This is a genomic window from Marinactinospora endophytica (genome assembly GCF_054780875.1).
The window spans coordinates 1-112457 of sequence record NZ_BAAGVM010000014.1 but is presented as its reverse complement, the minus strand read 5'-3'; the positions used below and the strand labels follow the sequence as shown (position 1 = coordinate 112457).

At 72.5% G+C, this 112457-nt stretch carries 99 protein-coding genes, 1 pseudogene and 6 CRISPR repeat arrays; of the genes and pseudogenes, 47 read left to right on the top strand and 53 right to left on the bottom strand.

Going from position 1 to position 112457, the window contains the following annotated elements; translation table 11 throughout:
* Positions 1 to 622 precede the first annotated feature (622 nt).
* Positions 623 to 1414, bottom strand: coding sequence for an SDR family NAD(P)-dependent oxidoreductase (locus ACYVHU_RS22990; RefSeq protein WP_078760907.1), 792 nt, complete (start codon positions 1412 to 1414; stop codon positions 623 to 625).
* A 278-nt stretch (positions 1415 to 1692) separates the two neighbouring features.
* On the opposite strand from ACYVHU_RS22990, the gene ACYVHU_RS22985 reads away from it, so the two are divergent.
* A complete protein-coding gene (locus ACYVHU_RS22985) occupies positions 1693 to 3045 on the top strand; it encodes an MFS transporter (RefSeq protein WP_498949485.1) in 1353 nt (450 codons plus the stop codon).
* A 56-nt stretch (positions 3046 to 3101) separates the two neighbouring features.
* Here the strand turns inward: ACYVHU_RS22985 and ACYVHU_RS22980 are convergent, their stop codons facing one another.
* Positions 3102 to 3674, bottom strand: coding sequence for a hypothetical protein (locus tag ACYVHU_RS22980; protein ID WP_144390018.1), 573 nt, complete (start codon positions 3672 to 3674; stop codon positions 3102 to 3104).
* A gap of 375 nt (positions 3675 to 4049) precedes the next feature.
* On the opposite strand from ACYVHU_RS22980, the gene ACYVHU_RS22975 reads away from it, so the two are divergent.
* The 3 genes from ACYVHU_RS22975 to ACYVHU_RS22965 all read left to right on the top strand — a co-directional run bounded on the left by ACYVHU_RS22975 (position 4050) and on the right by ACYVHU_RS22965 (position 6870).
* Positions 4050 to 5378, top strand: a complete 1329-nt coding sequence (locus tag ACYVHU_RS22975) for an aminotransferase-like domain-containing protein (protein ID WP_394330036.1) — start codon at positions 4050 to 4052, stop codon at positions 5376 to 5378.
* Between the two features lie 50 nt (positions 5379 to 5428).
* A complete protein-coding gene (locus ACYVHU_RS22970; RefSeq protein WP_078760910.1) occupies positions 5429 to 6379 on the top strand; it encodes a D-alanine--D-alanine ligase family protein in 951 nt (316 codons plus the stop codon).
* A gap of 92 nt (positions 6380 to 6471) precedes the next feature.
* Positions 6472 to 6870, top strand: coding sequence for an Imm7 family immunity protein (locus tag ACYVHU_RS22965; RefSeq protein WP_078760911.1), 399 nt, complete (start codon positions 6472 to 6474; stop codon positions 6868 to 6870).
* A gap of 27 nt (positions 6871 to 6897) precedes the next feature.
* On the opposite strand, the gene ACYVHU_RS22960 is transcribed toward ACYVHU_RS22965, so the two are convergent.
* The 6 genes from ACYVHU_RS22960 to ACYVHU_RS22935 all read right to left on the bottom strand — a co-directional run bounded on the left by ACYVHU_RS22960 (position 6898) and on the right by ACYVHU_RS22935 (position 14449).
* Positions 6898 to 7542, bottom strand: coding sequence for a class I SAM-dependent methyltransferase (locus ACYVHU_RS22960; protein WP_432940179.1), 645 nt, complete (start codon positions 7540 to 7542; stop codon positions 6898 to 6900).
* 47 nt (positions 7543 to 7589) lie between these two features.
* A complete protein-coding gene (locus ACYVHU_RS22955; protein WP_498949483.1) occupies positions 7590 to 9029 on the bottom strand; it encodes an NCS2 family permease in 1440 nt (479 codons plus the stop codon).
* Between the two features lie 281 nt (positions 9030 to 9310).
* Positions 9311 to 11716, bottom strand: a complete 2406-nt coding sequence (gene pucD / locus ACYVHU_RS22950) for a xanthine dehydrogenase subunit D (protein ID WP_078760913.1) — start codon at positions 11714 to 11716, stop codon at positions 9311 to 9313.
* Entirely contained in the window at positions 11716 to 13071 is a 1356-nt protein-coding gene (locus ACYVHU_RS22945; RefSeq protein ID WP_078760914.1) for an 8-oxoguanine deaminase, read from the bottom strand. Before ACYVHU_RS22945 ends, pucD begins: the two co-directional genes overlap by 1 nt.
* On the bottom strand, positions 13068 to 13589 hold the full coding sequence (locus tag ACYVHU_RS22940) for a (2Fe-2S)-binding protein (RefSeq protein WP_078760915.1): 522 nt from the start codon (positions 13587 to 13589) through the stop codon (positions 13068 to 13070). Before ACYVHU_RS22940 ends, ACYVHU_RS22945 begins: the two co-directional genes overlap by 4 nt.
* The gene (locus ACYVHU_RS22935) at positions 13580 to 14449 is read right to left on the bottom strand and encodes an FAD binding domain-containing protein (protein ID WP_078760916.1); all 870 of its coding nucleotides are present in this window, start codon (positions 14447 to 14449) and stop codon (positions 13580 to 13582) included. The genes ACYVHU_RS22940 and ACYVHU_RS22935 overlap by 10 nt, the downstream gene beginning before the upstream one ends.
* A gap of 247 nt (positions 14450 to 14696) precedes the next feature.
* Between ACYVHU_RS22935 and ACYVHU_RS22930 the strand changes: the two genes are divergently transcribed.
* A complete protein-coding gene (locus ACYVHU_RS22930; protein ID WP_078760917.1) occupies positions 14697 to 16268 on the top strand; it encodes a PucR family transcriptional regulator in 1572 nt (523 codons plus the stop codon).
* A gap of 88 nt (positions 16269 to 16356) precedes the next feature.
* Here the strand turns inward: ACYVHU_RS22930 and ACYVHU_RS22925 are convergent, their stop codons facing one another.
* Complete coding sequence (locus ACYVHU_RS22925) at positions 16357 to 17304, bottom strand: aldo/keto reductase (protein ID WP_498949481.1); 948 nt, start codon at positions 17302 to 17304, stop codon at positions 16357 to 16359.
* Positions 17305 to 17783: 479 nt separating this feature from the next.
* Positions 17784 to 18251 (bottom strand): NUDIX domain-containing protein, encoded by a 468-nt coding sequence (locus ACYVHU_RS22920; protein ID WP_078760919.1) that lies wholly within the window; start codon positions 18249 to 18251, stop codon positions 17784 to 17786.
* 248 nt (positions 18252 to 18499) lie between these two features.
* On the opposite strand from ACYVHU_RS22920, the gene ACYVHU_RS22915 reads away from it, so the two are divergent.
* Positions 18500 to 20254 (top strand): serine/threonine-protein kinase, encoded by a 1755-nt coding sequence (locus tag ACYVHU_RS22915; RefSeq protein ID WP_078760920.1) that lies wholly within the window; start codon positions 18500 to 18502, stop codon positions 20252 to 20254.
* A 149-nt stretch (positions 20255 to 20403) separates the two neighbouring features.
* On the opposite strand, the gene ACYVHU_RS22910 is transcribed toward ACYVHU_RS22915, so the two are convergent.
* The gene (locus ACYVHU_RS22910) at positions 20404 to 21354 is read right to left on the bottom strand and encodes a MerR family transcriptional regulator (RefSeq protein ID WP_078760921.1); all 951 of its coding nucleotides are present in this window, start codon (positions 21352 to 21354) and stop codon (positions 20404 to 20406) included.
* A gap of 99 nt (positions 21355 to 21453) precedes the next feature.
* Between ACYVHU_RS22910 and ACYVHU_RS22905 the strand changes: the two genes are divergently transcribed.
* From ACYVHU_RS22905 to ACYVHU_RS22895, 3 genes are all read left to right on the top strand, one after another.
* Positions 21454 to 22290, top strand: coding sequence for a DUF817 domain-containing protein (locus ACYVHU_RS22905; RefSeq protein ID WP_235000838.1), 837 nt, complete (start codon positions 21454 to 21456; stop codon positions 22288 to 22290).
* Positions 22291 to 22710: 420 nt separating this feature from the next.
* Positions 22711 to 23139 (top strand): ArsR/SmtB family transcription factor, encoded by a 429-nt coding sequence (locus ACYVHU_RS22900; protein WP_432940186.1) that lies wholly within the window; start codon positions 22711 to 22713, stop codon positions 23137 to 23139.
* Positions 23136 to 25040 (top strand): heavy metal translocating P-type ATPase, encoded by a 1905-nt coding sequence (locus ACYVHU_RS22895; protein ID WP_078760923.1) that lies wholly within the window; start codon positions 23136 to 23138, stop codon positions 25038 to 25040. The genes ACYVHU_RS22900 and ACYVHU_RS22895 overlap by 4 nt, the downstream gene beginning before the upstream one ends.
* Before the next feature lie 259 nt (positions 25041 to 25299).
* Here the strand turns inward: ACYVHU_RS22895 and ACYVHU_RS22890 are convergent, their stop codons facing one another.
* Positions 25300 to 26304 carry a helix-turn-helix transcriptional regulator gene (locus tag ACYVHU_RS22890; protein WP_078760924.1) on the bottom strand — a complete coding sequence of 335 codons (1005 nt, stop codon included), beginning with the start codon at positions 26302 to 26304 and terminating at the stop codon, positions 25300 to 25302.
* Positions 26305 to 26314: 10 nt separating this feature from the next.
* Positions 26315 to 26944: a flavin reductase family protein gene (locus tag ACYVHU_RS22885; protein WP_078760925.1), complete on the bottom strand. Its 630-nt coding sequence runs from the start codon at positions 26942 to 26944 to the stop codon at positions 26315 to 26317.
* A gap of 82 nt (positions 26945 to 27026) precedes the next feature.
* On the opposite strand from ACYVHU_RS22885, the gene ACYVHU_RS22880 reads away from it, so the two are divergent.
* Positions 27027 to 28016 carry a threonine ammonia-lyase gene (locus ACYVHU_RS22880; RefSeq protein ID WP_078760926.1) on the top strand — a complete coding sequence of 330 codons (990 nt, stop codon included), beginning with the start codon at positions 27027 to 27029 and terminating at the stop codon, positions 28014 to 28016.
* A 28-nt stretch (positions 28017 to 28044) separates the two neighbouring features.
* On the opposite strand, the gene ACYVHU_RS22875 is transcribed toward ACYVHU_RS22880, so the two are convergent.
* Genes ACYVHU_RS22875 through ACYVHU_RS22860 form a run of 4 tightly spaced genes read right to left on the bottom strand, consistent with a single transcriptional unit; the run spans position 28045 to position 31811 of the window.
* Positions 28045 to 29019, bottom strand: coding sequence for an ABC transporter substrate-binding protein (locus ACYVHU_RS22875; protein WP_078760927.1), 975 nt, complete (start codon positions 29017 to 29019; stop codon positions 28045 to 28047).
* The gene (locus ACYVHU_RS22870; RefSeq protein WP_498949479.1) at positions 29016 to 29783 is read right to left on the bottom strand and encodes an ABC transporter ATP-binding protein; all 768 of its coding nucleotides are present in this window, start codon (positions 29781 to 29783) and stop codon (positions 29016 to 29018) included. The genes ACYVHU_RS22875 and ACYVHU_RS22870 overlap by 4 nt, the downstream gene beginning before the upstream one ends.
* Positions 29756 to 30607 carry an ABC transporter permease gene (locus ACYVHU_RS22865; RefSeq protein ID WP_078760929.1) on the bottom strand — a complete coding sequence of 284 codons (852 nt, stop codon included), beginning with the start codon at positions 30605 to 30607 and terminating at the stop codon, positions 29756 to 29758. Before ACYVHU_RS22865 ends, ACYVHU_RS22870 begins: the two co-directional genes overlap by 28 nt.
* Before the next feature lie 31 nt (positions 30608 to 30638).
* Complete coding sequence (locus ACYVHU_RS22860; protein ID WP_078760930.1) at positions 30639 to 31811, bottom strand: LLM class flavin-dependent oxidoreductase; 1173 nt, start codon at positions 31809 to 31811, stop codon at positions 30639 to 30641.
* Between the two features lie 277 nt (positions 31812 to 32088).
* Between ACYVHU_RS22860 and ACYVHU_RS22855 the strand changes: the two genes are divergently transcribed.
* Both ACYVHU_RS22855 and ACYVHU_RS22850 read left to right on the top strand, forming a co-directional pair.
* Positions 32089 to 33075, top strand: coding sequence for a nitronate monooxygenase (locus ACYVHU_RS22855; protein ID WP_078760985.1), 987 nt, complete (start codon positions 32089 to 32091; stop codon positions 33073 to 33075).
* The gene (locus ACYVHU_RS22850) at positions 33072 to 33587 is read left to right on the top strand and encodes an HXXEE domain-containing protein (protein ID WP_498949478.1); all 516 of its coding nucleotides are present in this window, start codon (positions 33072 to 33074) and stop codon (positions 33585 to 33587) included. The genes ACYVHU_RS22855 and ACYVHU_RS22850 overlap by 4 nt, the downstream gene beginning before the upstream one ends.
* A gap of 42 nt (positions 33588 to 33629) precedes the next feature.
* Here the strand turns inward: ACYVHU_RS22850 and ACYVHU_RS22845 are convergent, their stop codons facing one another.
* The gene (locus tag ACYVHU_RS22845) at positions 33630 to 34490 is read right to left on the bottom strand and encodes an alpha/beta fold hydrolase (RefSeq protein ID WP_078760932.1); all 861 of its coding nucleotides are present in this window, start codon (positions 34488 to 34490) and stop codon (positions 33630 to 33632) included.
* Between the two features lie 228 nt (positions 34491 to 34718).
* Here ACYVHU_RS22845 and ACYVHU_RS22840 point away from each other — a divergent pair, with 228 nt between their 5' ends.
* A complete protein-coding gene (locus tag ACYVHU_RS22840) occupies positions 34719 to 34937 on the top strand; it encodes a DUF3099 domain-containing protein (protein WP_078760933.1) in 219 nt (72 codons plus the stop codon).
* A 34-nt stretch (positions 34938 to 34971) separates the two neighbouring features.
* Here ACYVHU_RS22840 and ACYVHU_RS22835 read toward each other — a convergent pair whose 3' ends face one another.
* Positions 34972 to 36078 carry a pyridoxal-phosphate-dependent aminotransferase family protein gene (locus tag ACYVHU_RS22835; protein ID WP_078760986.1) on the bottom strand — a complete coding sequence of 369 codons (1107 nt, stop codon included), beginning with the start codon at positions 36076 to 36078 and terminating at the stop codon, positions 34972 to 34974.
* A 125-nt stretch (positions 36079 to 36203) separates the two neighbouring features.
* Between ACYVHU_RS22835 and ACYVHU_RS22830 the strand changes: the two genes are divergently transcribed.
* On the top strand, positions 36204 to 36725 hold the full coding sequence (locus ACYVHU_RS22830) for a GNAT family N-acetyltransferase (protein WP_078760934.1): 522 nt from the start codon (positions 36204 to 36206) through the stop codon (positions 36723 to 36725).
* A 46-nt stretch (positions 36726 to 36771) separates the two neighbouring features.
* Here ACYVHU_RS22830 and ACYVHU_RS22825 read toward each other — a convergent pair whose 3' ends face one another.
* Positions 36772 to 38058: a purple acid phosphatase family protein gene (locus tag ACYVHU_RS22825; protein WP_432940197.1), complete on the bottom strand. Its 1287-nt coding sequence runs from the start codon at positions 38056 to 38058 to the stop codon at positions 36772 to 36774.
* A gap of 341 nt (positions 38059 to 38399) precedes the next feature.
* On the opposite strand from ACYVHU_RS22825, the gene ACYVHU_RS22820 reads away from it, so the two are divergent.
* From ACYVHU_RS22820 to ACYVHU_RS22790, 7 genes are all read left to right on the top strand, one after another.
* Positions 38400 to 39905, top strand: coding sequence for an aminopeptidase P family protein (locus tag ACYVHU_RS22820; protein WP_498949477.1), 1506 nt, complete (start codon positions 38400 to 38402; stop codon positions 39903 to 39905).
* 402 nt (positions 39906 to 40307) lie between these two features.
* Positions 40308 to 40641: direct repeats of the CRISPR family, unit length 29 nt; unit sequence GTAAGCCCCGCGCACGCGGGGATGGACCG.
* Positions 40642 to 41134: 493 nt separating this feature from the next.
* Positions 41135 to 42313, top strand: coding sequence for a methyltransferase domain-containing protein (locus tag ACYVHU_RS22815; RefSeq protein WP_498949476.1), 1179 nt, complete (start codon positions 41135 to 41137; stop codon positions 42311 to 42313).
* 388 nt (positions 42314 to 42701) lie between these two features.
* A complete protein-coding gene (locus tag ACYVHU_RS22810; protein WP_432940206.1) occupies positions 42702 to 43946 on the top strand; it encodes a helix-turn-helix domain-containing protein in 1245 nt (414 codons plus the stop codon).
* A gap of 318 nt (positions 43947 to 44264) precedes the next feature.
* The gene (locus tag ACYVHU_RS22805) at positions 44265 to 44504 is read left to right on the top strand and encodes a hypothetical protein (protein WP_498949474.1); all 240 of its coding nucleotides are present in this window, start codon (positions 44265 to 44267) and stop codon (positions 44502 to 44504) included.
* Complete coding sequence (locus tag ACYVHU_RS22800; protein ID WP_498949473.1) at positions 44501 to 44740, top strand: helix-turn-helix domain-containing protein; 240 nt, start codon at positions 44501 to 44503, stop codon at positions 44738 to 44740. The genes ACYVHU_RS22805 and ACYVHU_RS22800 overlap by 4 nt, the downstream gene beginning before the upstream one ends.
* Entirely contained in the window at positions 44737 to 45063 is a 327-nt protein-coding gene (locus ACYVHU_RS22795) for a hypothetical protein (protein ID WP_078764224.1), read from the top strand. Before ACYVHU_RS22800 ends, ACYVHU_RS22795 begins: the two co-directional genes overlap by 4 nt.
* A 513-nt stretch (positions 45064 to 45576) precedes the next feature.
* A complete protein-coding gene (locus ACYVHU_RS22790) occupies positions 45577 to 46035 on the top strand; it encodes an NUDIX hydrolase (RefSeq protein WP_078764223.1) in 459 nt (152 codons plus the stop codon).
* A 601-nt stretch (positions 46036 to 46636) separates the two neighbouring features.
* Positions 46637 to 46994: a CRISPR direct-repeat array (repeat unit 30 nt; unit sequence GTCGCTGATCATCCCTAGAGGGATCGCAAC).
* Between the two features lie 266 nt (positions 46995 to 47260).
* On the opposite strand, the gene ACYVHU_RS22785 is transcribed toward ACYVHU_RS22790, so the two are convergent.
* Positions 47261 to 47728 (bottom strand): NUDIX hydrolase, encoded by a 468-nt coding sequence (locus ACYVHU_RS22785; RefSeq protein ID WP_498949471.1) that lies wholly within the window; start codon positions 47726 to 47728, stop codon positions 47261 to 47263.
* A 131-nt stretch (positions 47729 to 47859) separates the two neighbouring features.
* Positions 47860 to 49224: a flavin monoamine oxidase family protein gene (locus tag ACYVHU_RS22780; RefSeq protein WP_498949470.1), complete on the bottom strand. Its 1365-nt coding sequence runs from the start codon at positions 49222 to 49224 to the stop codon at positions 47860 to 47862.
* Between the two features lie 440 nt (positions 49225 to 49664).
* Here ACYVHU_RS22780 and ACYVHU_RS22775 point away from each other — a divergent pair, with 440 nt between their 5' ends.
* Positions 49665 to 50027 carry a GatB/YqeY domain-containing protein gene (locus ACYVHU_RS22775; RefSeq protein ID WP_498949469.1) on the top strand — a complete coding sequence of 121 codons (363 nt, stop codon included), beginning with the start codon at positions 49665 to 49667 and terminating at the stop codon, positions 50025 to 50027.
* Positions 50028 to 51102: 1075 nt separating this feature from the next.
* Here ACYVHU_RS22775 and ACYVHU_RS22770 read toward each other — a convergent pair.
* Entirely contained in the window at positions 51103 to 51567 is a 465-nt protein-coding gene (locus ACYVHU_RS22770; RefSeq protein ID WP_498949468.1) for an ester cyclase, read from the bottom strand.
* A 141-nt stretch (positions 51568 to 51708) separates the two neighbouring features.
* Here ACYVHU_RS22770 and ACYVHU_RS22765 point away from each other — a divergent pair, with 141 nt between their 5' ends.
* Positions 51709 to 52617 carry a LysR family transcriptional regulator gene (locus ACYVHU_RS22765; protein ID WP_498949467.1) on the top strand — a complete coding sequence of 303 codons (909 nt, stop codon included), beginning with the start codon at positions 51709 to 51711 and terminating at the stop codon, positions 52615 to 52617.
* Positions 52618 to 53086: 469 nt separating this feature from the next.
* On the opposite strand, the gene ACYVHU_RS22760 is transcribed toward ACYVHU_RS22765, so the two are convergent.
* The 3 genes from ACYVHU_RS22760 to ACYVHU_RS22750 form a co-directional block, all read right to left on the bottom strand.
* Entirely contained in the window at positions 53087 to 53281 is a 195-nt protein-coding gene (locus ACYVHU_RS22760; protein WP_078764220.1) for a DUF397 domain-containing protein, read from the bottom strand.
* A gap of 357 nt (positions 53282 to 53638) precedes the next feature.
* Positions 53639 to 53827, bottom strand: coding sequence for a DUF397 domain-containing protein (locus ACYVHU_RS22755; protein ID WP_078764219.1), 189 nt, complete (start codon positions 53825 to 53827; stop codon positions 53639 to 53641).
* Complete coding sequence (locus ACYVHU_RS22750; protein WP_498949466.1) at positions 53808 to 54647, bottom strand: helix-turn-helix domain-containing protein; 840 nt, start codon at positions 54645 to 54647, stop codon at positions 53808 to 53810. Before ACYVHU_RS22750 ends, ACYVHU_RS22755 begins: the two co-directional genes overlap by 20 nt.
* A gap of 318 nt (positions 54648 to 54965) precedes the next feature.
* Here ACYVHU_RS22750 and ACYVHU_RS22745 point away from each other — a divergent pair, with 318 nt between their 5' ends.
* From ACYVHU_RS22745 to ACYVHU_RS22730, 4 genes are all read left to right on the top strand, one after another.
* Entirely contained in the window at positions 54966 to 55412 is a 447-nt protein-coding gene (locus tag ACYVHU_RS22745) for an ATP-binding protein (RefSeq protein WP_498949465.1), read from the top strand.
* 686 nt (positions 55413 to 56098) lie between these two features.
* Entirely contained in the window at positions 56099 to 56413 is a 315-nt protein-coding gene (locus tag ACYVHU_RS22740) for a hypothetical protein (protein WP_498949464.1), read from the top strand.
* 253 nt (positions 56414 to 56666) lie between these two features.
* Positions 56667 to 57061: direct repeats of the CRISPR family, unit length 29 nt.
* Positions 57062 to 57291: 230 nt separating this feature from the next.
* Positions 57292 to 57932: a CRISPR direct-repeat array (repeat unit 29 nt; unit sequence GTGAGCCCCGCGCACGCGGGGATGGACCG).
* A gap of 334 nt (positions 57933 to 58266) precedes the next feature.
* Complete coding sequence (locus ACYVHU_RS22735) at positions 58267 to 58650, top strand: MmcQ/YjbR family DNA-binding protein (RefSeq protein WP_498949463.1); 384 nt, start codon at positions 58267 to 58269, stop codon at positions 58648 to 58650.
* Positions 58651 to 59062: 412 nt separating this feature from the next.
* On the top strand, positions 59063 to 59488 hold the full coding sequence (locus ACYVHU_RS22730; protein ID WP_078764214.1) for a PPOX class F420-dependent oxidoreductase: 426 nt from the start codon (positions 59063 to 59065) through the stop codon (positions 59486 to 59488).
* A gap of 844 nt (positions 59489 to 60332) precedes the next feature.
* Here the strand turns inward: ACYVHU_RS22730 and ACYVHU_RS22725 are convergent.
* The 3 genes from ACYVHU_RS22725 to ACYVHU_RS22715 all read right to left on the bottom strand — a co-directional run bounded on the left by ACYVHU_RS22725 (position 60333) and on the right by ACYVHU_RS22715 (position 63366).
* Positions 60333 to 61388 carry a serine hydrolase domain-containing protein gene (locus ACYVHU_RS22725; protein ID WP_078764212.1) on the bottom strand — a complete coding sequence of 352 codons (1056 nt, stop codon included), beginning with the start codon at positions 61386 to 61388 and terminating at the stop codon, positions 60333 to 60335.
* Positions 61385 to 61918 (bottom strand): PadR family transcriptional regulator, encoded by a 534-nt coding sequence (locus ACYVHU_RS22720; protein WP_498949462.1) that lies wholly within the window; start codon positions 61916 to 61918, stop codon positions 61385 to 61387. Before ACYVHU_RS22720 ends, ACYVHU_RS22725 begins: the two co-directional genes overlap by 4 nt.
* Positions 61919 to 62395: 477 nt before the next feature.
* Positions 62396 to 62912: a CRISPR direct-repeat array (repeat unit 29 nt; unit sequence GTAAGCCCCGCGCACGCGGGGATGGACCG).
* A gap of 1 nt (position 62913) precedes the next feature.
* The gene (locus tag ACYVHU_RS22715) at positions 62914 to 63366 is read right to left on the bottom strand and encodes a hypothetical protein (RefSeq protein ID WP_078764252.1); all 453 of its coding nucleotides are present in this window, start codon (positions 63364 to 63366) and stop codon (positions 62914 to 62916) included.
* Between the two features lie 135 nt (positions 63367 to 63501).
* On the opposite strand from ACYVHU_RS22715, the gene ACYVHU_RS22710 reads away from it, so the two are divergent.
* Positions 63502 to 63792 (top strand): hypothetical protein, encoded by a 291-nt coding sequence (locus ACYVHU_RS22710; protein WP_144390361.1) that lies wholly within the window; start codon positions 63502 to 63504, stop codon positions 63790 to 63792.
* Positions 63793 to 64678: 886 nt separating this feature from the next.
* A CRISPR array of direct repeats spans positions 64679 to 65439; the repeat unit is 29 nt; unit sequence GTGAGCCCCGCGCACGCGGGGATGGACCG.
* A 318-nt stretch (positions 65440 to 65757) separates the two neighbouring features.
* Here ACYVHU_RS22710 and ACYVHU_RS22705 read toward each other — a convergent pair.
* On the bottom strand, positions 65758 to 66198 hold the full coding sequence (locus ACYVHU_RS22705; protein WP_498949460.1) for a winged helix-turn-helix transcriptional regulator: 441 nt from the start codon (positions 66196 to 66198) through the stop codon (positions 65758 to 65760).
* 130 nt (positions 66199 to 66328) lie between these two features.
* On the opposite strand from ACYVHU_RS22705, the gene ACYVHU_RS22700 reads away from it, so the two are divergent.
* Entirely contained in the window at positions 66329 to 67201 is an 873-nt protein-coding gene (locus ACYVHU_RS22700; protein ID WP_498949459.1) for an aldo/keto reductase family oxidoreductase, read from the top strand.
* Between the two features lie 329 nt (positions 67202 to 67530).
* Positions 67531 to 68040, top strand: a complete 510-nt coding sequence (locus ACYVHU_RS22695) for an HFCD family protein (protein WP_498949458.1) — start codon at positions 67531 to 67533, stop codon at positions 68038 to 68040.
* 723 nt (positions 68041 to 68763) lie between these two features.
* Here ACYVHU_RS22695 and nhaA read toward each other — a convergent pair.
* Both nhaA and ACYVHU_RS22685 read right to left on the bottom strand, forming a co-directional pair.
* Positions 68764 to 69999: a Na+/H+ antiporter NhaA gene (gene nhaA / locus ACYVHU_RS22690; RefSeq protein WP_498949456.1), complete on the bottom strand. Its 1236-nt coding sequence runs from the start codon at positions 69997 to 69999 to the stop codon at positions 68764 to 68766.
* A gap of 232 nt (positions 70000 to 70231) precedes the next feature.
* Positions 70232 to 70444, bottom strand: coding sequence for a hypothetical protein (locus ACYVHU_RS22685; RefSeq protein WP_078764239.1), 213 nt, complete (start codon positions 70442 to 70444; stop codon positions 70232 to 70234).
* Positions 70445 to 71962: 1518 nt separating this feature from the next.
* On the opposite strand from ACYVHU_RS22685, the gene ACYVHU_RS22680 reads away from it, so the two are divergent.
* Positions 71963 to 72490, top strand: coding sequence for a PH domain-containing protein (locus tag ACYVHU_RS22680; RefSeq protein WP_498949455.1), 528 nt, complete (start codon positions 71963 to 71965; stop codon positions 72488 to 72490).
* A gap of 151 nt (positions 72491 to 72641) precedes the next feature.
* Here the strand turns inward: ACYVHU_RS22680 and ACYVHU_RS22675 are convergent, their stop codons facing one another.
* Together ACYVHU_RS22675 and ACYVHU_RS22670 are read right to left on the bottom strand one after the other, a co-directional pair.
* Entirely contained in the window at positions 72642 to 73289 is a 648-nt protein-coding gene (locus ACYVHU_RS22675) for a response regulator (RefSeq protein WP_078764057.1), read from the bottom strand.
* Positions 73274 to 74494, bottom strand: a complete 1221-nt coding sequence (locus ACYVHU_RS22670; RefSeq protein ID WP_498949454.1) for a sensor histidine kinase — start codon at positions 74492 to 74494, stop codon at positions 73274 to 73276. Before ACYVHU_RS22670 ends, ACYVHU_RS22675 begins: the two co-directional genes overlap by 16 nt.
* Before the next feature lie 110 nt (positions 74495 to 74604).
* Here ACYVHU_RS22670 and ACYVHU_RS22665 point away from each other — a divergent pair, with 110 nt between their 5' ends.
* Positions 74605 to 75372, top strand: coding sequence for an ABC transporter ATP-binding protein (locus ACYVHU_RS22665; RefSeq protein WP_498949453.1), 768 nt, complete (start codon positions 74605 to 74607; stop codon positions 75370 to 75372).
* Positions 75372 to 77753 carry an ABC transporter permease gene (locus ACYVHU_RS22660; RefSeq protein WP_498949452.1) on the top strand — a complete coding sequence of 794 codons (2382 nt, stop codon included), beginning with the start codon at positions 75372 to 75374 and terminating at the stop codon, positions 77751 to 77753. The genes ACYVHU_RS22665 and ACYVHU_RS22660 overlap by 1 nt, the downstream gene beginning before the upstream one ends.
* A gap of 366 nt (positions 77754 to 78119) precedes the next feature.
* On the opposite strand, the gene ACYVHU_RS22655 is transcribed toward ACYVHU_RS22660, so the two are convergent.
* Together ACYVHU_RS22655 and ACYVHU_RS22650 are read right to left on the bottom strand one after the other, a co-directional pair.
* Entirely contained in the window at positions 78120 to 78311 is a 192-nt protein-coding gene (locus tag ACYVHU_RS22655; protein WP_078764062.1) for a DUF397 domain-containing protein, read from the bottom strand.
* A complete protein-coding gene (locus ACYVHU_RS22650; RefSeq protein WP_327309353.1) occupies positions 78262 to 79113 on the bottom strand; it encodes a helix-turn-helix domain-containing protein in 852 nt (283 codons plus the stop codon). Before ACYVHU_RS22650 ends, ACYVHU_RS22655 begins: the two co-directional genes overlap by 50 nt.
* Before the next feature lie 310 nt (positions 79114 to 79423).
* Here ACYVHU_RS22650 and ACYVHU_RS22645 point away from each other — a divergent pair, with 310 nt between their 5' ends.
* Entirely contained in the window at positions 79424 to 80023 is a 600-nt protein-coding gene (locus ACYVHU_RS22645; RefSeq protein ID WP_078764064.1) for an ATP-binding protein, read from the top strand.
* Between the two features lie 226 nt (positions 80024 to 80249).
* Here ACYVHU_RS22645 and ACYVHU_RS22640 read toward each other — a convergent pair whose 3' ends face one another.
* On the bottom strand, positions 80250 to 80942 hold the full coding sequence (locus tag ACYVHU_RS22640) for a lysophospholipid acyltransferase family protein (RefSeq protein ID WP_394330086.1): 693 nt from the start codon (positions 80940 to 80942) through the stop codon (positions 80250 to 80252).
* Between the two features lie 167 nt (positions 80943 to 81109).
* On the opposite strand from ACYVHU_RS22640, the gene ACYVHU_RS22635 reads away from it, so the two are divergent.
* Positions 81110 to 81415 carry a 4a-hydroxytetrahydrobiopterin dehydratase gene (locus tag ACYVHU_RS22635; protein WP_432940240.1) on the top strand — a complete coding sequence of 102 codons (306 nt, stop codon included), beginning with the start codon at positions 81110 to 81112 and terminating at the stop codon, positions 81413 to 81415.
* A gap of 490 nt (positions 81416 to 81905) precedes the next feature.
* Here ACYVHU_RS22635 and ACYVHU_RS22630 read toward each other — a convergent pair whose 3' ends face one another.
* Complete coding sequence (locus ACYVHU_RS22630) at positions 81906 to 82835, bottom strand: threonine/serine dehydratase (protein ID WP_078764068.1); 930 nt, start codon at positions 82833 to 82835, stop codon at positions 81906 to 81908.
* 213 nt (positions 82836 to 83048) lie between these two features.
* On the opposite strand from ACYVHU_RS22630, the gene ACYVHU_RS22625 reads away from it, so the two are divergent.
* The gene (locus ACYVHU_RS22625; protein ID WP_144390306.1) at positions 83049 to 83957 is read left to right on the top strand and encodes a LysR family transcriptional regulator; all 909 of its coding nucleotides are present in this window, start codon (positions 83049 to 83051) and stop codon (positions 83955 to 83957) included.
* A gap of 91 nt (positions 83958 to 84048) precedes the next feature.
* On the opposite strand, the gene ACYVHU_RS22620 is transcribed toward ACYVHU_RS22625, so the two are convergent.
* Together ACYVHU_RS22620 and ACYVHU_RS22615 are read right to left on the bottom strand one after the other, a co-directional pair.
* Positions 84049 to 84729 carry a trimeric intracellular cation channel family protein gene (locus ACYVHU_RS22620; protein WP_078764069.1) on the bottom strand — a complete coding sequence of 227 codons (681 nt, stop codon included), beginning with the start codon at positions 84727 to 84729 and terminating at the stop codon, positions 84049 to 84051.
* Positions 84730 to 85191: 462 nt separating this feature from the next.
* Complete coding sequence (locus ACYVHU_RS22615; RefSeq protein ID WP_432940244.1) at positions 85192 to 87507, bottom strand: FdhF/YdeP family oxidoreductase; 2316 nt, start codon at positions 87505 to 87507, stop codon at positions 85192 to 85194.
* Positions 87508 to 87806: 299 nt separating this feature from the next.
* Here ACYVHU_RS22615 and ACYVHU_RS22610 point away from each other — a divergent pair, with 299 nt between their 5' ends.
* Positions 87807 to 88010, top strand: a complete 204-nt coding sequence (locus ACYVHU_RS22610; protein WP_078764071.1) for a cold-shock protein — start codon at positions 87807 to 87809, stop codon at positions 88008 to 88010.
* Between the two features lie 292 nt (positions 88011 to 88302).
* Positions 88303 to 89397: an NADH:flavin oxidoreductase/NADH oxidase gene (locus tag ACYVHU_RS22605; RefSeq protein ID WP_432940248.1), complete on the top strand. Its 1095-nt coding sequence runs from the start codon at positions 88303 to 88305 to the stop codon at positions 89395 to 89397.
* 51 nt (positions 89398 to 89448) lie between these two features.
* On the opposite strand, the gene ACYVHU_RS22600 is transcribed toward ACYVHU_RS22605, so the two are convergent.
* Together ACYVHU_RS22600 and ACYVHU_RS22595 are read right to left on the bottom strand one after the other, a co-directional pair.
* Positions 89449 to 90408, bottom strand: coding sequence for a nucleoside hydrolase (locus ACYVHU_RS22600; RefSeq protein WP_432940251.1), 960 nt, complete (start codon positions 90406 to 90408; stop codon positions 89449 to 89451).
* Between the two features lie 72 nt (positions 90409 to 90480).
* Complete coding sequence (locus ACYVHU_RS22595; RefSeq protein WP_078764074.1) at positions 90481 to 91560, bottom strand: FAD-dependent oxidoreductase; 1080 nt, start codon at positions 91558 to 91560, stop codon at positions 90481 to 90483.
* 128 nt (positions 91561 to 91688) lie between these two features.
* Here ACYVHU_RS22595 and ACYVHU_RS22590 point away from each other — a divergent pair, with 128 nt between their 5' ends.
* The 4 genes from ACYVHU_RS22590 (at position 91689) to ACYVHU_RS22575 (ending at position 95028) form a co-directional block, all read left to right on the top strand.
* Positions 91689 to 92156 carry a MarR family winged helix-turn-helix transcriptional regulator gene (locus tag ACYVHU_RS22590; protein ID WP_498949451.1) on the top strand — a complete coding sequence of 156 codons (468 nt, stop codon included), beginning with the start codon at positions 91689 to 91691 and terminating at the stop codon, positions 92154 to 92156.
* A gap of 79 nt (positions 92157 to 92235) precedes the next feature.
* On the top strand, positions 92236 to 92730 hold the full coding sequence (locus ACYVHU_RS22585) for a MarR family winged helix-turn-helix transcriptional regulator (protein WP_498949450.1): 495 nt from the start codon (positions 92236 to 92238) through the stop codon (positions 92728 to 92730).
* Between the two features lie 7 nt (positions 92731 to 92737).
* Positions 92738 to 93166: an organic hydroperoxide resistance protein gene (locus ACYVHU_RS22580; RefSeq protein WP_498949448.1), complete on the top strand. Its 429-nt coding sequence runs from the start codon at positions 92738 to 92740 to the stop codon at positions 93164 to 93166.
* Between the two features lie 365 nt (positions 93167 to 93531).
* A complete protein-coding gene (locus tag ACYVHU_RS22575; protein WP_432940257.1) occupies positions 93532 to 95028 on the top strand; it encodes a carboxylesterase/lipase family protein in 1497 nt (498 codons plus the stop codon).
* A 68-nt stretch (positions 95029 to 95096) separates the two neighbouring features.
* On the opposite strand, the gene ACYVHU_RS22570 is transcribed toward ACYVHU_RS22575, so the two are convergent.
* From ACYVHU_RS22570 to ACYVHU_RS22555, 4 genes and pseudogenes are all read right to left on the bottom strand, one after another.
* The gene (locus ACYVHU_RS22570; RefSeq protein WP_498949447.1) at positions 95097 to 96035 is read right to left on the bottom strand and encodes a DMT family transporter; all 939 of its coding nucleotides are present in this window, start codon (positions 96033 to 96035) and stop codon (positions 95097 to 95099) included.
* 175 nt (positions 96036 to 96210) lie between these two features.
* Positions 96211 to 96651, bottom strand: coding sequence for a His/Gly/Thr/Pro-type tRNA ligase C-terminal domain-containing protein (locus tag ACYVHU_RS22565; protein WP_498949513.1), 441 nt, complete (start codon positions 96649 to 96651; stop codon positions 96211 to 96213).
* A pseudogene (locus tag ACYVHU_RS22560) lies at positions 96649 to 97223 on the bottom strand (aminoacyl--tRNA ligase-related protein); the annotation flags it as partial. The pseudogene ACYVHU_RS22560 and the gene ACYVHU_RS22565, both read right to left, overlap by 3 nt.
* 477 nt (positions 97224 to 97700) lie before the next feature.
* On the bottom strand, positions 97701 to 99125 hold the full coding sequence (locus ACYVHU_RS22555) for an alpha/beta hydrolase family protein (RefSeq protein WP_498949446.1): 1425 nt from the start codon (positions 99123 to 99125) through the stop codon (positions 97701 to 97703).
* Between the two features lie 415 nt (positions 99126 to 99540).
* Between ACYVHU_RS22555 and ACYVHU_RS22550 the strand changes: the two genes are divergently transcribed.
* Positions 99541 to 101031, top strand: coding sequence for a carboxylesterase/lipase family protein (locus ACYVHU_RS22550; protein WP_432940265.1), 1491 nt, complete (start codon positions 99541 to 99543; stop codon positions 101029 to 101031).
* 81 nt (positions 101032 to 101112) lie between these two features.
* Here ACYVHU_RS22550 and ACYVHU_RS22545 read toward each other — a convergent pair whose 3' ends face one another.
* From ACYVHU_RS22545 to ACYVHU_RS22520, 6 genes are all read right to left on the bottom strand, one after another.
* The gene (locus tag ACYVHU_RS22545; protein ID WP_432940268.1) at positions 101113 to 103494 is read right to left on the bottom strand and encodes an ATP-binding cassette domain-containing protein; all 2382 of its coding nucleotides are present in this window, start codon (positions 103492 to 103494) and stop codon (positions 101113 to 101115) included.
* Between the two features lie 842 nt (positions 103495 to 104336).
* Positions 104337 to 104609 (bottom strand): hypothetical protein, encoded by a 273-nt coding sequence (locus ACYVHU_RS22540; RefSeq protein WP_078764083.1) that lies wholly within the window; start codon positions 104607 to 104609, stop codon positions 104337 to 104339.
* A gap of 514 nt (positions 104610 to 105123) precedes the next feature.
* Positions 105124 to 106143, bottom strand: coding sequence for a hemolysin family protein (locus ACYVHU_RS22535; protein WP_078764084.1), 1020 nt, complete (start codon positions 106141 to 106143; stop codon positions 105124 to 105126).
* Entirely contained in the window at positions 106140 to 107519 is a 1380-nt protein-coding gene (locus tag ACYVHU_RS22530) for a hemolysin family protein (RefSeq protein WP_078764085.1), read from the bottom strand. Before ACYVHU_RS22530 ends, ACYVHU_RS22535 begins: the two co-directional genes overlap by 4 nt.
* 306 nt (positions 107520 to 107825) lie before the next feature.
* A complete protein-coding gene (locus tag ACYVHU_RS22525) occupies positions 107826 to 108386 on the bottom strand; it encodes a TrmH family RNA methyltransferase (protein ID WP_078764086.1) in 561 nt (186 codons plus the stop codon).
* A gap of 78 nt (positions 108387 to 108464) precedes the next feature.
* A complete protein-coding gene (locus tag ACYVHU_RS22520; protein WP_498949445.1) occupies positions 108465 to 109091 on the bottom strand; it encodes a class I SAM-dependent methyltransferase in 627 nt (208 codons plus the stop codon).
* A gap of 118 nt (positions 109092 to 109209) precedes the next feature.
* On the opposite strand from ACYVHU_RS22520, the gene ACYVHU_RS22515 reads away from it, so the two are divergent.
* The 4 genes from ACYVHU_RS22515 (at position 109210) to ACYVHU_RS22500 (ending at position 111952) form a co-directional block, all read left to right on the top strand.
* The gene (locus ACYVHU_RS22515; RefSeq protein ID WP_078764088.1) at positions 109210 to 109965 is read left to right on the top strand and encodes an SDR family oxidoreductase; all 756 of its coding nucleotides are present in this window, start codon (positions 109210 to 109212) and stop codon (positions 109963 to 109965) included.
* Between the two features lie 88 nt (positions 109966 to 110053).
* Entirely contained in the window at positions 110054 to 110257 is a 204-nt protein-coding gene (locus ACYVHU_RS22510) for a DUF1918 domain-containing protein (protein WP_078764089.1), read from the top strand.
* A gap of 21 nt (positions 110258 to 110278) precedes the next feature.
* Complete coding sequence (locus ACYVHU_RS22505) at positions 110279 to 110554, top strand: DUF1876 domain-containing protein (protein ID WP_078764090.1); 276 nt, start codon at positions 110279 to 110281, stop codon at positions 110552 to 110554.
* 123 nt (positions 110555 to 110677) lie between these two features.
* The gene (locus ACYVHU_RS22500) at positions 110678 to 111952 is read left to right on the top strand and encodes an APC family permease (RefSeq protein ID WP_078764091.1); all 1275 of its coding nucleotides are present in this window, start codon (positions 110678 to 110680) and stop codon (positions 111950 to 111952) included.
* A 54-nt stretch (positions 111953 to 112006) separates the two neighbouring features.
* Here the strand turns inward: ACYVHU_RS22500 and ACYVHU_RS22495 are convergent.
* Positions 112007 to 112457, bottom strand: a 451-nt coding sequence (locus ACYVHU_RS22495) for an NUDIX hydrolase (RefSeq protein ID WP_498949444.1), incomplete at its 5' end; no start/stop codon positions are given.

The following is a 112457-nucleotide window of genomic DNA, read 5'->3' as shown; positions in this document are numbered from 1 at the left end:
GCCGGAAGCGGCCCTGCGGCCCGTCGGTGTCAGCCCGTCGCGCAGTAGGAGCGCGCCGCGTCGAACAGCCGGCCGTCGGGTGTGTCGGGCGGGTGTGGAAGTGCCGCGCTCCACGTCGGCGGTTGCCGGTCTCTGGTGGACCGCGGTCTTCAGGGTTTCCCGGCCGTCCTCTGTGGGGGATGGTGCGTGCGGCGCGTGGCCTGTGGTGTCGCCGATCTTTTCCGTCCTGCTCGGTGCCGTGTGCCATGGGACGTGCGAGGACCGATCGTCGAGGCGGGGACGGCCAGTGGGCGCCGGCGCGGCGGTTCGATCCCGGGGGCCGGGCGCTCGCCGCCGGGGACCTCCACGGGTGCGGGGGCCTCGTCTTCGGTGCGGCCGGTGACCGACGCCGGCCACGCGGCTGTGGGAGGACCGGCGCGTGCCGCCTGTCTCCGCCCGGGGCACGGCGCGCGTGCCCCAAACAGGACGGTCGCGCCATGCCGTCCCCGCCTCGCGGCGGAGGGGACGTCCGGGGCAGGCCGGCCGGCTCCGGGGTCCGCCCCGTGGAACGACGGGGCGGACCCCGGGGGCGCCGCGAGTGCTCCGGGTCTTGACCGCCGGTTCCCCAGCTGGCGGTGCCGGGTCAGGGGATGATGGTGGGGGCGATGCCGCCGTCGACCTTCAGGGCGGCGCCGGTGGTGGCCGAGGCGGCGTCGGAGCCGACGTAGTGGACCATGGCGGCGACCTCCTCGGGGCGGATGAGACGGCCCAGGAGCGAGGTGGGCCGTTCCTCGGCGACGAAGCGGCGTTCGGCCTCGTCGAAGGGGACGTCGGGGCCGATGCGGTCGGCGATGAAGTCACGGACGCCGGGGGTGAGGGTGGAACCGGGCAGGACGGTGTTGACGGTGACGCCGGTGCCGGCGACCTCCTGGGCCATGCCGCGCGCCACCGAGATCTGCGCCGTCTTGGTCATCCCGTAGTGCACCATCTCGGTGGGGATGAACACCGACGACTCGCTGCTGATGAAGATGACCCGTCCCCAGCCGCGTTCGACCATGCGGGGGGTGTAGTGGCGGGCCAGGCGGATGCCGCTGAGCACGTTGACCTCGAAGTAACGCCGCCACTCGTCGTCGTCGATCTCGAACACCGGTGTCGCCTCGAAGATCCCGGTGTTGTTGACCAGGACGTCGACGTCGGGGACGGCCGCGAAGATGCGCTGCGCGCCCTCGGCCGTGGCCACGTCGGCGGCGACGGGGATGGGCCGGGTGCCGCCCGCGGCCGCGTGGACGCGTTCGGCCGCCGCCGCGGTGCGTTCCTCGTCGCGGCCGTTGACCACGACGGTGGCGCCGTCACGGGCGAAGGCGACGGCGATGGCCTCGCCGATCCCCGATGTCGAACCGGTGACCAGGACGGTGCGCTGCCCCGTGGTGTTCATGCCTCTCCTCTGTCTCCTCTTGGGCGCCGGAAGGCTTCCCCGGTTATTTGTTTGCATACGCTTGTATTTGCAGGCGCTAACTATATTCACATGGTGTGCTGCCGCCGGGACTCGCGGGGATCGACGGGGGAGTTCATCCCTTGAGAGGATGTAAGCGACGTTTACTTCCGCTGTGTGACGAAAGCGACGTGCGCGTGCCGCCCTCTCCGAGCAAGGTCTCCCCGCCTCCCCTGTCCCCGGAGCCACCCCGGTCTTCCCCTACCCGCGTCATCGCCCCATTGGTCTTCGCCGGCCTCACCTACGCCGTCGCCCAGACCACGATCGTCCCCGTCATCCCGCAGATCCAGGCGGCCACGGGGGCGGGCCCCGGAGCGGCGGCCTGGGTGGTCACCGGGTTCTTCGTCTCCTCCGCGGCCCTGACCGTGGTCGCCGGCAAGCTCGGCGACATCTTCGGCAAGAAACGGGTGCTGCTCGGGGTGCTGGGCCTCTTCGCCGTCGGCGCGGTCGTGGCGGCCGTCGGCTCCTCGCTCGGCGCGGTCGTGGCCGGACGGGTGATCATGGGCGCCGCGGGGGGTGTCTTCCCGCTCTCCTTCGCCATCCTCGGCCAGAGCCTGCCGCGCCCACGCGCCGCCTTCGGCATGGGGCTGATCAGCTCGATGTTCGGCCTGGGCGGCGCGCTGGGCCTGCCGCTCGGCGGGCTGGTCGCCGAACGCCTGGGCCACCAGGGCCTGTTCTGGGGCACCGCGGCGATGACGCTGGTGGCGATCGCCGCGATCGCCCTGTTCGTGCCCGAGCCCGGGGCCCGGGGCGGCGGCCGGGTCGACTGGACCGGGGCGCTGCTGCTCGCGGTCGCGCTGGGCGCCCCGCTCACCGCCATCAGCAGGGCCGAGGCGTGGGGGTGGACGTCGCCTCCCACGCTGGCGCTGCTGGGGTGCGGCGTCATGGCGCTGGCGGCCCTCGTGGTCGTGGAGCGTCGCGTCCGCGAGCCGCTCATCGACCTGGCCCTGATGGGCCGTCGCAACGTCTGGGTCGCCAACGTGGTGGCGGTCCTGGTCACCGTCGGTCAGTCCAGCGCCTTCCTGCTCGTCCCGCAGATCGTGCAGCTTCCCGCCGACAGTGGTGTGGGCCTGGGGGTGGGGGCCAGCGCCGCGGGGCTGTACCTGCTGCCGGCCGCGTTGACCAGCATGGTCGCCGGGCCGCTGACCGGCCGCGCGGTCGCCCGCTTCGGGGTGCGTCCCCTGCTGCTCGTCGGCGCGCTGGCGTCGGGGGCGGGGCTGCTCGTGCTGGCGGTGGGGGGCGCCCACCCGATGGTGGTCGTCAGCGGCGGCGCGCTGCTGGGCCTCGGCGGCGGGGTGGCCTTCGCGGTGCTGCCGGTGCTGATCTCCGACGCGGTCCCCGCCGCCGACCTCGGCGCGGCCAACGGCGTCAACACCATCGTGCGCCACGTCTCCATGGCCGTCGCCACGCAGGTCTCGGCCATGGTGCTGGCCCTGGCGACACCGCAGGGCGCCACCTCGCCCGCGGCGTGGGGGTTCGCGCTGGTCTTCGCGGCCGGCGCGCTCCTGGGGCTGACCGCGATGGCCCTCGTCCCCCTGGTGCGCCGCCGCTCCCAAGACGACACGCCGGCCTGAGACGCGGTCGCGGGCGCCCCGGCCGTCGTGGCCGGGCGCGCCCGCGGTGAGCGCTGTCAGTCGGTCATCCCGAGGCGGGAACCGGCCTTCTGCACGAACCCCAGCTTCTGCTGGGAGGGCCGCTGCTGTTCACCGTGCAGGGCGTTGAGAACCAGCAGCGCTCCGGTCAGGGCGGGCACCGCCCACTGGGCCAGGCGCAGCTGACGCTGGGCGTCCTCGGTGCTTCCCGGCGTCTTCTCCGCCAGCTCCTTCACCTTCGGCTCGTCGGTCTGGGTCGCCCCGACCTTCTTCCCCAGGAGGCAGGCGTAGGCGGTGGCGGCCAGCGCCGCGCCGGTCAGCACCGTCTTGGCGCCGGTCGAGGCGCCCACGCCCTCCTGGTGGCGCACCCGTTCGGCGTTGGCCTTGAAGAGCCCGGCCCCGCCCACCACGTGGACCGCGATCGCGGCGACGCTGACCGGCAGCCACTTGTTCCACCCGATGGTCGAGATCCGGATGCCGCGACCGGTGTCGTCGGCCTCCTTCGCGGCCCCGTTGAGACCGATCACCCCCATGAGCGAACCGCCGAACCAGGCGGCCAACCCCAGATCGTGCAGACTGCGGACCAGGGTGTTGCGCTGCGACGACACCATGTTCACCTCCACCAGACGAAATGAGCGGTCGCGGGACGGCCCCTGCGACCGGCCCACCCACTACCGCGTGACCGCGGGTGTATGCGCGATCACGCGGAGAAGTGACCGGCGGTCTGAGTGTGACGTCCGCGACGCGCCGTCGCACCCGGCCGGGAAGGTCGCACCGGGACGGGGGCGCGGTCCGTCCGCCGGTGCTCCCGGGGCGGACGGGGAAGCCCGACCGGGACCGGCGGGGGTGAAAAGGCCGGTCGGAACATGTCCATCGGTCACACCTGCGTACACTTGCAGGCAATCGCCGGGCCGCAGCGGTCCCGGACCGCCCGCTCGCGGCCCACCGCACGGTCCCACAACGCACCCGAAACGCGGAGGTGGATCGTGTCCTCTGATCCCCGGGAAACCCACCGCGGGCCCTCGTCGCAGGGTTCGCGCATCGACCCCTACGTCGACGCCTACGCCGCGCGCGCCCAGGGGATGGTGGCCTCGGAGGTCCGGGCACTGTTCGCCGTCGCCTCCCGCCCCGAGGTGGTCTCCCTCGCGGGCGGCATGCCCAACGTCTCGGCGCTGCCGACTGACGACATCGGCGAGATCGTGCGCAGGGTCGTCACCGAGCAGGGGCCCACCGCCTTGCAGTACGGCTCGGCCCAGGGCGATCCACTGCTGCGCGAACGCATCTGCGAGGTCATGGAGCTTGAGGGCATCGACGCCGTCGCCGACGACGTCATCGTCACCGTCGGCTCCCAGCAGGCGCTGGACCTGGTGACCCGGGTGTTCGTCGACCCCGGTGACGTCGTGCTGGCCGAGGCGCCCACCTACGTCACCGCCATCAACACCTTCGCCGCCTACCAGGCCCGGGTCGAGCACGTCGCGATGGACGACGAGGGGGTCATCCCCGAGGCGCTGGAGGAGCGGCTGGGCCGGTTGAGGTCGGCCGGGCAGCGGGTCAAGTTCTTCTACACCGTCCCCACCTTCCACAACCCCGCCGGCGTCACGCTGTCCCCGCAGCGCCGTGTCCGCGTCATGGAGATCTGCCGCCGTTTCGGGCTGCTGGTCCTGGAGGACAACCCCTACGGGCTGTTGCGTTATGAGGGCGAGCCGGTCCGCGCGCTGCGGGCCGACTCCCCCGACAACGTCATCTACCTCGGCTCCTTCTCCAAGACGCTGTCGCCGGGGTTTCGCATCGGCTGGGCGCTGGCCCCCGCCGCGGTCCGCGACAAGCTCGTCCTCGCCGCCGAGTCGGCGATGCTCAGCCACTCCAGCTTCAACCAGCTCGTCGTCGGCCGCTACCTCGCCGAGTACCCCTGGCAGGAGCAGATCAAGGACTTCAACGAGATGTACCGGCGGCGCCGCGACGCGATGCTGGGCGCGCTGGAGGCGCTCATGCCCGAGGGCGTCACCTGGACCCGGCCCCAGGGCGGGTTCTTCGTCTGGGTGACCCTGCCCGAGGGCATCGACTCCAAGTCGATGCTGCCGCGCGCCGTGGGCGAGCGCGTCGCCTACGTCCCCGGGACCGGGTTCTTCGCGGGTGACGACGGCCACCGCAACATGCGCCTGTCGTTCTGCTACCCCGACCCCGATCAGATCCGCGAGGGGGTGCGCCGCCTGGTCGGCGTCATCAAGGGCGAGATCACGCTGCGTGATACCTTCGGCAGCGCATCGGCGCGGCCGGGACACGGCACTGACGCGCCGGCCCCGGACCTTCCCTGAGGAGGGTGGACGCCGTGACGAACGGAGCTGAACACAGAGAGGGCGGGACGGTGGCCGATCTGGACCGGGTGCTCGTACTGGCGGGTGGGATGTCGCCGGAGCACGAGGTGTCGGTGCTTTCGGGACGACGTGTCGCCGAGGCGCTGCGCCGCCTCGGCGTGGAGGTGCAGCTGGCCGACGCCGGCGCGGGGCTGCTCGACGCGATCGCGGCGGACCCGCCGCAGGTGGTGTTCCCCGTGCTGCACGGCGCGGCCGGCGAGGACGGTTCCATCCGCGAGATCCTGGACCTGGCCGGCCTGCCCTACGTCGGCGCGCCCCCGCAGGCCTGCCGGATCGCGTTCGCCAAGCCGATCGCCAAGACGATCGTCGCCGGACGGGGGCTGGACGTGCCGCGCGGCGTCGCCCTGCCCAAGTCGGCCTTCCACGACCTCGGCGCCCCGGCCGTCATGGCGCGCATCCTGGACACGCTCGGGCTGCCGCTGTTCGTCAAGCCCGACCAGGGCGGGTCGGCGTTCGGCGCCGCTCCCGTCGAGACCGCCGAGGACCTGTCGGCGGCGCTGGTGGGCTGTTTCGCCTACAGCGACACCGCGCTCATCGAGGAGCGGGTCGAGGGGACGGAGATCTCGGTGGGGGTGCTCGACCTGGGCGAGGGACCCTTTGCGCTGCCCGCGGTCGAGATCGTCCCCGACGGCGGGGTCTACGACTACTCGGCGCGCTACACCGCCGGCCGCACCGAGTTCTTCTGCCCGGCCCGGCTCGACGACGAGGTCGCCTCGGCGGCGGCCGACGCCGCCATCACCGCCCACCTGGCCCTGGGGCTGCGCGATCTGTCGCGTACGGACCTGATCGTCGACCGGGACGGCCGGGTGCGCTTCCTGGAGGTCAACGTGGCCCCGGGCATGACGAGGACCTCGACGCTGCCCCTCGCGGTCGAGGCGGCGGGGTTGGACTTCGGGGTCGTGTGCCGCGACCTCGCCCAGCGGGCGCTGCTGCGCGGCTGACCCGCACCCGTCCGCGCGGTCCCTTCCCGGCCGCGCGGCGGGACCATCACGCTCCCCGGACCCCGGTCGGGCCGGCCCGCTGGGATCCGGCCGTGTTCGAGTACCACGGCTGGATCACCGTGCGGGAGAGCGCGACCGGCGATGACGACGAGGCGCGTCTGGCCGGCATCGCCGAGGAGCTGCGCCGCCGCGTTGCGCGGGCGGCCGACCCCTACCTGCTCGACCTGAGGTGGATGAACGGGGAGCTCTTCCTCCACCTGGGCGGCAACAGCAACCGCGCCGCGGCGGCGAGCGGGGTTCTCGACCTGTTCGCCCATGCCGGCGTGGTCGCGCCGGGCTCCTACGGGCTCTTGCACGTCCGCGACGACGAGGATCCCCGGCACGGTGACGAGGTGCGGGTCTTCCGGCTGGCGCGCGGGAGGGTCTCCGCGCACACCGAGCCGCTCCTCTCACCCTGCGTCCCCGCCCTGGAGGATCCCTACGCCGGGTGACGTGCCGGTTGCGCGCGGCGCCGCCCGTCAAGGAGCGGGCGCGGGCCCCCGTTCGTCGGGTTCGCGATACACCAGGAGGTAGCGCCACAACAGGAGGCGCCGCAGGGTGCTGCCCGGCAGCAGGACGCGGGCCGCCTCCGCGACCTGATCCAGCGTCATGGCCGGCCGGGCGGTGACGGAGGGCGGGCTGACCTGCCCGCCGCGGCCGGCGGCCTCGCGCAGGGCCGTCCCCAGCCGGTACAGCGCGTTCACCGGGACCGCGGCGAGGCTGACCAGCCGGTCGGCCAGGGTGTGCTCCCGGTAGCAGCCCAGGATCACCAGGACCCCGCCGGGGCGCAGCGCGCGCCGTAGGTCCGCGACGGTGGCGAAGGGCACGTGGTGGATGCTGGCCAGGCACGAGATGTAGTCGTAGGCGCCGGCCGGCAGGGGGGTCTGGGTGATGTCGGCCCGCCGGAAGCGGACGCGACCGCCGCCGGCCGTAGCGGGGGTCAGCGAGCGTGCCGTGGCGATCGCCTGTTCCGCGGGGTCGACGGCGTCCACGTCGACCCCCAGCCGGGCCAGCCGGCGCGCGAAGCCTCCCGTGCCGCACCCCACGTCCAGGGCCCTTCGGCAGGGGTCGGGAAGGTGGCGGAGCAGGAGGCCGTGGTAGTGGGCGTTGTGGTCGAAGGGCACGGCGCCATCATGGCAGGCGCGGTCGGCCCCGTGGGGGCCGCGCGGCCCTACCCCAGCAGCGGCCCCGCGGCGCCGATGGCGAAGTGGAAGACGAACACGGCGCTGAGCACCCACATCAGCCAGTGCACCTCGCGGTGCCTGCCGGTGAGCGACGTCAGCAGCGTGTAGGTGATGATGCCGGCGCCGATGCCGTTGGCGATGTTGTAGGTGAAGGGCATCAACACGATCGTCAGGAAGGCCGGGATGGCGACGGTCACGTCGTTCCAGGCGATCTTGCCGATCTGCATCATCATCATGGCGCCGACGAGGACCAGCGCGCACGCCGCGGCCTGCTGCGGCACGATCCCGGTCAGGGGGGTGAGGAAGAGGGCGAGCAGGAACAGCCCGCCGGTGACCAGGCTGGCGATGCCGGTACGGGCGCCCTCGGTGACGCCCGCGGTGGACTCGACGAAGATGAGCGTGGCGGAGGAGCTGGTGGCCCCGCCCGCGATGGCGCCGACCCCGTCGATCGCGAGGATCTTGTTGATGTGCGGCATCCGGCCGCGCTCGTCGGTGAGCCCGGCCTTCTCGCCGATGGCCAGGCAGGTGCCCAGGGCGTCGAAGAAGCCCGCGAGCACGAGGGTGAACAGGATGATCCCGGCGCTGACCGCGCCCGCCGAGGTCCAGGCGCCGAACAGGTCGACCTGGAAGAGCAGCCCGAAGTCGGGGGCGCCGACGACGGATTCGGGGATCTGCGGTACCTGGAGCCCCCACGCGGCCGGATCGATGTCGAAGACGTGGTGCACGGTGACGGCCATGACGGTGCCGGTGAGGATGCCGATGAGGATCGCCCCGGGCACCTCGCGGCTGACGAGGACGGCGGCGACGAGGAAGGAGACGATGAAGACGGTCACCGGCCAGCCCACCAGGTGGCCCACCGTGCCCAGCTGGAGCAGGGTGCCGCCCTCGGCGCCGGCGCTGAGGAATCCGGCGTCCTTGAGGGCGATCAGCGTCACGAACAGGCCGATGCCCACGCCGATGGCGAGGTTGAGGTTGCGCGGGATGGCGTCCATGATCATCGACCGCAGGCCGGTGACCACGAGCAGGATCACCACCACGCCCTGCCAGACGACCAGCCCCATCGCCTCGGGCCAGGTCATGAGGGGGGCCGCCTGGTAGGCGACGACGGGTGTGGTCCCCAGCGCCGCGGCCAGGGCGATGGGGGCACGGCCCACCAGGCCCATGACCACGGTGACCACGCCCGCCGACAGGCAGGTCATCGTGGTCAGCTGGGCGGGCGACAGCACGTCGCCGTTCACGTCCTGGGCGCCGCCCAGGATGATCGGGTTCAAGACGATGATGTAGGCCATCGCCATGAAGGTGGTGAGCCCACCACGGAGTTCGCGCGGGAGGGTGGAACCGCGTCCGCTGATGGAGAAGTACCGGTCGAGCCAGGATCGATCGGAATGGGCCGGGCTCGCCGGACCCGCCGTGTCGGGTGTCTTCACATTCCCCTCCTGGAGGGAGATGAGGGGCGGACGAGGAGCGTTCGCCACCCTGGGTTGTCGTGTCGTAACGTTCTGTAGTTAATGTCGTGCGTTTCGTGCCCTCGGCCGTGGACGGTGACGGGAGACCCGGCGCCGAGAAATGCCGTTCAGGGGATGAAAACGACATTACCTACCTGGGTGGAGTGCGCTGAACAGGGGAGACCACCCGCCCCGACACCGAGGGCGCCGGCGGTGGGGACGGGCGGCCTCCTCCCGGGCCGCGCGTGGGCGGCCCGAGTCCGTCACCCCTGCGGCGGGTCGATCCCCACGATGTCCTCCGGACGCACCGGCGCGTGGGTGAGCGGACGCCCGGTGGCGTTGCGGACCGCCGCGACGATCGCCGGCGTCGACGACAGCGTGGGCGGCTCCCCGGCGCCGCGCAGACCATAGGGGGCGTGCGGGTCGGGGTGCTCCAGCACGTCGATGCGCATCGGCGGGGTGTCCAAGATGGTGGGGATCAGGTAGTCGGTGAACGACGGGTTGCGGATCACGCCGTCGTGCACCTGGATCTCCTCCATCAACGCCAGCCCCAGCCCCTGCGCCGAGGCGCCCTGGATCTGTCCGGCCAGCTGCTGGGGGTGCATGACCTTGCCGACGTCTTGGACCGCGTCCAGCGCGACGACCTTGACCAGGCCCAGTTCGACGTCGACGTCGACCACCGCGCGGTGCACGCACATGCCGAACTGCGTGTGGGAGGACCCCTGGCCGCGGGAGGGGTCGAGCATCTGGGTGGGCCGGTGGTGGTACTCGCGGGTCTCCTCGATCGCCTCGCCGCCCAGCAGGTCGGCCAGGGAGATCAGCACCCCCTCGGCCGCCGAGACCACCTTGCCCCCGCTCAGCGACAGCAGCGCATCGGGGTGGCCGTCCTCGACCAGGCCCCGTTCGCGCACCAGCGCGAAGACCCGCTCCCGCACCGCCTCGCACGCCGTCTTGACCGCGCCCCCGGTCATGTAGGACTGACGGGAGGCCGAGGACGAGCCGGCCGACCCCACCCGGGTGTCGGAGGGCAGGATCGTCACCCGCTCCACACCCAGCTCGGTCCGCGCGATCTGCCCCTTGACCGTGACCAGCCCCTGGCCCACCTCCGCGGCGGCGGTGTGCACCGTCACCGCGGGTTCCCCGCCGACCACCTCCAGGCGCACCCGCGCCGTGGAGTAGTCGTCGAACCCCTCGGAGAAGCAGAGGTTCTTCAGGCCCACGCCGTAGCCGATGCCGCGCACGATCCCCTCGCCGTGGCTGGTGTTGGCCACGCCGCCGGGCAGGGTGCGCGGGTCCGAGGGGGCGGGCAGCGACGAGCGGTCGGGGGGCAGCGGCATCTCCCTGGCCCGCCGCAGCATCTCGGCCATGGGCATCGGCATGTCGATCTCCTGGCCGGTGATGATGCGCGAGCCCTGCGACACCGCGTTTTTGATCCGCAGGTCCACCGGGTCCATCCCCAGTTCCGCGGCCAGCCGGTCCATCTGCGACTCATAGCCGAAGCACGCCTGGACCGCCCCGAAGCCGCGCATCGCGCCGCACGGCGGGTTGGTGGTGTAGACGCCGTAGGCGTCCACCGACACGTGGGGGACCTCGTAGGGGCCGATCCCCAGCGAGGAGGCCACGCCCACCACCGCCGGCGTCGCCGAGGCGTAGGCGCCGCCGTCCAGGACGATCTCCATCGTCGCGTAGACGAGCGTGCCGTCCCGCTTGGCGCCGTGCTCGTAGCGCATCGTCGCCGGGTGGCGGTGCACGTGGCCGAAGAACGACTCCTCGCGGTTGTAGACGAACTTGACCGGCTTGCCGGTGTGCAGGGCCAGCATGCAGGCGTGGATCTGCATGGACAGGTCCTCGCGGGCGCCGAACGCCCCGCCGACGCCCGCCAGCGTCAGGCGGACCTTGTCGGCCGGCAGCCCCAGGCACGGCGCGATCTGGCGCTGGTCCACGTGCAGCCACTGGGTGGCGATGTAGAGGTCGACGCCGCCGTCCTCGGCCGGCACGGCCAGGCCCGACTCGGGGCCGAGGAACGCCTGATCCTGCATGCCGACCTCGTACTCGCCGGTGACGACGACGTCGGCGAGGGCGCGCACCTCCTCCACCGACGCCCCGTCCGCGAACGCCCCGGTGCGGATCGGCTGGTAGCGCACCCGGTTGCCCCGCTGGTTGTGCTCCTCGTGCAGGGGCAGCGACCCCTCCTCGTGCACCAGGGGACAGTCGGGGTCCAACGCGGCGCGGCGCGCGTCCGACACCGGCTCCAGCACCCGGTAGTCGACCTTGATGCGCTCCAGCGCGCGTCGGGCGGTCTCGGGGTGGTCGGCGGCCACGATCGCCACCGGCTCGCCCTTGTAGCGGACCTTGCCGAACGCCAGGACCGGCTGGTCCCGGTACTCCAGGCCGTAGCGCTTCTCCCCGGGGACGTCCTCGTGGGTGAGCACGGCGTACACGCCGGGCAGCCGCAGCGCCCCGGAGACGTCGATGCCGAGGATCTCGGCGTGCGGGTGGGGGCTGCGCAGCGTCGCCCCCCACAGCATGTCCTCCATCCACATGTCGGAGGAGTAGGCGAACTCGCCGGTGACCTTCAGGGTTCCGTCAGGGCGGCGCGGGCTGGCGCCGATCCCGTCGCGGGTGACGCTGGACAGGCCGACGGGGGCGCGGGTGGACGTGCTGGCCATCAGCGGGACACCTCCTGCAGCAGTTTGCGGTGGGCGGCGCGGCCGGAGGCCGCGGCCGAGTCGGCGGAGACGGTGCGCAGCTCGCCGCGTTCGACGAGCGGGCGCCCGCCGACGAGGAGGAGTTCCAGCGGCGGGGGCGGACCGAACGTCAGGGCGACCACGGGATCGTCGATGACGTCGTAGCCGAAGCCGTCGATGCGCCACACCGCGATGTCGGCGAGCTTGCCGACCTCCAGCGAGCCCAGTTCCGCGTCGCGCCCCAGGAGGCGGGCGCCGCCCAGCGTCGCCATCTCCAGGGCCCGCCGGGCGTCGAGCGCCTGCGGTCCCTTGCGCGCGCGGGCCATGAGGATCGCCTGGTGCATCTCGCCCGACAGCGGGGTCAGCTCGCTGGAGGCCGGGCCGTCCACGCCCAGGCCGACGGCGGCCCCCGCCGCGAGCAGTTCGGTCACCCGGCAGATCCCCGCGCCCAGGCGGGCGTTGGAGGTGGGGCAGTGCGCCACGCCGGTCCCGGTCGCCGCGATCCGCGCGATGGCGGCGTCGGACAGGTGCACGGCGTGGGCGAACCACACGTCGGGGCCCAGCCAGCCGAGCTTCTCGGCGTACTCCACCGGGGTGCACCCGAACTCCGCCAGGCACCGCTCCTCCTCGTCGAGCGTCTCGGCGAGGTGGGTGTGCAGTCGCACCCCCATGGCGCGGGCCAGTTGGGCCGCCTCGACCATGAGCTCCCGGCTCACCGAGAACGGGGAGCAGGGGGCGACCGCGACCCGGGTCAGCGCGTCGGCGGCGGGGTCGTGGTGGGTCTCGATCGCGGCCTGGGTCGCCCGCAGGGCCTCCTCCAGGGTCTCCACGACGCTGTCGGGCGGCAGCCCGCCGCTGGATCGGCCCCGGTCCATGGAACCGCGGGCCAGGTCCAGGCGGACGCCGACCGCACGGGCCGCCTCCACCTCGGCCGCCACGATGTCCCCGCGTCCCCGCGGGAAGATGTAGTGGTGGTCGGAGACGGTGGTGCAGCCCGACAACGCCAGCCAGGCCGTGCCCGCGGTGGTGGTGCCCGCGACGACGTCGGCGTCCAGGCGGTGCCAGATCTCGTAGGAGCCGGTCAGCCACTCGAACAGGGTGCCCTCGGCGAACAGGCCCTGGGTCGCCCACTGGTAGAGGTGGTGGTGGGTGTTGATCAGGCCCGGCGTCACCACGCAGCCCGCGGCGTCGATCCGGCGGGCGCCGGGGGGCAGGGGGCCGGGCCCCGGCCCCACCGAGGTGATACGGCCGTCGCGGAGCGTGACGTGCCCGCCGGGGTACTCCTCGCCGCCGACCGTGACGACGTGCGCGCCGTCGATGACCAGGGTCTCGCTCACGCCGGGCCACCCCCGTCGCGCTGGGCCGCGGTGCGCTCGGCCGCCAGGCGGACCGCGTCGATGATCTTCTCGTAGCCGGTGCACCGGCACAGGTTCCCGGCGAGGTGTTCGCGGATCTCCGCCTCGTCGGGGACGCCCCCGCCCTGGCCGACGGTGCGTTCGATCAGGTCGTCGGTCTGCACCAGCAGGCCGGGCGTGCAGAAGCCGCACTGCACCGCCCCGGCCTCGACGAAGGCCTCCTGGACCGGGCTGAGCCGCCGCTCGGCGAGGTCGCCGGACTCGGCCAGACCCTCGACGGTGCGCACCGCGCGCCCCTGGGCCTGTCCCGCGGCCACCAGGCACGAGCAGACCGTCACCCCGTCCAGGTAGACCGTGCAGGATCCGCACTCGCCCTGCTCGCAGGCGTTCTTGCTGCCGGGAAGCCCCAGGCGCTCGCGCAGCACGTACAGCAGGCTCTCGCCCGGCCACACGTTGTCGGCCGTCACCTCGTGGCCGTTGACCTCGAAACTCACGCGCATCGCGCGATCTCCTTCCGGTAGTCGGTCACGGCCCAGCTCACGGCGCGGCGGGCCATCACCGACAGGGCGTGTCTGCGGTAGTGGGCGCTTCCCCGCACGTCGTCGATGGGGCGGGCGGCGGAGGCGACCAGTTCGCCGAAGCGCGTGACGGTCGCGGGGGAGGGAGAGGCGGCGCCGTCCCAGTCGAACTCCGAGGCGAGGAACTTCTCGGCCTCGATCGCGCGCAACGGCGTGGGCCCGGCCGATCCGATGCCGGTGCCGACCGTGCGGGCCTGGGCGTCGAGCGCCAGTGAGAAGGAGGCGACCGCGATGACCATCGCGTTGCGGGTGCCGATCTTGGAGAAGGACTGCGGGCCGGCGGGCTCGGGCAGCAGGACCGCCGAGATCAGCTCGTCGTCGCGGCGGGCGGTACGCCGTGGGCCGTGGTAGAACTCGCGCGCGGCGACCCGGCGCACGCCGCGCACCGACGCCAGTTCGACGAGCGCGTCGACGGCCAGCAGGGGCGGATGGGCGTCGCCCGCGGGCGAGGCGCCGCCGAGGTTGCCGCCGACCGAGCCGCGGTTGCGGATCTGGGGGGAGGCGACCGCCCGCGCCGCCTGGGCCAGGGCCGGGGAGCGATCGCGCAGCCGTTCGATGATCGTGGTGTAGGGGACCCCGGCGCCCAGGCGGAGGTATCCGTCGTCGGGACCGTGGTCGCGCAGCTGCGGGATGCGGGTCAGGTCCAGCAGGGCGGGCGGGCGGCGCCTGCCGAAGTTGAGCTCGACCATGACGTCGGTCCCGCCCATGATCGGCACCGCGTCGGGATGCGCGCTCTTGGCGGCAAGCGCTTCCTCCCAGGTGGAGGGGCTGAGAAAATCCATAGTCGTCCTCGTCGTCGCCGGTCATGGGAATCCGCCGGGGCGCCTCACCGCGGCGGTGGCCTCCATGTGAAGTAGAACACTCTGCCGGGGACGCTCACCAGGACGCGATGCCATGAAGTGCGCTGCGGGGGCGCCTCCTCCTTTCGTGCTTTTCTACAACTGAGGTTTCGGCTAACGTTTCCGCCACACCGAAGACGGCGGGATTTCTGCCGGTATGTGTGTTTTGACGGAGACGTGAGGGTCGACCATGCAGATCAGCGAGCTCGTTGCGATCCCCCGCCTGCGCCTGCGCTTCCTGAGCGGCGCCGAGCAGGCGCGGCGCGACGTCCGCTGGGTCTACACCACCGACCTGCTGGAGCCCGCCCGCTACCTCAGCGGCGGCGAGCTCGTCCTCACCGGCATGATGTGGCACAACCGGCCCGAGGACTCCGAGACGTTCGTGCGTTCGCTGGTCCGGGCCGACGTCGCCTGCCTGGCGGCCGGGACCGCGCTGGGGGAGGTCCCCGACGACCTCGTCCGCGCCTGCGAGCGCCACGGCATGCCGCTGCTGGAGGTGCCGCCCGAAACCGGTTTCGGCGCGGTGACCGAGGAGGCGATACGGCTGCTGGAACGCCGCCGCTTCGTCACCATCGCCGAGCGCCGCGACCGCCACCGCCGCCTGATGACCGAGGTCGCCACCGGCGGCGGGCTGTCCGAGGCCCTGACCGAGGCCGCGTGGGAGGCCGACGTCACCGCGTGGGTCCTCTCCGCCACCGGCCGCACCGTCGTGCAGACCGGCCCCACCCTGACGGCGGCCGAACGTACGGCGCTGGCCGGACGCTTCCTGACCGCGACGACCTTCCCGCTGCGGGTCGACCTGCCGCCCCGGGGCGAGGGCGCTCCCCGCGTCCTCACCCTCATGGCGGTGCGGGGCCGCGACCCCCACCCGCTCGCCGGCTGGTTCCTGGCCGTCACCGGCGACCACAACCGATGGCCGGAGGAGCGGCAGGAGGCCGTGGCCGAGCTGCTGTCCATCGTGGTCCTCGCCCGCAGCCGCGACGAGGAGAGGGCGGCCGACGACGCCCGGCGCGCGGAGGGGATCGCGGGACTGCTCACCGAGCAGCGCTTCGACGAGGTGGCCGCGCTGCTGAGAACCGCCGACCGCGACGGCGCCGGACCGACCGCGGGGCACGTCGTGCTCAGCGCGATGCTGCTGCCCCGGCCCCGCGTCCCCGACCTGGCCCGCCGGGTCGTCACCGAGCTCGTCGCGGCCCACCCCGGCGCGATCGTCACCGGCGAGGACGACGTGCTCGCGATCGTCCCGGTCGCCGAGGCGGAGGGCGCCGCGGAACTGCTGCGCGAGGAGATCGCCCACGGTGCCCGGGTCCTGGAACGCGGCCTGGGCGAGCACCGGCTGGTCGTGGGGGTCGCCTCGATGGCGCGCGACGTCGCGGGGTTGCGCGGCGCGGCCGTGGAGGCCCGCCACGCCCGCCGCCTGGCCGAGCTCCGGGGCGGTCCCTCGCGGGTGATCGCCGGCGCCGAGATCGACTCCCACGAACTGCTGCTGGCCTCGGTTCCCCAGGAGGTCCAGTCCTCTTACCGCGACCGGCTGCTGGGACCGCTGCTCGACTACGACCGCGACCACCGCTCCGACCTGGTCGAGACGCTGGAGACGTTCCTGCGCCACTCCGGGTCCTGGCAGCGCTGCGCCGCGGCGATGCACGTCCACGTCAACACGCTGCGCTACCGCATCGGCCGGATCGAGGAGCTGACCGGCCGCGACCTGAGCAGCCTGGAGCACCGCGTCGACCTGTTCCTCGCCCTGAAGCTGCGCGGCTGAGCCGCGGGGTGACGGCCCCAGGGCGGGCGGCGGGCTCCCGACGCCACCCGGCACGGCCGGCCGCGCCGGGTCGGTGCGCGGACCCCGGTCAGCGCCTTGAGACCGCCTCGGAGGCGCGGGTGAGGGCGTCCATCTCCTCCTCGGTGAGCCGCACCCGCGCGGCCTCCAGGAGGGCGGGAAGCTGGCCGGGGCGGCTCGCGCCGGCCGGCACGGCACTGACGTGCGGACGGGCCAGGACCCAGGCCAGGGCGATCGTGGCGATCTGGGTGGAGTGCGCCTCGGCGACGTCGGCGAGCACGTCCACCACCCGCAGCCCCGCGGAGGTGAGGTATCTCTTGGCCATGGGGCCGCGCGGCGCCGTGGCCAGGTCCTCCTCGGTGCGGTACTTGCCGGTCAGGAACCCCGAGGCGAGGGCGAAGTAGGGCATCACCCTCAGGCCGTGCCGGCCGGCCGCCGCCAGCAGGTCGGGTTCGTAGACGTCACGACGCACCAGGCTGTACTCGGGCTGCAACGCCACCGGCGGGGCGGCGCCGAGCCGCGCCGCGGTCTCCACCCAGGCGTCCACCCGCTCGGCCCGGAAGTCGGACAGGCCCATGTGGCGGACCTTGCCCTCGCGCACCAGGCGGTCGAACGCCCCGACGGTCTCCTCCAGCGGGGTGTCCTCGTCGTCGATGTGGGCGTAGTAGAGGTCGACGGCCTCCATGCCCAGACGGGTGAGGGAGGCCTCCGCCGCGGCGACGACGTTGTCGGCACCGAGCCCCCGGAACTGAGGGTGCTGGCCGACCTTGGTGGCGATGGCGACGTCGCGCGAACCCCTGCGCGCCAGCCACGCGCCGATGACCTCCTCGGACTCGCCGCCGCTGTGGCCGGGGGCCCAGACGGAGTAGGAGTCGGCGGTGTCGACGAGCGTGCCGCCGCCCTCCACGAAGGCGTCCAGGATCCGGTGTGAGGTGGCGACGTCGCTGGTCCAGCCGAAGACGTTGCCGCCCAGGACCAGGGGGTGGACGCGCAGGTCGGAGCCTGCCGGCTGCTTCACGTCCTCTTCTTTCCACGGATGACGACGGGGCCGTGGCCGGCGCGTGGCGCGCTGTGTGACCGGTTCCGACCCTAGCCCGCGCCTCCCCGCCGCCACGTCTTCACAGCGGGCGCGTCGTCTGGGATTCCGCGGCCGTTTCCGCTGCGACGCCCCGGGGAGTCCGGTGGTGGAACACGTCGGGGCCTGGGGTGGGAGCGGGGCTCCTCCCGGTCCCCGCCGCGTGCCGGTCGCGGCCTTGCGTGCGCGCGGTCGCCGCGGTGTCCCGCGTCGGCCTTCCCGAGGCCGTTCCGGCTCAGGGGCGGCGCCGAGACGGCGCGGGCCGCGGCTCGGCCGCCGTCCACCGGCAGGGGCGCCGATGACGAAGCGGGCCAGGTTCATGCGTCCAAGAAGGCCGAGGTGGCGGAGGAAGCGGCTCCGACGCCTGCGCGGTCGGATGAGGCGCTCGGCCACGGAGAGACAGGCGATCCGCGTGGGCCGGGTCAGCCGGCGTAGACCGCGGTGCCGCTCTCGCGTCCGCGCAGGGCCGCCGCGAGCCGGGGGGCGATGAGCGGGTGGACCATGTCGACCGCCCGCCGCGGGGGGACGAAGGCGTAGCCGTCCAGCTCCTCCTCCTGCAACGTGATGGCGGTGCCGGGGGCCAGCGCGCCGCAGTCGAAGACCAGGGACAGGAAGGGGCGGGGCCGGTCGCCGTGGGGCGGGCTCCAGTGGCAGGCCAGCAGCGCTCCCGCGGTCACCCGCAGGCCGGTCTCCTCGACCACCTCGCGTTCGCACGCCAGGTGGGGCGGTTCGCCGTGCTCGACGACCCCGCCGGGCAGCGTCCAGTGCTCGCGGTAGTTCGGGTCGACGATCAGCACGTCGCCGGAGACGTCGGTGATCAGGGCGGAGGCGGAGAGGTAGGCCGTGGGCAGGGAGGCGAACCATTGCTCCGGGGGGAGCTGTAGCGGCATGGGGGCAGGGTAGCCGATCTCCTCCGCTGGTGGGGCGCGGACGGAACTTCGGGATCTACGACGTAAAGGATGAGAAATATGGCATTCCGGCCTCCTCGAAGGGCACCACACGCGACCAGGAACAACCCGCGCCAAGGACCGTAACCCCGCCCACACCCCCGAATCCACCGATGTTTTCGGTCAGCCGACCCCGCGTCTTCGTTACGATCTCAAGGGTTCACGACACGGCGGAAGGCGGAGGTTGAGGCGTGGGCCCACTGGAGAGCGGCGACCCCGAACGGATCGGCCGGTACCGGCTGATCGGACGGCTGGGCGCCGGAGGTATGGGTCAGGTGTTCTTCGGCCGGTCCGTGGGAGGACGGGCGGTCGCGGTCAAGCGGATCCACCCCCACCTGGCCACCGACACGTCGTTCCGGCAGCGGTTCGCCCGCGAGGTTTCGGCGGCCCGACAGGTCAGCGGTGCCTTCACGGCGCCGGTCATCGACGCCGACCCCGAGGGGGAGGTGCCCTGGCTGGTCACCTCCTACGTCCCCTCCCTGCCCTTGGACGAGGCGGTCCGCTCCCTGGGACCGCTGCCCGAGGCCACGCTGCGGGTGCTCGCGGCCGGCCTGGCCGAGGCCCTCAGCGAGATCCACCGGGTGGGGCTGATCCACCGCGACCTCAAGCCCGGCAACGTCCTGCTCGCCGAGGACGGTCCGCGCGTCATCGACTTCGGCATCGCCCGCGCCACCGAGGGGACCGCCGCCACCCAGTCGGTCATCGGCACCCCCGGATTCATGTCCCCCGAACAGATCCAGGGCATGCCGTTGACCCCCAGGAGCGACATGTTCGCCTACGGGGCCGTCCTGGTCTACGCCGCCGGCGGCGTCGGGCCGTTCGGCGAGGGGTCGATGCCGACCATGGTCATGCGCATCCTCCAGCACGACCCCGACCTGTCGGCGGTGCCGCCGTCGCTGCGGCGTCTGGTCGGCGCCTGCCTGGCCAAGGACGAGCGGTACCGGCCCGGCCCCGGCGACGTGCTCGACGCGCTCGGCGATGTTCCGGCCGGCACCTCCTGGCTTCCGCCGGTCTTCCAGCGCGGCGTCCAGGAACAGGTCGCCAAGGTCAACGCCGCCCTCAGCGGGGCCTCCGCCGCCGACCCGGCCGACGGGGCGACCGCGGTGCTCGGCGGCGCGGCGCCCACCGGGCCCGGCACCACCCCGCCGACCGCGTTCCTCGACGACCGGAACGGGCGCACGGCCGGGCAGGACGCCACCTCGGTCATGGGCGTCGAGTCCGGCCGTACCGCCGGATACCCCTCGACCTCGGTCTACGCCGACAGCGGCCCCCTGGCTCCCCCCACCCCGCCCACCGCGGCGATGCCCCCGACCGGCCGCCACGGCAGCCCCGGCACCGCGGGGGACGAGTCCGCCTACGCCGACCTGTACCGCGGCTCGCGCGCCGACGAGGAACGCAGGCGGCGCGAGCGCGAGGAGGCCTACCGGCGCGAACAGCACCGTCTCCGCCAGGAGGAGGAGCGCGAGCGCCAACGCGAGGAGGAGGAACGGCGGCGCGAGCTCGCCCGCCAGGAGGAGCGCCGCCGTCGCGCCGAGGCCGAGCAGGCCCACCGCGAACGGCTCCGCGCCGAACGCGAGGCCGCGCGCCGGGCCGAGATGAACGCCCGGACCGCCGAGCAGCCCGGCCTGTGGAGCTTCGCCCGGCTCATCCCCCTGCTGATCATCCCGCTGATCCAGATCCCGCTGGGCTGGGGCGTCTCGCACGCCTGGCAGTGGTTCACCGCGTCGGACGCCTACTGGGGCGCGCCGTGGTACTACTCGGGCATCCTCACCTGGGACGGCTTCCTCCAGGCCCTCTACCTGGGCTATTTCCTGCTCAACAACGTGGTGTCGCTGGAGTACCTGGCCCGGTCGTTGCGGACCGGGTTCGTCACCGGCGTCATGCTGGCGGTGGCGGCCATCGCCGGCACCAACGGCGCGTTGTGGTACTTCGGTTTCTTCGGCTGAGCCCGCCGGTACGACTCGGACGGCCCCGTTCCTCGGAACGGGGCCGTCCGGCGTCTCCGCCGCTACGCGGGGCCGGGGACGCCCTGGGGAGCACCACCGCCGCTCGGTGCGGGCGGGCTTTCGCCCGGCGCGTGGTGGCGCTCCCGTGGTCAGTCCCGCGCCCCCGCGCGCAGCGCCGCGATGAACCACTCCCAGGCGGGCACGGTCGGCTCCATCGGGGGGTGGCCGTTGACGATGCCCAGGAGGATCCAGTACCGCTCGACGCGGGTGTCGGCGCCCATGGCGAAACGGTCGGCGAGTTCGGCGCGCCACCGAGGGGTGTCGGCCTGGTCGTACAGGCGGGCGATCGCCGGCGCCACCTCGGCGACGATCTGCTGGCCGGCCGGGCTCGCCGGGTCGATCCCGGCCTCCACCGCCGGCCGTGACCTCGCCACGACGAGCTCGGCCGCCTCCTGCTCGGCCCGCCCGGGGGCGAGCGGCTCACCCGCGGCCAGGGCGCGTTCCTGCGCCCGGGCCATTTCCCGGACCCGCGCGAGGTAGTCGGGGTCGCGGACCAGTTCGGCCAGTTCCACCCAGGCGTCGATCTGCTCGGGGGTGGGGTCGTCGGGAAGGTCGACCTGCACCGAGCGCATGCGGGCCACGAACTCCTCGTCCAGTTCCAGCCCGCCGAACACGGCGTCGTGGTAGTCGTCGATGATCCTGCGCCGTTCCTCCGCGGAGAGTCTGGCCAGTCGGTTCATGAGGGTGATGTCCTTTTCCGATGGGGTGCGGTGAGCCACGGTGCGCAGAACCGCCCGGCGCAGCCGCAGCAGGCGGATCTGGGCGTCCAGCGCGTCGGCGTGCGCCGCGGCTACTCCGCCGAGGTCGGCCTCGTGGGCCAGGACGCGGCGGATCGTCGCCAGGTCGATGCCGAGGTCACGCAGCGTCCGTACCAGCTCCAGCCGGGCGGCGGCCTCGGTGTTGTAGAGCCGGTAGCCGGAGGTGGTGCGTGTGGTGGGTGGGACGATGCCGGTGTCGGCGTAGTACCGGATCGTCTTGACCGGTAGGCCGGTGCTGCGCGACAGCTGGCCGATGGTGGACAGGCCGTGGCGTTCTTCCATGTCTGGAGTCTGGAGTCTCCAGTGGCTGGAGGGTCAACCCGGTTCCTCCGTCCGCGGTCCCGGTTAGGGTGCGTGGACCCACCGAGAGGGGAGGGCCGGATGGAGAGCATGCCGGCGGCGCTGGAGAGGCCGGTGCGCTGGATGGAGGCGCGGAGAGGCCCGTTGTGGCGGGTCGCGGCCTGGCTGCTGCGGTTCGGCTGGGCGCAGGCGTGGGCGTGCGCGTTCGCGGTGTGCCTGTTCGTGGGGCTGGCGTTGTCGTCCCTGCTGCCGCTGCCCCTGGCCCGCTACGACGCGATGCTGCTGTACGCGGTGGCGGTGACGGCGGTGTTCTGGTGGCTGCGGCTGGAGAGCGGCCGCGAGATCGCGGCCATCCTCGGCTTCCACGTCGTGGGGTTGGTGTTCGAGCTGTTCAAGGTCCACATGGGCTCGTGGTCCTACCCCGAGCCGGCCCTCACCAAGATCGCCGGGGTACCCCTGTACAGCGGCTTCCTCTACGCCGCGGTGGGCAGCTATGTGGTGCGCGCCTGGAAGCTGCTGGATCTGAGGCTGGAGGGGTACCGGCCGTGGGCCACCGCGCTGGTGGCCGCCGCGATCTACGTCAACTTCCTCACCCACCATTGGCTGCCGGACGCGCGCGTGGTGCTGGCGGTCGCGGTGGTCGTCGTGACGTGGGGGTCGTGGGTGGGGTTCCGCGTCGCGGAGCGCCGCCATCGCATGCCGTTGGCGGTCTCCTTCGCGCTGATCGGGTTCTTCCTGTGGGTGGCGGAGAACGTCGCGACGCTGCTCGGCGCCTGGAGCTACCCCGACCAGCTCCAGTCCTGGACGATGGTGCACCCGGCCAAGGCCGGGGCGTGGGCGCTGCTGGTCACGGTGTCGTTCGTCCTGGTCGTCTGCTGGAAGCGGCCCGACGGTACCGCGAGGCAGGCCCCGGCGTGACAGGCGGGGCCGGGCGCTCCCCCGTTCCTGAGGACGGGGCGCGGGAGGCCGGGGGCGTGCGTCCCACGGCGTCTTGAGTCCCACCCGGCCGCCAGGTGGCGGCCGATGCCCGCCGAGAGCACTGCCCGTCGGGGCCGCCTCCCCGCCGTGGGCGGGTTCGTTCACACGCGCCCCTAGGGGGCGGTCTGCTCGGCGGGGGCGGCGGGGGCGTGTGTGGTTGCCTCGGCCGGGCGGAGGAGGGCGCCGGTCGGGGAAGACGGGCGCGGCGGGGAAGGGCGGAGGCCCGCCGACAGTGGGTGAGGGGCGGGGGCGGCGCTGCGTCGGCGGGGCCGGCCCGCAGTCCCGCCTCCGCGCGCACGAGGTCCGGGGCAGGCAGGGCCGGCGGGACGGCGCACTCCCATAGAGCCTTATTATCTTCGTATGCGTGAAGGTAATAAGGTTTGCAGCTTCGGTCCGGAGAGCCCCTACGTGGACCTGGCCGCCGAGGTGTTCCGCCTGCTGGCCGACGCCACCAGGATCAGGATCATCCTCGCCCTGCGCGAGGGGGAGCGCTCGGTCAACGAGCTGGCCGAGGCCGTGGGCAAGTCGCCGACCACCGTCTCCCAGCACCTGGCGAAACTGCGTTGGGGACGGGTGGTGGCCACCCGCCAGGACGGCACCCGCGTCTTCTACAGCCTCCGGGACGAGCACGTCCGCGAACTGGTGGCCCAGGCGGTCTTCCAGGCCGAACACGCCCTGGAGGAGACCCCGGCCCACCACCGGGCCGGCGTGTCCATGCGACCGGGCCAGGACGCTCCGGCCTCCTGCCCCGCCAGCACCGGCGATGACACCCCCGAGGAGAAGGCGTGACCCAGACGCGGGTGCCGCCCGCCCCGCGGGACCGGGCCCTGGCCCGCCCTCCGTCGATCCTCGCCACCGGCGTGCGGCTGCCGGAGGTGCGCTGGGCTGCCGCCGCCCTGCTCCTGTTCCTGCTGGGATGGGGGATGCAGCTGGCCGCGGCCCCGGCGCCGCTGTGGTGGGCCGCCTACCTCGCCTGCTACGCCACGGGAGGCTGGGAACCGGCCCTGGCCGGCCTGCGCGCGCTGCGGGACAGGACTTTGGACGTCGACCTGCTGATGATCGTCGCCGCGATCGCCGCGGCCTCGATCGGGCAGGTCTTCGACGGGGCCCTGCTCATCGTCATCTTCGCGACCTCCGGCGCACTGGAGGCCGTCGTCACCCAGCGCACCGCCGACTCGGTGGACTCCCTGCTGAACCTGGCCCCCGAACAGGCCACCCTCCTGCGTGAGGACGGCACCACCGCCACCGTTGCCAGCCGCGACCTGACGCCCGGGCAGCGCATCCTCGTCCGCCCCGGCGAGCGCATCGGCGGCGACGGCACCGTCGTCGAGGGCATCAGCGAGGTCGACCAGCAGGCCATCACCGGCGAATCGGTGCCCGTGGTGCGCGGGGTGGGCGACGAGGTGCTCTCCGGCACCGTCAACGGCACCGGCACCCTGACCGTGCGGATCACCCGGGAGGCCGGCGCGTCGGTGATCGCGCGCATCGTCGCCCTGGTCGAGGAGGCGTCGGGGACCAAGGCCAGGACGCAGCTGTTCATCGAGAGGATCGAACAGGCCTACTCCTTCGGCGTGGTCGTCGCCACCCTGCTGGTGCTGGCCGTGCCGATGCTGTTCCTCGGCCACGCCTTCGAGCAGGCCCTGACGCGCGCGATCGTGTTCATGATCGTCGCCTCCCCGTGCGCGGTCGTGCTGTCGACCATGCCGCCGCTGCTGGCCTCCATCGCCAACGCCGGCCGCCACGGCGTCCTGGTCAAGTCGGCGACGGTCATGGAGACCGTCGGGCGTACCACGGTCGTCGCCTTCGACAAGACCGGGACCCTCACCGAGGGCGCGCCCGAGGTCACCGAGGTCGGGGCCGCGGCAGGGCACACCGAGGACGAGGTGCTCGCCCTGGCCGCGGCGGTGGAACGCTACAGCGAGCACCCCTTGGGCCGGGCGATCGCGCGCGCCGCCGCCGAACGCGACCTGGCCGTGCCCGAGGCCGTCGACTTCCGGGCCCTGCCCGGCCGCGGGGTCACCGGCCGGGTCGGGGGCCGCGCCGTCACCGTCGAGCGCGCCGACGCCGCCTCGGCCACCACCGGTACCGTCGTCGAGGTCCGGCGCGAGGGGGAACCGGTCGGCACGGTCACCCTCGTGGACCGCCTGCGCCCCGACGCCCGCGCGGCGGTCCAGGCCGTGGCCGGCCTCACCACGGCCCCGGCGATGCTGTTGACCGGCGACCACGCCTCCGCCGCGGCGGCGGTCGCCGAGCGCACCGGCGTCACATCGGTGCGCTCCCGCCTGATGCCCCAGGACAAGGTCGCCGTCGTCGAGGACCTGCAATCGCGAGGGGAACGGGTCCTGCTCGTCGGTGACGGTGTCAACGACGCCCCCGCCCTGGCCGCGGCCTCCACGGGCGTGGCGATGGGGCGCCGGGGGTCGGACCTGGCGCTGGACACCGCCGACGTCGTCATCGTGCGCGACGAACTGGGCGCGGTGGCCAACCTGGTGCGGCTGTCGCGCAGGGCCCGCCGGTACGTGATCGCCAACCTGGTCATCGCGGCGAGCGTCATCGCGGTGCTCGTCACCTGGGACCTGGTCGCCACCCTGCCGTTGGCGCTGGCCGTGGCAGGGCACGAGGGCTCCACCGTCCTGGTCGCGCTCAACGGCGCGCGCCTGCTGCGCCGCTCCGCGTGGCAGTCGGGGTGAGGCCGGGGGCCGTCGGGGCCGCCGGTCGCCGGATCGGTCGGCGGGGGCGCAGCGCCTTCTCCGGGGTTCGGCCGGGCCGGGGGAGGCCGGGTGAGACGGTGCGCGACCGCGCCGTAGACCCCGCCGGGGGCGTTGCCCCGAGCCGATCATCCTCTGGCCGCCGTCTCGGGACGGTGCGGGGACGAGCGCCGGAACGGCCGGGGAGCCGCCCGTCGAGGGGGACCTCACCGCCCCCGGGAGGGGGGCCGGTGCGAGACGTTCAGCGCCGGGTCCCCTCCGGCGCCGGGGTGTAGTGGTCCAGCGCGGCGCGCAGGTGCGCGGCCAGCGCCTCGCGTAGCTCGGGCGGGTCCAGCACCTCGATGTCGGGGCCGTAGCCGGCGAGCTCGGTCACGGCCTCCTCCACCCCCTCCAACGGCAAAACGCCCTCGCGGCGTCCGTCGGGGCCGGGCGGACCGAAGTCCTCGACGGCGGCGGCGGTGATGGCGGAGGACAGCAGACGCACCAGCTCACAGCCCCGTTCGGTGAGCCGGACCCGGGCGCGCAGCGAGTACCGGCCGACCTCGAACTCCCGGCACCACGTCGCCCAGTAGCGGGACAGGTCGAAGCCGGCCGGCCACGGCGCGGGCTCCTCGGTGACGGTGAGCTCGTCGACGCGGCTGACCCGGAAGGTGAGGGGGGAGCCGTCAGGGCGGATCGGATGCCGGCGGGCGACCAGATACCACACGCCGCCCTTGAGGACCAGGCCGAGCGGGTCGAGCAGGTGCTCGGCGGGCTCGCCGCGCCAGCGGCGGTAGCGCAGCCGGACACGGCGCCCCCGCCACACCGCGTCGGCCAGCGAGGACAGGTGCGGGGCCGCCTCGGGGGCGCGGAACCAGCCCGGCGCGTCCAGGTGGAACCTGCTGCGCACCCGTTCGGCCCGTTCGCGCAGTCCCTCCGGGAGGGCCGCCGCCAGCTTCAGGCTCGCCGCGGCCATCTCGGCGCCCAGCCCCAGCTGGGCGGCTGCCTCGGGCAGGCCGGTGAGGAACAGCGAGTCGGCCTCGGCCGCGGTCAGCCCCGTCAGCCGGGTGCGGTAGCCGTCGAGGAGGCGGTAACCACCGCCGGAGCCCCGGTCGGCGTAGACGGGGATCCCCGCGGCGTTCAGCGATTCGACGTCGCGGTAGATCGTCCGCTCCGACACCTCCAGTTCGGCGGCGAGCTGGGCGGCGGTCATGCGACCGCGGTTCTGCAACAGCAGGATCAGGGAGAGCAGCCGGTCCGCGCGCATCGCGCCGCCCTCACCGGGAGGTCCGGCCGGCGCCGAAGGCGCCGTCCCAGTCGGCGTAGCGGATCCGGTGGAGCTCGTCGACCTCGCCGACGGTGCCCCACTCGTCCCCGCCCAGCCGGGACAGCGGGCGTAGCCGGGTGATCTCGGGGTGCCCGTCGACGAACATGTCGGAGTCGATCGAGGCGTGCACGACCCGCCCGAACACCACCGTGGAGTCGCCCAACCGCAACGTCGAGTGCAGCCGGCACTCCAGCGCCACGGGGGAGCCCGCGACCCGGGGCGGCGCGACCACGGCGCTGGCGGCGCGTTCCAGGCCGACCGCGTCGAACTCCCCTATCTCGGGAGGAAAGTCCGTGGCCGTCGCGTTGACCTCGCGCCGCAGCGGTTCGGGGGCGAGGTTGACGACGAACTCCCCGCTCGCCTCGACGTTGCGCAGGGTGTCCTTGCGCCCCACCGAGGAGAACTGCACGATCGGCGGCCGGGCGCACGCGACGTTGAAGAACGAGTGCGGCGCGAGGTTGTCGACGCCGTCGGGCGAGGTCGTGGAGACCCAGGCGATGGGCCGGGGCACCACCACCGCGGTGAGGAACCGGTAGAAGCGGCGGTCGCCGAGATCATCGGGGTCGAGGTTGGTACGCATCGCCCTCCCACCCTAGGGGTTCCCCGCGCCGCGACGGTCCCGGCCCTTGGGCGGCCCGGGACGGCGGGGGATACTGGCGGGCGTGGAGCTGATCGGGATCGATGACGTCACCGCCGCGGCCGAGCGCGTCGCCGGCCATATCGTGCGCACCCCGCTGCTGCCCTGCCCCTGGGACCGCGCCGGGCTGTGGCTGAAGCCGGAGAACCTCCAGCCGGTGGGCGCGTTCAAGATCCGGGGCGCGGTCAACGCCCTGTCCCGGCTGAGCCCGCGCGCCCGCGCGGCCGGGGTGGTCACCCACTCCTCGGGCAACCACGGCCGGGCGCTGGCCCACGCGGCCCGGGAGATGGGCGCGCGCTGCACGGTGGTCGTGCCCCACGGGGCGCCGCGGGTGAAGGTCGAGGCGATGCGCGCGGCGGGGGCGCGGATCGTCCCGGTCCCCGCGGCCGAGCGGGCCGCCGTGGCCCGGGCGCTCGCCGACGAGGAGGGGCTGACCCTGGTCCCGCCGTTCGACCATCCCGACGTGATCGCCGGTCAGGGCACGGTCGGCCTGGAGATCGTGGCCGACCTGCCCGAGGTGGAGGTGGTCCTGGTGCCGGTGGGCGGCGGCGGACTGGCGGCCGGGGTGGCCACGGCGGTCCGGGCCCGGTGCCCGCGGGCGCGGGTCGTCGGGGTGGAGCCGGAGCTGGCCGCCGACGTGGCCGAGGGGCTGGCCCTGGGGCGCCTGGTCACCTGGTCGCCCCAGCGCACCGCGCGCACCATCGCCGACGGGGTTCGGGTGGGGCCGTCGGAGTTGACGTTCGCCCACCTCAGGGAGCGGCTGGAGGGCGTCGTCACGGTCTCGGAGGAGGAGATCCGCGCGGCCATGGGGGTGCTGGCGCGCCAGGCCCGCCTGGTGGCCGAGCCCAGCGGGGCGCTCGCCCTGGCCGCCCACCTGTCGGGACGCGCCCCCGCCGGCCGGACGGTCGCGGTGGTCAGCGGCGGCAACGTCGACCCGGGCCTGCTGGCCGAGGTGGTCGCCGAGGACGGGGGCGGCGGGCCGGACGCCGAGGGAGGGGCGTCCGGCCGCGCGTGACCGTGGAGCCGGCCGCGGTCGCCTCCGGTCAGCCGGAGGGGACCAGGTGGTTGAACCTGTCGTCGGCGACGTCGGCGATGTCGGGGGCCGAGGGGATCTCCCCGGCCTCGGCGAAGGCGTCGGCGAGCGCCTGCTCGCTGTCGACGAGGGCGTCGTCGACGGGGCGGGGGGTCGCGGCGCGCCGTTGCGCCGCGACCCGGGTGATCTCCACGGGCAGCCCGCTGTGCTGTGACCACACCTCGGCGTAGCGCTCGGGGTGCTCCCGGCTCCACAGCACGGCCCGGTGGATGCGTTCGACGTAGTCCTCCAGCGCGGCCTCCTTGGCCGGGTCCTCCAGCACGGCGGCGTTGGCCACCTGGAAGGAGTAGGTGTTGCTGTAGCCCTCGGCGTCGACCAGGATCCGCGCCCCGGCCAGGGACTCGGCCTGGGCGACGTAGGGGTCCCACACCGCCCAGGCGTCCACCCGCCCCTCGGAGAAGGCGGCGAGCGCGTCGGCGGGCTGGAGGTATTCGACCTCCAGTTCGTCGAAGCCGATCCCCTCGCCGTCGAGGACGCCCAGCAGGTGGGCGTGGGCCGAGCTGCCCCGCGCCACGGCGACTGTGGCCCCCCGAAGGTCGGCGGGGTCGGTGATGGCGCTGTCGGGGGGCACCAGGACCGAGGAGCCCTTGGGGGAGCTGTCGAAGGCGGCCACGATCCTGATGTCGGATCCGGCCGCGGCGGCGAAGACGGGCGGGGCGTTGCCGACCTGGCCGATGTCCACGGCCCCCGCGTGCACGGCTTCGAGGAGGGGCGGGCCGGAGGTGAAGGTCGACCACTCGATGGCATAGGGCAGGTCGTCCAGTTCGCCGGCCGCCTCCAGCAGGGGGCGCGCTCCGGCGATCTGGTCGCCGACCAGCAGGGTGACCGTGTCGGGGTCGGTGGTGGTGGCCGCCCCGGTGGAGCATGCGGTGCCCGATACCAGCAGGGCGGTCGTCACGGCGAGGGCGAGGAGGGGGCGGGTCATGGTTGTCCTGTCCGGGTGGCGCCGAGTTCGGTGAGGAGTCGGGAGCGGAGCGCGGCGAGGCGGCCGTCCTCGCGCGGCCGTGGCCGGTCCAGGTCGACGGCCACGTCGTGGGCGATGCGCCCGTCGGCGAGGACGAGGACGCGGTCGGCGAGCAGCAGGGCCTCGTCGACGTCGTGGGTGACCAGCAGCACCCCTGGACGGTGCCGCCGCCACAGCCGCAGCACCAGGTCGTGCATGGTGATCCTGGTCAGCGCGTCCAGCGCGCCGAACGGTTCGTCGAGGAGCAGCAGTCCGGGTTCGCGCACCAGCGCGCGGGCCAGGGAGACCCGCTGGGCCTCCCCGCCGGACAGGGTGAGCGGCCAGGCGTCGGCCCGTTCGGCCAGCCTCACCTCGGCCAGCGCGGCGAGCGCGTCCTCGCGCGGCCGGGCCGAACCCAGCCCCAGCGCGACGTTGGCCCACACCCGTTTCCACGGCAGCAGTCGCGGGTCCTGGAAGGCGACCATGGTCGGCCCGGGCACGGTGACCTCGCCGTCGAAGTCCTGGTCCAGGCCGGCGAGCACCCGCAGCAGGGTGGACTTGCCCGAGCCGCTGCGCCCGAGCAGGGCGACGAACTCCCCGGCGCCGATGTCCAGGTCGACCCCGTCGAGGACGGCGCGCCCGGCGAAGGAGCGGCCCACCGCCCGCAGCCGGGCGGCGTCGGGCGGGGGCGTCCCGACGGGCGGGACGGGGGGTCGGGTCAGGCCGGGGCCAGTCCGTGGCGCCATGCCAGCGCCCTCCTTTCGAGCAGGCGGACGAACGCGTCGGTGAGCAGGCCGAGCAGGCTGTAGACGAGGAGTCCGAGCACGACGATGTCGGTGCGCAGGAACTCGCGGGCGCTGTTGATCATGAAGCCCAGTCCGGCGTCGGCGTTGATCTGCTCGGCGACGATCAGCGCCAGCCACGCCGACCCCAGGCCCAGGCGCAGGCCGACCAGGAGGCCGGGCAGCGCGCCGGGGACCACCACGTGGCCGATCACCCCGGCGCGCGGCAGCCGCAGCACGGCGGCGAGTTCGCCGAACCTCGCGTCCACCCCCTGGACGCCGGCCAGGGTGTTGACGTAGAGGGGGATGGCCACGGCCAGGGCGATCAGCGTGACCTTGGGGGTCTCGCCGATGCCGAACCACAGGATGAACAGGGGGATGAGGCCGAAGATCGGCAGGGTCCGCAGCATCTGCAACGGGGGGTCGACCAGGTTCTCGCCCCAGCGGCTCAACCCGGCGAGCAGGGCCAGTCCGACGCCGGCGCCCGCGCCGATGGCGAAGCCGGCGACGACGCGGCGCAGGGAGACGCCGATGGCGGCGCCCAGCGTGCCGTCGCCCAGCAGGTCTGTCGCGGTGGCCGCGATGGTGGTGGGGGAGGGCAGCAGCCGTTCGGGGATGACGCCCAGCATCGCCCCCGTCTGCCACAGCGCGAGCAGGGCGAGGGGGCTGACCCAGCGGTGCCAGGAGCGTGACCGGCGGGGCCGGCGGGAGGGGGCGGGCGCGGGGGAGCCGGCGGGCGGCGCGGCGATGGGGGTGCGGGGCGGCGCGTCGGTGTCCGGCGTGCTCACGGGGACCTCCGGGGAGACGGGACGGTGGGGGTCAACCACGCGCTGTGGCGGGGAGGGGCGGCGGGCTCAGGGGTGCCGGGCGCGCGGCGGGGCGGGCCGGCGCGCCGGCCGGGTGGGTCCACAGGCCGCGTTCGCCCAGGAGGGGGAGCACGCCCTCGCCGAACCAGTACGCCTCTTCCAGGTGGGGGTAACCGGACAGGATGAACTCGTCCAGGCCGAGCCGGTGGTACTCCTCGATCCGGTCGGCCACCTCGCGGTGGCTGCCCACCAGCGCGGTGCCGGCGCCGCCGCGCACCAGGCCCACCCCGGCCCACAGGTTGGGGGCGATCTCCAGGTTCTCGGTGCGCCCGCCGTGGAGTTCGCGCATCCGGCGCTGCCCCTCCGACTCGCTGCCGGCCAGCCCCTTTTGGGCGTGGGCGATGGTGGCGGGGTCCAGGCGCGCCAGGAGCCGGTGGGCCTGCTCCCACGCCTCCTCGGCGGTGTCGCGGGTGATGACGTGCAGCCGGATGCCGTAGCGCAGGGCGCGGCCCCGCCGCGCGGCCAGGTCGCGGACCCGGCCGATCTTCTCGGCGACGGCGCCGGGGGGTTCGCCCCAGGTGAGGTAGGTGTCGACGTGCCCGGCGGCGACGTCGAGCGCGGCGGGGGAGGAGCCGCCGAAGTACAGGGGCGGGGGCGGGGTGGGCGTGGTGAGCAGGCGGGCGCCCTGGACCCGTAGGTGGCGGCCGGCGAGGTCGACCGTCTCGCCCCGCCACAGCCGGGTGAGGATCTGGAGGAACTCCGCCGTGCGCGCGTAGCGCTCGTCCTTGTCGAGGAAGTCGCCGTGGGCCCGTTGTTCGGCCGACTCCCCGCCGGTGACCACGTTGAGCAGGAGCCGGCCGCCGCTGATCCGCTGGAAGGTGGTGGCCATCTGCGCGGCGAGGGTGGGGGAGAGCAGTCCGGGGCGGAAGGCCACGAGGAACTTCAGCCGTTCGGTGGCGGTGGTCAGCGCCGCCGTGCTCAGCCAGGCGTCCTCGCACTGCGTCCCGGTGGGGGTGAGGACCCCCTCGAAGCCGAGCTGTTCGGCGGCGCGGGCGATCTGGAGCAGGTAGGCGGGGGTGGGTTCGCGGGTGCGGTCCGCGGTGTTCTGTTCGGCGCCGTGCCCGCCGCCGACGATGCCGCGGCCATCACCGCTGGTGGGCAGGAACCAGTGGAACGTCACAGCCATAGGGGGTCCTTCCGGTCGGCCCGGGGAGGGTCCCGGGCGCATGGCGGTGTGGCCGCGCCGCGGGGCGGGCGGCCGCGCCGGTGGCCACGGGACCAGCGTGATCCAGTTAGCCAACTTTGTCAACCAATAAAGTAGGGAATAGGTGGCGTGGGCGTCCCGGCCACCCGCACCGGCCCGTCACGCCCCGGGTGTGCGACCCTGAACCTCGGGGCCGTTACCCGCGGCCCCCCAAGGGAGGAGGACGACGGTGGAGGTTTTCGGCGGGCTGGACGTACCGATGGTGGCCGCGCCCATGGCCGGCGGCGCGAGCACCCCCGCCCTCGTCGCGGCGGTGACGCGGGCCGGCGGACTGGGATTCCTGGCCGCGGGCTACCGGACCGCCGAGGAGACCGCGGCCCAGATCCGCGAACTCCGCTCGCTCACCGACGCGCCCTTCGGGGTCAACCTCTTCGTCCCCGGCCCCGACACCGCCGACCCGGACACGGTCGCCGCGTACCGGGCCCGGCTCGAACCCGAGGCGCGCCGCCTCGGCGTCGAGCTGGGCCCGGCCCGCTGGCACGACGACGCCTTCGCCGAGAAGGTCGACCTGCTCGCGGCCGATCCCGTCCCCGTCGTCTCCTTCACCTTCGGCCTGCCCCCGCGTCCGGCGGTCACCGCCCTGCACGCCGCGGGCAGCGCCGTCGTCGTCACCGTCACCACCCCCGAGGAGGCCCGCGCCGCGGTCGAGGCCGGAGCCGACGCCCTGTGCGTCCAGGGCGCCCAGGCCGGCGGGCACCAGGGCTCCTTCGACGACGCCCGGGAGCGCACCGAACCGCTGGAGCGCCTGCTGCCCGCCGTCCGCGCGGCGGTGGACGTCCCGCTGATCGCCGCGGGCGGCGTCACCGGCGCCGAGGAGGTGCGCGCCGTCCTGGCCGAGGGGGCCATCGCCGCCCAGCTCGGCACCGCGCTGCTGCGCACCCCCGAAAGCGGCGCCTCGGCCACCCACAAGGACGCGCTCGCCGACCCCCGCTTCACCGCCACGGCGGTGACCCGCGCCTTCAGCGGGCGCCGCGCCAGGGGGCTGGTCAACCGGTTCCTCGCCGAACACGACGCCCAGGCCCCGGCCGCCTACCCCCAGGTCCACTACCTGACCGGCCCGGTGCGCGCCGCCGCGGCCCGCGCGGGGGACGCCACGACCCTGCACCTGTGGGCCGGGACGGGGTTCCGCGCCGCCCGCCCCCTCCCCGCGGCCGAGGTCGTCGCCGAGATCGCCGCGGACCTGTGACCTTGCGCACCGACGACGGCGCGGAGAGGCCCTCGGCGCGCCCCCTCCTCCTGTGGCCGTTGCTGACCGTGGCGTTCGCCCTGCACAACCTGGAGGAGTACCTGGCCGATCTGCCGGCGTGGGCCTCGGTCCCGGGACGCTTCCCCGGGGGATTCCCCGTCTCCACGCCCGCGTTCGGCAGCGCCCTCCTGCTGCTCACCCTGGCCTTCGCCGCGCTGGCGGCCTTCGCCGTCCTCCGCCGCCCCGCCTGGAGCGGCGCGGCGCTGGCCTGCGCGGCGCTGGCCCTGCTCCTCAACGCGGTCTCCCACGTGCTCGTGAGCCTGCTGGTCTGGAGCGTCATGCCCGGCCTGGTCTCCGCGCTCCTCGTGCTGGCGCCCGTGTGCCTGTCGTCGCTGCGCTCGCCGCCTCGGGGCACGGTCTCGACGTGGACCGTGGTCGGGGCGGTCCTGCTCGCCCTACTGGTGCCCGCCGCCTCACTGTTCCTCGGGGCCCGCTTCCCGCTCCCCTGGTGACGGCGGTGTTCGGGGGCGCCTGGTGGAGACGGCGCCGGGGTTTCAGGAATGGGTCGCCAGGTGTTCCAGCAACGGGCCGGTGACGCGGGCGGGGTCCTCCTCGGGCAGCCAGTGGCTGGCCCCGGTGAGGGGCAGGTAGGAGTAGGGCGCCGACACCCAGGCCGCGGTCGCCTCGGCGGCCTGCGCGGTGAACGCCAGGTCGTGCTCACCCCAGACGTACAGCGTCGGGACGGTGATCGCCGGAACCTCGGCGTCGCCGCTGTCAAGGGCCCGGTACCAGCTCAGCGCGGCGGTGAGCGCGCCCGGCCGCGACAGCCGGCGCACGTTGTCCTCGACCAGCTCCGCGGGGACCCGGCCCTCGTATATGGCGCGCAGCCGCGCGGCGTCGTCGGCCAGCAGCACCTCCTCGGCCTTGCCCTCGGTCCGAAACAGCCGGATGTAGGCCAGCCGGCCACGCTGCTCCTCCGAGGCCGCGGAGACCTCGGTCAGCGCCTGGGGGTGCGGGGTGGCCAGCACCGTCAGCGAGATCAGCCGTTCGGGGCGGCGCGCGGCGGCCGGCCAGCACAGCACCCCGCCCCAGTCGTGTCCGACCAGGTGGAACCGTTCGGCGCCCAGCTCGTCGGCGAAACCGAACAGGTCGTCGAGCAGTTCGGACACCACGTAGTCGCGGACGTCGCCGGGGCGCGCGCCGGGGGAGTAGCCGCGCTGGTCCACGGCCACCGCGCGGTAACCGGCGTCGGCCACCGACAGCAGCTGGGCCCGCCACGAGGTGGCGAACTCGGGGAAGCCGTGCAGGAACAGCACCAGGGGTCCGTCCTCGGGACCCGCCGCCAGGGCGTCGAACGTCAGGAGGCCACGCCGCAGCGTCAGCCTCTCGGCTCCGGGAACGAGGTCGTGGGACATGCTCCGCCTCTCGCTGGGAAGGCCTCCGCCACGCCGTAGCCTACGCCGCCGCGCCGCGCGGGTCCGCGCTGCGCGGCCGGGTGTCGCCGGGCAGGGACGCGCAGGCGCCGCGTGCGGGGGACCACCGCCCGCCGGAGGGGAGGGACCCGACCGGCGGACGCCGCCCGCCTCCGGCCGCACCGCCACAGGCCCGGTGACCTCGGGGGAGCGGCGCACTAGAGTGGAGGGATGAGACGCCGTTATCGGCGCTACGCCTGGCTGATGGGCATCTGCCTGACCCTGTTCGCGGGTTCGCTGCCCGTGTACTACCTCGCCGGTACGGGGTGGGCGGTGGCGATGTGCGCGGTCGCGGCGGTCCTGCCACCGGTCGCCGTCATCATCGGCAACTCCGCGGACCCCACCGACCCGGCCGACCACGACGCCCGCTACGGCCCCAACTCCGAATGATCCCGGCCGCCCCGCGGCGGCCGGGACCACGCCGCTAGCCCGCCGGACGGTCCAGGACCCGGCGCAGCGCGGCCAGGACCAGCTCGGCCCGATCGGGGCGCGCGTTGTGGCCCATCAGCCCGATGCGCCACACGGTCGAGGCGTACTCGCCCACACCGGCGCCGATCTCGATGCCGTACTCGGTGAGTAGCCGTTCGCGGACCTTCACCGAGTCGACGTCCTCGGGCACCCACACCGTGGTCAGCTGGGGCAGCCGGTGCCCCTCGGCGGCGAACGGCTCCAGCCCCATCTCCGCCAGCCCCTCCTGGAGGCGGCGCCCCGCCTCGCGGTGGCGCTCGGCCACGGCGTCGACACCCTCCCGCGTGATCCGCTCCAGCGCCGACTCCAGGGACGCCACCATCGCCACCGGCGCGGTGTGGTGGTAGGCGCGCCCGCCCGGGCCGCCGCGCACGTAGGCGCCGAGCAGCCCCAGGTCCAGGTACCACACCGGCGGGGAGGCGACCCGGCGCCGCCAGGCCCGCTCGGAGAAGGTGAAGGGGGCCAGCCCCGGCGCCACGCCCAGGCACTTCTGGGTACCGGAGTAGGCGACGTCCACCCCCCACGCGTCCAAGGCCATCTCCATGCCGCCCAGCGAGGTCACGCAGTCGGCGACGAGCAGCGTCTCGGGGGAGCGGGCGCGCAGCGCCGCGCCCAGCGCCGCGATGTCGCTCTCGACCCCGGTGGAGGTCTCGGCGTGCACGGCGGCCACGACCGCCGGGGCCGGATGGGCGTCCAGGACCCGTTCGACGTCGACGGGTTCGCCCCAGGTGTGGTCGACCCGCACGACCTCGGCGCCGTAGCGCGTCGCCACGTCGCACATGCGGGCGCCGAACAGCCCGTTGACCGCGACCACCACCACGTCGCCGGGCCGCACGGTGTTGGCGAACGCCGCCTCCATGCCGATCGACCCGGTCCCCGACAGGGGGAGCGTCAGCGGGTTCGCGGTGCCCCAGACCGTGCGTAGTCCGTCACACGCGCGCTCCAGGATCCGGATGAACTCGGGGTCCAGATGGCCGAGCAGCGGGGCGCTGAGCCCGGCCGTCGCCTCGGGATAGGGGTTGCTGGGTCCGGGACCCAGGAGGATGCGTTCGGTCAAGGACATGGCGATCACTCTAGAGTGTCACGGTCCCCCGTTTCCCCCGCCGCCCCCGAGGGCGGGCCCGCCGGCGCGCGCTCGGACCGCCGCCCGGACGGGGGCGAGGGGACACCCTGGGAGAGGAGGAGCAGATGCCGGTGAACGGGACCGTGCCCGACGTCCACGGCCCGACGGCGCGGGTCGTGGCGATGGACGACCCCGCGACCGCGCCGATGATCGAGGGGCTGCGCGCCGAGTACACCCGCCGCTACGGGGCCGAGGCCGCCCAACGGGAGATGTCCTCCTACCCCCTGGCGGACTTCGCCGCCCCGCACGGGGCGGTGCTGCTACTGGAGGAAGAGGGCCGGGCGGTCGCCGGGGGCGCGCTGCGCCGCCTCGACGCCGGCACCGCGGAGTTCAAGCGGATCTGGACCGCCGAGGGGTGGCGCCGTCGCGGCCTGGGCCGCCGGGTCATGGCGGGGCTGGAGGAGCGCGCCGCCGCCCTGGGCTACCGGCGCGCCTACCTCACCACCGGCCCGGCCCAGCCCGAGGCCGTCGCGCTGTACACCCGCCTCGGCTACGAGCTGCTCGACGACGAGGGGTGGGGCGAGGACGGGGAGCGCCGCTACTACGCCTTCGCCAAACCCCTCGACGGACCCGTGGCGCCGCGGTGAGCGGCGCGGCCTCCCCCGCCGGGAGCCGGCGGGGGAGGCGCCGGCCTCACGACAGGTCGGTGACCCGCTTGCCGTCGCCGCCCTTGTCGATGACGAAGGCGTCCACGACCGTGCCGTCGGCGGTCTTGGCCTGGTAGGTCAGCTCGTCCCCGTCCACCTCGACGATCTGGTAGGTCTGGGTGTCGCCGAGCTGGGTGCGGACCTCGGCGCCGCCACGCTGCCAGTCGCTCGCGGTGGGCGTGTACATCTTCGGCCCGGTCACGGAGACGACGTAGACGGGGCCGGTGTGCACGTCAGGGTCGTCGGTGCGGTTGGCGACGAGGTTGCCGCGCCCGTAGGAGTGGTCGTGGCCCTGCAACACCAGGTCCACGTCGTACTCCTCCAGGACGTCCAGCCAGTAGTCGCGCACGACCGCGCCGCTGCGCCCCTCGCTGTTGGCGAAGACGGGCTGGTGGAAGGTCACCACCGTCCACGGGTTGGGGTTGTCGGCCAGCACCCCCTCCAACCACACCTGCTGGTCCTCCATCCAGTCGACGATGTCCAGCCACGGCGCGTTGGTGTAGTTGCTGTTCAGCGAGATGAAGCGGACGCCCTGGTAGTCGGTGTAGTAGGCGGTGCCGTCCAGGTCGTCGTCATCGGGGCCGTTGCCGGTCCCGGGGAAGTGGAGCGGCCAGTGCCCCGACAGCGACCAGCCGCTGTACTCGTGGTTGCCGGGGGTGGCGATGTGGTTCATCGAGGCGCCGTTGTCCGTCCCGACCGCGGCGAACCACTCGGCCCACTGCCCGTCGTTGTCGGCGTTGTTGACCAGGTCGCCGGCGTGCACGGTCAGCGCGGCGTCGGAGGCGTCGGCGTAGGCCGCGCGCACCACCGGCGCGGCGCCGGCGGTGATGTCGTTTTGGATGTCGCCCAGGTACAGGAACGAGAAGGGGGCGGGGCCGTCGGCGGCGGTGCGGAAGGTGAACCACGCGCTCCACGTCGTCCCGTCGCCCACCCGGTAGCGGTAGTCGGTGGCGGGGGACAGGCCGGTGAGCGTGGCCCGGTAGTAGGTGCCGCCCCCGGCCGTGCCGGTGCGTGCGCCGTCCACCGTGACGGACGCGCCGCCCGACGCGGCGGTGAACTGCACCTTCGGCGCGGTCGCGGTGGTGGTGCGCCAGGTGACGGTCTGGGACGTGGCGGGCGACTCGGTGGGGACCAGCAGCACCCGTTCGGGCGTGGTCGCCGCGTGCGCGTCACCGGGGACGGCGAAGGGCAGGACGAGGCCGGCCAGCGCGCCGGCCAGCAGCAGGCGCGCGCCGCGGGACGCGACGCGAGGGGAGGGGGGAACCGTGGGCACGGGATCTCCTCGGAAGGCGGGGGAGGGGGACGCCGGTCACGGTAATCGCGCCAGGGGACGCACACGTGAATCCGGTTCTAACTTCGGTGTCCGTCCCGTCGCGCACGGTCACCTGGCCGGCGCGCCGCCCCGCGGACCGGTGGCACCCCCGTCACGTGCGGTGACACGCCTCCCGCCCCGCCCAGGGCGCGGCACCCGGCGTTCACGGCCCGTTCACACGGCCGCGGGGGGCGCCCGCCCGAAGCCGTCCATCGCCTCCCGGCACACGGGCTCATACGATGGGAGGAGGACCGCCCTGAGCGGCCCCCACCCAGCGCAGACCCGACGAGGAGAGCCAGACCGTGACCGAACACCAGCGTCCACAGACCGAGACCGGACAACAAGGCGCCGCCGGTGACGCGCCGGTGTTCACGCCCCGCAAGAACGGCCCCTACCAGGGGGTCTCCGAGGAGCTGGCCGAATGGATGCGCACCGGCTGGGCCGACACCGAGCGCACCGACCTGCCGCCCCTGGAGCAGGCCCCCTACACCGCCAAGCGGCGCGCCGCGCTGAGCGCCCGCTTCCCGGGCGAGCGCATCGTCGTGCCCGCGGGCAACCTCAAGGTCCGCTCCAACGACACCGAGTACCCGTTCCGCGCCGCCTCCGACTACGTCTACCTGACCGGTGACCAGTCCGAGGACGGCTGCCTGGTCATGGAGCCGCGCGACGGCGGCGGCCACGAGGCCACCGTCTACCTGCTGCCGCGCTCGGACCGCGGCAACGGCGAGTTCTGGCTCGACGGCCACGGCGAACTGTGGGTGGGGCGCCGCAACAGCCTCACCGAGGCGGCCCGGCTCCTCGGCACCGCCACCGGCGACGTCCGGCGGCTGCCCGAGGTCCTGCGCGAGGCCCCCGCCGCCCCCACCCGGATCGTGCGCGGCCACGACGCCGCCCTGGAGGAGGTCCTGGCCGGGCTGCGCGAAGGCGACGGGGACGAGGCGGCCCGGCGCGACGAGGAGCTCGCCGTCCACCTCCACGACGCCCGCCTGGTGAAGGACGAGTGGGAGATCGGCCAGCTCCAGCGCGCCGTCGACTCCACCGTGCGCGGCTTCACCGACGTGGTGCGCGCCCTGCCGCAGGCCGAGGCCACCTCCGAGCGTTACATCGAGGGCACCTTCTTCCTGCGCGCCCGCGTCGAGGGCAACGACGTCGGCTACGGCACGATCGCCGCGGCCGGCCCCAACGCCACCACCCTGCACTGGGTGCGCAACGACGGCGCGGTGCGCCCCGGCGAGCTGCTGCTGCTGGACGCGGGGGTCGAGACCACCACCCTCTACACCGCCGACGTGACCCGCACGCTGCCCATCTCGGGCCGCTTCGACGACGTCCAGCGCCGCGTCTACGACCTCGTCTACGCCGCCCAGGAGGCCGGCATCGCCGCGGTCGCGCCGGGCCGGCCCTTCCGGGCCTTCCACGAGGCTGCCCAGCGGGTGCTCGCCGAGGGCCTGATCGAGTGGGGGCTGCTGGAGGGGCCGCTGGAGCGGGTCCTCGAACTCGGCCTCCAGCGCCGCTACACGCTGCACGGCACCGGCCACATGCTCGGCCTGGACGTCCACGACTGCGCGGTCGCCCGCACCGAGTGCTACGTCGACGCCGACCTCGAACCGGGCATGGTGCTCACCGTCGAGCCGGGCCTGTACTTCCAGCCCGACGACCTCACCGTCCCCGAGGAGCTGCGCGGCATCGGCGTGCGCATCGAGGACGACGTTCTCGTCACCGCCGACGGCAACCGCGTCCTGTCGGCGGCGCTGCCGCGCCGCTCCGACGAGGTGGAGGCCTGGCTGGCGGAGCTGCTGCCCCGCTCCTGAGATCGGCTTCTGCGGGGCCGCTCTTGGGGGTCCGCTCCGCGGTCCCGCGCCGTCGCGGCCCTGCCGGAAAGGCCTCGCGGCCCCGCGCCGCGACGGGGCGGGGCTGCGAGGCCCGCCGTACCGCGAGGGCCGGCCCTGGGGACGGCCGGCGCGATCCCGGGGAGGCCGTGAGGCGCGGTCCTGCGGCGTGACCGTGGCGCTCCCGGCCACGGCAGCCTTACACCCGGCTCCGGGAACGGACGCGACCACCGCGGCGGCTCCGGGCGTTCCCCGTCTCACGGTTTGCGGCGAGAAGGAATTCCGGCAGAATGACGGTCGCCGGAAGCGGATTCTGACCGCTGTCGCGCGCTCCCAGGTTTATAAAGCGGAGATAACGGCCCGCAAAGCCGCAGGTCATCTTCTGTAAGCCCCGCGCACGCGGGGATGGACCGACGGCGGTCCCGGAGCATTCGGTTCGCCAGGAGTAAGCCCCGCGCACGCGGGGATGGACCGGCCGCGGGGCTCCCGTCGTCCGTGTAGGACCGGTAAGCCCCGCGCACGCGGGGATGGACCGTCCCGGATGTCGCCCGGGCCGATGCTCGTCGGGTAAGCCCCGCGCACGCGGGGATGGACCGGGGGAGGACGCCGCGCTGTGGGACGGGAGGGGGTAAGCCCCGCGCACGCGGGGATGGACCGGGCGAGCAGGGCACCGGCAAGTCCACCGCGCTGTAAGCCCCGCGCACGCGGGGATGGGCCGCACGCGCGGGCCGGTCCACCGCTGACCGGATCCGCGAGGTTCTACGGATCGGGCAGTCGCGGGCCTGGCAGGTTCGGGGTCTCTACGTCGCGGCCGTCTCCCACCCGGACGGGCCAGGGTTGCGTTCCCCCGCCTGATGCCGGGACCCGGAGTGGCCACGGATCGGTGGTGTGCGGGTGAAGCGGATGAAGGGGACGGCTCGCGATATCCCTCCGGGGCCGTCCGGGCCGTCTGGCCCCACGTCGAGCCCGGCGTGGGGCTGTCGGTATTCCAGGTGTCCTCGTCCGGCCGGATCCGGTGACAGTACGTGACCGTGGGTCTACCTTCACCGATGGGCATTTCCTCGCAGGTAGGGAGCGCGGATGGGCGGTCACGAGAAGCCGGACTCACAGGACAGCGGTAAAGGCCCGAAATGGGAACAGGACGGACAGCAAGGGAGCGGTCACGGCTCTCAGACCATGCCCGGCTCCTCCGGTGACGGCAAGGAACAGAAGTGACCGATCCGGAGTACGGCCCGGATCGGCTCGCTGATCTCCTCGTCGAGGACGGGGCGCTCACCGATCCGGCGTGGGAGGCCGCCGTGCGGGCGGTGCGACGACACGAGTTCCTGCCCGAGGTGGTGTGGGTTCGCGATGACGACGGGTGGCGTACCCCGTACGGCCGGGACACCCCGCAGTGGCGCAACGCGGTCTATGCGGACTACGCGCTGGTCACGCAGGTGGACGATGGCCGCCCGGCCGGGCCGGACGGGCGGGGGCGTTATCCGACCTCCTCGGCGTCGCAACCGTCGCTGGTGGTGGCGATGCTCCAGGCCCTCGACGTCGCCGAGGGGCATCGGGTGCTGGAGATCGGTACCGGCACCGGGTACAACACCGCGCTGTTGTGTCACCGGCTCGGTGATGAGAACGTCACCTCGATCGAGGTGGATGAGACGGTGGCCAGGCAGGCCGCGGCGAACCTGAAGGCCGCCGGGTACGCGCCGCGCCTGGTCGTCGGCGACGGCGCGGAGCCCGTGGACGGCGGGCCGTTCGACCGGGTGATCGCGACCGTCGGGGCCAAACGCATCCCCCGGGCGTGGGTCTCCCGGCTCCGGCCCGGTGGGCGGCTCGTCGTCCCCTGGGGCAGCGACTTCGGTGGCCACTGGCTGGTCACTCTCACCGCCGACGGGAACGGGGCGGTGCACGGCCGGCTCGACGGGATCGAGGCCGCGTTCATGTGGCTGCGCGACCAGCGCTCCCATAAGGGGGAATGGTCCGATCACATCGACTTCGACGCGAAGATGCGCGACGCGGTGACGGCCCTGGATCCGAGGATGGTCCACGTGGAGGAGGGCGGCGGGGCGGGGGTCGTCCTGGGGGCGCTGGTGCCGGACCTGTACCAGATCACCGCGTGGCCCAAGGACGCCGAGGGGCGCCCGATCCGTTCGGGGCGGTGCACGGTGTGGGTGTATGACGCGCGGGGATCGTGGGGGGCCGCCACCTACCTGCCCGACGCCGATTCCTACGGGGTGAGCACCTACGGCCCCCGGGACCTGTGGGCCGAGATCGGGGCCGCGTGGCGGGCATGGCAGCGGGCGGGTCGTCCCGGCCGGGAGCGGCTCGGTCTCACGGTCACCCCCAGCGGCGAGCACCGGCTGTGGGCGGACGAGCCCGGCAGCGTTCTCACGCCGTGATCTGGATGCCCTGACACGCGAAAATCCCCGCCCTACCTGGGGCTTCCCATGTGACTCCCACGGAGCGTGTGGCCCTGTTCGAACTGGGCTCAATAGAGAGCGGCCCGCACATGGCTACAGGATGCGGGCCGCGTTCGTAGGCTAGCGGGCCGCCCGTGCTTCGGCGAGGGTTTGGCGGTACTCGTGGGTCCAATCCGCGTCGCGCTGGTCCGGGAGAGCCCGTCGAGGTCCATGCGGATGTGGTCGGCGGCGGCCTCCGCCAGGTCGAGGAGGCTTCGGATGTCGTCGCGTCGTCCCGGCCGGGAGTGGATGATCCCGGAAGGTCCCTGACACATGAGGGAGGCCCTGCCTATCCTGGGGCTGCGACGCTCCAGGAAGGCAGGGCCTTATGACATCTCCTGGTACCTCGGACCTTTCGGGCGAAGAGCTGACTTTCGGGCAGCGTCTCAAGATCCTTCGCACTCGGCGTGGCATGTCGCGGGACGTGCTCGGGGGCCTCGTTGGTAAGTCCGGCTCATGGGTGAAATCGGTCGAGGTCGGACGGCTCGACATGCCGAAGCTTCACATTCTGGTGCGGCTGGCTGAGGCACTGCGGGTCCGTGACCTCTCGCACCTCACCGGGGAGCGATCCATGCAGGTCGACATGTTCACGGGGCCTGGCCACGCCCGTCTGCCCGCCGTGCGGGCGGCGCTCAACTCCTCGCCGGCTCTCACCCGCCGGGCGGCGCCGCCGGTATCGCACCTGCGCGCTCGCCTCGATCAGGCGTGGGTCGCACGGCACTCCTCACGCGATCACCGGGACGTCCTCGGCCGGTTGCTGCCCGGCCTGATCACCGACGCCCAACTTGCCGCCTACCAGGCCGAAGACCGGACGCAGCGGCGCGCGGCCCAAGCCGTGCTCGCCGAGGTGTATGCGATCGCGCAGTTCTTCATCGCGTACCAGCCGGCGGCTGACCTGCTGTGGCGGGTAGCCGAACGGGGAATGGTCGCCGCGCAGGACTCCGGGGACGTCCATGCGATCGGGGTGGCGTCGTGGCTGATGGCCCAGGCCCATCGGGATGCCGGGGACTGGGACGCCGCGGACGTGGTGACCCGCGAGACGCTGGACGCTCTGCGGCCCCATGTGGACGCGGGCCAGGTCCCCGCCTTCGCGATCTGGGGAGCGCTGCACTTCGAGGCCGGGTACACGGCGGCCCGCCGTGGCGAGGCGGGTTCGGCCTGGCGCTGGTGGGACTTGGCCGAGAGCATCGCCAGCCGATTGCCGGGCAGCTACTACCACCCCGTCACCTCGTTCTCCCGCGCCATCATGGGGGCGCACGCCACCACGGTCGCGGTCGAACTGCGAGCCGGTGGCGAGAGCGTCCGCCAGGCCGAACGCGCGGCGGACAGCGTGATTCCGTCCCGGCCGCGGCGAGCCCGCCACCGGATCGAGCAGGCCCGCGCTTACTACTTGGACGGCCAGTACCGTGAAGCGCTAGGCGTGCTCGACAACGCGTATGACGCGGCGCCGGAGACGATCGCTTACAACGGCTACGCGCGGCGAATCCTCCTAGAGGAACTGGACTCCCGCGACGCGTCCCGACGCACCAGCGCGAGCATCGTGGCGACGAAGGTCGGACTTCTCACGGCGTGACAACGAGGGGACACATTCTGTGCCCTCCCCCTGACGGGCCGCGATCTACCGTCAGGGCATGGCGACGACATGCACGTGGCCGGTCCCCCGCGTCCCTGAACAGTCTGCGGCCAGCCGGCATCGGAGGTTTCTGTTCCTGCTCGACCAGCGTCCGATCGCGGACCCGTCCCGTATCCCGGCATGTGTCGAGTGTGCCGAGGTGGCGCTGCGGCATGACGCCCGGTGGGAGGTCACGTATCGGACCGGTGACCCGGCGTCATACCGCGCGCGGCGCCGAGTGCGGCCGGATCTGGTGTTCATGGCCCCGGGAGGGGCGTGGTGAGCGCCGTTATGCCTTCCGGTGGTCTGTTGGGGCCGTCGGTGAACCGGGAGCATTACGCGGCGCAGTGCCGGGTGTCAGAGCGGGCACGGTTGCTGGGCCTGCTCTTGTCGTGGGAGGAGCACCGGCACGGGTGGGAGTACTGCCTGTTGTGGCCGGATGGCCGGTGCGAGGTGTATGGCCTGCTCTCCCGGGTGCAGGAGCGCCTGAACCGCCTGGAGCGGGAGGTCCGGTGGTGAGCGTGCGGGTCACGGTCAGGGTGAACGGGCGTCACCTTCCCATCGCGCAGACACCCGCCGCGAAGTGGCCGGAGTTGCTGACCACGATCGAGGTCGCCGATCTGTGCCGGGTGGCCCCCAGCACCGTCGGCCGATGGCTCCACGAGGGCCGGCTGCACGGACAGCGGACGTTGGGGGGTCATTGGCGGATTCCCGCCGACCAGATCCGCGCACTCCTGGAAGGAGACCAGGGATGAGGCGGCCCTGTCTTCCCGGTCACGCCGTCGCGCGTGATCTGTCCCGCCGAAGCGGAGTACTGGTGTGGCACGGGGAAACCTCACGCGGCTATCTCGCCCTGGCCGGGCGCGAACTGCTCATCGCGGCCACCGCTGAGGAGATGTGGATGAGGCTCGCCGCGCGCGGCCTCATCCCGACACGGGAGGAATCTTCCCCGCGTTCCATGGTTCTGCCCGGGCGCGATCACCTGGCCGGCGCCGACACGACCGACACCACCTGGACCCAGGCCAGACCGGTCAGACCAGCCGGCCCGGTCTCGTGGGGGCGTCCCGCCTCCGCGTAGACGGCCGCGTCGGGGTGAGCGTCCTGCTCACCGGAAACCCCGGCGTTGATCAGCCGCCCGTCTCGGGCGCGGGGCGGGCGGCCCACAAGGTTCCCGCGCGTCGTTCTCAGAGCCCGGCGCGTGGGACCCCGGGGAACCATTGAGGGGTGTTCCCCGGTCCGGTCCGGGACGGTAGAGGGACCGTCCCGGACCACCCCCCTTGTCCGTCACGGCCCCCAGTCACGGGATCACGCCCGCACCGCCGTCAGCTGAGAGATGGTGTTCTCAGGCCAGCCCGCCGAAAGGAACCCCGTGTACGTGACCAGGCCACCGCAATGCCGAAACCTCGTCGCGCCCGACGATTTCGCTGGGAAGCGACCCGGGGAGCTGAGAGGTCGTCCCGAACCGGATCTCCCAGTCGCTGACCCTTCACAGGGATCAGAGTCCGTCCGATCTCTGTTTTCCGGGCTCACCGGCGTCATCGAGAGGCTACGGTCGCAATGACACTGCGAAACCGCCGTATTGAGGTGAGCCATGCCGGAGCGCTATCGCAGCATCGTCGATGTTCACGTGATCCTGCACCGTGATGGAGAGATCCTGCTGTTGGAGCGACAGGGCACCGGCTACTGCGACAGAATGCTGCACCTGCCCTCCGGACATCTGGAGGAAGGCGAACCCGTTCCGCACGGTGCCGCGCGCGAAGCCCGCGAGGAGACCGGTGTCCTCATCGATCCCGGCACGCTCACGCTCGCCGCTGTCGTGCACCACCGGCAGAGCCCCGGCCACGCGCGCGTCGGCATGTTCCTCCTCGCCGAAACCTGGACGGGGGAACCCGTGAACACCGAGCCCCACAAGTGCGGGAAACTCCAATGGGCCGACCCGCACCTGTTGCCCTCCAACACCATCGACTATCCCGCCGTGGGCATCCGCGCCTGGCTGGAACAGCGCCCTCTCGCCCTGCACGGGTGGGGCAGCACGGAAACGGTGAGGTGAGAGACAGACCGGGCCGGGCCGGCCTTCCGACAGTCACGGCCCGACCGGTGTCTGTACCCGGTCACTGGGGCGGGCGGTCTTGACTCGTTGACGAGATCCCGTGGAACATGAACTCGCCCTTCTCGAAGGGCGCTTCTCGGGCTTCCAAGATTTATAAAGCGGAGATAACGGCCCGCAAAGCCGCAGGTCATTTTCTGTAAGCCCCGCGCACGCGGGGATGGACCGGCGTCGGCGCGCGCGAAGAGGCGCAGCGCAGAGTAAGCCCCGCGCACGCGGGGATGGACCGGCCAGCGCGATGTTCTCGGCGATCTGGGGCAGGTAAGCCCCGCGCAGGCGGGGATGGACCTCTCTACCTCCAGCTCACCTCCCGTGACACCGCGTAAGTTCCGCGCACGTGGGGATGGTTCTTCAACTCTCTTCGAGAGGATGTTGGTGGAGACTTGTTTGCCCGCCCATGACCGGAAAGACTTTCGAGAAGTCTCTCCTGGAGGGAGCTCATCGCGGCCTTTCTACCTGCGCTGATGCACTACCGGCGGATCGCTGCAAAAATGAGCCTTCGAGAGACCAGCAAGACGGCTCTGGCCTGCGACTTTACTCTCGGGTCGCTGATCATCCCTAGAGGGATCGCAACCTGGCTGGTCCGGATCAGTCCTTCCACCTGAAGCTGTCGCTGATCATCCCTAGAGGGATCGCAACATGCTGGCCGCGCAGATCTCCCTGCTCCAGGCGGTTCGTCGCTGATCATCCCTAGAGGGATCGCAACTCGGCGGCGGCGGGCCCACGCTCCCGCCGAACACGGGTCGCTGATCATCCCTAGAGGGATCGCAACTCGGTCTCCCCGGTAGGGGTCCGCCCGGATTTGGGTCGCTGATCATCCCTAGAGGGATCGCAACCCGCGCTGGGCCAGGTCCACGATCGCGGCGTAGATCGTCGCTGCTCATCCCTGGAGGGATTGCGACGAACAATCTGGTCGTCTGGTCGCGAGTCGGTGCAGGTGAACCTCGCGCGGGGATGGCCTCCGCTCGGTGGGATGTTCCCTTGCCTCAGGGGCGCGGGACCGGCTGTCGGCCTTCCCATTCGTGAGGGCGCCGTCCGTGTGCGATCCCGCCGTACCCGTGCCCGTCCTGTGCCTTCTGCTGTCTTCTGCGCCCATGCGCGCCTGCCCTGCCGGTCGCGTGGACCGGGTGGCGGCTGGCCTGGCGACCCGGCCCGGGCCAACAGCGCTTCAGTGCTGGAGGAGCCCGCCGACCGGGACGGGCGGGACGTGGCCGGTGGGCGGAAGGGTCCGCGCCAGGGCGATGCCGACGTCGACCAGCGACGACCGGCGCAGGCCGGCGACGTCGGGGATCAAGGTCCACACCGACTCGGCGGTCTCGCCGTTCGGTTCGGGGCGGAGCCGGCCGCCGGTGACGCGGACCCGGTAGAAGACCCCGACGTTGTGGTGCTCGACGCCCGCGCGCGCGACGGCGGCGGGGATCACCCTGGAGTCGACGCCCAGCAGGCGTTCGACCACCGCCTCACAGCCGGTCTCCTCGGCGACCTCCCGGATCACCGCGTCGAACGGGTCCTCGCCGTGTTCGACCCTGCCGCCGGGAAGGGTCCAGGTGCTCTCTCCCTCCGCCGAGACGTGCCGGGCGAGCAGCACCCGCCCGTCCTCGACGCACACGGCGTAGGCCGCCAGCCGGAAACTCACTCCGCACACCTCCCAGCGGACCCTATCCCGGTCCCGGTCCCGGTCCCGGTTCGCCGGCAGAGCCTCGGCCGGAGGTCCGGGGGGCGGCCGGGCGCGGGGGCGGACCGTCGCGCCCCCGCGCCCGGCCGGTGTCACAGCTCCCGGAGGACTTCCTCGGCGGCGCGCCGGCCGCTGGACAGGGCGCCGTCGAGGGTGCCGTTGGACGGGAACTCCGCGGTCTCGGTGCCGGCCCAGTGCAGCCGGCCGATCGGGGCGCGCAGCCGTGGCCCGAACTCGGTGAGCAGCCCGGGGAAGGCGGGCGACTGGTAGGCGCGGCTGTAGGGGTCGGGTTGCGCGCCGGCCTCGACCACGGCGAGGGGTTCGGCGGCCAGCGGGCCCAGCGCCCGCTCCAGGTTGTCCAGCAGCATGGCGCGGTGCCGGGCCGGGGAGTCGGTGACCTGCTGGTCGGCGCCGAGCGGGTCGTTCTCGCCGAAGGTGTAGGTGTGGGCAATCAGCCGGCCGCGGTCGGAGTCGGCCGGGCTGTCGTCGACGGTGAACGCGGGGATCCCCGACTCGAAGTGCACCTCGCCGGACAGCCCGAAGTTCTTCCAGAACGGGCGCTGGTAGACGAGTTCGGTGCGAATGATCTCGGCCTGCGGCCACTGCCGTTGCAGCCGGCGCCGGCTCGGCGGGAGCGGGGCGATGTCGATCCGGTCGGCGTCGGCGGGGGACAGCGCGAGGATGACGCGCCGCGCCGAGATCTCGCCCCACGGCCCGCTCACCCGCACGCGGTCGGCGTCGTGTTCGACGCGGGAGACGTGCCGGCCGGTGCGGATGCGGCCCGCGAAGCGTTCGGCCAGCGCGCCCACCAGCTCCCCGGCGTCCAGGCGGAGCGAGACGATCTCCTCGACCGGCCAGGGGCCGATGTGCGCCAGCAGCCACAGCAGGCTGATCCGGTCGGCGGGGAGGCCGGCCTCCATGGTCAGCTGCTCTTCGACGAAGGTGAGCGAGTCGGGTTCGAAGGTGTGCGTGCTCAGCCACGCCCGCACCGACTGGGAGTCCAGCTCCTCGGCGTGCTTCGAACGCCACGGCTCGGCGAAGTCGATCTCCTGGGCCAGTTTGGTCAGCCGGCCCAGGATCCACTCGTCGCGGACGCGGGTCCACCACGAGGCGGCCAGCGGGACGTTCTCCTCGCTGACCCAGGTGTCGCCGTCCTCGTTCATCCGCAGGTCGTCCAGCGCGGCGTCGTCCTCCACCCGGTCGACGTCGATGTCGAGTTCCCGGGCGATCTCCAGCAGGGCGCGGTCGTGGGCGGTGAGGAAGAGCGAACCGGGCGAGACCGCGTCCACCCCGGGGTTCGGCAGCAGCGCGCGGCCCCCGGGGGCGTCCCGCCCGTCGAGCAGCACGACCGATCCGACACCGGCGTCGTCCAGCCGCCTCGCGGCGGCCATCCCGGACAGCCCCGCCCCCACGATCACGACATCGGCCTGTTCCACCACCGCCGGTCCCCCGGACACCGCGGACCCACCCTTCGAGAGAAACGTCGAGACGGCGCGCCGCGCGAGTGCCCGGCGTGGTCGGCCGTCGATCTTCCGGCCACTATATGGGCGAAACAGGCGCCCGGCACGCCCGCCACCGTGGGGTGGCACGAGACACACCGGAAAGGGGCGGCGGTCGCGCGGCGGCGCGTTCGGGGGGCTGTGCGGCCGGCGCGCCAGCGCCGTCCTCCCCCGCGGGCGCGCGGCGTCCCCGGCGCCATGTCGCGGAACGGTCCTGGAGCGACCGGGCCGGCCGGCCCGGGAGACCCGACCGCCCGGCCGCTCCCACGCGGCCGGGCGGCGCGGTGTCGTGGCCCGAGGCCCTGTTCCGCGTTCCCGCCGGGGGTGGTGCCTCGATCGGCGGAGGTCGTGCCGGTAATCCGTTGTGGGATCGGGGAGCCGCCCGTAGGGTCGTCGATATGTCTCTCCGTCTCCGTCTGCGTCAGGCCCTGCCCGAAGCGATGCGCGCCCGCGACAAGGCCGCGGTGAGCGCCCTGCGCGCGACACTCGCCGCGTTGGACAACGCCGAGGCGGTGCCCGTGGACGAGGCCGGGCTCCGCGGCACGGCCCTCGAACAGTCGCCGATCGGCGCCGGCGCCACCGAGATGGCGCGGCGCGAGCTGGACGAGCACGGTGAGGTCGCCATCGTGCGCGCCGAGATCGCCGAGCGGCTGGAGGCCGCGGCGCGGTTGTCCGCGCCCGCGCACGCCGACCGGGCCGCGCGGCTCCGCGAGGAGGCCGCCGTGCTGCTCCGTTTCCTCGATGATCCCGGCACCGCCTAGGACTACGCGCGGGGCGCGGCCGGCAGGGGCGGAACGGCCCCCGCCCACCCCGCCCCCGGCCGGGGCGGAATCCGTGACCGCGCCGTGCCCGGGAGTTCCGTGCCGGGGCGGTCGCGGCGGCGGTTCGAGGGCGCGACCCGGCGATTCACGGCGGGCGGCCGGCGGCGTGAGGCGCCGCGGGAGCCCGGTGCCCGGCCGATCCTCCGCTTGCGGCAGTGGCGTGACATCGGCGTGTCCGAGGCCCTGCTGGAGGGCACGGGTGTGATCGCCGAAGGCGCCAGGTGCGGTGAGGCGGACCGTCTCTGCTCGGCATCGGCTTCACCGCCGCGCGGGCACACCACGACGCTGCCGGGACGCGCCCGGGCGAGGACGGGTCCACCGTTTTGGGGAGCGGCGTCGAAAAGGGGGCTTCGAAGGACGAAGCCGCCCGGGATCGGAGACGATCCCCGGCGGGACGAACGCGCCCCGTCCGACAGCGGTGGAAGAACCGGCTGGGGCCGTCCTCCTGGGACGTTTGACGTGGGGGGAGACCGGCGAGGCCGCCTCGCCGCCGACCGAGGCGTTGCCCGCCGGCGGTCGTTTCGGCCGCGGGCCAGGTCCGGACAGCCCGTGGCGTGTTCCCCGTGCCGGGAAGGACACGGGGCGGGCCTGTGTCTCTCGCGGTCAGTCGAGGGCTACCGCATGGGCCGAGACCGGCTCGTCCCACCGCGACCGCGCCCACCCGCGGAAACGCCGCACCAGGGGGCGCCCCGGAAAGAGGACCAGGCCGCCGAGCGGAGGAGCGGGGCTCCGGGGGCGGCCGTCCCGTCGGCAACGACGAGGGCCTCCGCGAGGAGAGGAACACCGTCGAGCGCCTGGTGGGTGAACACGAGACCCAGCGGGGAGGTGTCACCCGGTGCGGCAACACCCCGGACGGCCGCCCCGCCGGCCGCCACCCGCGCGCCTCGATGACCCGGATCGAAGACCTCACCCGGGTCGGCCGGTTCACGCCTCGACACGCGCCTTCGGGGCGCCTTCCTCGGCGCGCGGGCATCCTTCGGGGGAGCCGGACGGCGGGGCGACCGCCGGGGGTGGGTCAGTGTGCCTTGGTGAGGTCGACACCGAGCTGACGCAGGAAGCCGACATTGTCGTACTGGACCCACTCCTCGGCCAATTGACCGTTCTCGTGGTAGCGGAAGATGTTGATGAGTTCGAGCCGCATCGGCTTCCCGGTCGGCGCGATCGTGCCGACCGGGGACGCCTCGAAAGGCGCGGTGAAACGCCCCGACATCGAGGTGTGCGAGGCGATGTGATCACCCTCGCTGACAATGGTGCGCCGCTCGCACGAGAATCCCTCGAACGCGGCACGCATGGCCGCGAAGAAGGACTTGAGCTGCGGATACGTCATGTCGCCGTCGGGGCCATGGAAAACGAAGTCGTCCGCGAAATAGGCGTCCAGTTTCTCGTCGTCGGCCACGGCGATCGCCTCGCGACCGATCCGGACCAGGGCGCGCGCCCGCTCGTCGTAACGGGTGTCCTCGGGGGAGATGAACTCGCTCATCGGGGAATCCTTTCAGGGCGGTGGCGTTGTCGCCGCTTTCGATGCTAGACCCCGGGAATCCTTTTTCGGCCCTGCAGGACATGCAATCATCGACCTATTCCCATAACAGTCATGCATGGCTCGGGCGGCTACGATGGTGCCGTGCCCGAACTCAGCGTCAACGCTCTGCGCGTCGTGCGCGCGGTGGCCGCGCACGGCTCCCTGAGCGGCGCGGCGCGCACCCTCGGCTACTCCCAGCCCGCCATCTCCCGCCAGGTCTCGGCCGCCGAGAAAGCCGTGGGACAGCCGCTCTTCGTCCGCGGCGCGCGTGGCGTCACGACGACGCGCGCGGGGGAGCTGGTCGCCCGGTTCGCCGCCGAGACCCTCGCCGGCCTCGATCGGCTGGACGAACGGCTCGACGAGCTGGCCCACGGGCCTGAGGTGCGGGTCCGGGTGGGGGCTTTTCCCGCCGCGAACGCCGCTCTGCTCCCCTTCGCGCTGGCCAGGGCACTGAGGCGGCGGCCCAGGTTGTCGTTCACGCTCGTCGAGGCGTCCTCGTCGCAGCTCGTGCACCAGGTCATCGGCAAGCGGCTGGACGTCGCGGTGGTGGCCTCCGGGCCCGGCCTGCCGCAGCCGGCCCTGGAGGGGTTACGGATCGCCCCGCTGCCGGGCGGCGAACTGAGGGTGGGCGTGCCGCGCGGGCATCCTCTCGCCGCGTTGGAAGGCGCCGTTCCGGTGCGCGAACTCGCCCACGCGCCGTGGATCGTGGGCAAGGGCGCCCGGGACGAACCACAGTTCGGCGCCTGGCCCACGCTGACCGATCCGCTCATCGCCTTCCGCGCGCGCAGCTGGCACAGCCGTTTGGGACTCGTGGCCGCCGGGCTGGGGATCTGCGTCGTTCCGGATATCCTCGCCCCGGTCGTTCCGGAGAACATCGTCCTGGTGCGCGTGGACGACCCGAATTGGCTCGGCCGGAGCATTCTCGCGATCAGCAGGAATGACGGGGTGGAGGCGCACGAGGTCATCATCCGGGCCCTGCGGGAACCCGCCGCGGATCAACGGAGTCCCTGACGGGGCGGAGGGCCAGAAGAAGACCGGCAGGGCGGCTTCCGGCCGGCATGTCCGGCGTTCGGTCCCGCCTACCGGGGCCGGGTGCGGAAACGGCCGGCACCCGTCGAGGCCGCCGGAGGCCGTCACGCCGGAGAGGCGACGGCCGGGCGTCCCGTGACGTCCGTCGGCGCTGCCGCCGGACCGCTGGAGGCCGCCCGCCGCGGTTCGGCCGGGAGACCCACCGCCGGCGCGACAACGCCGAACGCCGCTTCGACCGGCTCATGGGATCACGGACCGTCGCCACCGAGTGGGATGGGACCGCCACCTGCTACAAGGCGGGGGTCTTTCCCGTCGCACTCCTGGCCCTGGGCGGGATCCGTTTGGAGACGGCCCCTGTACTCGGTACGGTTTCGCGGCTCGACCAGCGGGTTCGTCGGTGCTGACCGCGTCGGGTTGTCACCCGGCACGACCGTGAAGCCGGACCGGGGTACTAGAGGCTGTTCCCCTTCACGGCCTGTAGCAGGGCGGTCCATTCGGTGGTGGGGAGTGTGAGGTGTCCTGCTTCGGGGGTTTTCGAGTCTCGTAGTGCGGTGTCTCCGGAGGGGGTCACCGCGACTTCCACGCAATTTCCTCCCGTCTGGTTGCTGTAGCTGCTCTTGCGCCACGTCAGGTCGGTCGTCGTCATGCCATTTCTCCTTGTGTCCTGCGGATGAGGTTCTGTGATTCCTCGGGGGAAGTGCCAGTCCTCGCAGTTCCCCGAAGAACCTCCTGTGCTCTCTGGTGACGGCCGGACGGTCTCCGTCCGGACTCGTGTTCGGCTCCTGCGGATTGAAACCACTGGCCGTCTGTAGTCAGGGAAGGGGGCTTGTCCTCCGGAGTGGAAAGGGAAGGCGCGGGGCTGTTTCAGCAGTCCCCTGATCCGCGAAAGCGGGTACCGAAGTCGAGCGCAGCGCCACCTCATTCGGGAAACCCGCTCCCCGATCACCATGGGAGCGGGTCGATGGCGTGGAGATGGGCGGTCTGCGAAGAAGGGACTCGCGCCTCACATGGCGTCCCGCTTTACCGCGTGCAGGAAAGCCGTCCAGGTCGGGCTGGGGAAATCGAGCCGAGCGAGCTGCCGGTTCCGGGTGTCCCGCACGAAGGTGCGCACCCCTTCAGGGTGCACGACTTCGGCTACCTCCAGGCAGTGTCCTCCCTCTTGGTTGCTGTAGCTAGATTTGCGCCAGTTCACGGGGGTCTCCTTCGAGGATGTTCTTCAGGAAGGTGGACGTCTGTTCCGGGGAAAGTGCGGCGGCTTGCAGGGTTCCGAACCTGAAGCGGATCTCTTCGACCTTCTGCGGGTCGCTGATCAGGTTTCCGGTCCCGACACCTTCCACGTAGACGATATCTGCTTTGTCCGCGAAGGAGAGGACGGTGAAAGGACCGGAGAGACCAGGGTGGTACCTGATTCCCACACTCCACGGTAGAACTTGCAAGCGGACCCTCGACTCCGACAGTTCGAGTAACAGTTCGACTTGTCCCGCCAGAATCCCCGGGTCCGTGGCGAGGTGTTTGACGGTGATCTCCGTGATGATCGCCCATATGGCGGGATTCCGGGAAGCCGAAAGCTCCTCTCGGCGCTGCATCCGAGAGTTCACCAGCCGTGATATCTCGTCGTCTGTGGCCAGCTGCGATCCCGCCTTGATCGTGGCCCATGCGTACTCCTCCGTCTGGAGAGGTCCTGGGATCAAGGTCGGATGGTAATCCCGCATCACCGTCGCCGTGGGCACGGCCTGGAAGAAGTCGCCTGCGTACTCCGGATAAGCGGCCCGGCTGAACTCGGGCCACAGGGCCAGTAGCTTTCCCTCGGCCCCGAGGGCTTCGTCCAGGCGTGACACGATGGTCCTGCTGGGGGTCCTCAGGGCTCTCTCGTAATGCCCGATGGTGGCCCCTCTCAGGTTGAGAGGGCGCCCTAAGGCCTCCTGGGATAGATCGGCCATTCTGCGCAATCTAGCTAGCTCTGCCCCGAATTTCCTTAATGCTGGATTGCGCGCTGAATCCTTCTGAGGCATGGCAACGATGAAAGCATGCATTGCAACAGCCTGCAACGGAGAGGTTCTATTTCACTTCATCTGACCTGTATTCATGGCTCCGGTCTTCCTGTAGTGCCACCGTTGGGGCGTGAGTTGATCGGTGTATCGGTGTGACCGGGACGCCGAGAGAAGGAAGCGGAAAACGGCCCTGACCGGCGGTGGAGCGCCAGGCCAGGGCCTCAGTCCCCAACTGGAGGATCAGGTGGCGACCTTGCTGTGTCAGCCTAGCTGCTGTGCAATCACACATGAGCATTCCCTCTCTGAATGTTCCTCTCCTGGAGCGGCGAAGGAGGGAGCGTGACGGCTTTTACGGTATTTTCCACGTCTCTGCCCGGTATCCCGGAGAGCGTGGGGGAGGCCCGCCGTTTCGTCGTCGGCGTGTTGCGGGTGGCTCCGGAGAAGGTTCCCAGGGAGGTCATCGACAACGCCGAGGTCATCGTGTCGGAGCTGGCGACCAACGCCATCCGCTACACCCACAGCGGTGATCGCGGCGCGACCTATGACCTGTACTTCAGCGTCGACACCCGCCGGCTGACCGGCAGCGTCCGCACCAAGCCTCCCCTGGCGGGGTTCAGCCCTTCCGACTGTGAGCGCATGCCCGCTGTGGAGGGGGAGGGAGGACGAGGGCTGTACCTGGTACGAGCCCTCGCGGCCGAGTACAGCGACCTGCGGCCCTACGAACACGGGACGTGCTTCACGCTGCGGTGGACCTCTCTGGCGCTCGTCTCCAAGGGGCAGGGGTGACGGCGCCCGAAGAGGGGCGGCCCGGCCTGCCTCGGCGAGAGGCCGGCCGTCGCTACTGGCCCGAGAAGGTGTGTCCCTCCGAGCCGTGGCCTCCACGGCGTGGGCGGACCCCGCCCGGGGAACCGCCGGCCGGCGGGGAATTCCCCGTCCTTCCCGCCTTCCACTCCGGGGATCCCGTGACGGACTCCGATGACATTCGGGAGGACGGGCGTCAACGGCGGGACGGTTCGAGAGGGCCACGGGAGTAGCCGCCGCCCGGATGAGCCTTGAAGCGCGCCACGGCGTGGCTCGGTGGGTCTGGAGGCGAGAGCGCCGCCGGGCCACGCCGTTCCCCTGGGCAGAGGGGCGGATGCGGACAATGGGAAGGGAACGGCCGGCGTGTCCGGGAGGGGTTTTCGAGAAGTGCCGCGAACCGTTTCGGTCACTACCGACGGAACAATGTTCATGAGGCGGCTTTCATGATTTCCGGCGCACCGGCCGGTGTCAAAGAAACCGAGTGCGTGACCGGGAATACCAGGGGATTCAGTCCTGAGTTTCTGTGAGCCGCGCAAGGGGAATTCCGAATTCCGGGCGCCCCCGATCGCTCCCGTGTATCTTCGTCCTCACAACCGAAGACGGCCCCGGCAGGTGCGACCAACACCTGGCACGGGGCCTGACTCCCAACCTGCTCAACCAGGAAGAGAGCTATGCGCGACTTTATCAGCCGCGTCATGGTCGCGTTCGCGGCCATGCTGCTGGCCCTCGCCCACCCCCGCACCGTCGAAGCCATCACATCGGCGCTGAACGCCGGATCGCCCGCCGAGCACCCCGAGGCGGCCTCCGCCGCACCGGGAACGGACCTCCGCCCGCGAAGCGCCAACCGCGTGCGGTCCTACTCCAAGGACATCCGCGCGCCCTACGTGTTCGGTTCCCCGGAATGGTGGGAGTCCCACCGCGAGTCCAAACGCCCCCAGACCTTCGTCCATGACGGGCCTCCCTACCGGTGGCAGCTCATCGCATAGGAGACGCCGTCTCCCCGGCCCTGGCGGCCGACACCGCCAGGGCCTTTCGTGTCAGGTGCCCACCCCGCCGCCGAAGAAAGCGACGGAGAAGCCGGCCACTGGCCGACCCGCCATGCGAACCGACGAAACCCTGCGCCATTCGCGGCGACTGCCGCATTTCTGCGTTTTTTGGAGGCGGATGCGAACTTCGCCCCTTTCTCAAGAAGTGGTCGAAACGGAGGCCGGCCGCTAGTAACGTCCCAGGTCAGCAAGAGTGCTCCCCGCGCACGCGGGGATGGTCCCCATCGTGGAAGAAATGGCGTCGCCGTCCATGAGTGCTCCCCGCGCACGCGGGGATGGTCCCAGACCACTAGGGTGGAAGTCATGAGCGAGACGGTGCTCCCCGCGCACGCGGGGATGGTCCCAGACCACTAGGGTGGAAGTCATGAGCGAGACGGTGCTCCCCGCGCACGCGGGGATGGTCCCGCAGCCCAGCTCACCCAGCTCCGTGATGACGCGTGCTCCCCGCGCACGCGGGGATGGTCCCTAGACATATCGGGCCTAGGATCTAGACGTTGGGTGCTCCCCGCGCACGCGGGGATGGTCCCGACAGCGACGGGATGGCCAACCGGACCACCCCGTGCTCCCCGCGCACGCGGGGATAGACCCCTCGCCTCGGTTGGGCTGATCAACCTGGGGCCGTGTTCCCTGCACAAGCGGGGCTGGCTCATCTGCGGGCTCCTCGTGTATCTGTGGGGTGGTTTTCCGGTTCGCGGTTCTAGGAGGGGGAGGTTGTCCGGCAGAATGGTGGTCATCGGTCTCGACTTGTCGGTCGTTCCGGTGGGCTCCGGAGGTTTATAAAGCGGAGATAACGGCCCGCAAAGCCGCAGGTCATCTTCTGTGAGCCCCGCGCACGCGGGGATGGACCGGCGTTCGGGGACCTCTCGATCCCCTGCCAGCAGTGAGCCCCGCGCACGCGGGGATGGACCAGGTGAGGTTTCGTTCTCCGAGGTGAGGGGGTGGTGAGCCCCGCGCACGCGGGGATGGACCGAACGGCTACGGAGGTCGACATGAACATCACCGGTGAGCCCCGCGCACGCGGGGATGGACCGAGTATTGGGGGGATATCGAACGCCTGGGAGTGGTGAGCCCCGCGCACGCGGGGATGGACCGCTATTCCCGATTCTGACCGATCCCGATCAGGGGTGAGCCCCGCGCACGCGGGGATGGACCGGTCTAGGAAGAACGCGAGAGGTTGACGCCCCGGTGAGCCCCGCGCACGCGGGGATGGACCGTGCGTGGAGGTGGGGACCTCCGCGGACGCGGCGTGAGCCCCGCGCACGCGGGGATGGACCTGCGGTGCACCATGTGTGGCGGACCGTGCTCAAGTGAGCCCCGCGCACGCGGGGATGGACCGTACGAGCGCGGCCCGCTCACGTTTCGGGCCGTGGTGAGCCCCGCGCACGCGGGGATGGACCGTCGCCGCTGCTCCCCCGCCGGTTGGGGCCGCCGTGAGCCCCGCGCACGCGGGGATGGACCGGCCAGCGGATCGAGTAGCCCCATACTGAATCCGTGAGCCCCGCGCGCTCGGATGGGTTCACCACGGTCGCTGCGGATCGGCCTGCGCCGGTCCACGGCGGGCGCCCGGCCGCGCGGTCAGTGGTCGGGATGGTCGGTGATCGTGCTGGTCGTCGTGCGGGCGTGTCCCGGCCCGGGGAACCGGCCCCTCGGCGGACCGCCCGAGCCCTTCGCCCGCCAGCTCTCTCCGAGAGCGGTCAGCCGGAAAGAAGGTAGGAACATGGGGCCCGCTGGGGCGGGAAGCGCTTCGCGCCGCCGGCCCGCATCCGCCCGTAGCCGACGAGGAGAGGACGAGCATGGACGGGGAACACCTGTGGAGGACGGCCCGGGAACGCGCCGAGAGCCTGCCCGCCACCGCCCTGGAGTACCCCTTCGGCCCCGACTGGGAGGTCTTCAAGGTCCAGGGCAGGGTGTTCATGCTGATGACCGAGGTGCCCGGCAAACCGGTCGTGATCCTCAAGTCCGACCCCGGCGACGCCGAAGCGCTGCGCCGAACCCACGCCGACATCACGCCGGGCTACCACATGAACAAGAGGCACTGGATCACGCTCGCCCCCGGCGGCTCGATCGACGAGAGGCTGGTGGAGGAGCTGGTGACCGACTCCTACCGGCTCGTGCTGGCCAACCTGCCCAAGGCCCGCCGGCCCGTCGCCCCCGCCGTCTTCGGCGAGCGGAGGTAGGACCTCGGCCGCGACCGAGGCCGGCGCCGGCGGGCGACACGGCGCAAGAGTGGCCGGACCCGGACAAGTGCCTGTTCGCCGATAGGTCGGACGTCCAGGAGGAAGGCGGGATAGGGTCTTTGCGCTCACCCTCGGTGACGTCGACGAGCGGATCGTGACCGCCGAGGCCGGATCCGACCGAACGGACCCGCGCCGCCGCACGTGCCGATCGTTCCGGGCGGCCACCGCGGTGAGCGCACAGGACCCCTGTCGGCGCGGCCCGTGGGATCACCGCGGACCCGCCGAGGACCCCGCCCTCACCCCGGACCCGTCCTCGGCTGCACGCCCCGCGCCCACCGGCCCGGAAGGCCGGCAACCGGGGGTCCGCCCCCGTCCGGCACCGGCTCGGGGAGGAAGACGAGAAGGAGCGCGTATGCACACCATGTCGACCGAGGAGTGGCACGAGTTCGTCACCCGCGGTACCCCCATCGGGAAGTTCGCGACGACCGGGGCCGACGGCACCCCGCACATCGCCCCCGTCTGGTACGTGTTCGACGGCAAGGACTTCCTGTTCACCACGGGCGGCGACACGGTGAAGGCCCGCAACCTCAAGCGCGTCCCGCGCGCGGCCATCTGCGTCGACGTCGAGACCCCGCCCTACTCCTACGTCGTGGCGCGCGGCGAGGTGACGCTGAGCGAGGACCCCGACGAGCTCCTCGAGGTCGCCACCCTCGCCGGCGCCAGGTACGCGGGCCCCGACAAGGCCGAGGAGTACGGCAGGCGCAACGGCGTACCCGGCGAGGTCGTCGTCCGTCTTCACCCCACCAAGGTCGTCGCCTACCGCGGCATCCCCGGTTAGCCGACCCGGGTGCCGGGCGGTGCCCGATGGGGCGCGCCGAGCGGGCGTCGCCCTCCGAGGGCGGTGCCCGCGTCCACCTGGCCGGTCTGTGCCGTCGGGGCCTCGGCAGCGGGGCCGGCCGGGAGCGCCCGCCGGCCCCGCTGCCCGGCCGGGCGTGCGGCCGCGCGGCGACCACCGGCTCCGATGGTCTCGCCCCCTGGCTCCTGATCGAGCGGAGCGGCCTGGTGCGCGAACCGTCGCCGGCCGCCCTTCCGCGGCGGTCGGACCGGGAAGGCCGTCCAGCCCGCCGGGCACGGGCGCGAGGCCGGCCGGGGCGTCCCGCTGGTCACCGGCGAGATCCACCGGTTCGACCGCGCTCGGTGGGACGGTCCCCGCCGTACGCGGAAGGAGGGCGCGGTCCCGCTCATCGGGGCGGCGGCCGGGACCCCGGCCGCGAAGCCGACGGTGCCCGCTCCCGCGCCGCCAGGTGTTCGCCCCCCACACCTGAGCGGCGGCGCCGGAAACACCGGCCGCGCGCGTCGGCCCCCGATGGGCCGCCGGTCGCCGCTCGACGCTGCCGCGCGCCATGGCCGGCGGTGACGGCCGCCACCTGCCCGGCAAGGCCGAACAGGTCCAGGTGCTCTCCGGCCGGGAGGTCCCGCTCGACGTCGCCGGGCTCACCGGATGGGCCCGGAAGCGGACACCGGTGCACGACAAGGCGCGGGAGGGCCGCCGCGCCCCTGCCCTGGCCGGCCGGGACGCCGGGACGGCGCGAAGGACCCGCTCCGCCTCGCGCGTCCGCCGCAAGGACGCCGGGACGGCCGGCCCCACACGGGACCGCGGGCCCGCGCCGCCCGGCCGTACCTCAGCGGAACTGGGCGACGAGCTGGAACATGATCTGGTGGGGGAGGCTGCGCGGGAGCATCTGGTTGACGGTGCCGGACACGTAGAGGTCCCGTTCCGGCACGTGGTAGAGCACGTTGCCGAAGGCGCCCGAGTGGCCGACCATCTCCGGGACCGGCGTGAACGGCGACAGCCAGCGGGGAAGTCTGAAACGCATGACCCCCATGCCGTAGTCGATGGGTTCGAGGCGGGAGAAAACCGGGTTCCAGCGCGCGGTCATCTCGGCCAGGTACCGCGCCGGGAACAGCTCGCCGCCGAAGAAGGCGCGGAGGAACCGCAGCTGGTCGGCCGACGTCGACACCACCGCGCCATCGGGCGGGAACGAGGCGATCGACTTCGGGATGCGCACCGGGTCGCCGCCGTGCAGGATCGTGGCGACCTCGTCGTAGCGGTCCAGCGTGCGCGGGGTGAACAGCCAGGTGGCGTCCAGGCCGAGCGGCTCGACGATCCGGTTCCGGAAGGCGTCCTCGAAGCCGCCGGAGGTGACCACCTCGATGACGCGGCCCAGCAGCTGGTAGTTGGTGTCGCAGTAGTGGGCCCTGCCCGGTGTCGAGGGGGCGAAGCGGCTCGGCATGGACCGCGCCATCTCGATGAAGTCCTCGAACGTCCAGGCGGCGTCCCGCTTGAGCATCTCCCCAAGGAAGGTCGTGCCGTCGGGACGTTCCTGTTCGAAGTAGTCCGGTATCCCCGACGTCTGCGTCAGCAGCTCGCGCACCGTGATCGCCGGGCCGTGGTCATGGCCGCCGTGCACGTTCAGCCCGCGCATCGTGTCCGCGCCGAGCAGCTCCGCCACACGTGTGTCGAGCGTCAGGGCGCCCTCGTCGCGGAGCTGCATGACCATCGCGACGGTGTACAGCTTGGTGATGCTGGCGATGAAGTACGGCCGCCCGGTGTCCCCGTGGCTCCAGGAGAACCCGGTGGAGGGCTGCTCGACCGCGAAGCTCATCATCGACACCGCCGGCCTGGCGGAGTGACGTGCCGCGACCCTGTCGAGCCTGGCCGAGAGGGGGGTCCTCATGACGTGATCCGTTCCAGTCGTCGTCGGGTGTCGTCGAGCCAGTCCAGCTCGGCCCTGGCCTGGGAGATGCCGTAGGAGAGCGTGGCCAGGCGGAGGACCCCCCCGAGATCGTCGGCCGAGCCGGCGGGGACGGCGATCGCCTCCAAGGCCGCCAGTTGTTCGCCCACCTCCCGCCAGCGGGTCTCCAGCAGCCCGCGGATCTCCTCCGGCGGCAACCGGTCGGCGAAGAACAGCCGGGCCAGGAAGGGGTCGCGTGTCGGTGGCGTCTTCAGGGGCGAGGTGAGCCACCTGTCGAGCTCGGCCAGCCCGAGGTCGGTCGGGCTGTGCAGGTGCAGGTTGGGCCGTTCCTCCTGCACCACGGTGCGGCGGGTGGCCAGACCGTCCTCCACCAGGCCGGCGAGCGTGCGGTACACCTGCGACTGGTCCGCGCTCCAGAAGTGGCCGACGCTCTCGTCGATGACCTTCTTCAGGTCGTAGCCGCTCATCGGCTGGATGGACAGGATCCCGAGGATGGCGTGTCGTAAGGACATGGATAGAGGATAGTGCACATATATGTGGTGTCCAATATGGGTGAGGGCGAATATGGCACTACCGATGCGGGCCTTGGAGACGTGAGGTCGCCTGAGGGGGAGAGAGGCGGCGAAGTCCCGGAACTCCTGAGGAGAGCGAGCGTCCCCTCTTCACCTTGGGCGAAGGGCGCGACCGGGGATGCCCGGTGGTGACATCCCGGTCCGGCGGGCCGGTGAGAGTGCCCCTGGCGCGCGAGGATGGTCTCCTTGGGCGAAGAGAGGCCCCGCGCTGGCTGCTTCCCGCCCCGGCGGGATCACCTCGACGAGGGCTCGATCGTCGAAGCCCGCGAGTCGTGCCCCCTGTACGTGTAGGGTTCCGCTCGGGCCGTTCCTCGCCTTAAGGATGGCTGCGGCCGGGAGTGGGGGTTCAGTCCTTCTTGCGAACTTCCAGGTTTACAAAGCGGAGATAACGGCCCGCAAAGCCGCAGGTCATCTTCTGTAAGCCCCGCGCACGCGGGGATGGACCGCCGGCACGCCGTGCGTGGACTGCGGCGTGCCGGTAAGCCCCGCGCACGCGGGGATGGACCGGAGTCCAGGCTGTAGATCTGGGAGGCTAGCACGTAAGCCCCGCGCACGCGGGGATGGACCGACGCGGCACTGTGCGCACGGCGCGCTCAGGTGGTAAGCCCCGCGCATGCGGGGATGGACCGCTGAGCTCGACTGGCTGACCACGCCGGGATTCGTAAGCCCCGCGCATGCGGGGATGGACCGTGGTGGCGGAACCGGTGCGGGTGGACTCCGTCGTAAGCCCCGCGCATGCGGGGATGGACCGTGGTGGCGGAACCGGTGCGGGTGGACTCCGTCGTAAGCCCCGCGCACGCGGGGATGGACCGCCCCAGCCAGCCCGGTCGCGGTCGGTTCCGCTGTAAGCCCCGCGCACGTGGGGATGGACCGGTATCTCGGCACGTCGGGGTACTGCTCTGCTGGTAAGCCCCGCGCACGCGGGGATCCGGGGGTTAATCAGCTCGCGGTCGGGGAGTGGTCTTTCGGCTCGGGCGGTGAATCAGATCATCGTCGCCAGGCTGACGTGGGATGTAGTGGAAGCCGTCCTTGGTTTCGGGGTCGTAGTGGATGACCGCGTCCTCCTCCTCCAGGAACGCCTTCCAGTTCTCCAGGCGCTTAGCCTCGTCCTTCGAGATTTTCGCGCCGGCACGCCGTCGCGCCTCCACCCGGAGCATCGCCACGGGGTAGGACCAGCGGTGCTCAGGAAGGACGTGCCACGGAATCAGGTCATCGTCTCGGACGATGCGCCGTTCCAGGCCTCGACGGCGCCGGAAATTCCCCCAGAGTGAGGGGACGGTCTCAATGTTGTACTTTCGTTTGTACTCCGCCACCATCCAGGCGTAAGTACGCCCTTCTTCGAACCATCTGATGACTTCCTGCTCGTCGACGATCTTCTTAGCCCCCAATGGACTCACCTTCTGGTTGATTTCCGCTACTGTTTCGCTTCACTATGTCATCGCCGAATCGGTAACACTGTGTCAGTGTCACGAACACGGTGTGCTCTCGGTGTTACCAAGGCGGCAATCATGCATGGGAAGGCGATGGAACTAACTATCACGGTTTGCGACGTGGACCGGCAGCCCGGTCGCGCGACCAAGCGCTACACCCTCCAGCGGGGCGAGCGGGAGGTGACCCTTGATCTCCGCGAAGAGCACGCCGGCCCCATCGAGGCCCTGCTCGACGGAGATTACAGCGAGGGTGGCCAGGGAGGACAGTCCAAGGAGGAACCCAAACGGCAGCCGGTGGCGAAGAAGGCGGCCGCGACCTCGCGACGCCGACGAGGCCCGAAAGTCGTGACGCTCGAAGAGATCGAGGCCAGCAAGAAGAGCTGAGAAGAATACAAAGAGAGCCCTGCTGGCACATAGGTGAGTGGGGCTTCTATGCGTCAGGGGCCGCCGAAATCGAAATCCTCGGGAGCGTCGTAACTCTCGGAGAGCCGCCCGTCTGCTTCGAGCAGCCGAAGGCTGCCAGATCTTGGACGGAAATGGCCAGCTCGAATACGGCAGCGTAGAACTATGCCGCCACCGAGACGGCGACACCAACGATCTCAGTCCCAGCTTCACTTTCGGGCGGACAAAGTGCGGCAGGTGTTGTGCGCGATGGGGACCTGGGGCTTCCTGTGTCGGCCCCCAGGGGAACCTCTCTTGCGGATAACCGCGCAGGTGAGCTGCGCGTGGGCGGTACCGGTCACCTTCTTGGCCGCCTTCACGCTGGAGTCGGCGCTTTTGCGGGTGGCCGGCGAGCCAGTAGAAGTCGCCGGCCCTCAGTTGCCGTTCAGGCCGGCCGGACCCGGCTCGTCAGTGAACCCGGCGTATCCGATGAGGCGTTGAACGGCGACAACGGCCTCACCCTTGTCGCTTTCCTTAGCGCCGATCAAGCCATCTCCTAGAGTCATAGGGAAGTGTCGCTAACAGCGCTTCCGTCAGCAGGCGTCCCATCCTGAACCTATTGGTAGAGAGGGCGCCGGAACATGATGTGGCGATGCGGTCACGGTGCCCGAGCTTGCGAAGGGGCGGCCGAGTTCCCTGTGCATGCGGGGCTGGTCCATCTGAGGGTTCCTCGTGCACATGTGTGGGGTGGTTTTCCGGTTCGCGGTTCTGGGAAGGGAGGCGTTCCGGCAGAATGGCTATCGCTGATGTCGGCTTGTCAGTCGTTCCGGTGGGCTCCGGAGGTTTATAAAGCGGAGATAACGGCCCGCAAAGCCGCAGGTCATCTTCTGTGAGCCCCGCGCACGCGGGGATGGACCGGCCTCGCCGCCAGCGGTGGCGTCTGGGCAGGAGTGAGCCCCGCGCACGCGGGGATGGACCGAAGACCGGACCGCGTGATGAGCGGACGCTTCTGTGAGCCCCGCGCACGCGGGGATGGACCGTTCGCGCACCAGGGGGTCCCGGCCGGCCAGCCGTGAGCCCCGCGCACGCGGGGATGGACCGAGCGCGCCGCGGCGCCGCGCCTCATGGCCGGTGTGAGCCCCGCGCACGCGGGGATGGACCGAGCGCGCCGCGGCGCCGCGCCTCATGGCCGGTGTGAGCCCCGCGCACGCGGGGATGGACCGAGGGCGGGGAGAGGACCGTGCACGGGTCCTGGGTGAGCCCCGCGCACGCGGGGATGGACCGGTCGTGCTCAACCGCAAGGGCATCCGCAACATGTGAGCCCCGCGCACGCGGGGATGGACCGTCAGTGGGCGGGGTGACGGTGACGTCCTGCACGTGAGCCCCGCGCACGCGGGGATGGACCAGCTCGGCGCCGTCCGGTTCGTCGACCACCGCAGTGAGCCCCGCGCACGCGGGGATGGACCGACCTTGAACGTTTCACGCTGCATCCCCGGGGTGTGAGCCCCGCGCACGCGGGGATGGACCGGCGGCGCGGCGTGACCGGGAGGACGGCGATGCGTGAGCCCCGCGCACGCGGGGATGGACCGGCGAAGGGCAGCACCTGTTCGAGGACGGTGCCGTGAGCCCCGCGCACGCGGGGATGGGCCGGTACCGACGGCACGACGGCACGACGGCGCGCAAGGGTGGGAAGGCGCCGATTCGGGCCGGTCAGCGGTGGCGCGTCGAGCGCGCGCACGCCTGGTGGAACGCACTCCACCGGCCTGCCCGCCGCCACGGGTGCCGTGCGACCGTCGTCGACGCCTTCCGCCCCCCGCGGACACGATCATCAGCGCCCTCGGCCTGGTCCGCCGGGCCTGGGCCACCCACCGCTGGGATGACCGCCCGAAGCGACGCCCGTGAGCCCCGGCCACCTGCCCGGACCCGTGCGCGCGGACGGTTCCCGCCGATCAGCGCCCCTGTCGTGGTTCAGTCGGCGCGGGCGTCGTAGGTCTCGCGGTTGGCGAGCACGTCGTCCATGTGCGCCTCGGCCCAGGACTTGAGGCCGCGCGTCATCTCGTACAGCGACAGGCCGAGATCGGTCAGCTCGTAGGAGACCGTGACGGGCACGGTCGGCACCACGGTGCGGGAGACCAGGCCGTCGCGCTCCAGGGAGCGCAGCGTCTGGGTGAGCATCTTCTGGCTGACGCCGGACAGCAGGCGTTGCAGCTCCGAGTAGCGCATCGCCCGGGGTTCGCCGGCGCAGTCGGCGCCGGGCTGCGCGCTGCCGCTGCCGAGCGCGGCCAAGATCAACGTGACCCACTTGCCGGAGATCCGGTCGAGCAGCTTGCGGCTGGGGCAGGCCGCCAGGAAGGCGTCGTACTCCGCCTTGGCCTGCGCCTTCTGCTGGGCCGCCGTCATCGTCGCCATGGAGCCTTCCTCTCACCCGCGGGTGCCCTACGCACTTCGAAGTGCCTACTTCCCATCAGGAAGCCACGCACCAATAGTGGTGCAAGGTGCCGTCAGGCACCAGCCCTTGGCTCGACACGAAAGGCACACCATGACCACCCCCTCCGTCTCGCTTCCCGGCGGCACCTGGTCCCTGGGCGACCTGACCGTCACCCGGTTCGGTTACGGCGCCATGCAGCTCGCCGGCCCCGGGGTCATGGGTCCGCCGGCCGACCGCGACGGCGCGCTCGCCGTCCTGCGCGAGGTCGTCGGTCTCGGCATCACCCACATCGACACCGCCGACGCCTATGGACCCCACATCACCAACCGGCTGATCCGCGAAGCGCTGCACCCCTACTCCGACTCGTTGCACATCGTGACCAAGGTCGGCGCGATCCGGGACGAGGAGGGAGGCTGGCCCCCGGCGCGCAGGCCCGACGAGCTGCGCCGGGCCGTCCAGGAGAACCTGGAGAACCTCGGCCTCGACACGCTGGACGTGGTCAACCTCCGGCTCGGCGACGCCCAGGGGCCCGTGCCCGGTTCGCTCGCGGAGGCGTTCGAGACGCTCGTCGACCTCCAGCGGCAGGGGCTGATCCGGCACCTCGGCGTGAGCAACGCGACAGCGGAGCAGGTCGCCGAGGCGCGTTCGATCGCACCGATCGTGTGCGTGCAGAACATGTACAACCTCGCCCATCGCCACGACGACGAGCTGATCGACGAACTCGCCGAGCAGGGCATCGCCTATGTGCCCTTCTTCCCCCTCGGCGGCTTCAGCCCGTTGCAGGCCTCGGCGCTCACGGCCGTGGCCACCCGGCTGGGCGCGTCGCCGATGTCGGTCGCTCTGGCCTGGCTGCTGCGGCGGTCGCCGAACATCCTGCTGATCCCCGGCACCTCGTCGGTGGCGCACCTGCGCGAGAACGTCACGGGCGCGGGGCTCTCGCTCTCCGACGACGATCTCGCAGAGCTGGACAAGATCGGCCGCTGACCCTCGCGGGGCCTCCCAGCGAGTGGGCCGGATCGGCCGGGGAGCGCTGGGGTGGCGGTGGCCGTGGACCGGCCCCACGGCGGACCGGCCGGCCACGCTGGAAGGACGGGCGCGGGTCTCCCCAGTGGTCACAGGGCGCCGCAGCCCCATGGTCACGGGGACCTGTGCCCGCCATGTCGCCGAGACCCTCGCCTGTCCGCGCGGACTTCACACCCCCGCGCGGGACGGACCGGGGCGGCCGGGTTCGGGCATGGCCGTTACGCCGCGGGTCCCGCGCGTCCGAGGACGGGCCGCGCCGATGGCGGAGGCGCGCTCCTACACCGCGCACCATGGCGAAAACGCTCTACCCGGTGGGTCTCCGCGGCCTCGCCCCCGAAGGCGTTCCCGCGCTCGTCACGGCACTCCAACGGGAGGGGTGGACGGTGCTCGTGCTGTCCACCCCGACCGGGACGCGCTTCCACGACCCCGACGAGCTGGAGAGGCTGACCGGCGAGCGGGTTCGGCTCGAGTACCGGATGCCCGGCACGGGCAGGAGCCTGCCGCCGTCCGACGCGGTGCTGGCCTGCCCGCTCACCTTCAACAGCACGAACAAGTTCGCCCAGGGCATCGCGGACTGCTTCGCGATCGGCCTGCTGTGCGAGATGGCCGGCCACGGGGTGCCCACCCTCGTCGTCCCGCACTGCGAACCCCAGCTCGCGAGCCACCCGGCCTTCCAGCGGAGCCTGGAGACGCTGTGCTCCATGCCCGCCGTCACCGTCCTGCACGACCCCGACGCCCCCGAGGAGCGGCGCATCCCGTCCTGGCGGGAGGTCGTCGCCACCCTCGCCGCGATCTCCTAGGAGTTCGGGTGGTCGCGCGCGTGGAGCGTGCCGGCGGACGCGGCATGCGGTGGGGACGAGGCCGCCCCGGACGCGGCGGCCTGCGCCGCCGGCCCGCCCTCAGGAGGAGACGGAGGGGTTGTTCCCGGGGATGCCGACCGGCCGGCCTCGGTGGCGTCACCGCCGTCGGACGGCCAGGCCGGGGCCGCCGGCCTGTGACCGGAAGCGGTCCGCTGGGCACGGCACGGTGGCCGTGTCACCGCTCGCCCCGCGACGGCCGCCGGGCGACGGTGGCCAGGGACACGGGCCGGCGTCTCGGACCCCGGCACGCGCCCCTGGCCCCGGCCGCTCCGGCCGGAGGTCCGGCCGTGGTGGGCCGAGCGTACGCCTCGATCCCGATCCCCGCCGGAACCGCGCGCCGGACGTGGCGGCGGCCGGCCGCGCCTCGCCGAAGACGCGGCGCGGGACCGGAGGACGGGATCCGCAGCCGCTCCGGACCGGCATCGGGTAGCACGCCCGCGCCACCTTGGCGAAGACGGCCCGCCTGGGCCGGCGCGGCCCCGGCATCGCTCGGGCAGCGCTCCGTTCGCCCCACCACGCTGCGACCGTCAGACGCGGCCGGGCCGTGGCGGACGTCCCGGACCCGTGGCCGCCCGGCCGTCCACTGCGGCACGGCGCCCACGCGCGGGCGGTCGCCCGCCGTCGCGCGCGGGACGCCACACCGATCCGCCCGGCGGGGCTGTGTCACTCCCGGACCGGCGTGCGGACGTCGCGGACGCCGGAGAGCGACCGGTAGTGGGCGCTGCGCGCCCCCAGGATGACGGCCGCCAAGAGGGTGGCCAGCGCGGACGCGACGAGCACGGCGCCCTTGGCGTTGGCCAGCAGCACCGCGTCGCCCGCGTAGGACAGCTCGCTGATCAGCAGCGAGACGGTGAACCCGATCCCGGCGAGCTGCGACATGCCGACGATGTCGATCCACTTCAGGGACGGGTTGAGCTCGGCCGGCGTCACCTTCGTCGTCAACCACGCCCCTCCAGCGATGCCCGCCAGCTTGCCGAGGACGAGGCCGGCGATGACGCCCAGCGCGACCGGCTCGGTGAACAGCCCCGCCGGGTCGCTGAACGCCACCCCGGCGGAGAACAACGCGAACAACGGCAGGGCCAGCCCCATCGCCCACGGGCGCAGAAGGTGCTCCATTCGGACACCGGGCGGCGCCGTCTCGCCGGGGTGGGTCCGCGTGCGCATGAGAAGGCCCATGGCGGCGCCCGCGATGGTGGCGTGGACACCGCTGGCGTGCGTCAGCGTCCAGATCGCGACCGCCAGCGGCACCCACACCACGGCCGACGCGAGGCCCGCCCGCGCCAGCGTGGAGGCCAGCGGCCCGACGCCTCGTTGCAGGTAGCCGAAGACGGCGAGCAGCAGCACGGCCCCGGCCAGGGGGAGCAGCGCGAGATGGTCGGTGTAGAACGCCGCGATGACCACGATCGCCACCAGGTCGTCGACGATCGCCAACGTCAGGAGGAAGGTCCGCAGCGCGGGAGGCAGGTGGCGGCCCACCACCGCGAGGATCGCCACCGCGAAGGCGATGTCGGTGGCCATCGGGATCCCCCACCCGCGCACGGCCCCGGCGTCACCCCAGGTGAGGGCGGTGAAGATCAGCGCGGGCACGGCCGCCCCGCACAGGGCGGCGACGATGGGCAGCATCGCCCGGCGCGGGTTGCGCAGCTCGCCGTGGGTGAACTCGTGCTTGAGCTCGTTGCCCACGATGAAGAAGAACACCACGAGCAGGCCATCGGCCGCCCACGCCTCCACCGGCAGGCGAAGGTGCAGCGACTCGGGGCCGAAGGTGAGACCGCGCAGGGCCTCGTAGGAGGCGGCCCAGGGCGAGTTGGCCCATACCAGGGCGATCACGGCGGCCCCGATCAGCAGGAAACCGCCCACGGTGTCGCGACGCAGGGCGTCGGCCAGACGGGACGTCATCGCCATCACCGCCCGTCCAGCGGCGTGACGGCGGAGAGGAAACGGGCGCGGGCCGTCGGACGGCCCGGCGACATGGAAGACATGGGGAGGAGACCTCACAGGCATCGGCCGCGCCACGGACATGCCGATAGCGTGGCGAGGCATGCGAGGCCAGGCCGTCGGCACGAGGGCGCGGGTGGGAAAGACGGGACGGACACCGTCCGGAAGAGGACGGTGTGGAGGAGAGGCCGCGTTACGCGGCTCGGCGCACGCGCCGTCCCGGCGGGCAGCCCGCGATCTCACCGTGGGCGTTGGTGCCCCAGGAGCTCAACCATCCGTTGGTGCCGGCGTGACGCAGCACGCCCTCGGGCCAGGTGGGAGCCCAGCGCGCCACAGCGGTCCCACGCAGGAACACGCGCGAGGACACGCGGAACCCGTGGCGGGAGCTGATGGCGGTGGTGAACACGCCATCACGCTACCAGCAGGCGAGCGGAGGGAGGCGCCCCCTCCCTATCGCGACGAGCGCGAGGCGGTGCCGAGCGGGTTCTTGAACCGTAGGAGAGGTCACGGGGCGAGACCGTTCCCCGGCCCGCCTCATTTCGTGATTTCGTGACGGAATGGCTGACAAGCCACGGGCCGGTCCGGTACGGCTGGTGTCCTCTTGCCTGTTCTGTTACCGGGTGCGAGTTTCGCCCTTTTCTTAAGAAGTGGTCGAAACCGAAGGTGGTCGCTGGTAACGTCCCAGGTCAATAAGGTGCTCCCCGCGCACGCGGGGATGGTCCCCCCCCGGGCGCGGCATGCTTCCCCCAGTGGAGTGGTGCTCCCCGCGCACGCGGGGATGGTCCCGCAAACGCGTTGGCGACGCCCACGTTAGACCGGTGCTCCCCGCGCACGCGGAGATGGTCCCCGGGGCTCTCCGGCGTGGCCGCAGGAACAGGTGTGCTCCCCGCGCACGCGGGGATGGCCCCTACACCGACGCTCACGGCTACTGCTGGCCAGGCTGCTCCCCGCTCATGCGGGGATGGTGCGCGGTCTGCGCGGTTGTGGTCCTCTCTGCGGGCCTTGTGTGGTGAGAGCGCCCGCGATTGTCCTGGTCGCCACTGTTCCAGAGCCTGCCCGTCCACCCGGCGCGCTCGCTGCCTGGGGCCAGGACTCCGAGATGGCCGCGCGTGGCTCCCGCACCGTCGCCACCGACGTTCCCGGTCTGGTTCCTGTGGCCCGCCCGGCCGGCCCTTGGCGGCGCGGCGCGAGCGAGAACGCCGTCGACGCGCGCTCTTGGACGTGCCGGGCTCCTTCGGCGGAAGGCGCTCCGGCAAGGGGCGCCGGATGACTCGGGGAACACGTGTCCGCGGGACTCTCTGTTGGCGTGTCCCCGGCGGTGCCCCGCGGAGCGGGAGTCCTGGCCGGGAGTGGCCCGGTAGAAGCCTGCCGGGCCGTCGGCCGCGACAGGTCTGTCCCTGGCCTGGGTGCCCGTCTCTGTCCCGTGGGCCGCGGCGACCGGCAGGAGGCCCCTTGCGTCGCCGACAGCGGGGATCGACCCGCACGGGCGCGTCCACGTCGCGGTGGCCGTCGGCGGCGAGGGCGGCGGATCGGCGGGCCGTCGGCCGTCAGGAGCGTCGCGGTCCTGGTGACCGTGCCGCTGACATGGGACCGCTCGATCACTGAAGGTCGGCCCGGGAAGGATCGGGGGCGGGCGCGGCATCGTCCGCCAACGGCCTGGCGGAGGCGGTGTTTTCCCAACGGCGCCGGCCTGCCGGTCCACAGCCGCCAGGCCGAACGGCCGACCACGCGCAACGCTCGGCTGGGAGGCCCTGGCCGAACGTCCCGCCAAGCCCCCTGACCCCAGCCGGTCGATCACCTGTGTCGCGACGGCCCCGGGAGACCACCGCTCCTGATGAGGGGCCTCTGCTGTGCTCCCAGCCCCCGGATGGGAGCCTGTCCGGAGCGCAGCGGTCGACGTTCCACGTGCGAAGGAGAGTTCTTCATGGTCGGTGGCCCACTCCGTTCCGATATCTGGGCGGCCCGCGAACGCATGACCCACCGGGTCGGATCCAACCGTGAGATCCGCAAGCTGGCCGAGAACCTGGAGGAGGGCGAGACGGTCACCCATCTGGCCAGTGGCGTGTACGAAGGGGGGACCGGGCTGGCGGCCCTCACCGACCGCCGCCTGCTGTTCGTCCGGGACGCGCTGACCGGCCGGGTCATGGAGATCTTCCCCTTCGAGGCGATCACCGCCGCGCAGTGGATGAGCGGGATCCTGCTCGGCAGGATCGTCGTGTTCGCGGCCGGGATCAAGAGCGAGATCATCCAGGTGCAGAAACCCGATGGCAAGGCGCTGGTGGACGCGCTGCACGCGGCCATGGCCCGAGAGCGGAGCACCGTCGCGCCCGTCCCGACGCCGCCGGCCCCAGGCACGCTGGCCGGGGTGTCGAGCTTCGACCTGTTGAAGGAGCTACGGGACCGCGGGGTGATCTCCCCCGAAGAGCTCGGCCTGATCGCGAACCGGTTGTGAGCGGACCGGCCGAGGCGGGACGCGGCGCGCGGTCGCGGTCCCGTCGGCGGGGACGCCGCCCGGTGGGTCGGGCCGCGCGGGTGAGGCGCGCGGGTGTGTCCCCGGCCGCGTGACCGCCGCCGACGCGCGGCGGCCCCGGCCGCGCGCGGGATCAGGACCTGAGGAACGCCAGCACGGCCAGGACGCGGCGGTGCCCGTCGGTGTCCACCGGCAGGTCGAGCTTGCTGAAGATGTTGCCGATGTGCTTGTTGACGGCGGCCTCGCTGACGAACAGGTGCGCCGCGATGCTCGCGTTGGTCCGCCCCTCCGCCATCAGGCCCAGGACCTCCCTCTCGCGGGCGCTGAGCCGCTCCAGCGGGTCCCGGCGGAGCCGGACGAGCTGGTGGATCACCTCGGGGTCCACCACGGTCCCCCCGGCGGCGACGCGGTCCAGCGCCGCCATGAAGTCGCCGACCGCGCTGACGCGCTCCTTCAACAGGTAGCCGACCGCGGCGCCGCCGTGCGAGTCGAGCAGCCGCAGGGCGTAGGAGCGCTCCACGTACTGGCTGAGGACGAGCACGGGAAGCCGGGGATGCTCCTCGCGCAGGGCGACGGCCGCGCGCAGGCCGTCGTCCCCGTTCGAGGGGGGCATCCGCACGTCGGTGATCACCACGTCCGGCCGGTCACGGCGGACCGCCTCGGTGAGCGCGTCGGCGTCGCCGAGGGCGGCGAGGGGCACGTGCCCGAAGCGCTGGAGCAGGCTGACCAGCCCCTCGCGCAGCAGGGTCGAGTCCTCGGCGAGGATCACGCGAAGTGGCATGGGATCTCCACGTGCAGGAGGGTCGGACCGCCCAGGGGGCTCGACACGCGCATCCGGCCGTCCAGGGCGGTGAGACGGTCGGCGAGCCCGGTCAGGCCGGAGCCGGCGGCCGGATCGGCGCCGCCGCGGCCGTCGTCCCTGATCTCCAGGACCAGCAGGTCGGACCGGTAGCGTCCGCGGATCTCGGCGGTCCGGGCGTGGCTGTGCCGCACGATGTTGGTCATCGCCTCGTTGACCAGGTAGTAGATGTTGGTCTCCAGGTGCCGGGGAAGCCGTCCGGGAAGCTCCAGGTCGACGGTGACGGGGATGGGGCAGCGGCTCGCCCCGTCCTCGATCGCGGCGACCAGCCCGTGGTCGGCGAGGACGGGGGGATTGAGCCCGCGGATCAGGTCGCGCAGCTCCCGGTGGGCGCCGGAGAGCTGCTCCTGGGCCTGGGCGAGCCGTCGATCGAGGGGAGAGCCCTCCGCGACGTCCAGCCGCATCAGGCCGAGCGTCATGCCGAGGGAGACCAGGCGCTGTTGCGCGCCGTCGTGGAGGTCGCGCTCGATGCGCACGCGCTCGGCGTCGAAGTGGTCGATGAGCCGCGCCCGCGACGCCTGGACCTCCCGGAGGGACTCCCCGAGCTCGTGGTCGCGCGGGGCGAGAAGGGTCCGGACGAGGGCGGCGCGGGCGCCGGCCCACGACGTCACGGTGTAGGGCGAGGCGCCCAGCACGACCGCGCCGAAGACGGCCCACGGCCAGGTGGCGCCGTCGATGGACACGAAGGTGAGGACGGGCAGCCCGAAGGAGAAGGCGAGCACCAGCAGGTCCACCCACCACAACGCCGCCGCGGAGACCAGGGTGAACAGCAGCTCGCGCCAGGTGGCGGGTTCGGTGAGACGGGTCGACAGCCAGGCCCGCGGGCCCGGCTCCGCCGGCGGCCGGTGCGGGTCGGGTATCCCGTCCAGGTCGACCAGGCGCAGCCGGAACCGCTCGACCGCCGCCACGGCGATCGAGAGGAGGACGACGCCGACCAGCAGGGCCGCGCCGACCAGGACCACCAGCAGGACCAGGCCCGCGACGAGCCCGGCGACGAACACCCCCACGGCGACCGCGCCGACCACGACACCGGTGACCAGGTACGCCAGCGAGCGCCACGGCCAGCCGGAGGAGAGGAACCTGAGGGGCCGTTGCGCCATCGCCTGCCAGGCCGTTCGGGGACGCACGCGAAGAAGGTACCCCACCGGCCCGCCCTTTCTGAGTAGAGCTGGCTGTACTTGTGAAGTGGGACGCGTGGTAGTGCGGCGCCGGCGGCCGGCGCGGTGGGATCGACGGCATGATCACCGTCGGACATACACACACATCAGACGCGGTCCAGTTGCACGACCTCCGAAAGGTGCACGGCCGCGGCGACCGTTCCGTCGCCGCGCTGGACGGCGTCACCATGGGCTTCCCGCGCGGCTCCTTCACCGCGATCATGGGCCCCTCGGGGTCGGGGAAGTCCACGCTGTTGCAGTGCGCGGCCGGACTGGACCGGCCCACCGCCGGCCGGGTCGTGGTGGACGGGGTCGACATCGGCGGGCTCTCCGAGCGGGAACGCACCGAGATGCGGCGTGACCACATCGGTTTCGTGTTCCAGTCCTTCAACCTCGTCGAGTCGCTGACCGCGGCGCAGAACGTGGAACTCCCCGCACGCTTCGCCGGGCGCAGGGTCCCCCGCGAGGAGGTCGACGCCGCGCTCGCCGCCGTCGGACTGGCCGAACGCGCCCGACACCGGCCCGGCCAGCTGTCGGGAGGACAACAGCAGCGCGTCGCGCTGGCCCGGGCGCTCGTGACCCGGCCGGCCGTGCTGTTCGCCGACGAACCGACCGGGGCACTGGACACCGCCACCTCCCGCGAGGTGCTGGAGACGATGCGCAGGCTGGTCGACGAGGAGGGGCAGACCACCCTCATGGTCACCCACGACCCGACGGCCGCGGCGGTCGCCGACGTCGTCGTCTTCCTGAAGGACGGCCGCATCGCCGACCGGATCGTCGTGGAATCCGACTCCGATGTCCGCAACGGCGCCTCCATCGCCACGCACATGGCCCGGCTGGAGGCGTGATGCTGGCCCTGTCGAACCTCCGCGAACGGTGGAGCGGGTTCCTGGCGACCTTCGTCACGGTGCTGACCGGCGTGGCGCTGACCACCGCGACCCTGGTCGTCTACGACTCCACCAGGCCCAGGGTCGAGCCCCGCCTGGCGGCCGCCTCCGTGCTCGTGCTCCCCCCGCAGGCGCTGGACCCGGACGGAGTCCCCAAGGACAGGGTGCCGTGGAGCCCCGACGAGGCGCGACCGCTGATGGGTGAACTGGGCGCCCTGCCCGGCGTGGCCTCGGTGGTGGCGGACCGCTCGTTCTACGCGCAGGCGTTCCTCGACGGCCAACCGGTCGAGGACGAGGGGGCTCTGGAGGCGGGACACGGCTGGTCGAGCGCGCGCCTCGCACCCTACGAGCTCCGCACCGGGCGGGCGCCGGCCGCGGCCGACGAGGTCGTGGTGGACCGGGCGCTGGGAGTGGGGGTGGGCGCCACCCTCACCGTGAACATCACCGCCGGGCGCACCCCCTTCCACGTGGTCGGCACCGTGGACGGTCCCGGCTACTACTTCACGGACGACTTCGCCGCCCGGCAGGAACCGGGGGTCCGCTCCATCGCCCTGGTCGCCGGCGAGGGCGTGTCCGCCGACGCGCTCGCCGCCGAGGCCCGCGACGTCGTCGGCGACAAGGCGAGCGTGGTCTGGGGCGATGACCGTTCCGAGCTCCAGCCCGAGCACATGGCGCACAAGCGGTTCCTCGGCACGCAGCTCATCGGCGCCATGGCGGCGCTCGGCCTCTTCACCACCGTGTTCGTCGTCGCCTCCCTGCTGGCCCTGGCCACGGGGCTGCGGCGCCGGGAGATCGCCCTCCTGCGGATGATCGGCGCGACCCCGTCCCAGGTGCGCCGGATGATCCTGGGCGAGGCGGGCGCCATCGGCCTTCTGGGCTCGCTCGCCGGATGCGCGGTGGGCCTCGGCGCCGCGCCGCTGCTGCGCGGGATCCTGGTGGGGCTCGACGTGACACCGCCGGAACTCCACCTGAGGGTGGCGGCGTGGCCGCTGCTCACCGCCGCCACGATCGGCGTCGGCGTCAGCCTCCTGGGCGCCTGGTGGGCCGGCCGGCGGATCGCTGCGGTGGCGCCGGTCGAGGCACTGTCGGACAGCGAGGTCGAGGACCCCGCGACGGGGCGGACGCGCCGGACGGTCGGCCTGGTCGTGCTCGGCCTGGGCGTGGTGCTCGCCGTCGTCACCGCGGCGGCCGGCGCGGACAACCGCGTCAACACGGCCGTCCTGACGACGATGACGCTCATCGTGGCCGCGGCGCTCCTCGCCCCGGTGGTGGTCGCTCCCGTCGGACGGGTGCTCACCCTGCCCTTCGCGCGCCGCGCCTCGGCCACCGCACTCCTCGTGCGCGCGGAGCTGCGCGCCGGAGCGCCCCGGGCGGCGTCCCTGGCGGCTCCGGTCATCGTGGTCGTCGGCTTCGCCGTCCTGCTCAGCGGCATGGTGGAGACGATGCGCGCTGCCTATCCGGCGGGGGCCGCGTTGGCCCTCGAAGGGCAGGTGATCGTCACCCCGCAGGGGACGCCCGGCAACACCGACGAGGTGGTCGACGCCAATCCCGTGGGCAAGGCGGCCCTGCCGACCCGGTCCTTCGTCCGCGACGCGGACGGCGAGCTCACGGTCATCGACGTACTCGGCTCGCGGGATCCGCGCTGGAACAGGCCGGGGCAGGCGGTGCTCGGCGCGACGACGGCGCGGCTGCTGGGGGTGGAGGCCGGTGACGACCACGAGGTGCGTTTCGCCGACGGTGCCACGGTCAGGCTGCGCGTCGCGCAGGTCCTTCCCGACGATCCGGGCCGGGGCGACTTCGTGGTCTCCCGTGAGCTCGTGCGCGCGCACGATCCGGCGGCGCTCACCGACGACATCTTCGTCCCGGCGCGGGCGGAGCCCACATCGGTCGTCCCCGGTACGGCCGTGCACGACGCGGTGCGATACGCGCTCGACGACTACGACACCGACGCGAGACTGACCGACAGCCTCGCGACCATGCTGATCGTCGTCGCCGTCGGCTACGGCGGGATCGCCATGGCCAACAGCGTGACCATGGCCGCGCGCGGGCGGCGGCGCGACTTCGCCGTGATGAGGGCCGCGGGGGCCACGACACGGCAACTGCTGTCGTACTCCGCCGCCGAGACCTGTGTCGTCGTCGCCGTCGGCGCGCTGCTGGGGATCCTGGCGGCTCTTCCCCCGCTGGCCGGCATGGCCTCGGGCCTGTCCCAGGCGACCGCCACGGAGGTCGGCCTCCAGGTCAGCCCCTCCTATCTCGCCGCGGTGGTTCTCGGCTCCCTCGCGCTCGCGGTCGGGGCGAGCGCGGCCGTGACCTGGTGGGCGGCGGCGAGGGGAGAGGAGTAGGGCGAGGGCGGCCAGGCCGGTCCGCGCCGGGGGTCCTTTCCGGGAGACGGGACGCGCGGCCCTGCTCCGCCCCGGCCGAGGGCGGGGCCGGCCGGGTCCCTCGCTCCAGGGGGCCGCACCCCGTGTCGGGGGGGCGGGGCGTCCCGGCCGAACGGGTCGGGCGGTGCGCGCTTTTCACGCGGCCGGGAACGCGCTGATCCGGCGTCCGGCGAACCTCCGTGGACGTCGCCGGACTTTTCGGGGATCGAGGGCCGTGCCGCCGATGAGACAAGGACGCTTCGTGGCATTTCCGGCGAAGGTCCTTTTCTCGTCGTCCGGCCTGGAACACCCCCTTCTGTGCTGGAGGGGGTGTTCGCTCCTTCTGGGCTACAGGCGTTCGGACTTCACATCCGCCAGGAAGGAGGCCCACTCGGATCCGGGAAAGGCGATGTGTCCGAGCGGGCGGTTCTGGGTGTCGCGTACGAGGATCTCCTCTCCCAGGAGCACCTCGACGCAGGCGTTTCCGCCGTTATTGCTGTAGCTGCTCTTGTGCCAGTCGAGGTTGACGGGCCTGTTCATACTGGTCGATTCTCTTTCGTATTTCGGCTGCGCTTTCACTGCTGGAGAAAGACTCTCCCTGCAGCATGCTGAAGAGCATATTGTAAGATCTGACGTCGCTTTCCCTGCGTAATATGTGCTCTCCAGTCACATATTCGGCGAAAGCGACGGGTGGCTTTGAATGGAAGGACATCGTCCGAAAACATCCGCTCGTTCCCAGGTGGGTGGGAGAATCCGGCATCGTCACCTGGAAGCGGATGTTCCCGGCTTCGATGAGTTCCAGCAGGTGCCGGAACTGCTCCAGCATCACCTCGCGCGACCCCACCTCGCGACGCAGAGCCTCGTGCCCCACGACGAACCACAGGATGGGGCCACCTGGGCCTATGATCTCCTTCCGTTTCATCCGGGCGGCCACGCGGCTCTCCGGGTCCTCGCTCTTGAAGTGCCAGGTGCCGGTCGCCAGGATCGCCCGCGCGTAGGCCGGCGTCTGTAACAGCCCGGGCAGGATCAGGGTCTGGTAATCACGGATCTCGGTGGCCTCGCGTTCCAGCAGGAGGCCGTCTTGAAACCATGAGGGACTCTGTATCTCGCGGAACAGGTTGTCCCATAACTCGGTGAGTTCCCCTCCGGTCATCAGTTCCCGGTCGAGCGCCACGGCGTGTTCCCGGCGAGGTTTCTTCACGCCGGTCTCTATCTGGCTGATCATGGAGGGGACCACGCGGCAGGCCTGTGCACATCGCCCCTGGGTTACTTCCGCCTCGCTGCGTATCCGTAAAAGTGTTTCACCGAAACGTCGCCAGACAGGGTGAGGGGCGCGTGTCATGTTCACCTGCCATCGCTATGGGTTCACCAATCTTCACCCGGCGTGACCATACTTTACCGTCGAGTGAGATCGGTTGAGGTCAGAAGTCATAACAGGCCAGTGTCGTTCTTGAGGGAAAACGGTTCCGTCCGGTGGGGGTACCGGTGACGGACCTCGGCCTCGGCGTGGAGGGGTAGGCGAGGAGAATGAGGCGGAATATCGCCAGAATGACGATGGTTCCCTTGTTGGGGGAATTGCCGTTTAAAGCGTATCGGCAAGTTGTTCACATTTGTCCGCGCGTGTTCTGGTGTCAGAAGTAGGCGGGTGCGATATGACGGTTTTTTCCACCCGGTTCCCGGGCGTCCCCGAAAGCGTCGCCGCCGCGCGCCGCTTCCTGGTCGCGACGCTGTGGACGGCATCGGAGGCCGTGGTGCCCAGCGGGATCATCGAGGACGCCGAGCTGATCGTCTCGGAGCTGGCCACCAACGCCATCCAGCACACCCGCAGCGGTGACCCTGGGGGCACGTTCGAACTCCACGTCGACGTCGGAGAGCGGGGGGTCTCGGTGAACATCCGGACCGGTCCGCCCCGCGTCCGGGGGCCCGTCCGGGTCAGGAAGGCGCCGGCCGACTCGACGCGGGGACGAGGGCTCCTCCTGGTGACCGCACTGGCCGCGGAGTACCGGACCCTGGAACCCCTCGAACACGGCACCTTCGTCCTGCTCACCTGGTCGGCGCGGCCGGACCGCCGCTCCCGGGAGGGGACCGGGCAGGAGGGCGCCGCCCACCACGGGGAGGACGCCCCTCCCTGCGGCGAGCGTCCCTCGCTTCCCCGGCGCGACACGACACGTCGGTACTGGCCCCAGCAGCTCCGCTGCCTGCGGCCCACCGCGCGACAGCACCAGGGCGACAACACCCGGCTCGATCTATGACCCCGTCCGCGCGCCGGTCCCGGGCGCGGGCGGGCGCTCGTCCCGGGCCGCCTCGCGGCGGGGCGTCGACGGGAACGCCCCGCCACCGAAGACCTTCGCCGCCCGCTCCGTCGGGCCGGCGAAGGACACGTCGCCTTCCCGGCCGGCGGCCCACCGCTCATCGCGGACCGGGAGAGGTCCCCATGCAGGTCCCCATGCCGCAGGGGCGTGGAGCGCGGGAGAGGGGTCACCCCTCCGCGCGCGAGGCGTGCTCGTTGTAGCCGCCGGCCTCCTCCTGCCCCGACAGGGCCTGGATGGCGGCCATGATCTCATCGGTCACCACGCGCCGGGCCCGCCCGGGTTTGAGGTGGTCGTAACCGAACGAGAAGTCCAGCGGAGCGCCGAAACGGATGCGGATGGGCCGCACCCGCGGCAACCGCGCGCCGATGGGCTGGATCTCCTGGGTGCCCGACAGCGCCACCGGGACCACCGGGGCGTGGGAGGTCAACGCCAGGTGCGCCACACCGGTCCGACCGCGGTAGAGCCGCCCGTCGGGGGAGCGGCTGCCCTCGGGATAGATGGCGAACGCCTCGCCGTCCTTGAGGATGCGCAGGCCGATCTCCAGCGCGTCGACGGCGTCACGGCCCCGGCCGCGTCGCACCGGCACCGCTCCCAGGGCCGAGAAGGTCGCCTTCGACAGCCGTCCGCGGACCCCGGCCCCCTCGAAGTACTCCGCCTTGGCCAGGAAACGCACCCGGCGCGGTACCGCCAGGGGGATGACCACGCTGTCGCAGAACGACAGGTGGTTGCTGGCCAGCAGGACCGGACCGGTGGCGGGGATGTGCTCCACTCCCTCGATCGTCGGCCGGTACACCGCTCTGCCCAGAAGCGAGCCGATCCGCCGGGTCATGTCGTAGAGCACCGGTTCCTCCAACCGCATCCGAAAAGCCGCAGGCGTGGACCGAGGGCGGGTCCCAGGCAAACCTATCGCCGGCCCGGACCGCGCCGCCCCGGGATCACCGGAGCGGGGAGGGGTGATCGACCGGTGGAAGCGGGTAGGGGCGGCCCACGCGACAGTGCAGGGCAGCACACGAAGGAGAACCGACGATGCGCACCTTGTCCGACGACGAGATCTCGGTCGCACTGGCCACGCTCGCCGAGTGGGAACACCAGGTCGACTCGCTGGCCCGGCTCGCGCCCACGGACGACCCCGCCGGCTTCAAGGCGACCGTCGAGCGTGTCGCGGGCCAGGACGCCGACCACGTCGCCATGGTGGACACCCCCAACGGGGTGGTGCTGCGGGTGACCACGCCCGAGGCGGGCGGGGTCACCGCCACGGACGTGGAGGTCGCCGCCCGCATCGACAGGGCCATCGAGATGGGAGGCGCCGACGCCGCGCCGCCGGCGCCCTGACCCCACACTCCGCGCCCTCGCGAAGGACGCCCTCCGTCCCGTCCGGCGGTCCTCGCGGCCCGGCCCCCAAGACCGGTGGCCCGGCGGTCGGGGAGGACCCGCCAGACCGCGGCGGGGAGGCCACGCCGCAGGGGCCCGGGGAGGTCGGCGAGCGGGACGGCGACGGCCCCTCCGCCGCGCCGGGGACGCCCCGGCCGCGGGCAGGGGCCGCCTGGTCGAGCGATACGTGGACGCGGAACGGACCGCGGAATCACCGCGGCCCGGACGCGCCGGCGGAGGGTCAGGCGTCGTTTCGGGCCGGCCCCGGCAGAGCCGACAGCACCGGCCCCCGCGGCCGGCGCCCACCCTCCCGGCCCGACGACGCGGCGCCGGCCGGCTCCACGAGCGTCGGGTTCCTAGCGTGGAAGGCGCGTCCCGCCCCGCAACCCTCCCGCCGGTCCGGACGGGCGCGCCCACCTCCCCGCTCCCGTCCCGTGGCCGATCCGCGCCCTCAGGCCGGTGTCCAGTCGGCGTTGGCGCCGCACACCACCAGGCACGGGTGCTCGCCGGGGACCCGGCCGGCCAGCCACGCCGCGAACGGCACCGCGGCGGCGGGCTCGGCGGCGATGCGGAACTCCTCCCACAACCGGTCGCGCGCGGCGAGGATCTCGGCGTCGTCCACCAGGACCGGGGTCACCGGATGGTCGCGCAGCACCTGGAAGGGGACCTCGCCGAGGCGGGAGGCGCCCAGCGCGGACGAGGCGACCGAGTCGACCGAGGTGTCGACGGGCCGACCCGCCTCCAGGGCCGCGTGCAGACTGTGGCACCCTTTCGGCTCCACGGCCACGGTGCGGCACCCGCCCTCCACCGCCAGCGCGACACCGGCGACCAGCCCGCCGCCGCCCACGGCGACGGCGATGGTGTCGCACTCGGGGGCGTCGGCGCGGATCTCCAACCCGATCGTGCCCTGTCCGGCCACCACGTCGGGGTGGTCGTAGGCGTGCAGGTAGGCGATCCCCTCGGCCTCGGCCCGCCGCGCCGCAGCCGTCGCCGCCGCGGCGTAGTCGGCGCCCACCCGCACCACCTCGGCGCCCGACGCCTCCAGGCGGCGCGCCTTGGCCTCGGGCACCGTCACGGGGACATAGACCACCGCCTCGGTCCCCAGCAGCCGCGCCGCTGTGGCCACCCCCAGCCCGTGGTTGCCGCCCGAAGCGGTGACGACCCGCGCGGGCGAGCCCGCGGCGAGCATCGCGTTGAGCGCGCCGCGCAGCTTGAACGCCCCGGTGAGCTGGAGGTGCTCCAGCTTCAGGGTCAGTGGACGGCCGTCGACGGTGGCGTGCAGCAGGGGGGTGCGGCGAGCGCGGCCGGCGATGCGTTCGGCCGCCGCGCCCACGTCCGTGGCGGTCGGGAGGGAGGTCGGGACTGCCGTGGTCGAAGTCATGTTCCCACTCTGCCTGTGCCGATCTTTAAGATGAAGCCAGCCTTGCTAACGACGATTAAGCAGGGCTTTGCGTCAGGACGGGTGGCGCGCGGAGCCCGCGACCGTTCCGGCGTCCGGCCGGCATGACGCTCGTCGCGCACGTTTCGCCAGCGTAGCGGCATGGTCGCCCGCGCCGCAGGCACACGCGCGACTCGGCCGCCCCGAGGAGACGACATGACCTTGGACGCCAACCGGCTTCGGGTGTTCGTCGAGGTGGCCCACGCCGGGTCGATCTCGGCGGCGGCCACCCGCCTGGGGTTCACCCCGCCCGCGCTGTCCCAGCAGCTCACCAAACTCGAACGCGAGCTGGGATGCACCCTGGTGGAGCGGGGACGCTCGGGCGCGCGCCTCACCGAGGCGGGGCGGATCCTGCTCCAGCACGGCGAGCGCGCCCTCGGGGAGCTGCGCGACGCCGAGGCCGCGGTCCGCGCCGCGGCGGGACGGCAGCCCCGGAGACTGTCGCTCGGCGCCTTCGCCAGCGCGGGCAAGACCCTGGTCCCCGCGGCTCTCGTGGCCTTCGGCCGCGCCCACCCCCACGTCCGGCTCGCCCTGTCCGACGTGGAACCCCCCGAGGGGTACGGGCTCGTCGTCGCCGGCGACCTCGACCTGCTCATCACCCACCACTACCCGGGGGCCGTCCTGCCCGCGGCCACCGGGCTGCACCGGGAACGCCTGCTCGTCGACCCCCTCCTGCTGGTGGTGCCCGAGCGCCATCCCGCGGCCGGCCGCGCCGACCTGCGCCTGGCCGACCTGGAGGGGGAGGAGTGGATCTGCGGGGCGCCCGGCATCTCCAACCGCGCCACGCTGGAGGAGGCCGCGGCGGCCGAGGGGGTGACGGCCGAGGTCGTCTACGAGACGCGCGACTACGAGGTGGTGCTCGCGCTCATCCGGGCCGGACTGGGGGTCGGCCTGGTACCCCGCACGATCCTGCGCGCCTCGGTGTCGGGAGGCTGGCGGACGGCCCGGCTGCGCGGGCACGACCTCGCCCGCACGATCTACGTCGTCCACCGGATCCGGCCCCGTGACCCCGTACCGGCGATGGTCGCGACCCTGCGCGCCACGGCCCGTGGTGCCCTCGGCTGACGGAGAGGGGAGCGGAAAGAGCAGGACGGGGCCGGCCGGCGGGCTGTGCTCCCCGCCGAACGCCGATGCCGGTGCCGAGGAGAGAAGGGTCTCAGCGCCCGTCCCGGCCGGGCGCCTCCCCGCGTCGTGTCCCGGGAGGCCCCGGCGCGTTCCAGCGGTAGCGCACCGCCACCACGCGGATGACGAAGCACAGCAGCGCGGAGACGCCCGCGGTCCAGGCGCCGGGCAGACCCATCACGGCCGCGGCCGTGAAGGCGCCCGCGCCGAGCAAGGCGGGGATGGCGTAGATGTCGCTGTCCCGGGAGATCACCACCGGAATGCGGTTGATCAGCACGTCACGCAGCGTGCCGCCGCCCACGCCGGTGATCGCGCCCAGGATCACCGCCTGCGCCGGGCCGAAACCGTGCTCCAGCGCCTTGGCGGCCCCCGCCACGCAGAACAGGCTCAGCCCCGCCGCGTCGGCCAACGCGATCGGGGTGGCCAGGCGGTCCATCCGGTGGCCCAGGAAGAACGCGAGCAGCGCCCCGGCCATCGCCACGGCCAGGTAGCGCCAGTCCCCGAAGGTCGCCGGGGTCACCCCGAGCAGCAGGTCGCGGATGATCCCGCCGCCGATGGCCGTGGTCACCCCCAGGACGGCCACGCCGACGATGTCCACGCGCGCCGAGCGGATCCCGGTGAGCGCGCCGTCCAACGCGAAGGCGAACACACCGAGCAGGTCGAGCGCGAGCAGCAGGTTGAAGGGGGCCGGCGTCGGCGCGGTGGTGACGTCCATGACCTCCTCCTTTTTCTTCGGCCCGGTTTCCGGGCGCCGGCGCGCCCCAGCCATGGTGACAGAGCCATGGCGCCCGACCGGGACCTGGCGCGTTGCCACGGCGTGCCGTGGGGAGCCGGCACCGTGTCCGGGGGAGGGCGTGGCCCGTCGGGCGCGTCCCGGGCCGTGCCACGGGGGCGCGCGCCTCCCACGCCGGGGGAGGCGCGGTGGGCCGCTCACCCGGTCAGCGGTCCAGAGGGGCGGGGCGCGCCGCGGGCGTGCCACCGGGGGAGGCGTGGTGGTCGTGTCGCCCCGCTCTCCCCGGTGTCTCTCCTCATCGCCCATACCATCCTTAGGAACGGGAGGACGGCCGCGTCCCGGCCCCGCGGCGAGGTGACCGCCGTCGGCGGACGCCCCCGACCGGCGCGCGGCCCCGCTCCACCGCCGGCGCCCGGGCCGAACGGCCCGTGGGAGCGGCGGGGATCAGGAGGGGAGCGGGGCTCCGGAGTCGGGCTCCAGGCGGACCACCACGGACTTGGAGGTGGGGGTGTTGGACACCTCCGCGGTGGAGTCCAGCGGTACCAGCACGTTGGTCTCGGGGTAGTACGCCGCGGCGCACCCCTTGGCGGTGGGGTACTCGACCACCATGAAGTGGGGCGCGCGCCGGTCCACGCCGTCGCGCCACTCGCTCACCAGGTCCACGTAGTCCCCGCCCTTGACCCCGAGCTCGGCGCAGTCGTCCGGGTTGACCAGGACCACCCGGCGGCCGTCCTTGATGCCCCGGTAGCGGTCGTCCAGCGCGTAGATCGTCGTGTTGTACTGGTCGTGGGAGCGCAGCGTCTGCAACAGCAGTCGGCCCGGCGGGGTTTCGAGCACGGTCAGCTCGTTGACGGTGAAGTTCGCCCGGCCGGTGGCGGTGGGGAAGGAACGCTCGTCCCGCGGCGCGTGCGGCAGCGTGAACCCTCCGGGGCGGCGCGCCCGGGCGTTGAAGTCGTCGAACCCGGGCACCACCCGCTCGATCCGGTCGCGGATGCGGTCGTAGTCGGCGAACTCCTCCCAGGGCACGGGGTCCTCGGGCCCGAAGGTGCGCCGGGCCAGCTCGGCGACGATGTCGACCTCGGCGCGCATCTGGTCCGACAACGGGGGCACGCTGCCTCGCGAGGCGTGCACCATGCCCATGGAGTCCTCGACGGTGACGAACCTCTCCCGGCCGTCGCGCACGTCACGGTCGGTGCGCCCCAGCGCCGGCAGGATCAGCGCGCGGGCCCCGGTGACGACGTGGGAGCGGTTCAGCTTGGTCGACACGTGCACGGTGAGCCGGCAGCGGCGCATCGCCGCCTCGGTGGCGAGGGTGTCGGGGCTGGCCGAGACGAAGTTGCCGCCCATGGCGAAGAAGACCCGCACCGCGCCCTCGCCCATGGCGCGGATGGCGCGCACGACGTCGTGACCGTGGTGGTGGGGCGGCTCGAAGCCGAACTCCGCGCCCAGGGCGCGCAGGAATTCCGGCGCGGGACGTTCGAAGATCCCCATGGTGCGGTCGCCCTGGACGTTGCTGTGCCCGCGCACCGGGCACACCCCCGCGCCGGGCCGTCCCACGTTGCCGCGCAGCAGCAGGAAGTTGACGACCTCGCGGATGGTGGGCACGGAGTGGCGGTGCTGGGTGAGGCCCATCGCCCAGCACACCACGATCCGCTTCGAGGCCAGCACCAGCGCCAGCGCCTCCTCGATACGGGCGCGCGGCAGGCCGGTGGCCCGGGTCACCTCGGCCCAGAACTCCTCGTCCGGGGTCTTGAGCAGGTGGGCGCGGTAGTCGGCGAAGCCGTGGGTGTGCGTCTCGACGAAGTCGTGGTCCAGCACCGTGCCCGGGGCCTGCTCGTCGGCCTGTACCAGCATCCGGTTGAGCGCGCTGAACAGCGCGAGGTCGCCGCCCAGGCGGATCTGGAGGAACAGGTCGGTCAGCGGGGTGCCGCGGCCGAGGAGGCCGAGGGGGGACTGCGGGTTGTTGAACTGTTCCAGCCCCGCCTCGGGCAACGGGTTGACGGTGATGATCCGCGCCCCGGCGCGCTTCGCCTTCTCCAGCGCGGTGAGCATCCGCGGGTGGTTGGTGCCGGGGTTCTGCCCGGCGACGATGATGAGGTCGGCCTGGTAGAGGTCCTTCAGCAGCACGCTGCCCTTGCCGACCCCCAGGGTCTCGGTGAGCGCCGAGCCGGAGGACTCGTGGCACATGTTGGAGCAGTCGGGCAGGTTGTTGGTGCCCAGCCGCCGGGCGAGGAGCTGGTAGAGGAACGCCGCCTCGTTGCTGGTGCGTCCGGAGGTGTAGAACACGGCCTCGTCGGGCGAGTCCAGGCCGCGCAGTTCCGCCGCGATGAGGTCGAGGGCGGCGTCCCAGCCGATCGGCTCGTAGTGGGTGCCCCCCTCGGGCAGGTACATCGGGTGGGTGAGCCGGCCCTGCTGCCCCAGCCAGTAACCCGACCGTCGGGCCAGGTCGGCCACGGAGTGGCGGGCGAAGAAGTCGGGGCCGACCGCGCGCCGGGTCGCCTCCTCGGCGACGGCCTTGGCCCCGTTCTCGCAGAACTCCGCCAGGTGTCTGCGCTCGTCCTCGGGCCAGGCGCATCCGGGGCAGTCGAAGCCCTTCTTCTGGTTGACGTCGAGCAGCAGCCGCAGGCCGCGTCGGGCGCCGGCCTGGCGTCCGGTCGTCCGCAGGGCGTTGGTGACGGCGGGCAGTCCGGCGGCGGCGTGCCCCGGGGGACCGATGCGGGGCCGGTCCTGACGGGGGTCTTCGATGGGCGCGCTGGACATGGTGCCCTCCCTTGCCGACGTTGGTGACCATCCGGGTGCCCGCTTCCGCGAGCTCGGGATTCATTGTCCCAGCCGGCCTGCGCGACGCGGGGAACGGGCCGCGTGTGATGGGGATGCGACAGGAGGCGCATGATGTGGTACCGTGGTCCACGGGTTGCAGTCTTGATTTCGCCTGATCGCATGTGATCGCCCGCGGAGTTTTTGACCGGCGGGCGTTTTTCGTTTTCGGGAAAGGTTCGCAGCACCCTCCGACCCGCAGGGCGCGGGGCCGGAACCGATCTCAGAAATCGGAGTATCGCATGACTCAGGGAACCGTGAAGTGGTTCAACGGCGAAAAGGGCTTCGGCTTCATCAGCCAGGACGCCGGCGGCCCGGACGTCTTCGTCCACTACAGCAACATCGCCGGCAGCGGCTTCCGTAACCTTGACGAGAACCAGCGCGTCGAGTTCGACGTGACGCAGGGCCCGAAGGGCCCGCAGGCCGAGAACGTCCGCGCCATCTAGGTCTCGCGTTTCGAAGCGTGCCAGTGGGGCCGCCCGGGGATCCGGGCGGCCCCGCCGTCGTTTCCGGCCCTGTCTCCCCTCCGAGTGATCTCGTGTCCTGTCGTCGGCGCGGAACCGTCCGCCGCCGCGTGTTCCGGTCGTGGCCGTCGCCGTGCGGGACGGTGTCCCCGGCGGGTTCGGCGCGTGGGGTGGATACCCCCGATCGTTGATAGCGTCACATTGAAATAAAGCGCTTGTGCAACTAAATTCGGGATGGACCAGACCGTCAGCCGACACGAAGGACCGTCCCGACGTGACCGTACTGTTCGAACCTCTCACCCTCCGCTCGCTCACCGTGCCCAATCGGGTCTGGATGTCGCCGATGTGCACCTACTCCGCGGCGACCGAGGGTCCCGAGGCGGGGGTGCCCACCGACTGGCACTTCGCCCATCTGGCCGCGCGTGCCGCCGGTGGCGCCGGTCTGGTCATGGTCGAGGCCACCGGGGTCCACCCCGACGGGCGGATCTCCCCGGCCGACCTGGGACTGTGGAACGACCGCCAGCAGGAGGCGTTCACCCGGATCACCCGCTTCATCCGCGACCAGGGAGCGGTCCCGGCCATCCAGCTCGCCCACGCCGGCCGTAAGGCCTCCACCCGCCAGCCCTGGCTCGGCGGCGGCCCCATCGACCCCGCCGACGGGGGATGGAAGACCGCCGGCCCCTCGCCGATCCCCTTCGGCGACTTCCCGGCTCCCGAGGAGCTGAGCACCCGGCAGATCGCCGACGTCATCGCCTCCTTCGCCGACGCCGCGCGCCGCGCCCACGCGGCCGGATTCCAGGTCGCCGAGATCCACGGAGCCCACGGCTACCTGATCAACACCTTCCTGTCCCCGCAGGGCAACCGGCGCACCGACGCCTACGGCGGCTCCTTCGAGAACCGCATCCGCCTGGCCCTGGAGATCACCGAGGCGGTGCGCGAGGTCTGGCCGGAGGAACTCCCGCTGTTCTTCCGGGTCTCCGCCACCGACTGGCTCAGCGGCGACACCGACGACCCGCGTGAGGGCTGGAGCGGCGAGGACACCGTGCGCCTGGCCAAGGAGCTCCAGGCCCGCGGCGTCGACCTGCTCGACACCTCCACCGGCGGCATGGTCCCCGTCGCGCCGATCCCCGTCGCCCCGAACTACCAGGTGCCCTTCGCGGCGCGGGTGCGCTCCGAGACGGGGCTGCCCACCGCCGCGGTCGGGCTGATCACCGAGGCCGCCCAGGCCGAGGAGATCGTCTCCTCCGGCCAGGCCGACGCGGTCATGATCGGCCGTCAGCTGCTGCGCGACCCCTACTGGCCGCTGCGTGCCGCTGCCGAGCTCGGCTCCCGGGTGCAGTGGCCGATCCAGTACGGCTACGCCGTCTGATCGGGATCGGGCCGGTGTCCGGGACCGCGGGGGCGGCCCCGGACACCGGGCTCAGGCGAAGGGCCGCACCGGGGTGACCGACCTGGCCAGCAGGGCGCGCAGGTAGGAGAAGAAGCCGGCGGCGTCGACCTCCTCGATCACGGTCGCGTTGGCCGCCAGACCGTGCACGCCCCACGACATCGCGGCATAGCCGCGGGTCAGCTCCCCCGCCGTCTCGACGTCGACGTGGTAGGGCGCCGAGCGCACCACCAGTTCCGGGTGGAGCAGCAGCGCCGCGGTCAGCGAGTCGGGGTGGGTGGTGCCGTCGATGCCCACCGACCGGTCGAACTCCAGTGTCGCGGCGCACACCCGGGTGAAGAACCGCGCCAGCGGTGTGTCCAGGGCGGCGATCTCGGCCAGCGCGGACGGGCCGAACACGGCCTGGCGCAACGTCAGCGGGTCCCAGGGGATCACCACGATCTCAAACCCCGCGGCGAACACCGCCTTGGCCGCCTCGGGGTCGACGTAGAAGTTGAACTCGGCCGCGGCGGTGATGTTGCCGCGCCCGTTGTTGGAGCCGCCCATGACGTAGAGCGTCTTGACGTTGCCGGCGAAGTCGGGATCCTTCAGGGTCGCCGCCGCGATGTTGGTCAGCGGCCCGATCGCCACGATCGACAGCTCGCCGGGTCGTTCGGCGGCGAGCCGCACCAGCGCGTCCACGCCGTGCTCGGCCTCGGGGGCGCATCCGGTGAAGTCCATGTCCAGTCCGCCCACCCCGTCGCCGTGCACGTTCTCCGCGCTCACCCAGGGGCGGGTCAGGGGCCGGCGGCAGCCGAGGTGGACCGGAACCTCCCCCAGCCGTCCGGCGGCGTTGAGGGTCAGAAAGGCGTTGCGTACCTGGCGGTCGAACCCGACGTTGCCGGCGACCATCGTGATCGCGCGCAGGTCGGCCAGCGGATCCAGCAGGCCGATCAGCAGGGCGACGCAGTCGTCCTGGGCGGTATCGGTGTCGATGACGAGGGGAAGGCTCACGCGACCTCCTGCGGTGCTGCGCGTCCACGGGGACGTTGGGGGTTTCGCCGCAGGTTATCGCCACTGCCCGCCTCAGGACAGACCGGCCCGCACCTCGCGGGCCGCGCGCGCCGCGGCCCGGTGCACGCTGATCATGCTCGCGGAGGGGCCGTAGCCCAGGAGGTGGACCCGGGGGTCGTGGTCGGCGCGGGTGCCGACCAGGCGGATCCCGCCGAGCGGTCCGCGCAGCCGCAGCGGGGCGAGGTGGGTCAGGGCGGGGCGAAAGCCCGTCGCCCACAGGATCACGTCGGCGCGCAGCCGGGTGCCGTCGGCCCAGGTCACCCCGTCGGGGGTGACCCGTTGGAACATCGGGCGGGCGGTCAGCGCCCCCCGCTCCTCGGCCGCCCGCACCGCCGGGGTCCGGGCGATCCCCGTGTAGCTCACCACGCTGCGCAGCGGCAGCCCGCGCGCGACCCGTTGGGCCACCTGGTCGGTGACGGCGACCAGCTCGGCCTCACTGAAGGAGGCGTCGCGCAGCTGCGGCGGGCGTCGGGTCACCCACGTCGTGTCCGTCACCGCCGACACCTCCGCGCAGATCTGCGCCCCGGAGTTGCCCCCGCCCACCACGACGACGTGGGCTCCGGTGAACTCCTCGGGAGCGTCGTAGTCGGCGGCGTGCAGCATCCGGCCCCCGAACTCCGCCATGCCGGGCACGACGGGGACGAACGGGCGGTCCCAGGTACCGGTCGCGTTGATGACGGCACGCGCCCGCCAGGTCCGTTCGTCCGTGTCCACCAGCAGCGCGCCATGGGGCTTTGCCCCCGGGGCGGCCTCGGCGTCGTGGACGCGGCGGACCCGGACGGGGCGCAGGACCGGCACGGCGAAGCGCTTCTCGTACTCGGCGAGATAGGCGGCGACCTCCGGTCCGCTGGGCGGTCCCTGGAAGGGGCGGGACCAGGGGAGGCCGGGCAGCCTGGTGTAGGCGGGCGGCGAGACGAGCCGGACCGACCGCCACACGTGCTGCCAGGCTCCGCCGGGCGCGGGGGAGGCGTCCAGCACCACGTGGTCGCGCCAGGGGACCGAGCCGCGTCGGGCCAGGAAGTAGGCGGCGCTCAGGCCGGCCTGACCACCGCCGATGATCACGGTGTCCACGTCGGTCACGTCGCCGGTCATGCCGCCCTCCTCCGCCCATTTCCATGCGTTTGCATGTAGACAAGGCGGGGGAAGGGTGCGGTTATTCCCGCTTGTGGGACGCGATGCGATCATGCGGAGGACGTTCGCGGGATGGACGAAGGGGTGCGATGGCCAGGAACAGGACGGCGGAGGAGGCGTGGGAGGCCCTGGCCCGCGCCCAGACGGCGCTGATGCGGGGGTTCCAGGAGGACTTTCGCGGGGAGGAGGTCTCCATGCGGGTCTATGACGTGCTCTACACGTTGTCGCGGTGCCCGTCGGGGGCCCGGCTGCGCGACCTCAACGCCCACATCCTGCTGACGCAGCCGAGTCTGAGCCGGTTGGTGGAGCGGATGGAGGCGGACGGGCTGGTGCACCGTTGCGGGGATCCGGCGGACCGGCGCGCCACGGTGGTCCGGTTGACCGAGCGGGGGCGCGAGATCCAGCGCAGGGTGGGCCGCCGTCACGCGGCGGCCATCGCCGACCGCGTCGGGGGAGCGCTCTCGGAGGAGGAACTGGCGACGCTCAGGGCGCTGGCCGACAAGCTCAGGGCGGCCCAGGAGGGACGGGGGCCGGTGCCGGTGACCGTGGATCCGTGAGATGAGGGCCACCAGTTCTATTGCGTGCAATTGAATTGTGCTAAATTCATATTGATCGAGGAGTCGAGGAGGTGTGCGGATGGGGGAAGCAGTCCCCGAACGGGATCCCCTCTCCCTCGACGGTCAGCTCTGTTTCGCCGTCTACGCGGCTTCACGCGCCATGACCGGCCTCTACCGCGACCTGCTCGCGGATCTGGACCTCACCTACCCCCAGTACCTCGTGATGCTCGCCCTGTGGGAACGCGGGACGGCGTCGGTCGGGGACCTGGGGGAGGCCCTGCGCCTCGACTCGGGAACCCTGTCGCCGCTGCTGCGACGGCTGGAGGCCCGAGGTCTGGTCCGGCGTCGGCGTGACACCGGGGACGAGAGGGTCGTCCGGGTCACGCTCACCCAGACCGGGACCGCGCTGCGCGAACGCGCGCGTCCCATCCCCGGCCGGGTGCTGTGCGCCACCGGCCTGACCGAGGACGAGGTCGCAGGGTTGCGAGGGCTCCTCGACCAGCTCACCGAATCGGTCGCGGCCCACGACCCCACGGCCGTGGGGCGGCCGTCGACCTCAGAGAAAGAGAAATAGGGAAGGTGTGACCATGAACGTCCTGTACACCGCCGAGGCCACCGTCGAGGGCGAGGGGCGCAAGGGCAAGGGCGCCAGCGACGACGGCCGCCTCAGCGTCGACCTGTCCGTGCCCAAGGGGCTCGGCGGCGACGACGGCCCGGGCACCAACCCCGAGCAGCTCTTCGCGGTGGGCTACGCCGCCTGCTTCCACGGCGCGCTGAAGAAGGTCGCGCGCGAGGCCAAGGCCGACGTCTCCGGTTCCACCGTCAACGCCAAGGTGAGCATCGGCCAGGGCGAGGACGGTCTCGACCTGGCGGTCGAGCTCACCGTCTCGGCCCCGGGCAAGCCCGAGGCGGAGCTGCGCGAGCTGGTGGAGAAGGCCCACCAGACCTGCCCCTACTCCCGGGCCACCCGCGGCAACATCGAGGTCAAGCTCGACGTCGCCGCGGCCTGAGTCCGCGTGAATCCCGTGTGGGGTGGGTGGGCGTTCGCGTCCGCCCGCCCCACACGCTTGTGTCCGTCCGGCTTCGCCGACCGGTCCACCCTCGGGGGAGCCGTCTCCGCTGCCCCGGTCGATGGTGGTCGTGGCGTGCTCGGGCCGCGCGCCTCTCCCTAGGGGGTTTCCGGGCAGGTCCCGGCGCGCGCCCACGTTCGGATCTACGTCGTAAAGGCAGTGTGAAGTCACAATCCATGGCCCACGGTGGAGACCGGGGGTTGCTTTCCGGTCAGAGAGAGGACGAGAGCGGAAAACCGGTTGCCGTTCTCCGCGCGAGCCGTGACGATGATCGGCCGGAATGTGAGGATCGAAAGGTTGGATTCATGGATGTCGTTGTTTCCCGGCCGGCCGGAGCCCTGCGTGGACGCTGGCGCCCCGAAGGGGTCGCGGCCTTCCTGGGCATCCCCTACGCCGCGCCGCCGTTCGGGCCGCGCCGGATGCGTCCCCCGGCGCCGCCCGCCGGCTGGGACGGCGTCCGCGACGCCCTGACCCCCGGTCCCAGCGCCCCGCAGCCCGGCTACTCGCCGGCGATGGCCGGTCTCCTCGTCGAGGCGCGCGAGGCCGGCGAGGACTGTCTCCACCTCAACGTGTGGACCCCCCAACCCGGCCCCGGAAACGGTGGACTGCCGGTCATGGTCTGGATCCACGGTGGCGCCTTCCGCAACGGCGCGGGGACCCTTCCCGTCTACGACGGCGCCGGACTGGCCGCCGAGGGCGTCGTGTGCGTCACCCTCAACTACCGTCTGGGCCCCGAAGGCTTCCTGTTGCTTCCCGACGGGACCGCCAACCTCGGTCTGCTGGACCAAATCGCGGCACTGGAGTGGGTCCGCGACAACATCGCGCTGTTCGGCGGGGACCCCGACAACGTGACCGTCTTCGGCGAGTCCGCCGGCGCCATCTCCATCGCGGCCCTCATGACCATGCCGCGCGCCCAGGGCCTGTTCCGCCGCGCCATCACCCAAAGCGGCGCCGGTCACCACAGTCACCCCGAGGAGGTCGCCCGGCGCATCACCGAGCGACTGGCCTCCCTGGCCGGAGTGCCCGCCACCACCGAGGCCTTGGCCGCGGCCGAGCCCGAACGCCTCATCGCGGCCGACACCGCGTTGCGCGCCGAGATGGCGCGGGCCGCCGACGCCGCCGAATGGGGCGAGTCCACCGGCGGCGGCACCAGCGTGCTCCCGGTGGTGGACGGTTCGACGCTCCCGGCGCGGCCGGTCGACGCCATCGCCGCGGGAGCGGGCCGGGAGATCGACCTGATCACCGGTACCAACAGCGACGAGTTCCGGCTCTTCCTCGTCCCATCGGGGATGGCCGAACGCCTCACCCCTCCGGTGGTCGAGGCCGTCGCCGGAGCCTACGGGCTGGACCCCGCGGCGGTGGCGGTCTACGCCGAAGAGCGCCCCGGCGCCACGCCCGGTGACCTGTTCGCCGCGCTGCTCACCGACCAGGGCTACCGCGTCCCGGCGATCCGGCTGGCCGAGGCGCGCGCCTCCCGGGACGCCGGCACCTACGTCTATGAGTTCACCCGGGCCACCCCGGTGCTGGGCGGAGCCCTGGGCGCCTGCCACACGGCCGAGATCGGCTTCGTCTTCGGCAACCTGGCGGACCCGATCCTGGGGGAGAACCCGCCCGAGGAGCTGTCGGCGAGGATGCGCGCCCTGTGGACCTCCTTCGCGCGCACCGGCCGTCCCCAGGCCGGCGGCGTGCCGGAGTGGCCCGTCTACGGCGCGGGGCGCAACGTCATGGAGCTGGGGGAGGAGACGGCGGTGGCGGTCGACCCCGGCCGGCGGGAACGGTTGCTGTGGGAGGGGATCCGCTGAAACCGCACCTTCGCCGGCCCCGCCCGCCCTGGGCGGGGCCGGCGAACGCGCACCGGCCGGCCCCGAGGTCACCCCTTCGGGCGGGAGGCGCCGGTGACCGGGGCCTCGACCACCCCGCTGGACCGCCCACCGGAGCGGCCCAGCGCCATCGCGGTGACCGCGGTGAGCACCAGCGCGGCTCCGGCCCACTGACCCCAGGTGAGCCGCGCGTCCAGGAGGAACACGCCCACCAGGGCCGACACGAGGGGGAAGGAGAGCTCGGCGAGCGTGGCGCGGCTGGCCGCGGTGCGGCTCAGTCCCCAGTAGTAGACGGCCAGGGCGAACAGACCGGGGACGAGGGCCAGCGCGAACAGCATCGGCAGGTGGCCCGCCTCGATCGCGAACGACGAGCCGGTGACCAGCGTGATCCCGGCGGTGACGGGCAGCGCGATGCCGAACCGCAGCGCGGTGACGTGGAGGAAGGACAGGTGGCGGCCGGCGAAGCGGCCCAGCACGGTCCCCGCCGCCCACAGCAGGGCCGCGCCGACGGCCAGCGCCGCCGCCTGGGCGCCGCGCACGCTCACCGACAGGGGGTCGGGAAAGGCGAGGATCCAGGCGCCGGCCAGCGCGGGGATCGCATACCACGCGAACCGCGGGGTGAGCCGCTCGCCGAGCAGCGCCACCGCCAGCACGATCGCGAAGACCGGCTGGAGTTTCTGCAGGACCTGCGGGGTGACGGGGTCACCGAGGGTGAAGGCGGCCGTGAACAGCGTCGTGGCCAGCGCCGAGGAGCCGCCCCCCACGACGAGCATCGCGACGACGACCCGGGGCCCGGCGCCCGCGAGCGCGCGCAGCGCGGGCCACAGCCAGGGCAGCAGGCAGGCCACGATCACCACGTGCTCGAAGAAGACGATGGTGGGCGCCGGAAGGTCGGCGGACAGGGGTTCGCGCATGAGGGAGGAGGTACCCCACAGGCCGGCGGCCAGGGCCACCGCCCACATCCGGTCCCCGCGACGGGTCTCACCCATGGTCACCGTTTCCCGCGGGGGTCCGCATCGGCATGGTCGGCCTTTCCAGCTCGGGGCGTCGCCGGCCGGGACGACGCGGACGCCGCCCTGGCCGGTCCTTACCGGAGGAAAGTGTAGTTTCGGGGACGAATGCCCATTGTGAACGGGTGGTTCCTCCCGGCCCCGCGGGGGAGGTTCACGCGCGCGCACCCGCCGGCCGGCCGGGACGCGCCGGGTTGTCCGGCCACAGGTCGACCTCGCGGGTTCTCACCAGCTCACCGATACGGCCCACCACCTCCTCGGCCGGCCGCGCGTCCAGCCGGCGGCCGTCGCGCACCCGCAGGGAGACCAGGCCCTCGGCGGCCTCCCTGGCTCCGATGACCACCTGGTAGGGAACGAGCCGCGCGCTCCGGATACGAGCGCCCAGGCTGCCGTCGCGCGGGTCGCGCACCTCCGCCCGCAGCCCCAGGTCGGTGCAGTGCCGTGCGAGCTCCCGCGCGCGGGGCGACTCGGTGGAGGAGACGGGCAGGAACGCCACCTGGACCGGGGCGAGCCAGGCGGGGAAGGCGCCGCCGTGCACCTCCAGGAGGTGGGCGACCACCCGCTCCACGCTGCCGATGACGCTGCGGTGCAGCATGGCCGGTCGGTGCCGGCGCCCATCGGCGCCGGTGTAGCGCAGTCCGAAGCGTTCGGGCTGGTGGAAGTCGATCTGGAGGGTGGACAGGGTGGACTCCCGGCCGGTGGGATCGGCGATCTGCACGTCGAGCTTGGGGCCGTAGAAGGCCGCCTCGCCCTCGGCGGTCTCATAGTCCAGCCCCGCCCCGTCCAGGATCTCGGTCAGCATCGCGACGGCCCGCCGCCACATCCGCGGATCCGCGACGTACTTCCCGTCCGCTGCGGGCAGGGACAACCGGTGGCGGACCGGGCGGATGCCCAGCGCCCGGTAGGCGCGGCGGATCAGTTCCAGGACGGCCTCGGCCTCCTCCGCGATCCGTTCGGGGGACAGAAGATGTGGGCGTCGTTGAGCTGGATCGCCCTGACCCTGGTCAGCCCGCCGAGCGAGCCCGACGGCTCCGAACGGTACATGGCGCCCAGCTCGGCGATCCGCAGCGGCAGGTCGTGGTGGCCGTGTTCCCGGGAACGGTAGATCAGCGCGTGGTGGGGGCACAGGCTCGGCCGCAGGACGACCTGTTCCGCGCCCAGCTCCATCGGGGGGAACATGTCGTCGCCGTAGAGCGGCCAGTGCCCGGAGATCTCGTACAGCTCCCGTTTGCCGAGGATGGGGGAGTGGACGTGCAGGTAGCCCGAGCGGCGTTCCAGGTCGCGGACGTAGTCCTCCAGGGCCTGGCGTACGGTGGCGCCGGCGGGCAGCCAGTAGGGAAGGCCCGAGCCGATCAGGGGATCGGTGTCGAACAGGCCCAGTTCCCGTCCGAGCCTGCGGTGGTCGTGCATGGCGGTCTCCTCGCTGTGACGGGCGAGTGACCCAACGGCGAAGCCCCGGGGCGCTCGCCCCGGGGCTTCGGATCAGACATCAGTCAGCGCGCCGGGACACCTCCGGCGTCGTCGTCATCTGGGCGCGCTGCATACCCGAGATCATAGGGCCGGGGTGCCGCGCGCGCCAGGGAAAATAAATGATCTACACTGTAAAGGCAATGGGTCGTCGTCAGAATCAAGGCACCCCCCGAATCACGGCCGAAGGGGCAGGGTCGAACAGTTGGACCGGGAATCCTCGCCGGCCAGGCGGTCGGTCAGCCAGTTCACGGCGTCGCGCTGGTCGGTGATGAGGGGGGTGAGGTGATTGGTGAGGATCTTGTCACCGAGGTTGGGCAGCACGATGGCCCTGTAGGTGACCTCGCCTCCTGCGCGGCACCAGTCCACGGCCAGCTGTCGCGCCTGCCGGTGGGGGACGATGTCGTCCTGGACGCCCGTGGCCACGCGGACCGGCCCGGCGGGCTTGAGCGCGCCGATGCGCTGCTCGTCGAGCACGGCCTGGGCGGTGGGGTCGGCCGCGATGACGTCGGCGATGGATTCGCCGCCCGTGGTCCACCTCGTGCTCTTGGCGAACCCGTAACGCAGGATCGCGTCGCCGACGCACATGGTCGACATGTCCTGGAGGGCCGCGCGTCCGGTGTCGTTGATGTGGGCGTCGAGGACCTCGCGCAGTTCGGGGTCGGACTGGGTGAAGCCGTTGATCGCCCATCCCAGCGCGCCGGCCAGGGCGCTGCCGTCGATGCCCTTCATGACCTCGGTCAGGTTCGCGGGGGGAGCTCCCACGTAGGTGCCGGCCAGTCGCACGTCGGGGGCGTAGGAGGGCTGGAGCTCGGCGGCCGAGGCGGTGGCGCCTCCCCCCTGGCTGTAACCGTAGAGCCCGATGCGCGAGTCGTCGGTGACGGACGCCCCGGGCACGGAGCGCGCCGCCCGTGCCGCGTCCAGCAGGGCGTGGCCCTGGTCGATCCGGTTGACGTAGGTGTGCAGGCGGTCGGTGGCGCCGAGCCCGACGTAGTCGGTGACCACCACGGCCGCGCCGGTCGCGAGCAGTCGGTAGACGGAGAGGTTGTCGTAGCCGACCGACAGGGTCTCGCCGGTGATGATCAACGGGTACTGCAGGGCCATGGAGGGCGCGCACTGGTCGCCCTGGCCCATGGTGCCCGTGCCCACGGCCACCAGCGGGCGGGGACCGTCGCCCTTCCAGTCCGCGTAGGGCTCGATGTAGGCGCCGGTCACCGCGACGGGCTGTCCGTTGGAGTCGGTGGACTTGTACATCAGCCGGGTCGCCGTGCCCGGCATGCGGCGGCCGTCCAGGCCGGGAAGGCTCAGGCCCAGGGGGAGGGGCTCGGTCCGGATCAGCGTGCCGTTGGCGACGGGAAGCTCGGTGGGAGGGGTGTAGAAGGCGGGGATGGGCACTCCCCTTGACTCCACCGGTTCCGGCACGGTGTCGGCGGAGGCGGGGAGGGCGCAGGTGGCGACAGCGGTCATCGCGGTCACCAGGCCGGCCAGGAGGCGGGCGCCCAGGCGTCTTCCCCGGTGGGGCTCGGGGGTGGTCGTCTGTCGGATACCGGGGGTGCGGGTGGGGGAGAGGGGGAAACGCGAACGGGTTCTCCTGCGGCTCATGGGCTCGCTCCTCGCTCTGCGCTGACGGGGGTGAGCGAAAGCTAACACTGTGTGGTCAGAGGGGGTAACTCACCAGTAAGTTACGCTGCGGTAACCTGTGCTGGTCCCCGCGCGGCGGCCTACGCCCCCATCCCCGGCCGATGTGGCGCACCGGCGACGCCTCCCCCGACCGGCCAAGAACCCCTGAAGGACGGGAGCGGCGCCGACCCGGCGTCGCGGCCACGGGACGCTTCGACACACGCCGGCCTCTCGCACCGTGCCGGTACTCACAACGCGGATATCGTGGGCAGGGGCCGGCCCCATCCCGGAGGAACCCGATCGGGGCGGGCGCGTGGCCGCCCCGACCGCGGGCACCCGCGCGGCCCGATCCGCGCCGCCGCCCACGCCGGAGCGACCGGAAGGGACACCTCGGACCATGACCGGCCATCCCGTCGTCACCACGCGCACCGGCCGCGTGCGCGGGCGCACGGTCAACGGCGTCCACGTGTTCAAAGGCGTCCCCTACGCCGAGCCGCCCGTCAACGCCCTGGCCTTCCAGCCACCGGAGCCGGCCGCCCCCTGGGCGGGGGAGCGCGACGCCGGCGCCTTCGGGCCCACCGCCCCCCAGCCGGTCTTCCCCCAGCCCGCCGACCTCGACGGGTTCTTTCCGACCGTGGCCGGGGACGACTACCTCAACCTCAACGTCTGGACCGCGGAGCTGGGCCGAGCCGGGCGACCGGTGATGGTCTGGATCCACGGCGGCGGCTTCGACGGCGGAAGCAGCATCCCCTACGACGGCGGACGCTTCGCCCGTGACGGCGTCGTCCTGGTCAGCGTCAACCACCGGCTCGGCGCCGAGGGGTTCCTCGCCCCCGGGGACGGGATCGCCAACCTCGCCCTCCTCGACCAGATCGCCGCACTGCGCTGGGTCCACCACAACATCACCGCCTTCGGCGGCGACCCCGACAACGTCACCGTGTTCGGGGAGTCCTCCGGCGCCATGTGCGTGGGAGCCCTGCTCGCCATGCCCGCGGCCCGAGGGCTGATCCGGCGCGCCATCCTGCAAAGCGGCGCCGGCAACCTGGCCCAGACACCCGAGACGGCGCGCCACGTCGGCGGGTTGCTCGCCGCCCGCCTGGGCGTCGCGTTCACCCGCGAGGCGATCGCCACGGTCCCCCGGCAACGGCTGCTCGACGCCCAGGTGGCGGTGATGGCCGACCTGGCGCCCCACCCCGATCCGTGGCGCTGGGGCGGCGAACCCGGCTGCCGGGTGACCGCCTGGCAGCCGGTCATCGACGAGGCCACCCTGCCCGGGCGACCGCTGGACCTCCTCCGCTCCGGCGCGGGCGCCGACGTCGACATCCTGGTCGGCACCAACAGCGAGGAGGGCAGGCTGTCGCTGGTCCCCTTCGGCGCGCTGGACACCGTGACCGAGGCTGACCTGGCCACCGCCGCGCGGCTGTACGGGCTCCCACCCGGCCGGGTCCACGCGGCCTATGGCGCGGCCGACCTCGGTCTTGGGCCCGGGGACCTGCTGGCGCTGCTCCAGCGCGACTGGTGGTACCGCGTTCCCGCCTACCGGCTGGCCGAGGCCAGGGCCGCGGCCGGCCACGCGGTCCACGTCTACGAGTTCGCCTGGCGCTCACCGCGGTTCGGGGGGCTTCTCGGCGCCTGCCACTTCCTGGAGGTCCCCTTCGTCTTCGACCTCCTCGACGACCCGCGCTTTCGGCCGCTGCTCGGCGCCGAGCCGCCGCAGCGCCTCGCCGACACCGTGCACGCCGCCTGGATCGCCTTCGCCGCCGGCGGGGACCCGGGATGGCCCCGGTACGAGGTGCCCCGGCGGCCGGTGCTGCGCTTCGACGACGTGGTGGCGCTCGTCGACGACCCGCGCCCGGCGGAACGCGCCCTGTGGGAGGGCGTCTACTGACGCGGTCGCCCCGCACCGCCCCGGGCCGGGTGAACCGGCCCGGGCGCCGCCCCGGCGGCGGGAGCGGTCGCCGCGTCGGGCTCAGGCGCCGACGTAGGCGGCCAGGTGCTCCCCGGTGAGGGTGGACCGGGCGGCGACGAGGTCGGCGGGCGTGCCCTCGAAGACGATCCGGCCGCCGTCGTGGCCGGCCCCGGGACCCAGGTCGATGATCCAGTCGGCGCGCGCCATGACCGCCTGGTGGTGTTCGATGACGATGACCGACCGCCCGGAGTCGACGAGGCGGTCGAGCAGGCCGAGCAGGTGCTCGACGTCGGCGAGGTGGAGGCCGCTGGTCGGCTCGTCGAGGACGTAGACGCCGCCCTTCTCACCCATGTGGGTGGCCAGCTTGAGCCGCTGCCGCTCACCGCCGGACAGCGTGGTGAGCGGCTGACCGAGGCTGAGGTAGCCGAGCCCGACGTCGGAGAGGCGGGACAAGATGGCGTGCGCGGCCGGTGTGCGCGCCGCGCCGGAGCCGAAGAACTCCGTGGCCTCGGCCACCGACATCGCGAGCACCTCGCTGATGTCGCGACCGCCGAGGCGGTGGTCCAGCACCGATGCCTGGAATCGCCTGCCCTCGCACTCCTCGCAGGTGGTGGCGACGCCGGCCATCATCGCCAGGTCGGTGTAGACGACGCCGGCGCCCTTGCAGTCGGGGCAGGCGCCCTCGGAGTTGGCGCTGAACAGGGCCGGCTTCACCCCGTTGGCCTTCGCGAACGCCTTGCGGATCGGGTCGAGCAGGCCGGTGTAGGTCGCCGGGTTGCTCCGCCGCGAGCCGCGGATCGCGCCCTGGTCGATCGACACCACGCCCGCGCCGGCCGGGATCGACCCGTGCACGAGCGAGCTCTTGCCGGAGCCGGCGACGCCGGTGACGACGACGAGCACCCCCAGGGGGATGTCGACGTCGACGTCGCGCAGGTTGTGGGTGTTCGCGCCGCGGATCTGGAGCGCGCCGGTGGGGGTTCGCACCGTCTGCTTGAGGGTGGCCCGGTCGTCGAGGTGGCGTCCGGTGAGGGTGTCGCTGTCGCGCAGCTCCTTGACGCTGCCCTCGAAGCAGATGGTGCCGCCCGCAGTGCCGGCGCCGGGTCCCAGGTCGACGACGTGGTCGGCGATGGCGATGGTCTCGGGCTTGTGCTCCACGACGAGGACCGTGTTGCCCTTGTCGCGCAGCCGCAGCAGCAGGTCGTTCATCCGCTGGATGTCGTGGGGGTGCAGGCCGATGGTGGGCTCGTCGAAGACGTAGGTGACGTCGGTGAGGGAGGAGCCGAGATGGCGGATCAGCTTGGTGCGCTGCGCCTCGCCGCCCGAGAGCGTGCCGGAGGGACGGTCGAGCGAGAGGTAGCCCAACCCGATCTCCACGAACGAGTCGAGGGTGTCGCGCAGCGTGGCGAGCAGCGGTGCCACCGACGGTTCGTCGAGGCCGCGGATCCACTCGGCCAGGTCGCTGATCTGCATCGCGCAGGCGTCGGCGATGCTGATCCCCTCGATCTTGGCGGACCGGGCCGCCTCGCTGAGCCGGGTCCCGTCGCACTCGGGGCAGGTGGTGAAGGTGACCGCGCGGTCGACGAAGGCCCGGATGTGCGGCTGCATCGCCTCGCGGCTCTTGGAGAGGAACGACTTCTGGACGCGGGGGACCAGCCCCTCGTAGGTCACGTTCGTCCGGTCGACCTTCACCTTGGTCGGTTCCCGGTACAGGAAGTCGTGACGCTCCTGCTCGGTGTAGTCGCGGATCGGCTTGTCGGGGTCGAGGAAGCCGGAGGCGCGGAAGATCCCCACCAGCCAGCCGTCGGCGTTGTAGCCGGGGACGGTGATCGCGCCCTCGGCGAGGGACTTGCTGTCGTCGTAGAGCTGGGTGAGGTCGATGTCGGTCACGTTGCCCATGCCCTCACAGCGCGGGCACATCCCGCCGGTGCGGCTGTAGGTCTGCTTCACCGCCTTGGCCGCACCGCGCTCGACGGTGATGGCGCCGCTGGCCCGGACCGAGGCGGTGTTGAAGGAGAACGCGCTGGGCGGGCCGATGTGGGGTCGCCCGAGCCGGCTGAAGAGGATGCGCAGCAACGCGTTGGCGTCGGTGACGGTGCCGACCGTGGAGCGGGGGTTCGCCCCCAGACGTTCCTGGTCGACGATGATCGCGGTCGTCAACCCCTCGAGCACGTCGACCTCGGGCCGGGCCAGCGTCGGCATGAACCCCTGGATGAAGGCGCTGTAGGTCTCGTTGATCAACCGCTGCGACTCGGCGGCGATGGTGCCGAACACCAGTGAGCTCTTGCCCGAGCCGGAGACACCGGTGAACACGGTCAGCCGGCGTTTGGGGATCTCGACGCTGACGTCCTTGAGGTTGTTCCCGCGCGCGCCGTGCACGCGGATCAGGTCGTGGCTGTCGGCGACGTGCAGCGCGGGCGAGTGGGGTCTGGGGGCCGTGGTCATGGTGTCTCCATTGGTCGGGCGGGGCCGGGGGCGTGAATCTCCGGCGGCCACGCCTGGCTCATTTTCGGCGGGATCGAACATACATCCGATTCGTCCGTGTCGGTGCGGTCACGGGGCGGGGCCGGCCGTGACCGCGGGGACGGTCTCGGACAGGGAAACGGGGTGGGGGTGGGGCCGCGCGCGGGACGGTGCCGCAGCGGCTACGGGGCGGAGAGCGCCTGGCCGGGGTGGGCGCGGTTCCCTGGGCACCGGCCGGGCGGCCCATGGGAGCCTAAGGGGCGGTCGCGCACCTCAGTGGGGCTGTCCGGGCGGTCCTTGGAGCCGCCGGTCAGCGGTCAAGGGCGGCGTCGGGGGCCTGGACGGCCGTCGCCTCGGCGGTGGTGCGGCGTTCGTCCTCATGGACGCCCCGGCCAGGGGAGTGCCCGTGACCCGGCACGTCCTCCAGCCCGGGCGTCGCCGCGCAGCGCGATCGGGGATGTCCCCGAGGAGCAGCGGAAAGGCGGGCGTGGGGAGGGGGCTTGGGCGGGCGGTGGCGTCCATGGTGATCACGCTAGTCGCGCCCCACCGGCCGGCGCTTCTCGATTTCTGACCGGTCCGCCGTCTGCTTCACCGTGTCGTCCCGGGGCCGAGGGACGACGGAACCGAAGTCTCGGCCTCGGTCACGGGGCCGGCAGGTTCGCGGCGTCTGGTGGGCGGGTCTCCGGTCCCCGCACCGGGTTCCCGAGCCGCTGTGGCGGTCTGGGGGAGGGGCGATCAGGGAACCGGGGTGCGGACCGTGGCGATCCGGCACCCGGAGAGGGCGCGGAACGGATCCTGTTCCGCGCCCGTCGGCGTGAGCCGGGTCATTCGACGGGCAGGCATCCGGTGCCGGCCAGCCGGACGAGCGGGAGGTCCTTTTGGAGGTCCTCGCACTGGTAGGTGCGGCCCTCCGGCAGGTCCACCACGGAGCCGGCCCCATCGCCCACGCCTTCGCAGGAGGTGTTCCCGGTGAGGTTGCGGGTCCGTGGATCGTAGTCGACGCCCTCGCACCCGTATCGGGCGTCGGCGTGGACGGGCGCGGTGCCCAGGACCAGGGCCGCCAGTGTCAGGGCCGTGGCGGCGAACGTGCGCGTCATGGTGGCCTTCCGTGAGAGTCGGTCGCGGTGTGCGGCCGCCCTGTCCCAGGGGAGCCCCGGCCCGCGGGCCGCGATGTCGGGGCCGCGCGGTGGGCTTTCACGGGGAGGGACGGCCGTCGCGGGGCCCGCCGGAAAGGCGGTGCCCCCGCCGAGAACGGTAGGGGAGCGCGGGCCGGCGAGCGCGGTTTCGCCGGGGCGTGTCGACGGTTCCCGCCCTGGTGGGGGGCGGCACCGCCGTGCCAGCCCCCGACGTGGGGGCGCGTCGCGGCGAATCGTCCCGGTCTCCGCCGGGACAGGGCGTGCTCCTCCCCCTCATCTTAAAAATCTACGACGTAAAGGTGAGCGTGTCTTCTCTCTCCAGATCAGAGAAAACCAATACGGAAGGCGGCTACGCCGCCTACCTCCTACAAGCCCCGGGCCTGGTCAGGAGGGGCGCCGGCTCGGGGTGGGGAAACGGCCGTGGCCGGCGCCCCTGACGGAGCGCCGGCCACGGCGGGGAAACGGACGCGAAGGATCAGACCGGTGCGGAGCTCTCGTTGAGCAGCAGCCGGTCGAGCATGTCCTGGAGCGTCACCAGCCCCAACAGCGACTCGCCGTCCTCGACGAGGGCCAGGTGGCTGCGGCTCTCCCGCATGATGCTCAACGCCGCGTAGATCGGCGTCGAGGCGTCGAGAGTGAGGACCGGACGCATCAGGTCCGCGGCCGTCGTCTCGGGGCCGCTGGTGAGGGCCTCGCGTACGTGCAGCACGCCCAGGGGCGCCTCGCCGTCGCGCACGACCAGGCGCAGGTGCCCGCTGTCGCGCGACACCCGCTTGACCTCCTCCAACGAGGCGTCCGGGCCGACACCGGCCAGCTCCTCCTTGGGGGTGGTGATCTCGCGGAGCGGCCGGGAGTTGAGCTCCAGGGCCGTGGCGAGCTGGTCGCGGCGCTCCTCGTCCAGCGCGCCGGCCTTGGCGGAGTGGTCGACCAGTTCGCGCAGGTCGTCGGGGCCGTGCCCGGAGGCCACCTCGTCGACGGCCTCGACGCCGAAGCGGTGCAGCACCCAGTTGGCCATCCCGTTCATGCTCACCAGGACGGGGCGGGTGAGCCACATCCAGGCGCGCATCGGTATGGCCAGCAGCGTCGCGGACTTCTCCGGGTGGGAGATGGCCCACGACTTCGGCGCCATCTCGCCGACGACCAGGTGGAGGAAGGTCACCACCACGAGGGAGATGACGAACGACACCACGTAGGAGACCGCGTCGGGCATCCACCCGTGGAACAGGGGTTCCATCAGGTGGTGGACGGCCGGCTTGGTGATGGCGCCCAGTGCCAGGGTGCACAGGGTGATGCCGAGCTGGGAGCCGGCGAGCAGCAGCGACAGGTCGCGGGCGCTCTTGAGCGCCGCGCGGGCCGAGGCGCTGGACTCGGCGGCCTCCTCCAGCCGGTAGCGGCGTGCCGCGACCAGGGCGAACTCGATGGCGACGAAGAAGGCGCTGAGTCCGATGATGACCACGGAGATGATCATCGCGACCCAGGGGTTGAGGTCGCTCATGCGTTCACCTCCTGGTCTACGGGGACGTCGGACTCGACAAGTTGGAGACGGACCGTCTCGGGGACGTGCCGGTCGACGTTTTCGACGGTGAGGACGATCCAGCGGTGGGGGTCGTCCTCCTCGGCGCCTGGGTGGCGGGGCAGGTCGACCCGGACCACGTCGCCGGGTTCGGGCAGGCGGCGCAGTTCGTTGATGACGAGCCCGCCGATGGTCTCGTAGTCGCCGTTGGGCAGGTCGTGCCCGAGGAGGCGTTCGACCTCGTCGACGTGGAGCGCGCCGGGCAGCAGCCAGCTGCCGTCCTCGTTGACGCGCGCTTCGCCCTCGTCTTCGGGGTCGTGCTCGTCGGCGATCTCGCCCACGAGTTCTTCGGCGATGTCCTCCAGGGTGATGACGCCGGCCAGGCCGCCGTACTCGTCGACGACGCAGGCGAACTCGTCGGAGGCCTCGCGCAGCTGGGCCAGGACCCCGGCCAGCGGCAGTGAGGTGGGCACCATGACCGCGGGGCGGGCCACCTCCTTGACCAGGACACTCTCGAGGTTTCGGTCGCCCAGCGCGAGGACGTCGCGCAGGCAGATGACGCCGACGATGTCGTCGACGCCCTGGCCGAGGACCGGGAAGCGGGAGTGGCCGGAGGCCATGAGTTCCACGACCCTGCTGACCGGTTCGTCGACCTCGACGGAGGTGACTTGGGGCCGGGGGATCATGGCGTGGTCGGCGGTGCGGTCGTGGAAGTCGAGGGTGCGGTCCAGCAGGGTGGACAGTTCGGCGGGGAGGTCGCCGCTTTCGCGGGACTCCTCGACGATGCGTTCCAGGTCGCGCGGGGTGGCCGCGTGCTGGACGTCCTCCACGGGTTCGATGCGGACGGCCTTGAGCAGCAGGATCGAGGCCTGGTCGAACAGCCGGATGACCGGGCCGAAGATCTTGAGGTACACGCCGGTGGACAGTGCCAGCCAGCGGGCGACGGGCTCGGGGCGGGCGATGGCGAGGTTCTTGGGGAACAGCTCGCCGAACACCATCTGCACGAGTGTGGAGAAGAGCAGGGCGATGACGGTTCCGGCGGTGATGCCGATGCCCACGGGTACGCCCACGCCGCCCAGGAGTTCGCCGATTCCCGATCCGATCATGGGTTCGGCGACGTAGCCGACGAGCAGACCGGTGACGGTGATGCCGAGCTGGGCGCCGGACAGCATGAAGGAGGTCCGGTTGGTGATGCCGAGGGCGCGTTCGGCGCCGGTGTCGCCGGCTGCCGCGCGGGCTTTGAGGCGGGAGCGGTCCACCGCCATGTAGCCGAATTCCTGGGCGACGAAGTAGCCCGTCGCCGCGGTGATCAGGATGACCACCAGGGCTCCGAGGAGGATGTTGAGGACGATGCTCATGTCGCGCGCACCGCCTCGGAGCCGTAAGACTCGGTGCACACGCTAGTTGGTGAGGGGGGTTCGTCGGTTTCGGAGCCGCAGCGTCCGTTCAGGACGCTGTTGCTACTTCGGGACGGATCCAATGTTCCTCTCTCAATGGATTCGATCGGTACCGGGAATAACACCCATTGGGGGGAAGAAGTTCCCGGAGGGTCCCCGGACGAATCTTCGGCCGGGACTTTTTTTGCCGAGCGCTGTGCTGGTGGGCCGGATCGTGGGTGCGCCGAAAGCCCGCCGCGGGTGGGGCGGCGGGTGGGGGTGGGCGGATCAGTTCACGGTGCCGGTCTCCGCGGGGGCGGTGTGGGCCTGCCATTCGCGGCGGCGGGTCTCGGCGATGGCGATGGCGGTGGCCACGGCGACGTTGAGGGAGCCGACCCGGCCGATTTGGGGGATGTAGGCGACGGCGTCGGCCGCGGCGAGGAGCGCGGGGGAGCAGCCGTGGTCTTCGGCGCCGACGGCGAGGCAGATGTCGCCGTCGAGGGGGGCCTCGTGGAGGGGGAGGGCGTCGCGGGCGAGTTCGATGGCGACGACGCGGTAGCCGTCGGCGTGGGCGGCGGCGATGGCCTCGTTGCTGGTGCGGAGGCGTTCCCAGTGGATCTTGTTTTCGGATCCGAGGGCGGTTTTGCCCACTTGGGGGTGGGTGGGGTCGATGGCGTTGCCGGTGAGCCAGAGGGTGTCGAGGCCGAAGGTGGCGCCGGTGCGCAGGATGGAGCCGAGGTTGAACGGCTGGGTGACGGATTCGGCGATGAGGGCGAGGCGGCCCTCGGTGCGCCTGCGCCATTGGCGGTTGAGCCGTTTGACGTCGGTGGGGCGCAGTTGCGTGCTCACCTGGGGTGCTTTCCTCGAATCCGGTCTGGGGGTCAGGTTGTTCTCAGCCTACCGGCATGTCGCTCCTGGTGGGAGGGGTCATGCCGGGCGGGTGGTGCGAAGGATTCTATAGCCGGCGCGTGAGGCGATGCGTTCGGTGGGGTGGCCTTGGGTGTCGAGCCAGCGGTGGAGGGAGTCGGCGCCGAGGTGTTTTTGGACGACGAGGTGGGCGGTGCCGCCGGGGGTGATGCCGTTGAGCCAGGTGTGGAGGAGGGGGTGGAGGACGTTTTTGCCGATGCGGATGGGGGGGTTGGACCAGATGGCGTCGAAGGGGCCGGTGAGGGGGGTGGTGGTGTGGGGGGTGGGGGTGCCGTCGGGGTTGGTGAGGGCGAAGGTGGCGTTGTGGAGGTGGTTGTTGTGGGCGTTGGTGGTGGCGAGGGCGAGGGCGCGGGGGTTGACGTCGACGCCGAGGATGGTGGCGTGGGGGGCGCGGGCGGCCATGGTGAGGGCGATGGGGCCGTAGCCGCAGCCGAGGTCGAGGAGGTGGCCGTTGGGAGGTGGGGTGGGGACGGTTTCGAGGAGGATGCGGGTGCCGAGGTCGATTTTGTCGGGGGAGAAGGTGCCGCGGTCGGTGGTGAGGCGGAGGTGGAGGTCGGGGAGGACGAGGTCGATGGTGGTGGGGCGGCTGGTGGAGTCGGGGTCGGGGGAGAAGTAATGCTGTGTCACGCGGTGACGCTACCAGCAGTGATGGGGGTGGTGGGGCCTGGGCGCATTGACAAACCGGCCGGTCGGTACTGTGATGCTCCGAAGGTCCGGTCGAGTGTGGAGGTGTTGAGGAGTGTCCGTGAGGCGTTTTGAGGGCAAGGTCGCGATCGTCACCGGTGCCAGCCGGGGGATCGGGTTGGCCACGGCGCGGCGGATCGTCGATGAGGGCGGCAGGGTGGTGGTCACCGCGCGTAAGTCGGGGCCGTTGGAGGAGGCGGTCGCGGGGCTGGGGGGTTCCGACGTGGCGGTGGGGGTGGCGGGGAAGGCGCACGACGCCGAGCATCGCGCGGAGGTGATCGAGCGGACCCTGGAGACGTTCGGGCGTATCGACGTGCTGGTGAACAACACGGGGACCAATCCGGTGTTCGACGCGGTCGTCAACGTCGATCCGGCCGCGATGGCCAAGATCTTCGAGATCAACGTGATCGCCGCGGCGGCGTGGGTGAGCGGGGTCTACCACGCCTGGATGGGGGAGCACGGGGGCGCGGTGGTGAACGTGGCGTCGTTGGCGGGGCAGCATCCGTCTCCGGGGTTGGGGGTGTATGGGGCGAGTAAGGCGGCGCTGATCAATTTGACGGCGCAGTTGGCCTATGAGTTGGCGCCGAAGATCCGGGTGAACGCGGTGGCGCCGGCGGTGGTGCGCACGAGGTTCGCGGAGGCGTTGTACGCGCAGGACGAGGAGGGGGTGGTGGCGGGTTACCCGTTGGGCCGGTTGGGGGAGCCGGAGGATGTCGCCGCGGCGATCGCCTTCTTGGCCTCGCAGGACGCGGCGTGGGTGACGGGGCAGACGCACACGTTGGACGGTGGGCGGACGTTGGGGGCGGGGGTGGAGTAGGCCGCCGCGGCGGGGTCGGGTCTTTGGTGGGAGGCCATTGCGTCGAGGGGTGGGGCGAGCGCAGGATGGGAGGTAGGGGGGATGGTCGATGAGAGCGCAGGTCGGCGACAGGTTGGTGGTCGAGGCTCCGCGTGATGACGTGCACCGTCGCACGGGTGTGGTGTTGGCGGTGTTGGGCGTCGAGGGGACCCCGCCGTATCAGGTGCGGTGGCTGGATGAGGACCGTGAGGGGTTGGTCTATCCGGGGCCGGACGCCCATATCGAGTCGGGTGAGGAACCGGGTCGGGAGTGAGCTGGAGTCCGGGGGGCGGTCATGCACACGATGAAGCGGTGGAGTGTCGACATCTTGGTGTCGGAGGAGAGCGAGGGGGATGCGGCTCGGACGTGGGCCGAGGCCGGGTTGAGATCGGAGGAGGGGGCGAATCTGCGCGGGCATGGGATGGCGCGCAAGCACCCCGCCGATGTGGATATCCCCGATATCGGGGATGAGCTGGCGGTGTCGCGGGCGTTGGCGGATCTGGCGCGTCAGTTGCGGCAGGCGGCGGCCGAGGACATCTCGGATTCGTCGGGTGGCGCCTGGCGGTCGTGAGTGTCGCCGGTGGACGGCCGGGTCGGGGTTGTCGGCCCGGCCGTCGGCGTGTGTGGGGGTGGGGTGACGGGGGGTGGGGCGGTGTTCACTCCAGCGTGACCCTGATGGGGCACACTCGGGCCTGTGACCTCGACTTCTGATTTTCAGGCTCGGCCCGCTCGGGTGCTGGGCACGGGTGATGCCGTGGTGATCGGCCTGGGGGCCATGATCGGCGCGGGGGTGTTCGTCGTGCCGGCGTTGGCGGCGCGGGCGGCGGGTTCGTGGCTGCTGGTGTCGTTGGTGGTGGCGGCGGTGGTGGCGTATTGCAACGCGGTGTCCTCGGCGCGGTTGGCGGCGCGGCATCCGCGGTGGGGTGGGGCCTATGTCTATGGCCGGGAGCGTCTGGGGGAGGTGTGGGGGTTCCTGGCCGGGTGGGCGTTCGTGGTGGGTAAGACGGCGTCGTGTGCGGCGATGGCGTTGGTGTTCGCGTCGTATGTGTGGCCGGGCGCGGAGCGGTGGGTCGCGGTGGCCGCGGTGGTGGTGTTGACGGCGGTGAACTACCGGGGGATGCGCGCGTCGTTGTGGTTGACGCGGGTGTTGTTGGTCTCGGTGGTGGCGGTGCTGGCCTTGGTGGTCGTGGTGTCGCTGTGGGGTGGCGGTGCCGGGGTGGCGCGCGTGGAGGCGGGGCCGCCGGTCGCGGAGCCTGGTCTGGGCGGGGTGTTGGCGGGGGCGGGGTTGTTGTTCTTTGCCTTCGCCGGGTATGCGCGGATCGCGACGCTGGGGGGTGAGGTGCGGGATCCGCAGCGGTCGATTCCGCGGGCGATCGGGGTGGCGTTGGCCGTGGCGCTGGGGGTGTACCTGGCGGTGGTGGTGGCGCTGTTGGCGGTGTTGGGGGTGCGCGGGTTGGCGGGGTCCTCGGCGCCGTTGGCCGATGCGGTGGCGGCCGGTGGGGCCGGTTGGGCGGTGCCGGTGGTGGCTGTGGGCGCGGCGTTGGGCAGTTTGGGGGCGTTGTTGTCGTTGGTGTTGGGGGTGTCGCGGACGACGGCGGCGATGGCGGGGGATGGGAGTGTGCCGCGCTGGTTGGCGGGGGTGCATCCGCGGTGGGGGGTGCCGCATCGGGCCGCGGTGGTGGTCGGCGCGGTGGTGGTGGCGCTGGTGCTGGTGGGTGATGTGCGCGGGGTGGTGGGGTTCTCGTCGTTTGGGGTGTTGGTCTATTACGCGGTGGCCAACGCTTCGGCGTTGAGGTTGGGGCCCGATGAGGATCGGCCGCCGTTGGTGGTGCCGGTGGTGGGGCTGGTGGGGTGTTTGGTGCTGGCGTTGTGCCTGCCGTGGGATTCGGTGGTGGCGGGGGCGCTGGTGGTGGCGGTGGGCGCGCTGGTGTGGGTGGTGCGTTCGCGGGTGGTGGCGCGCCGAGTGTGAGGTGGTGCGCGGAGGCGGTCTCGTCCATGGGGGCGGGGCCGCCTCGCTGTTTTCTCAGGGGCGGGCGAGGGCGGTGAGGCCGCGGCGGGCGGTGGAGGAGAGGGGGTGGGGCAGGGCGTGGCGGGGGAACCAGGCGGCCTGGCAGGTGGAGCCGTTGGTCTCGGTGACGCGGGGGGTGGTGGGGTGGGGGATGTGGACGTGGAAGAAGGCCCAGACGGAGTGGATCTCGGGGCTGGTGGGGGTGGCGGGGCGGTGGTGGTTGGTGAAGGTGATGAGGTCGCCGATCACGCCGGTTTGGGCGGTTTCCTCGATGAGTTCGCGGGCGAGGGCGTCGCGGGCGTTTTCGCCGTGGTCGACGCCGCCGCCGGGCAGGTGCCAGGTGCCGGCGCCGGGGAATCCGGGGGAGATGCGGGTGAGGAGGATGTGGTCGGGGGTGGTGGCGATGGCGTAGGCGGCGATGCGGCTGAGGCGCGGGTGGGGGGTGGGGGGTTCGTCGGGGAGCAGG

What these genes read in the sequence shown, in the direction of transcription:
- ACYVHU_RS22860 (WP_078760930.1), bottom strand. Translation starts at nt 31,811, where the DNA reads ATGGCTGTGACGTTCCACTGGTTCCTGCCCACCAGCGGTGATGGCCGC.
- ACYVHU_RS22555 (WP_498949446.1), bottom strand. Translation starts at nt 99,125, where the DNA reads ATGAGCCGCAGGAGAACCCGTTCGCGTTTCCCCCTCTCCCCCACCCGC.
- ACYVHU_RS22900 (WP_432940186.1), top strand. Translation starts at nt 22,711, where the DNA reads ATGCGTGAAGGTAATAAGGTTTGCAGCTTCGGTCCGGAGAGCCCCTAC.
- ACYVHU_RS22700 (WP_498949459.1), top strand. Translation starts at nt 66,329, where the DNA reads ATGACCACCCCCTCCGTCTCGCTTCCCGGCGGCACCTGGTCCCTGGGC.
- ACYVHU_RS22990 (WP_078760907.1), bottom strand. Translation starts at nt 1,414, where the DNA reads ATGAACACCACGGGGCAGCGCACCGTCCTGGTCACCGGTTCGACATCG.
- ACYVHU_RS22595 (WP_078764074.1), bottom strand. Translation starts at nt 91,560, where the DNA reads ATGACCGGCGACGTGACCGACGTGGACACCGTGATCATCGGCGGTGGT.
- ACYVHU_RS22845 (WP_078760932.1), bottom strand. Translation starts at nt 34,490, where the DNA reads ATGTCCCACGACCTCGTTCCCGGAGCCGAGAGGCTGACGCTGCGGCGT.
- ACYVHU_RS22910 (WP_078760921.1), bottom strand. Translation starts at nt 21,354, where the DNA reads ATGGAAGAACGCCACGGCCTGTCCACCATCGGCCAGCTGTCGCGCAGC.
- ACYVHU_RS22610 (WP_078764071.1), top strand. Translation starts at nt 87,807, where the DNA reads ATGACTCAGGGAACCGTGAAGTGGTTCAACGGCGAAAAGGGCTTCGGC.
- ACYVHU_RS22535 (WP_078764084.1), bottom strand. Translation starts at nt 106,143, where the DNA reads ATGAGCGACCTCAACCCCTGGGTCGCGATGATCATCTCCGTGGTCATC.
- ACYVHU_RS22835 (WP_078760986.1), bottom strand. Translation starts at nt 36,078, where the DNA reads ATGTCCTTGACCGAACGCATCCTCCTGGGTCCCGGACCCAGCAACCCC.
- ACYVHU_RS22750 (WP_498949466.1), bottom strand. Translation starts at nt 54,647, where the DNA reads ATGCCTCAGAAGGATTCAGCGCGCAATCCAGCATTAAGGAAATTCGGG.
- ACYVHU_RS22665 (WP_498949453.1), top strand. Translation starts at nt 74,605, where the DNA reads ATGATCACCGTCGGACATACACACACATCAGACGCGGTCCAGTTGCAC.
- ACYVHU_RS22935 (WP_078760916.1), bottom strand. Translation starts at nt 14,449, where the DNA reads ATGGATTTTCTCAGCCCCTCCACCTGGGAGGAAGCGCTTGCCGCCAAG.
- ACYVHU_RS22855 (WP_078760985.1), top strand. Translation starts at nt 32,089, where the DNA reads ATGGTGGCCGCGCCCATGGCCGGCGGCGCGAGCACCCCCGCCCTCGTC.
- ACYVHU_RS22840 (WP_078760933.1), top strand. Translation starts at nt 34,719, where the DNA reads ATGAGACGCCGTTATCGGCGCTACGCCTGGCTGATGGGCATCTGCCTG.
- ACYVHU_RS22720 (WP_498949462.1), bottom strand. Translation starts at nt 61,918, where the DNA reads ATGTCCTTACGACACGCCATCCTCGGGATCCTGTCCATCCAGCCGATG.
- ACYVHU_RS22940 (WP_078760915.1), bottom strand. Translation starts at nt 13,589, where the DNA reads ATGCGCGTGAGTTTCGAGGTCAACGGCCACGAGGTGACGGCCGACAAC.
- ACYVHU_RS22875 (WP_078760927.1), bottom strand. Translation starts at nt 29,019, where the DNA reads ATGACCCGCCCCCTCCTCGCCCTCGCCGTGACGACCGCCCTGCTGGTA.
- ACYVHU_RS22795 (WP_078764224.1), top strand. Translation starts at nt 44,737, where the DNA reads ATGAGGCGGCCCTGTCTTCCCGGTCACGCCGTCGCGCGTGATCTGTCC.
- ACYVHU_RS22510 (WP_078764089.1), top strand. Translation starts at nt 110,054, where the DNA reads ATGAGAGCGCAGGTCGGCGACAGGTTGGTGGTCGAGGCTCCGCGTGAT.
- ACYVHU_RS22775 (WP_498949469.1), top strand. Translation starts at nt 49,665, where the DNA reads ATGTCTCTCCGTCTCCGTCTGCGTCAGGCCCTGCCCGAAGCGATGCGC.
- ACYVHU_RS22830 (WP_078760934.1), top strand. Translation starts at nt 36,204, where the DNA reads ATGCCGGTGAACGGGACCGTGCCCGACGTCCACGGCCCGACGGCGCGG.
- ACYVHU_RS22890 (WP_078760924.1), bottom strand. Translation starts at nt 26,304, where the DNA reads ATGCGCGCGGACCGGCTGCTCTCCCTGATCCTGCTGTTGCAGAACCGC.
- ACYVHU_RS22705 (WP_498949460.1), bottom strand. Translation starts at nt 66,198, where the DNA reads ATGGCGACGATGACGGCGGCCCAGCAGAAGGCGCAGGCCAAGGCGGAG.
- ACYVHU_RS22905 (WP_235000838.1), top strand. Translation starts at nt 21,454, where the DNA reads ATGGAGAGCATGCCGGCGGCGCTGGAGAGGCCGGTGCGCTGGATGGAG.
- ACYVHU_RS22565 (WP_498949513.1), bottom strand. Translation starts at nt 96,651, where the DNA reads ATGCTGCACCGCAGCGTCATCGGCAGCGTGGAGCGGGTGGTCGCCCAC.
- ACYVHU_RS22790 (WP_078764223.1), top strand. Translation starts at nt 45,577, where the DNA reads ATGCCGGAGCGCTATCGCAGCATCGTCGATGTTCACGTGATCCTGCAC.
- ACYVHU_RS22735 (WP_498949463.1), top strand. Translation starts at nt 58,267, where the DNA reads ATGGACGGGGAACACCTGTGGAGGACGGCCCGGGAACGCGCCGAGAGC.
- ACYVHU_RS22630 (WP_078764068.1), bottom strand. Translation starts at nt 82,835, where the DNA reads ATGACTTCGACCACGGCAGTCCCGACCTCCCTCCCGACCGCCACGGAC.
- ACYVHU_RS22650 (WP_327309353.1), bottom strand. Translation starts at nt 79,113, where the DNA reads ATGACACGCGCCCCTCACCCTGTCTGGCGACGTTTCGGTGAAACACTT.
- ACYVHU_RS22740 (WP_498949464.1), top strand. Translation starts at nt 56,099, where the DNA reads ATGCGCGACTTTATCAGCCGCGTCATGGTCGCGTTCGCGGCCATGCTG.
- ACYVHU_RS22655 (WP_078764062.1), bottom strand. Translation starts at nt 78,311, where the DNA reads ATGAACAGGCCCGTCAACCTCGACTGGCACAAGAGCAGCTACAGCAAT.
- ACYVHU_RS22870 (WP_498949479.1), bottom strand. Translation starts at nt 29,783, where the DNA reads ATGGCGCCACGGACTGGCCCCGGCCTGACCCGACCCCCCGTCCCGCCC.
- ACYVHU_RS22660 (WP_498949452.1), top strand. Translation starts at nt 75,372, where the DNA reads ATGCTGGCCCTGTCGAACCTCCGCGAACGGTGGAGCGGGTTCCTGGCG.
- ACYVHU_RS22640 (WP_394330086.1), bottom strand. Translation starts at nt 80,942, where the DNA reads ATGCGGTTGGAGGAACCGGTGCTCTACGACATGACCCGGCGGATCGGC.
- ACYVHU_RS22615 (WP_432940244.1), bottom strand. Translation starts at nt 87,507, where the DNA reads ATGTCCAGCGCGCCCATCGAAGACCCCCGTCAGGACCGGCCCCGCATC.
- ACYVHU_RS22540 (WP_078764083.1), bottom strand. Translation starts at nt 104,609, where the DNA reads ATGACGCGCACGTTCGCCGCCACGGCCCTGACACTGGCGGCCCTGGTC.
- ACYVHU_RS22770 (WP_498949468.1), bottom strand. Translation starts at nt 51,567, where the DNA reads ATGAGCGAGTTCATCTCCCCCGAGGACACCCGTTACGACGAGCGGGCG.
- ACYVHU_RS22585 (WP_498949450.1), top strand. Translation starts at nt 92,236, where the DNA reads ATGGGGGAAGCAGTCCCCGAACGGGATCCCCTCTCCCTCGACGGTCAG.
- pucD (WP_078760913.1), bottom strand. Translation starts at nt 11,716, where the DNA reads ATGGCCAGCACGTCCACCCGCGCCCCCGTCGGCCTGTCCAGCGTCACC.
- ACYVHU_RS22930 (WP_078760917.1), top strand. Translation starts at nt 14,697, where the DNA reads ATGCAGATCAGCGAGCTCGTTGCGATCCCCCGCCTGCGCCTGCGCTTC.
- ACYVHU_RS22885 (WP_078760925.1), bottom strand. Translation starts at nt 26,944, where the DNA reads ATGCGTACCAACCTCGACCCCGATGATCTCGGCGACCGCCGCTTCTAC.
- ACYVHU_RS22710 (WP_144390361.1), top strand. Translation starts at nt 63,502, where the DNA reads ATGGAACTAACTATCACGGTTTGCGACGTGGACCGGCAGCCCGGTCGC.
- ACYVHU_RS22675 (WP_078764057.1), bottom strand. Translation starts at nt 73,289, where the DNA reads ATGCCACTTCGCGTGATCCTCGCCGAGGACTCGACCCTGCTGCGCGAG.
- ACYVHU_RS22730 (WP_078764214.1), top strand. Translation starts at nt 59,063, where the DNA reads ATGCACACCATGTCGACCGAGGAGTGGCACGAGTTCGTCACCCGCGGT.
- ACYVHU_RS22575 (WP_432940257.1), top strand. Translation starts at nt 93,532, where the DNA reads ATGGATGTCGTTGTTTCCCGGCCGGCCGGAGCCCTGCGTGGACGCTGG.
- ACYVHU_RS22530 (WP_078764085.1), bottom strand. Translation starts at nt 107,519, where the DNA reads ATGAGCATCGTCCTCAACATCCTCCTCGGAGCCCTGGTGGTCATCCTG.
- ACYVHU_RS22980 (WP_144390018.1), bottom strand. Translation starts at nt 3,674, where the DNA reads ATGGTGTCGTCGCAGCGCAACACCCTGGTCCGCAGTCTGCACGATCTG.
- ACYVHU_RS22545 (WP_432940268.1), bottom strand. Translation starts at nt 103,494, where the DNA reads ATGACCACGGCCCCCAGACCCCACTCGCCCGCGCTGCACGTCGCCGAC.
- ACYVHU_RS22570 (WP_498949447.1), bottom strand. Translation starts at nt 96,035, where the DNA reads ATGGGTGAGACCCGTCGCGGGGACCGGATGTGGGCGGTGGCCCTGGCC.
- ACYVHU_RS22590 (WP_498949451.1), top strand. Translation starts at nt 91,689, where the DNA reads ATGGCCAGGAACAGGACGGCGGAGGAGGCGTGGGAGGCCCTGGCCCGC.
- ACYVHU_RS22635 (WP_432940240.1), top strand. Translation starts at nt 81,110, where the DNA reads ATGCGCACCTTGTCCGACGACGAGATCTCGGTCGCACTGGCCACGCTC.
- ACYVHU_RS22920 (WP_078760919.1), bottom strand. Translation starts at nt 18,251, where the DNA reads ATGCCGCTACAGCTCCCCCCGGAGCAATGGTTCGCCTCCCTGCCCACG.
- ACYVHU_RS22620 (WP_078764069.1), bottom strand. Translation starts at nt 84,729, where the DNA reads ATGGACGTCACCACCGCGCCGACGCCGGCCCCCTTCAACCTGCTGCTC.
- ACYVHU_RS22680 (WP_498949455.1), top strand. Translation starts at nt 71,963, where the DNA reads ATGGTCGGTGGCCCACTCCGTTCCGATATCTGGGCGGCCCGCGAACGC.
- ACYVHU_RS22625 (WP_144390306.1), top strand. Translation starts at nt 83,049, where the DNA reads ATGACCTTGGACGCCAACCGGCTTCGGGTGTTCGTCGAGGTGGCCCAC.
- ACYVHU_RS22810 (WP_432940206.1), top strand. Translation starts at nt 42,702, where the DNA reads ATGACATCTCCTGGTACCTCGGACCTTTCGGGCGAAGAGCTGACTTTC.
- ACYVHU_RS22725 (WP_078764212.1), bottom strand. Translation starts at nt 61,388, where the DNA reads ATGAGGACCCCCCTCTCGGCCAGGCTCGACAGGGTCGCGGCACGTCAC.
- nhaA (WP_498949456.1), bottom strand. Translation starts at nt 69,999, where the DNA reads ATGACGTCCCGTCTGGCCGACGCCCTGCGTCGCGACACCGTGGGCGGT.
- ACYVHU_RS22645 (WP_078764064.1), top strand. Translation starts at nt 79,424, where the DNA reads ATGACGGTTTTTTCCACCCGGTTCCCGGGCGTCCCCGAAAGCGTCGCC.
- ACYVHU_RS22760 (WP_078764220.1), bottom strand. Translation starts at nt 53,281, where the DNA reads ATGACGACGACCGACCTGACGTGGCGCAAGAGCAGCTACAGCAACCAG.
- ACYVHU_RS22505 (WP_078764090.1), top strand. Translation starts at nt 110,279, where the DNA reads ATGCACACGATGAAGCGGTGGAGTGTCGACATCTTGGTGTCGGAGGAG.
- ACYVHU_RS22550 (WP_432940265.1), top strand. Translation starts at nt 99,541, where the DNA reads ATGACCGGCCATCCCGTCGTCACCACGCGCACCGGCCGCGTGCGCGGG.
- ACYVHU_RS22695 (WP_498949458.1), top strand. Translation starts at nt 67,531, where the DNA reads ATGGCGAAAACGCTCTACCCGGTGGGTCTCCGCGGCCTCGCCCCCGAA.